Source organism: Paenibacillus sp. 11B, from assembly GCF_030487755.1.
Taxonomy (GTDB): Bacteria; Bacillota; Bacilli; order Paenibacillales; family Paenibacillaceae; genus Paenibacillus; species Paenibacillus vandeheii.
This window is the reverse complement of record NZ_JAUKNS010000008.1, coordinates 1-115,343: the sequence shown is the minus strand read 5'-3', so window position 1 is coordinate 115,343 and position 115,343 is coordinate 1. Positions and strand designations below refer to the sequence as shown.

105 protein-coding genes, 2 tRNA genes and 1 riboswitch (1 of these 108 running past the window's edge) are annotated in these 115,343 nt (G+C 46.3%); of the genes, 87 read left to right on the top strand and 20 right to left on the bottom strand.

The features are described 5' to 3' along the window. The 11 genes from Q0V21_RS27785 to Q0V21_RS27735 all read left to right on the top strand — a co-directional run. On the top strand, nucleotides 1-1,093 hold the 3' portion of the coding sequence (locus Q0V21_RS27785) for a F390 synthetase-related protein (RefSeq protein WP_301881594.1). Its footprint begins 224 nt before the window's first position; the window shows 1,093 of its 1,317 coding nt (coding positions 225-1,317); its start codon lies off the left edge, out of view; the stop codon is at nucleotides 1,091-1,093. Nucleotides 1,094-1,200: 107 nt separating this feature from the next. Further along, nucleotides 1,201-2,121, top strand: a complete 921-nt coding sequence (locus Q0V21_RS27780; RefSeq protein ID WP_301881592.1) for an SDR family oxidoreductase — start codon at nucleotides 1,201-1,203, stop codon at nucleotides 2,119-2,121. Between the two features lie 39 nt (nucleotides 2,122-2,160). After that, the gene (locus Q0V21_RS27775; protein ID WP_256984806.1) at nucleotides 2,161-2,283 is read left to right on the top strand and encodes a hypothetical protein; all 123 of its coding nucleotides are present in this window, start codon (nucleotides 2,161-2,163) and stop codon (nucleotides 2,281-2,283) included. 20 nt (nucleotides 2,284-2,303) lie between these two features. Beyond that, nucleotides 2,304-2,885 (top strand): DJ-1/PfpI family protein, encoded by a 582-nt coding sequence (locus tag Q0V21_RS27770; protein ID WP_301881589.1) that lies wholly within the window; start codon nucleotides 2,304-2,306, stop codon nucleotides 2,883-2,885. Continuing rightward, a complete protein-coding gene (locus tag Q0V21_RS27765; protein WP_301881588.1) occupies nucleotides 2,882-3,460 on the top strand; it encodes a GNAT family N-acetyltransferase in 579 nt (192 codons plus the stop codon). Before Q0V21_RS27770 ends, Q0V21_RS27765 begins: the two co-directional genes overlap by 4 nt. Next, on the top strand, nucleotides 3,457-4,341 hold the full coding sequence (locus Q0V21_RS27760) for a serine/threonine protein kinase (RefSeq protein WP_301881587.1): 885 nt from the start codon (nucleotides 3,457-3,459) through the stop codon (nucleotides 4,339-4,341). The genes Q0V21_RS27765 and Q0V21_RS27760 overlap by 4 nt, the downstream gene beginning before the upstream one ends. 258 nt (nucleotides 4,342-4,599) lie before the next feature. Further along, nucleotides 4,600-5,268, top strand: coding sequence for a GNAT family N-acetyltransferase (locus Q0V21_RS27755; RefSeq protein ID WP_179132683.1), 669 nt, complete (start codon nucleotides 4,600-4,602; stop codon nucleotides 5,266-5,268). An 80-nt stretch (nucleotides 5,269-5,348) separates the two neighbouring features. Beyond that, nucleotides 5,349-5,834, top strand: coding sequence for a GNAT family N-acetyltransferase (locus Q0V21_RS27750; protein WP_079346289.1), 486 nt, complete (start codon nucleotides 5,349-5,351; stop codon nucleotides 5,832-5,834). Between the two features lie 4 nt (nucleotides 5,835-5,838). Next, complete coding sequence (locus tag Q0V21_RS27745; RefSeq protein WP_079346287.1) at nucleotides 5,839-6,228, top strand: hypothetical protein; 390 nt, start codon at nucleotides 5,839-5,841, stop codon at nucleotides 6,226-6,228. 252 nt (nucleotides 6,229-6,480) lie between these two features. After that, complete coding sequence (gene murI / locus Q0V21_RS27740; RefSeq protein WP_301881583.1) at nucleotides 6,481-7,311, top strand: glutamate racemase; 831 nt, start codon at nucleotides 6,481-6,483, stop codon at nucleotides 7,309-7,311. Nucleotides 7,312-7,337: 26 nt separating this feature from the next. After that, nucleotides 7,338-7,889 carry a histidine phosphatase family protein gene (locus Q0V21_RS27735; protein ID WP_079346283.1) on the top strand — a complete coding sequence of 184 codons (552 nt, stop codon included), beginning with the start codon at nucleotides 7,338-7,340 and terminating at the stop codon, nucleotides 7,887-7,889. A gap of 69 nt (nucleotides 7,890-7,958) precedes the next feature. Here the strand turns inward: Q0V21_RS27735 and Q0V21_RS27730 are convergent, their stop codons facing one another. Then, nucleotides 7,959-8,321, bottom strand: coding sequence for a DUF423 domain-containing protein (locus Q0V21_RS27730; protein WP_301881580.1), 363 nt, complete (start codon nucleotides 8,319-8,321; stop codon nucleotides 7,959-7,961). 58 nt (nucleotides 8,322-8,379) lie between these two features. Continuing rightward, nucleotides 8,380-9,309 (bottom strand): type I pantothenate kinase, encoded by a 930-nt coding sequence (coaA, locus tag Q0V21_RS27725; RefSeq protein ID WP_301881579.1) that lies wholly within the window; start codon nucleotides 9,307-9,309, stop codon nucleotides 8,380-8,382. A gap of 194 nt (nucleotides 9,310-9,503) precedes the next feature. Between coaA and Q0V21_RS27720 the strand changes: the two genes are divergently transcribed. The 13 genes from Q0V21_RS27720 (at nucleotide 9,504) to odhB (ending at nucleotide 26,243) form a co-directional block, all read left to right on the top strand. After that, nucleotides 9,504-10,289, top strand: a complete 786-nt coding sequence (locus tag Q0V21_RS27720) for a DUF3891 family protein (protein ID WP_301881576.1) — start codon at nucleotides 9,504-9,506, stop codon at nucleotides 10,287-10,289. Nucleotides 10,290-10,463: 174 nt separating this feature from the next. Further along, the gene (locus Q0V21_RS27715) at nucleotides 10,464-10,979 is read left to right on the top strand and encodes an 8-oxo-dGTP diphosphatase (RefSeq protein ID WP_079346729.1); all 516 of its coding nucleotides are present in this window, start codon (nucleotides 10,464-10,466) and stop codon (nucleotides 10,977-10,979) included. 29 nt (nucleotides 10,980-11,008) lie between these two features. Then, nucleotides 11,009-11,377, top strand: coding sequence for a YybH family protein (locus tag Q0V21_RS27710; protein ID WP_079346726.1), 369 nt, complete (start codon nucleotides 11,009-11,011; stop codon nucleotides 11,375-11,377). Nucleotides 11,378-11,550: 173 nt separating this feature from the next. Then, entirely contained in the window at nucleotides 11,551-11,970 is a 420-nt protein-coding gene (locus Q0V21_RS27705) for a GNAT family N-acetyltransferase (protein WP_367620554.1), read from the top strand. Nucleotides 11,971-12,146: 176 nt separating this feature from the next. Next, a complete protein-coding gene (locus Q0V21_RS27700; RefSeq protein WP_079346275.1) occupies nucleotides 12,147-12,665 on the top strand; it encodes a GNAT family N-acetyltransferase in 519 nt (172 codons plus the stop codon). After that, nucleotides 12,662-13,036 (top strand): cupin domain-containing protein, encoded by a 375-nt coding sequence (locus Q0V21_RS27695; protein ID WP_079346273.1) that lies wholly within the window; start codon nucleotides 12,662-12,664, stop codon nucleotides 13,034-13,036. Before Q0V21_RS27700 ends, Q0V21_RS27695 begins: the two co-directional genes overlap by 4 nt. Nucleotides 13,037-13,100: 64 nt before the next feature. Further along, nucleotides 13,101-13,544 carry an NUDIX domain-containing protein gene (locus tag Q0V21_RS27690; protein ID WP_301881575.1) on the top strand — a complete coding sequence of 148 codons (444 nt, stop codon included), beginning with the start codon at nucleotides 13,101-13,103 and terminating at the stop codon, nucleotides 13,542-13,544. Nucleotides 13,545-13,875: 331 nt separating this feature from the next. Then, nucleotides 13,876-15,168 (top strand): S-layer homology domain-containing protein, encoded by a 1,293-nt coding sequence (locus tag Q0V21_RS27685; RefSeq protein WP_301881574.1) that lies wholly within the window; start codon nucleotides 13,876-13,878, stop codon nucleotides 15,166-15,168. 618 nt (nucleotides 15,169-15,786) lie between these two features. Further along, nucleotides 15,787-18,117 (top strand): DUF5704 domain-containing protein, encoded by a 2,331-nt coding sequence (locus Q0V21_RS27680; protein ID WP_301881573.1) that lies wholly within the window; start codon nucleotides 15,787-15,789, stop codon nucleotides 18,115-18,117. A 664-nt stretch (nucleotides 18,118-18,781) separates the two neighbouring features. Further along, complete coding sequence (gene ltrA / locus Q0V21_RS27675; protein ID WP_301878453.1) at nucleotides 18,782-20,581, top strand: group II intron reverse transcriptase/maturase; 1,800 nt, start codon at nucleotides 18,782-18,784, stop codon at nucleotides 20,579-20,581. A 32-nt stretch (nucleotides 20,582-20,613) separates the two neighbouring features. Beyond that, nucleotides 20,614-21,447: a hypothetical protein gene (locus Q0V21_RS27670; protein WP_483312390.1), complete on the top strand. Its 834-nt coding sequence runs from the start codon at nucleotides 20,614-20,616 to the stop codon at nucleotides 21,445-21,447. Nucleotides 21,448-22,089: 642 nt separating this feature from the next. Further along, nucleotides 22,090-24,963 (top strand): 2-oxoglutarate dehydrogenase E1 component, encoded by a 2,874-nt coding sequence (locus tag Q0V21_RS27665; RefSeq protein WP_079346265.1) that lies wholly within the window; start codon nucleotides 22,090-22,092, stop codon nucleotides 24,961-24,963. A 5-nt stretch (nucleotides 24,964-24,968) separates the two neighbouring features. Then, entirely contained in the window at nucleotides 24,969-26,243 is a 1,275-nt protein-coding gene (odhB, locus tag Q0V21_RS27660; RefSeq protein WP_079346263.1) for a 2-oxoglutarate dehydrogenase complex dihydrolipoyllysine-residue succinyltransferase, read from the top strand. Nucleotides 26,244-26,367: 124 nt separating this feature from the next. Here the strand turns inward: odhB and Q0V21_RS27655 are convergent, their stop codons facing one another. The 4 genes from Q0V21_RS27655 to mnmL all read right to left on the bottom strand — a co-directional run bounded on the left by Q0V21_RS27655 (nucleotide 26,368) and on the right by mnmL (nucleotide 30,135). Beyond that, the gene (locus tag Q0V21_RS27655) at nucleotides 26,368-27,345 is read right to left on the bottom strand and encodes an alpha/beta fold hydrolase (RefSeq protein ID WP_079346261.1); all 978 of its coding nucleotides are present in this window, start codon (nucleotides 27,343-27,345) and stop codon (nucleotides 26,368-26,370) included. Between the two features lie 87 nt (nucleotides 27,346-27,432). Then, nucleotides 27,433-28,410, bottom strand: a complete 978-nt coding sequence (locus tag Q0V21_RS27650) for a type I phosphomannose isomerase catalytic subunit (RefSeq protein ID WP_301881570.1) — start codon at nucleotides 28,408-28,410, stop codon at nucleotides 27,433-27,435. A gap of 185 nt (nucleotides 28,411-28,595) precedes the next feature. Continuing rightward, nucleotides 28,596-29,180, bottom strand: a complete 585-nt coding sequence (mnmM, locus tag Q0V21_RS27645) for a tRNA 5-(aminomethyl)-2-thiouridylate-methyltransferase MnmM (protein ID WP_079346257.1) — start codon at nucleotides 29,178-29,180, stop codon at nucleotides 28,596-28,598. A gap of 1 nt (nucleotide 29,181) precedes the next feature. Further along, nucleotides 29,182-30,135, bottom strand: a complete 954-nt coding sequence (gene mnmL / locus Q0V21_RS27640; protein WP_079346255.1) for a tRNA modification radical SAM protein MnmL/YtqA — start codon at nucleotides 30,133-30,135, stop codon at nucleotides 29,182-29,184. A 271-nt stretch (nucleotides 30,136-30,406) separates the two neighbouring features. On the opposite strand from mnmL, the gene Q0V21_RS27635 reads away from it, so the two are divergent. Continuing rightward, a complete protein-coding gene (locus Q0V21_RS27635) occupies nucleotides 30,407-30,595 on the top strand; it encodes a hypothetical protein (protein WP_024628298.1) in 189 nt (62 codons plus the stop codon). A gap of 152 nt (nucleotides 30,596-30,747) precedes the next feature. Next, nucleotides 30,748-31,497, top strand: coding sequence for a tRNA (guanosine(46)-N7)-methyltransferase TrmB (gene trmB, locus Q0V21_RS27630; protein ID WP_024628299.1), 750 nt, complete (start codon nucleotides 30,748-30,750; stop codon nucleotides 31,495-31,497). A gap of 115 nt (nucleotides 31,498-31,612) precedes the next feature. Here trmB and Q0V21_RS27625 read toward each other — a convergent pair whose 3' ends face one another. Then, nucleotides 31,613-33,859, bottom strand: a complete 2,247-nt coding sequence (locus Q0V21_RS27625; protein ID WP_301881567.1) for an AraC family transcriptional regulator — start codon at nucleotides 33,857-33,859, stop codon at nucleotides 31,613-31,615. 401 nt (nucleotides 33,860-34,260) lie between these two features. Here Q0V21_RS27625 and Q0V21_RS27620 point away from each other — a divergent pair, with 401 nt between their 5' ends. The 3 genes from Q0V21_RS27620 to Q0V21_RS27610 all read left to right on the top strand — a co-directional run bounded on the left by Q0V21_RS27620 (nucleotide 34,261) and on the right by Q0V21_RS27610 (nucleotide 37,752). Further along, nucleotides 34,261-35,166 carry an ABC transporter permease gene (locus Q0V21_RS27620; RefSeq protein WP_024628303.1) on the top strand — a complete coding sequence of 302 codons (906 nt, stop codon included), beginning with the start codon at nucleotides 34,261-34,263 and terminating at the stop codon, nucleotides 35,164-35,166. A gap of 30 nt (nucleotides 35,167-35,196) precedes the next feature. Further along, nucleotides 35,197-36,096, top strand: coding sequence for a carbohydrate ABC transporter permease (locus Q0V21_RS27615; protein WP_024628304.1), 900 nt, complete (start codon nucleotides 35,197-35,199; stop codon nucleotides 36,094-36,096). Between the two features lie 102 nt (nucleotides 36,097-36,198). Further along, complete coding sequence (locus Q0V21_RS27610) at nucleotides 36,199-37,752, top strand: ABC transporter substrate-binding protein (RefSeq protein ID WP_443145984.1); 1,554 nt, start codon at nucleotides 36,199-36,201, stop codon at nucleotides 37,750-37,752. 82 nt (nucleotides 37,753-37,834) lie between these two features. Here the strand turns inward: Q0V21_RS27610 and Q0V21_RS27605 are convergent, their stop codons facing one another. Then, a complete protein-coding gene (locus Q0V21_RS27605; protein ID WP_079346249.1) occupies nucleotides 37,835-38,983 on the bottom strand; it encodes an MGDG synthase family glycosyltransferase in 1,149 nt (382 codons plus the stop codon). 50 nt (nucleotides 38,984-39,033) lie between these two features. Beyond that, nucleotides 39,034-39,561 carry a phosphatase PAP2 family protein gene (locus tag Q0V21_RS27600; protein WP_024628307.1) on the bottom strand — a complete coding sequence of 176 codons (528 nt, stop codon included), beginning with the start codon at nucleotides 39,559-39,561 and terminating at the stop codon, nucleotides 39,034-39,036. A gap of 713 nt (nucleotides 39,562-40,274) precedes the next feature. On the opposite strand from Q0V21_RS27600, the gene Q0V21_RS27595 reads away from it, so the two are divergent. From Q0V21_RS27595 to Q0V21_RS27555, 9 genes are all read left to right on the top strand, one after another. Beyond that, nucleotides 40,275-41,513 carry a glycosyltransferase family 2 protein gene (locus Q0V21_RS27595; RefSeq protein WP_285074810.1) on the top strand — a complete coding sequence of 413 codons (1,239 nt, stop codon included), beginning with the start codon at nucleotides 40,275-40,277 and terminating at the stop codon, nucleotides 41,511-41,513. Nucleotides 41,514-41,825: 312 nt separating this feature from the next. After that, nucleotides 41,826-42,320, top strand: coding sequence for a translation initiation factor IF-3 (gene infC / locus Q0V21_RS27590; RefSeq protein WP_024628309.1), 495 nt, complete (start codon nucleotides 41,826-41,828; stop codon nucleotides 42,318-42,320). A 24-nt stretch (nucleotides 42,321-42,344) separates the two neighbouring features. Further along, nucleotides 42,345-42,548, top strand: a complete 204-nt coding sequence (gene rpmI, locus Q0V21_RS27585; protein ID WP_017689665.1) for a 50S ribosomal protein L35 — start codon at nucleotides 42,345-42,347, stop codon at nucleotides 42,546-42,548. Between the two features lie 88 nt (nucleotides 42,549-42,636). Further along, nucleotides 42,637-42,996, top strand: a complete 360-nt coding sequence (rplT, locus tag Q0V21_RS27580; RefSeq protein ID WP_017689664.1) for a 50S ribosomal protein L20 — start codon at nucleotides 42,637-42,639, stop codon at nucleotides 42,994-42,996. A 577-nt stretch (nucleotides 42,997-43,573) separates the two neighbouring features. Next, on the top strand, nucleotides 43,574-44,614 hold the full coding sequence (locus Q0V21_RS27575; protein WP_079346244.1) for a BMP family lipoprotein: 1,041 nt from the start codon (nucleotides 43,574-43,576) through the stop codon (nucleotides 44,612-44,614). A 339-nt stretch (nucleotides 44,615-44,953) separates the two neighbouring features. Next, nucleotides 44,954-46,492 carry an ABC transporter ATP-binding protein gene (locus Q0V21_RS27570; RefSeq protein ID WP_024628311.1) on the top strand — a complete coding sequence of 513 codons (1,539 nt, stop codon included), beginning with the start codon at nucleotides 44,954-44,956 and terminating at the stop codon, nucleotides 46,490-46,492. Then, nucleotides 46,485-47,564: an ABC transporter permease gene (locus tag Q0V21_RS27565; RefSeq protein ID WP_024628312.1), complete on the top strand. Its 1,080-nt coding sequence runs from the start codon at nucleotides 46,485-46,487 to the stop codon at nucleotides 47,562-47,564. The genes Q0V21_RS27570 and Q0V21_RS27565 overlap by 8 nt, the downstream gene beginning before the upstream one ends. After that, nucleotides 47,565-48,527, top strand: a complete 963-nt coding sequence (locus tag Q0V21_RS27560; protein ID WP_063564195.1) for an ABC transporter permease — start codon at nucleotides 47,565-47,567, stop codon at nucleotides 48,525-48,527. It begins immediately after the preceding gene. A gap of 213 nt (nucleotides 48,528-48,740) precedes the next feature. Further along, nucleotides 48,741-49,115, top strand: coding sequence for a hypothetical protein (locus Q0V21_RS27555; RefSeq protein ID WP_301881552.1), 375 nt, complete (start codon nucleotides 48,741-48,743; stop codon nucleotides 49,113-49,115). A gap of 6 nt (nucleotides 49,116-49,121) precedes the next feature. Here the strand turns inward: Q0V21_RS27555 and Q0V21_RS27550 are convergent, their stop codons facing one another. Then, nucleotides 49,122-49,568, bottom strand: a complete 447-nt coding sequence (locus Q0V21_RS27550) for a GNAT family N-acetyltransferase (protein WP_443145982.1) — start codon at nucleotides 49,566-49,568, stop codon at nucleotides 49,122-49,124. A gap of 597 nt (nucleotides 49,569-50,165) precedes the next feature. Between Q0V21_RS27550 and ilvB the strand changes: the two genes are divergently transcribed. The 4 genes from ilvB to Q0V21_RS27530 all read left to right on the top strand — a co-directional run bounded on the left by ilvB (nucleotide 50,166) and on the right by Q0V21_RS27530 (nucleotide 55,352). Then, nucleotides 50,166-51,917, top strand: coding sequence for a biosynthetic-type acetolactate synthase large subunit (gene ilvB / locus Q0V21_RS27545; protein ID WP_053780425.1), 1,752 nt, complete (start codon nucleotides 50,166-50,168; stop codon nucleotides 51,915-51,917). Further along, nucleotides 51,914-52,396, top strand: a complete 483-nt coding sequence (ilvN, locus tag Q0V21_RS27540) for an acetolactate synthase small subunit (RefSeq protein ID WP_079346240.1) — start codon at nucleotides 51,914-51,916, stop codon at nucleotides 52,394-52,396. The genes ilvB and ilvN overlap by 4 nt, the downstream gene beginning before the upstream one ends. Before the next feature lie 298 nt (nucleotides 52,397-52,694). Beyond that, nucleotides 52,695-53,687 carry a ketol-acid reductoisomerase gene (gene ilvC, locus Q0V21_RS27535; RefSeq protein ID WP_024628318.1) on the top strand — a complete coding sequence of 331 codons (993 nt, stop codon included), beginning with the start codon at nucleotides 52,695-52,697 and terminating at the stop codon, nucleotides 53,685-53,687. 123 nt (nucleotides 53,688-53,810) lie between these two features. After that, on the top strand, nucleotides 53,811-55,352 hold the full coding sequence (locus tag Q0V21_RS27530; RefSeq protein WP_079346238.1) for a 2-isopropylmalate synthase: 1,542 nt from the start codon (nucleotides 53,811-53,813) through the stop codon (nucleotides 55,350-55,352). Nucleotides 55,353-55,579: 227 nt separating this feature from the next. On the opposite strand, the gene Q0V21_RS27525 is transcribed toward Q0V21_RS27530, so the two are convergent. Further along, nucleotides 55,580-56,560 carry an aldo/keto reductase gene (locus Q0V21_RS27525; protein ID WP_285074806.1) on the bottom strand — a complete coding sequence of 327 codons (981 nt, stop codon included), beginning with the start codon at nucleotides 56,558-56,560 and terminating at the stop codon, nucleotides 55,580-55,582. 231 nt (nucleotides 56,561-56,791) lie between these two features. On the opposite strand from Q0V21_RS27525, the gene leuB reads away from it, so the two are divergent. The 15 genes from leuB to Q0V21_RS27450 all read left to right on the top strand — a co-directional run bounded on the left by leuB (nucleotide 56,792) and on the right by Q0V21_RS27450 (nucleotide 77,663). Then, the gene (gene leuB, locus Q0V21_RS27520) at nucleotides 56,792-57,877 is read left to right on the top strand and encodes a 3-isopropylmalate dehydrogenase (protein WP_024628321.1); all 1,086 of its coding nucleotides are present in this window, start codon (nucleotides 56,792-56,794) and stop codon (nucleotides 57,875-57,877) included. A 273-nt stretch (nucleotides 57,878-58,150) separates the two neighbouring features. Next, nucleotides 58,151-58,690 (top strand): peroxiredoxin, encoded by a 540-nt coding sequence (locus tag Q0V21_RS27515; RefSeq protein WP_024628322.1) that lies wholly within the window; start codon nucleotides 58,151-58,153, stop codon nucleotides 58,688-58,690. A gap of 356 nt (nucleotides 58,691-59,046) precedes the next feature. Further along, nucleotides 59,047-59,463 carry a hypothetical protein gene (locus tag Q0V21_RS27510; protein ID WP_024628323.1) on the top strand — a complete coding sequence of 139 codons (417 nt, stop codon included), beginning with the start codon at nucleotides 59,047-59,049 and terminating at the stop codon, nucleotides 59,461-59,463. A gap of 442 nt (nucleotides 59,464-59,905) precedes the next feature. Further along, the gene (locus tag Q0V21_RS27505) at nucleotides 59,906-61,009 is read left to right on the top strand and encodes an ATP-binding protein (RefSeq protein WP_079346232.1); all 1,104 of its coding nucleotides are present in this window, start codon (nucleotides 59,906-59,908) and stop codon (nucleotides 61,007-61,009) included. Between the two features lie 127 nt (nucleotides 61,010-61,136). Next, nucleotides 61,137-62,105 carry an AAA family ATPase gene (locus Q0V21_RS27500; RefSeq protein ID WP_301881541.1) on the top strand — a complete coding sequence of 323 codons (969 nt, stop codon included), beginning with the start codon at nucleotides 61,137-61,139 and terminating at the stop codon, nucleotides 62,103-62,105. A 3-nt stretch (nucleotides 62,106-62,108) separates the two neighbouring features. Next, nucleotides 62,109-63,224: a DUF58 domain-containing protein gene (locus Q0V21_RS27495; RefSeq protein ID WP_301881539.1), complete on the top strand. Its 1,116-nt coding sequence runs from the start codon at nucleotides 62,109-62,111 to the stop codon at nucleotides 63,222-63,224. Beyond that, nucleotides 63,221-64,537 (top strand): DUF4129 domain-containing protein, encoded by a 1,317-nt coding sequence (locus Q0V21_RS27490; RefSeq protein ID WP_301881538.1) that lies wholly within the window; start codon nucleotides 63,221-63,223, stop codon nucleotides 64,535-64,537. Before Q0V21_RS27495 ends, Q0V21_RS27490 begins: the two co-directional genes overlap by 4 nt. A gap of 83 nt (nucleotides 64,538-64,620) precedes the next feature. Next, nucleotides 64,621-65,577: an aldolase catalytic domain-containing protein gene (locus Q0V21_RS27485; protein WP_301881537.1), complete on the top strand. Its 957-nt coding sequence runs from the start codon at nucleotides 64,621-64,623 to the stop codon at nucleotides 65,575-65,577. 406 nt (nucleotides 65,578-65,983) lie between these two features. Further along, nucleotides 65,984-68,110 carry a bifunctional diguanylate cyclase/phosphodiesterase gene (locus Q0V21_RS27480; RefSeq protein WP_301881535.1) on the top strand — a complete coding sequence of 709 codons (2,127 nt, stop codon included), beginning with the start codon at nucleotides 65,984-65,986 and terminating at the stop codon, nucleotides 68,108-68,110. A gap of 144 nt (nucleotides 68,111-68,254) precedes the next feature. Beyond that, nucleotides 68,255-68,328 (top strand) — tRNA-Pro (locus tag Q0V21_RS27475). Nucleotides 68,329-68,339: 11 nt separating this feature from the next. Beyond that, a tRNA-Gly gene (locus Q0V21_RS27470) sits at nucleotides 68,340-68,410 on the top strand. 480 nt (nucleotides 68,411-68,890) lie between these two features. Then, entirely contained in the window at nucleotides 68,891-70,783 is a 1,893-nt protein-coding gene (gene abc-f, locus Q0V21_RS27465; RefSeq protein WP_301881533.1) for a ribosomal protection-like ABC-F family protein, read from the top strand. A 460-nt stretch (nucleotides 70,784-71,243) separates the two neighbouring features. After that, on the top strand, nucleotides 71,244-72,278 hold the full coding sequence (gene pheS / locus Q0V21_RS27460; protein WP_024628331.1) for a phenylalanine--tRNA ligase subunit alpha: 1,035 nt from the start codon (nucleotides 71,244-71,246) through the stop codon (nucleotides 72,276-72,278). 72 nt (nucleotides 72,279-72,350) lie between these two features. Further along, nucleotides 72,351-74,804, top strand: coding sequence for a phenylalanine--tRNA ligase subunit beta (pheT, locus tag Q0V21_RS27455; protein WP_301881531.1), 2,454 nt, complete (start codon nucleotides 72,351-72,353; stop codon nucleotides 74,802-74,804). Between the two features lie 138 nt (nucleotides 74,805-74,942). Further along, on the top strand, nucleotides 74,943-77,663 hold the full coding sequence (locus Q0V21_RS27450) for a cell division protein ZapA (protein WP_301881529.1): 2,721 nt from the start codon (nucleotides 74,943-74,945) through the stop codon (nucleotides 77,661-77,663). 104 nt (nucleotides 77,664-77,767) lie between these two features. On the opposite strand, the gene Q0V21_RS27445 is transcribed toward Q0V21_RS27450, so the two are convergent. Beyond that, nucleotides 77,768-78,151 (bottom strand): cytochrome C oxidase subunit II, encoded by a 384-nt coding sequence (locus Q0V21_RS27445; protein ID WP_301881526.1) that lies wholly within the window; start codon nucleotides 78,149-78,151, stop codon nucleotides 77,768-77,770. Nucleotides 78,152-78,358: 207 nt separating this feature from the next. Then, entirely contained in the window at nucleotides 78,359-78,724 is a 366-nt protein-coding gene (locus tag Q0V21_RS27440; RefSeq protein WP_024628335.1) for a phage holin family protein, read from the bottom strand. Nucleotides 78,725-78,908: 184 nt separating this feature from the next. On the opposite strand from Q0V21_RS27440, the gene Q0V21_RS27435 reads away from it, so the two are divergent. The 4 genes from Q0V21_RS27435 (at nucleotide 78,909) to Q0V21_RS27420 (ending at nucleotide 83,799) form a co-directional block, all read left to right on the top strand. Continuing rightward, nucleotides 78,909-81,278, top strand: a complete 2,370-nt coding sequence (locus tag Q0V21_RS27435) for an endonuclease MutS2 (RefSeq protein ID WP_301881523.1) — start codon at nucleotides 78,909-78,911, stop codon at nucleotides 81,276-81,278. 73 nt (nucleotides 81,279-81,351) lie between these two features. Beyond that, nucleotides 81,352-81,771: a DUF350 domain-containing protein gene (locus Q0V21_RS27430; RefSeq protein ID WP_024628337.1), complete on the top strand. Its 420-nt coding sequence runs from the start codon at nucleotides 81,352-81,354 to the stop codon at nucleotides 81,769-81,771. Nucleotides 81,772-81,891: 120 nt separating this feature from the next. After that, nucleotides 81,892-82,458, top strand: coding sequence for a hypothetical protein (locus tag Q0V21_RS27425; RefSeq protein ID WP_079346116.1), 567 nt, complete (start codon nucleotides 81,892-81,894; stop codon nucleotides 82,456-82,458). 126 nt (nucleotides 82,459-82,584) lie between these two features. After that, entirely contained in the window at nucleotides 82,585-83,799 is a 1,215-nt protein-coding gene (locus Q0V21_RS27420) for an MFS transporter (protein ID WP_301881521.1), read from the top strand. 59 nt (nucleotides 83,800-83,858) lie between these two features. On the opposite strand, the gene Q0V21_RS27415 is transcribed toward Q0V21_RS27420, so the two are convergent. After that, on the bottom strand, nucleotides 83,859-85,079 hold the full coding sequence (locus Q0V21_RS27415) for an NAD(P)/FAD-dependent oxidoreductase (RefSeq protein ID WP_301881519.1): 1,221 nt from the start codon (nucleotides 85,077-85,079) through the stop codon (nucleotides 83,859-83,861). 97 nt (nucleotides 85,080-85,176) lie between these two features. Here Q0V21_RS27415 and Q0V21_RS27410 point away from each other — a divergent pair, with 97 nt between their 5' ends. The 7 genes from Q0V21_RS27410 to Q0V21_RS27380 all read left to right on the top strand — a co-directional run bounded on the left by Q0V21_RS27410 (nucleotide 85,177) and on the right by Q0V21_RS27380 (nucleotide 89,420). Then, entirely contained in the window at nucleotides 85,177-85,410 is a 234-nt protein-coding gene (locus Q0V21_RS27410; protein WP_079346110.1) for a hypothetical protein, read from the top strand. Nucleotides 85,411-85,444: 34 nt separating this feature from the next. Continuing rightward, nucleotides 85,445-85,840 carry a spore coat protein gene (locus tag Q0V21_RS27405; protein WP_024628342.1) on the top strand — a complete coding sequence of 132 codons (396 nt, stop codon included), beginning with the start codon at nucleotides 85,445-85,447 and terminating at the stop codon, nucleotides 85,838-85,840. Nucleotides 85,841-85,998: 158 nt separating this feature from the next. Further along, nucleotides 85,999-86,499 carry an Lrp/AsnC family transcriptional regulator gene (locus tag Q0V21_RS27400; RefSeq protein ID WP_024628343.1) on the top strand — a complete coding sequence of 167 codons (501 nt, stop codon included), beginning with the start codon at nucleotides 85,999-86,001 and terminating at the stop codon, nucleotides 86,497-86,499. A 13-nt stretch (nucleotides 86,500-86,512) separates the two neighbouring features. Then, complete coding sequence (locus Q0V21_RS27395) at nucleotides 86,513-87,721, top strand: aminotransferase class I/II-fold pyridoxal phosphate-dependent enzyme (protein WP_301881514.1); 1,209 nt, start codon at nucleotides 86,513-86,515, stop codon at nucleotides 87,719-87,721. Nucleotides 87,722-87,911: 190 nt separating this feature from the next. Then, nucleotides 87,912-88,133 (top strand): aspartyl-phosphate phosphatase Spo0E family protein, encoded by a 222-nt coding sequence (locus Q0V21_RS27390; RefSeq protein WP_173405202.1) that lies wholly within the window; start codon nucleotides 87,912-87,914, stop codon nucleotides 88,131-88,133. 161 nt (nucleotides 88,134-88,294) lie between these two features. Further along, nucleotides 88,295-88,846: a type 2 periplasmic-binding domain-containing protein gene (locus Q0V21_RS27385; RefSeq protein WP_024628346.1), complete on the top strand. Its 552-nt coding sequence runs from the start codon at nucleotides 88,295-88,297 to the stop codon at nucleotides 88,844-88,846. 37 nt (nucleotides 88,847-88,883) lie between these two features. After that, complete coding sequence (locus Q0V21_RS27380; RefSeq protein WP_024628347.1) at nucleotides 88,884-89,420, top strand: bifunctional adenosylcobinamide kinase/adenosylcobinamide-phosphate guanylyltransferase; 537 nt, start codon at nucleotides 88,884-88,886, stop codon at nucleotides 89,418-89,420. A 108-nt stretch (nucleotides 89,421-89,528) separates the two neighbouring features. Here Q0V21_RS27380 and Q0V21_RS27375 read toward each other — a convergent pair whose 3' ends face one another. Beyond that, nucleotides 89,529-90,140: a DedA family protein gene (locus tag Q0V21_RS27375; protein ID WP_301881508.1), complete on the bottom strand. Its 612-nt coding sequence runs from the start codon at nucleotides 90,138-90,140 to the stop codon at nucleotides 89,529-89,531. A gap of 226 nt (nucleotides 90,141-90,366) precedes the next feature. Here Q0V21_RS27375 and Q0V21_RS27370 point away from each other — a divergent pair, with 226 nt between their 5' ends. From Q0V21_RS27370 to Q0V21_RS27335, 8 genes are all read left to right on the top strand, one after another. Next, nucleotides 90,367-90,948: a cob(I)yrinic acid a,c-diamide adenosyltransferase gene (locus Q0V21_RS27370; RefSeq protein ID WP_024628349.1), complete on the top strand. Its 582-nt coding sequence runs from the start codon at nucleotides 90,367-90,369 to the stop codon at nucleotides 90,946-90,948. Then, the gene (locus Q0V21_RS27365) at nucleotides 90,945-91,928 is read left to right on the top strand and encodes an RluA family pseudouridine synthase (RefSeq protein WP_301881506.1); all 984 of its coding nucleotides are present in this window, start codon (nucleotides 90,945-90,947) and stop codon (nucleotides 91,926-91,928) included. The genes Q0V21_RS27370 and Q0V21_RS27365 overlap by 4 nt, the downstream gene beginning before the upstream one ends. Nucleotides 91,929-92,356: 428 nt before the next feature. Further along, the gene (locus Q0V21_RS27360) at nucleotides 92,357-92,722 is read left to right on the top strand and encodes an arsenate reductase family protein (RefSeq protein WP_079346100.1); all 366 of its coding nucleotides are present in this window, start codon (nucleotides 92,357-92,359) and stop codon (nucleotides 92,720-92,722) included. 364 nt (nucleotides 92,723-93,086) lie between these two features. Beyond that, nucleotides 93,087-93,980 carry a 5'-3' exonuclease gene (locus Q0V21_RS27355; protein ID WP_301881505.1) on the top strand — a complete coding sequence of 298 codons (894 nt, stop codon included), beginning with the start codon at nucleotides 93,087-93,089 and terminating at the stop codon, nucleotides 93,978-93,980. 5 nt (nucleotides 93,981-93,985) lie between these two features. Then, on the top strand, nucleotides 93,986-95,092 hold the full coding sequence (locus Q0V21_RS27350) for a phosphodiester glycosidase family protein (RefSeq protein WP_367620556.1): 1,107 nt from the start codon (nucleotides 93,986-93,988) through the stop codon (nucleotides 95,090-95,092). A gap of 29 nt (nucleotides 95,093-95,121) precedes the next feature. Continuing rightward, the gene (locus Q0V21_RS27345) at nucleotides 95,122-95,817 is read left to right on the top strand and encodes an MOSC domain-containing protein (RefSeq protein ID WP_079346096.1); all 696 of its coding nucleotides are present in this window, start codon (nucleotides 95,122-95,124) and stop codon (nucleotides 95,815-95,817) included. Nucleotides 95,818-95,887: 70 nt separating this feature from the next. Further along, nucleotides 95,888-96,766, top strand: a complete 879-nt coding sequence (locus Q0V21_RS27340; protein ID WP_301881500.1) for an ROK family protein — start codon at nucleotides 95,888-95,890, stop codon at nucleotides 96,764-96,766. A 183-nt stretch (nucleotides 96,767-96,949) separates the two neighbouring features. Further along, nucleotides 96,950-97,951, top strand: a complete 1,002-nt coding sequence (locus Q0V21_RS27335) for an HRDC domain-containing protein (RefSeq protein ID WP_079346709.1) — start codon at nucleotides 96,950-96,952, stop codon at nucleotides 97,949-97,951. Nucleotides 97,952-98,043: 92 nt separating this feature from the next. On the opposite strand, the gene corA is transcribed toward Q0V21_RS27335, so the two are convergent. Further along, on the bottom strand, nucleotides 98,044-98,979 hold the full coding sequence (corA, locus tag Q0V21_RS27330; RefSeq protein ID WP_024629019.1) for a magnesium/cobalt transporter CorA: 936 nt from the start codon (nucleotides 98,977-98,979) through the stop codon (nucleotides 98,044-98,046). Nucleotides 98,980-99,432: 453 nt separating this feature from the next. Further along, nucleotides 99,433-99,558, top strand: a riboswitch (SAM riboswitch). A 234-nt stretch (nucleotides 99,559-99,792) separates the two neighbouring features. On the opposite strand from corA, the gene metA reads away from it, so the two are divergent. The 6 genes from metA to Q0V21_RS27300 all read left to right on the top strand — a co-directional run bounded on the left by metA (nucleotide 99,793) and on the right by Q0V21_RS27300 (nucleotide 106,728). Beyond that, the gene (metA, locus tag Q0V21_RS27325) at nucleotides 99,793-100,710 is read left to right on the top strand and encodes a homoserine O-acetyltransferase MetA (RefSeq protein ID WP_024629020.1); all 918 of its coding nucleotides are present in this window, start codon (nucleotides 99,793-99,795) and stop codon (nucleotides 100,708-100,710) included. Between the two features lie 24 nt (nucleotides 100,711-100,734). Then, nucleotides 100,735-101,922, top strand: coding sequence for an aminotransferase class I/II-fold pyridoxal phosphate-dependent enzyme (locus Q0V21_RS27320; protein WP_024629021.1), 1,188 nt, complete (start codon nucleotides 100,735-100,737; stop codon nucleotides 101,920-101,922). Beyond that, the gene (locus tag Q0V21_RS27315) at nucleotides 101,915-103,108 is read left to right on the top strand and encodes a trans-sulfuration enzyme family protein (protein ID WP_301881494.1); all 1,194 of its coding nucleotides are present in this window, start codon (nucleotides 101,915-101,917) and stop codon (nucleotides 103,106-103,108) included. The genes Q0V21_RS27320 and Q0V21_RS27315 overlap by 8 nt, the downstream gene beginning before the upstream one ends. A 244-nt stretch (nucleotides 103,109-103,352) precedes the next feature. Next, a complete protein-coding gene (mqnC, locus tag Q0V21_RS27310; protein ID WP_024629023.1) occupies nucleotides 103,353-104,489 on the top strand; it encodes a cyclic dehypoxanthinyl futalosine synthase in 1,137 nt (378 codons plus the stop codon). A 251-nt stretch (nucleotides 104,490-104,740) separates the two neighbouring features. After that, the gene (locus tag Q0V21_RS27305) at nucleotides 104,741-105,718 is read left to right on the top strand and encodes an aldo/keto reductase (RefSeq protein WP_079346080.1); all 978 of its coding nucleotides are present in this window, start codon (nucleotides 104,741-104,743) and stop codon (nucleotides 105,716-105,718) included. Continuing rightward, nucleotides 105,715-106,728, top strand: a complete 1,014-nt coding sequence (locus Q0V21_RS27300; RefSeq protein ID WP_079346078.1) for a zinc-binding alcohol dehydrogenase family protein — start codon at nucleotides 105,715-105,717, stop codon at nucleotides 106,726-106,728. The genes Q0V21_RS27305 and Q0V21_RS27300 overlap by 4 nt, the downstream gene beginning before the upstream one ends. A gap of 327 nt (nucleotides 106,729-107,055) precedes the next feature. On the opposite strand, the gene Q0V21_RS27295 is transcribed toward Q0V21_RS27300, so the two are convergent. From Q0V21_RS27295 to Q0V21_RS27280, 4 genes are all read right to left on the bottom strand, one after another. Then, nucleotides 107,056-107,961: a YitT family protein gene (locus Q0V21_RS27295; protein ID WP_079346076.1), complete on the bottom strand. Its 906-nt coding sequence runs from the start codon at nucleotides 107,959-107,961 to the stop codon at nucleotides 107,056-107,058. A gap of 112 nt (nucleotides 107,962-108,073) precedes the next feature. After that, complete coding sequence (locus tag Q0V21_RS27290) at nucleotides 108,074-109,312, bottom strand: cation:proton antiporter (protein WP_024629027.1); 1,239 nt, start codon at nucleotides 109,310-109,312, stop codon at nucleotides 108,074-108,076. 4 nt (nucleotides 109,313-109,316) lie between these two features. After that, a complete protein-coding gene (locus tag Q0V21_RS27285; RefSeq protein ID WP_079346074.1) occupies nucleotides 109,317-109,811 on the bottom strand; it encodes a cation:proton antiporter regulatory subunit in 495 nt (164 codons plus the stop codon). A 311-nt stretch (nucleotides 109,812-110,122) separates the two neighbouring features. After that, nucleotides 110,123-110,527: a hypothetical protein gene (locus Q0V21_RS27280; RefSeq protein WP_079346072.1), complete on the bottom strand. Its 405-nt coding sequence runs from the start codon at nucleotides 110,525-110,527 to the stop codon at nucleotides 110,123-110,125. A gap of 181 nt (nucleotides 110,528-110,708) precedes the next feature. Here Q0V21_RS27280 and Q0V21_RS27275 point away from each other — a divergent pair, with 181 nt between their 5' ends. The 5 genes from Q0V21_RS27275 to Q0V21_RS27255 all read left to right on the top strand — a co-directional run bounded on the left by Q0V21_RS27275 (nucleotide 110,709) and on the right by Q0V21_RS27255 (nucleotide 115,317). Beyond that, a complete protein-coding gene (locus Q0V21_RS27275; protein ID WP_079346070.1) occupies nucleotides 110,709-111,653 on the top strand; it encodes a putative sporulation protein YtxC in 945 nt (314 codons plus the stop codon). Between the two features lie 193 nt (nucleotides 111,654-111,846). Next, nucleotides 111,847-112,023 (top strand): hypothetical protein, encoded by a 177-nt coding sequence (locus tag Q0V21_RS27270; protein WP_179132675.1) that lies wholly within the window; start codon nucleotides 111,847-111,849, stop codon nucleotides 112,021-112,023. 54 nt (nucleotides 112,024-112,077) lie between these two features. Beyond that, nucleotides 112,078-114,015 (top strand): threonine--tRNA ligase, encoded by a 1,938-nt coding sequence (gene thrS / locus Q0V21_RS27265; RefSeq protein ID WP_079346068.1) that lies wholly within the window; start codon nucleotides 112,078-112,080, stop codon nucleotides 114,013-114,015. A gap of 185 nt (nucleotides 114,016-114,200) precedes the next feature. Then, nucleotides 114,201-114,974 (top strand): 3D domain-containing protein, encoded by a 774-nt coding sequence (locus tag Q0V21_RS27260; protein WP_301881482.1) that lies wholly within the window; start codon nucleotides 114,201-114,203, stop codon nucleotides 114,972-114,974. 112 nt (nucleotides 114,975-115,086) lie between these two features. Continuing rightward, entirely contained in the window at nucleotides 115,087-115,317 is a 231-nt protein-coding gene (locus tag Q0V21_RS27255; protein WP_301881480.1) for a hypothetical protein, read from the top strand. Nucleotides 115,318-115,343: the final 26 nt, after the last annotated feature.

The window sequence follows — 115,343 nt, the reverse complement described above, 5'->3', positions numbered from 1 at the left end:
CGATCGGCTCAACACGGTGGGCATTTCCAAGGACGAAGCGATGGCTCTCGCCGGGGAAAGCGAGGAAACGCGTGATTTTAAGCCATCCGTTCAGGGCGTGACAGTGGGCTTGTCCTCGGGTACATCAGGTAACCGGGGGCTCTTCCTGGTGAGTGATCGGGAGCAGGATGCGTGGACAGGGACAGTGCTGGCCAAGCTTCTGCCTGGCGGACTATGGAAGCCTGCCAAGATCGCCTTTTTCCTGCGGGCCAACAGTAATCTGTATGAATCGGTACAGCGGGGCAGGCTGCAATTTCAATATTTTGACCTGCTGGAGCGTGTCGATACCTTGGTTGAACGTCTGGAAATATACCGACCTACCGTATGGGTAGCACCACCCTCCATGCTAAGAATGCTGGCTGACGCTTATATATCAGGCACATTGACCGCTGTACCGGACAAAATCATTTCGGTTGCCGAAGTACTGGACCCGCTGGATCGCAAGGTACTGGAGCATGTCTTTGGTCAAACGGTTCATCAAGTGTACCAGTGCACAGAAGGGTTCCTGGGCGCGACCTGTCGCTTTGGTACGCTGCATTTGAATGAAGACATCGTTCATATTGAAAAAGAGTTCATTGATCCTGCGACTCGGAGGTTCGTACCTATTATCACGGACTTCTCCAGAACCTCACAGCCGATTATTCGGTATCGGCTGAACGACATTCTGACCGAGGCAGCGGTTCCTTGTTCCTGTGGTTCTCTGTTCACTGCTATTGAGCGGATCGAGGGCCGCTGTGATGACACGCTTTATTTTCAACATCGACAAATGGGTGAAGCCGTACCTGTATTTCCGGATTTTGTGACGCGTGCGGTGATTGCAGCCTCTCCGAATATCGAACATTATCGCGTCGTACAGCGTGGTAACGGGACGCTGGAGATATCGCTTCGGCTCGGAGGAGGAGAAGGGATGCAGCAGGTGGAGGCCGAAGTACAGTGTGAACTAATGAAGCTGGGTGCGAGGCTGGAGTGTAGTATACCCGACATCCAATTCGTTCCCTATACGTTTGAACCGGGAATTACAAAGCTGCGCAGAGTGGAGAGACAGCTTGAATGAGATGTTATAATGCCGACTTCTGTTTATATGCACTGCTACATCGCGTGTCGGGAGCAGCGTGTGTATGGTGAATGCTGATTAATCCACCGAGGGAAGAGGTGAAACAGATGAAGGAACAGAAGATACCAATAGAGGAAGAACATAAAGGAAGCCAAACAGGCTCAACAAAGGACACATGGAAGAGCATTGGCGACAATGCTCCCGTGGCGTTAATTACAGGCACATCAAGCGGATTCGGCATGCTCACGGCGATTACGCTGGCCAAACAAGGATATCGTGTTGTGGCAACGATGCGTGATTTGAGTCGGAATTTAGAAATGGCAAGGCTGGCGAAGCAGGCGGGGATTTCGGATCGGTTGCAGTATATTCGCCTGGATGTGACGGATCCTGATTCGGTACAGAAGGCTGTGCAGACGGTACTACAGAACAATGGGCGAATCGATATGTTGGTGAACAATGCAGGATTTGCGCTTGGCGGATTTATTGAGGAAGTATCCATGGACGATTGGCGTAGGCAAATGGAAACGAATTTCTTTGGCTTGGTTGCCGTTACGCGTGCTGTCCTGCCTGTCATGCGTGAGCAAAAGCAGGGATTGATCATCAACTTGTCCAGCGTGAGTGGATTGTCCGGTTTTCCGGGTTATGCGCCGTATGCTGCATCCAAATTCGCTGTGGAAGGTTTCACCGAAAGCTTGCGTCACGAAATGTCCTCTTTCGGCGTTCGGGTTGTGTTGGTAGAGCCAGGTTCGTATCGCACGCCTATCTGGAATAAAGGTTTGGGTGAAATCCAAAGGAGCGATGGCTCTCCATATAAAGAGAAGCTGGATGCGATTCTCCGTTATTCCCAGCAGGCTGGAGAGACTGCACCTGATCCGCAGGAAGTGGCCGATCTGATTGCCCGTATCGCACGGATGCGTGCACCAAGGCTCCGTTATGCGCTGGGCAAAGGCTCGCGTTTACTTATCATCGGCAAATTGCTGCTGCCATGGAAATGGCTGGAGTGGATTATCGCGCGTGGACTGAAATAGGAGCTAAACATGAAAATCAACGCCGGGGGGAATTTTTCCATGTTCGAAATTATTGTCGTCATTTTACTTTTGTCGATTGTAGGACTTCTCTTCCGTATTAACAGCAAGCTGCCTGAACGAGATTGGGTAAAAGAAGCGATGGAGCGGGATGCGTCGAAATAAAAACACTGGAGGACTTTCATATGAAAATCGCTTTTGTTTTGTTTGATGGTTTGACTTTCCTTGATTTTGCAGGATTTTATGATGTGATCAATCGGTTGAATTTCTTTGAACAAACCAAAGGTACCACATGGGAAACATGTGCGATGACAGATCAAGTTACGGACGAATCGGGTTTATCGTTGAAGGTGGACCGGGTGAAGCCTAATTTGGCGGAATATGATCTCGTATTTGTGCCTGGTGGCATGGGAACGCGCAAGCTTCGATTTGATGAGGCTTTTGTGGGCTGGCTGAGGCAGGCCGAGAATGTTCCGTTGAAGGTATCCGTGTGCACAGGTTCTTTGCTGATGGGGGCGGCGGGGTTTTTAACAGGTAAAAAAGCAACGACGCATCCCAATGTTTATGATCTGCTTGAGCCTTATGTTGCCGAGGTGATTCAAACCCGCATTGTAAAAGACGGCAATGTGATTACAGCTGGGGGCGTAGCGACGTCCATCGATCTTGGAATCTATGTCGTAGGTCTGCTTGCAGGCCAGGAAGCCGCAGCGAATGTTAAGCTCCAGATCGATTATCCTTATGACATGCAGGGAGTTGTTGAAGAATGAAGAAAGGTCAAAAGGAGGACATGTTCATCCTTCGCAATATACGCAGCGATGAGGCAGAGCAGTATTGGCCTTTGCGGCTGGAGGCGCTGAAAAATCATCCGGAAGCCTTCGGCGCTTCGTTTGAAATGTCGATTCAGCTTCCCATGAGTGAAGTACAGGAACGTATACATAATGAAGCTGATGATTACATTCTGGGGGCATATACCGAAGAAGGCACCCTTGCAGGAACGATGGGATTCAAACGGGAACATGGACTTAAGCTACAGCACAAAGGTTATATCTGGGGAGTCTATGTCTCACCGCCATATCGTGGACGTGGCCTTGCTTCCAGATTGCTCCGCGAAGTGTTGGAGCGGGGCAGGGAGCTGGAAGGCATAGAACAAATCAATCTCAGTGTGGTTACCACAAACGAGTCAGCCCGACGATTATATGAGCAGTCTGGATTTGAAACCTATGGCATTGAGCGTAATGCGCTGATCGTTCAGGAAAAGGGTTACGATGAGGCGCATATGACGTACTTTTATGCTGAACGTTTGAATTTAGGCGAGCATGTTAAAACAGGTGGTGACATATGACGGAAGCAGTTCAGCTTGAACTTGACGGCATTTCCTTTGTGCTAAAAGAACCTCATTCATTCGAGTGGCTTGCTAACCTGGGTACCGTATTTCGTGTGTTTGATCAGCAGGATTCCGGCAATTTGTCCTTTGGTGTTCTGGGTCAGGACGGAGAGCGCAAATTCGTGAAATATGCTGGAGCACGCACGATCCATGCGGGTGAGACAGGGACGCCTGCCGAAGCGATTAATTATCTGAAATCGTCCGTTTCAATATATGAAGATTTGGCACACGACACATTGATTCAATTAAAGAATCATTTTGCAACGGAACATGGCTACGCCTGTGTATTCAATTGGGTGGAAGGGGAGTGTTTGCATTCCCATTGGGACTTTCCACCCCCAGCCAAATATGAGGACCCGCGTTCCCCCTATTATCGATTCAAACAGCTTACTGTAAAGACGCGCATTCAGGCGATGGAGCAGATTTTGGATTTCCATATCGAAGTGCAGCGGAGAGGGTATGTGGCTGTTGATTTTTACGATGGCAGTCTGATCTATGATTTTGACAAGCAAACGATGAAAATATGCGATATTGATTTGTATCGCAAGGGTTCTTTTGTGAATACGATGGGACGGATGTGGGGTTCATCCCGCTTTATGTCTCCTGAGGAATTGGAGTTGGGTGCGCCAATGGATGGAGTTACGAATGTGTTCAATATGGGAGCAATGGCTTTCTCATTGCTTGGGGGCGAGTTGGATCGTTCGTATGCCAGGTGGGATGGTGGAGAAGCGCTGTACCAGGTGGTTATGCGTGCGGTAGACCCTGAGCGGGCAAGTCGTTATGCGTCGGTTGCTGAATTAGGTGCTGCATGGAAAAAAGCCGTGCTGCAGGATAAATAAGATAACACGGAATGGTTGTCTCACTCGTAAAATCCTCTCGTATAATACCCATACGCAATTGTGCACATTGGATTCGTAACTGCACGTAATATACCGTATAATGGAAATTAATGAGGGGGTATAGGCAATGTGCAAATATACGATGTCAGGAATAATACCTGAATTTCAGCAGCATGGAGCTGAAAAAAGAAGTGTAGGTGAACCATTATTGCAGAAACTAGTTCCGCAATTATGAATCCTATATCGAACCTTTCACCCATGGATATGATGGAAATTCAGGCAGATACACTGTATACGATGGACGATCAGAAACGTCTGGTAAGTATTAATGAACCGGATAGCGGGCAGGCTCCAGCCTTATTTATCGGGATAACTTCTATGGGGCAATGCTCCTATTTTCATGAGCAATTGCCGTTCACTCTGATTGAGGAGCTAGGCTGTGACACTGAGCTTCCGCTCGATATTGCGAAGCTGATTCGGAGAGTTGAGACGTTTAAGCCCGTGAAGAGTGTATGGATGGGCCCGGCTTATGTCTTTCCCGAGAAGTGTGGCGAATGGCATCCAAATGTTCAGATTATAGATAGTCATTGTTCTTTTCTACTGGCAGAGCATTTTCCTGAATTAATAGAATGTCTACATGAAAAAACACCCGTTGCCGCTTATGTCATGGAGGATTCAGCAGTCGCTGTATGTTGTTCAGCCCGTGTATCCAAACAGGGTGCCGAGGCAAGTCTCTATACCGCGCCTGGTTTCAGAGGGCATGGTTATGCAGTGGAGGCGGTGAAGTGCTGGCAGCATCATGTTAAAAAGGATGGGCGCATTCCGATCTATAGTACATCTTGGGACAATGTAGCTTCGCAGACTGTTGCCCGTAAGCTGGGACTAATCCAGTTTGGTGTGGATTTCAGCATCACGACTTCGTCATAAAGGATGAATTACATGTATGTTAAATGAAGGGTGTCAATCCGCTGTGTTGAAACCCGGAATTATGAGGGGGTGCTGCAGCAATGATTAGGACCTTTGTACAAAAGGACCTGGAATATGTCATTGAAGCGCATATCCGTATCTATCGAGATGAGTATAATTATGATCATAGCTTTGCCGAGTTTATTAAAGATGCCGTAAATGAGTTTAAACGCTCCGGCAATTACGCGAGAGAAATGGTATGGATTATTGAGCTGAATCAGACAGCTTCTGGCTGCATTGGTCTGACTCAACTGGATGAACAGACAGCTCAATTGCGCTGGTTCCTCATCGAGCCGGAAGCCCGTAATGGAGGCTGGGGACGCCAGCTTATCGAGCAGGCTGTCCATTTCGCCAGAGAAAAAGGTTATTCATCCATCATATTATGGACCAACGAGTCTCTGTCGGGGGCACGTAGATTGTATCGATCATTTGGGTTTGAAGTGGTTGAATTCCGAAAACAGGTCCTGTCAGGACAGGAGCTAACGGAAGAAAAATGGAAATTGATGCTGGAACTAGGGCGGGAGTGATTCCATGATTCGCAAACGTATTGAGAGCGGCACGGTATTGCTATGTATTGCATGGATGTTGGTAGCATGCTCTAATCAGACGCAAAGTCAGGACGTAAGCTTGAAGATTGATAGCAACCTTCAGCAAATCCTGAATGGTCCTGAGATGCTTCTGACCAGCAGTAATCCAGGTGATTATATTGGTGCTAACACTGAGGCATATGTTCAAATTCTGGATACGGGTGAAGAGGGACTGAACGTTCTAATTCAGCAATTGGAATCAAGTTCGCACGACGGGCTTAAGGAATGGATCATGGCTCAGGCAAGTACTGAGCTGCTCGGAGAACGTAATCCCGTTGACCACTGGAAAAGTGGCAAAGACTGGCTCAGCCAGTATAAAATGAAGGTAGAATAATGATAATGACTCATCATCGTTAGTGTATGATTTACAGCGAAAGTAGTGGAGGGAACGGAATCGATTCTGAAGAAGCGGTAGCGTTCGCCTTTGTCTCCGATTTGCACATTTATAAAATATATCAAAAAATTTGGAGACAACAGCGATCGAAAGAACGATCCGTAACCGAAACGATCACCGCAGGTCGTCAAGCGTTAACGACTGTGATGACCCGGAATAACATAACTCACCTCCCAGTCATCATGAGCAGGAATGAGAGGTTCCAGGAACCTGAAAGAATACGTTATAGAGGTGAAACCCTTGAAGAAGAAAATTGCATTTTTTGACTCGGGAATCGGTGGTTTAACCGTCTTGCATAAGGCTTTGCATCAATTCCCTGAAGAATCGTTTCTGTATTATGCCGATACATTGCATGTTCCATATGGGACCAAGTCAGCGGATGAGGTAAGAGGACATATTTTCAATTGTGTGGAGGCTATTGTTCAGGAAAATGTGCAAGCGATCGTGATTGCCTGCAATACAGCGACAAGTCTGACCGTGAAGGATTTGCGTGCCAGGTATGATATCCCCGTTATCGGGATGGAGCCTGCTGTGAAACCGGCTGTGGAGATGAATCGAAGAAGCGGCAAAAGGGTGCTTGTATTTGCTACAGCCTTGACCTTGAGTCAAACCAAATATCATGAGCTGGTATCCCGTGTGGATGATCACCACAGTGTCGATTCCATTCCATTGCCTGAACTGGTGGAATGGTGTGAGCAGCTGGATTTTGATCCACAGAAGATTGCGTCGTACTTCCGTCTCAAGCTGGCTGATCTTGATCTGGACTTATACGGTACAGTGGTACTTGGCTGCACGCATTATCCGTTCTATACATCCATTCTGCGTACGGTTCTGCCAGATCACATACAGATTATTGATGGCAGTACGGGAACGGTTAACCGTTTGAAGCAGCTTCTTGGGTTGGCAGATCAACAGGGCATGTGGGCCGAGGATAACGTTACTTTTCTTAGTTCGTCTGGCCGTTTGGAAGACCGGGAGAACATGCATATTGCACTCCAATATCTGGAGAAGCATCGAATGTAAGTTGAATCAACAGGAGGTGAGGGTCGATGCAGTCTATTTATCTCATCCGTCATGCCCAAGCAACCGGGCAAGAACCGGATGCTGAGCTTACAGATGAAGGACTTCGTCAGGCAGAAGAACTTGCTGAGATGTTGGCGGACCACCCTATACAATACATTGTGTCGAGCCCGTGGAAAAGGGCACTTCAGACCGCAGCGCCACTGGGCAAAACCGTCCTGCAACATATACATACGGATGAACGTCTTCAAGAGAGGGTGCTTAGTACCCTTCATCTGGATAACTGGATGGATGTGCTTGAACGTACATACAAGGACGAAGACTGGATGGAAGAAGGCGGCGAATCTTCACGTTTCGCAACAGCTCGGGGTCTTGAAGTATTGGACGAGTTGTGGCGTCGACCTGAGCATGGCGCGGCTGTGATTACACACGGCAATATGCTCTCTCTGCTCATTCGAAGCCATGATGCATCCTTTGGATTCGAAGAGTGGAAAAGTCTAACTAATCCTGATGTATATGTTCTGGAGAAACAGCAGGGTGATGAAGTCACACACAGCATTCGCCGTATATGGCGAAGTTAAACATAAAGAGAGTGCTCCAGCGATTTGTAAGATCGGCTAGAACACTCTTTTCCGTTTACGATGTTGGTTCTACAAAGCGGCGATTAATAACATGATCCAACCGGCCAAGAATGCTACTCCGCCGAGCGGTGTGATCGCACCCAGTTTTCGAACTCCAGTTACACTTAGGGCATACAGGCTGCCCGAGAACAAGAGAATGCCGGCGAATAGCAGCCATCCGGCCAGTATAACCAGAGAAGGTTGCTCCAGCCGATCAGCGAGCAGGCCGAGAAGAATGATTCCGAGCCCGTGAGCAAGATGATACTGGACACCGGTCTCGTATATTTTGATCATATCAGCAGACAATCTGCGTTTGAGTGCGTGCGCACCGAATGCTCCGAGGGCAACAGCAAGAAACATCATGATACTTCCGAGTATAACCAGGGTCTGCATGTGTCTTGTCTCCTTTTTTAATGAGTATTAAGCAGAATGTTTCTGCTCATTATGACGCTTATAGCTTACGCAATTGGATGCGCTGAATGGAATGGTCGGCTTCCTTTTTCAAAATCAGCCGGGCTCGTCCTTTGGTTGGCAGAATGTTTTCATGCAAATTTTTGGCATTGATATCTTTCCAGATCTGACTTGCCGTAAGAACAGCCTCATCTTCTTCCAGATTGGCGAAACGACTGTGGAAAAAGGAATTCTCATTCTGAAACGCTGTATTGCGCAGCAGCTTGAAGCGCTCAATGTACCAGTGACGGATATGCTCTTCTTCCGCATCGATATAGATGGAGAAGTCAAAGAAATCACTGACCAGCAATGGAGTTTCCTTTTTGACCTGGAGCACGTTAATTCCTTCAATAATGAGGATATCCGGCTGACAGATGGCCTTCTCCTCACCTGCAATGACGTCATAGGCAAGATGGGAGTATACGGGAGCCATCACTTCGGGTTTGCCTGATTTGACATCACCCATGAATTGAATCAGTGACTTGATATCGTAGCTTTCCGGGAATCCCTTTCGGTTCATGATGCCTTTCTCTTGCAGCACGGCATTGGGATACAGGAAACCATCCGTTGTGACCAGATCCACCTTGGGATTTCCTTTACCTCTGGCTAGCATAGCTTGAAGCAGACGGGCCGTTGTACTTTTGCCCACGGCAACACTGCCCCCAATACCGATAATGTAGGGAGCGTGATGTGCTTCTTTTTTCAAAAAAGATGCCGTTAAGTGATTCAGCTCTCGTGAAGCTCCTGCATATAAGTCAATAAAGTGGGTAAGAGGTAGATAAATATCCTCAACTTCTTGAATGGATACTTCTTCATTTAATCCCTTTAGCTGTTCCAATTCCGCTTTGGTTAGTGGAAGAGTGGTCTGATGTTTCTTCAAGTCAGCCCATTCCTTGCGGTTAAACTCGGTGTAAGGAGAGTATAAATTCATGAGATCCCGCTTTCTGTATGTAGTGTTATGTTGGCACAATCTTTAGTGTACCAAATTTCAGGGAACTGACAACACCTTTACATTTGATGCTTCCTTTGTATATTCCCTGAAAGTTGAATGAAAAGCAACTTATAGGAAATTGTAAACCAAATTATGTTAAAGTCAACGTATACCATGCGGGAGGGTGACAGCAAATGATCGTATATGAGAGAGAGCATGATTTTGTTTTGACCGCACAGCATGAGCATGGACTAGTAGCCGGAGAAATGGCTTCCCATTGGAAAACGGAATTGTTAACGGATGAAGCGCATCGGGAAGATCTGATTCTTGCCGCAAGAGAGCATGATCGGGGATGGATTGAACTGGATGCGGCGCCATTCTGGAATGATTATAGTCAGATCCCATATTCTTTTCGTGATTTTCCGCTACGTCCGCGATTTGTATTTTACCGTAAAGGTATTGAAGAGGTTCGTGAGAAAAACCTGTATGCCGGGCTGCTGTGCAGCATGATGTATACAGAGTTGTTTCAAAACAATCTGGGTGCTAACACCAATGACGATGAAGACATCAGGGAGTATCTGAATGATGAACGGGAGCACCAGTTACGTTGGGAACAGCAGCTTGGTGGTGGTGAGGCGTTGAAGCTCAGGCTGAAAAATGATGTGGAAATCATGCTTTTCTGTGATCAACTCAGTCTGTTTCTCTGTATGGAGGAGCCGGGCACACCTGCTGCACGTTATGATTTTTTCGCCGAAGGACTCGGCTGTACCTTCGATGCCTGTTCAAGGCAACCCATTCATGCCGAGTGGCTCTCCAATGAGAAAGTGGGATTATCTTTTGTGCCGTTTGATGAGGAATTTACGGTTAATATGCCTTACAAATCGGTGCCGAAAGCGAGTATCCGTAAATTCGGTCTGCTGCAGGCTTATCGCCGTGCCGAGTGGAAAGAACGTCGAGTGTTAATTACAGGCATGAGCTGAATATCGCCTATTCCATATCCGGTTTAAACAAAATAGCGCTATGTATAATGAGGCGGGCTCCCGAACTTTTCCGGTGTCCGTCTTTCGTATGTGTTTATCATTGAAGCAGGAAAATCTATCTTCATACCAGAAATAAATTTCAAGGGATTAGGTTTATATCAGGCAAGTGGGGGGATGAACATGGATACTAGAACAGAAATTCTAACGATGTGTATGGTGTGGGACAAACAGAATGATCAGGTATTATTAATGAATCGACCGGACCGGAAAGGATTTCCGGGATATATTGCTCCAGGAGGAAAAGTCGACTTTCCGGAAAGCATTGTGGATGGTGCCGTGCGAGAAGTTAAAGAGGAAACAGGGCTTGTGGTGAAAGAAATTACATATAAGGGTCTTGATGAATTCTGTGATCCGGAGCAAGGATTGCGTTATATGGTGTTCAACTACCTGGCTACTTCTTTTGAAGGGGAGCTACTGAGCGAACCACCGGAAGGCGAACTGTTGTGGGTGTCTTTAGGGCAAACGCTAGAGCTACCCATGCAGGATTGGTTTGCGGAACGTTTGCCGCGTTTTTTTCAAGCAGGGACGTTTGAGCGGAGTGTGATCTGGGAGAAATCAACGGGGCGTACACTGAAAGAGACATTTATGGTGTATGGCGATTCGGTTCTTGAACAGAGTAAAGTGAAATAATTCAAAACGCTCAGGAGGTGGAAAAAATGATGGGATACCAGCATGCATTAGAAGGATACATTGCAGCGACAAATACACATCAGTTTGATGAGGTAAACAAATGGCTATCACCGGATGCCGTATATTGGTTTACGGGAACATCTTGTACTACGCCTGACGAAATTCGGGCTTATTTTGAAAACGCTTGGGAGACCGTTAAGGAAGAGGTATATCGTGCAGAAGATGTCATGTGGATTACGACAGGCGAAGAGCAGGCGGTCTGTATTTATACCTATCACTGGAAAGGAATGTATCAAGGAGAGCCGGCATCTGGAAAAGGTCGGGCTACCAATATATTTGTTACAGATATCAACGGAGAATGGAAATTAATCCATGAGCATTTAAGCGCGGGTGAGTAACGTGTGGAAGTGGAATAGAACGTGTTCTGTTTTTATTACAGATGACTTGAATAAGAAAAAAATGAGGCTGTATTTGAATCTTGTCTCATATGTTATCATCCAATTCTGTATATTTATATCCAGATATTATGATATAATGAAGTTTACTTTTTAAAAGGAGATGACTTGCTATTATGGAGATTACATTTCGTGAATCGCTGGAGGGAATAAGTATCGACCAACTTCGCGGTAATTTTTTCGAAGGTTGGCCCAACCCTCCGTCTACGCCTACGTTCCTGAAGATGCTGGAACAATCCTATGCTGTTGAACTGGCTGTTGATGAAACTACTGGGAATGTAGTGGGCTTTATTCAAGCGAACTCAGACGGAATTCTCAGTGCATATATTCCTCTGTTGGAAGTGCTTCCGGAGTATCAGGGTAAGGGGATCGGATCAGATCTCATCAAGCGTATGTTCAAGCGTCTGGGTGATCTCTACATGATTGATCTTTTGTGCGATAACGAACTTCAGGAGTTCTATGAGAAACGAGGTATGCAAAAAGCATCTGGCATGGTGATTCGTCATTATCACAATCAAGCTGGAGTGGTGAATTGAATAGCTAATAGATTTAGGTGAACTAGATGGATGATATAAAGCCTTCAAATGGTTCCGAAGTAATCCGAGGTTATAAAAAGCGAAGAATATGAATTTAGACCCAAACCTTTATAGACGGAATGTTGTTATATATTTGGTGATCAAGCCATACATAGGCTTCTGCAAACGGGACGTAAATGAATATGTACGAGGAAAAGGTGGAGATTGGTGTGAAATTGTCGTTCCGGATTTTGGACTGGGAAGAAGAAAAACCTTATGGGCTTTTATTAATGGCTGATCCGTCCAAAGCCATAGTTGACGAATATCTGAGTCGCGGTGTTTGTTTTATCGCTGAATATGAAGGAGAAATGGTAGGAGAGTTTGTCTTGCTGAAGACGCGTCCAGAGACAGCAGAGATCGTTAATATTGCCGTACAGGAAGAATTACAGGGACAGGGCGTTGGCAAACACATGATCAAGGAAGCGATAGAGGCCGCCCGCAGGCTCGGTTGTCGAACAGTAGAAATTGGGACAGGCAACTCAAGCTTTCATCAGTTGAAGCTGTATCAACGCTGTGGGTTTCGCATTATAGGGGTCGATCGGGATTTCTTTGTGAAACATTATGAAGAAGAGATTATAGAAGATGGCATTCGCTGCGTGGATATGATCCGTTTGGCGCTGGATCTGGAAACCATTGTCGAGGAGAACAAGAAGTGAAAATAGTTCGACTGAAATCAGAGGATTATCGCAGCATCACCGCTTATGGCAGTAAGGGAGCGGAGATTACGCCGATACTCCGAAGCACATCAGCTTGTCACGTAGCCCAATTGAAACTGTCTGCAGGTGAAAGTGTGGGTTTGCATCCAGCGGTGGGTGAGCAGTTGTTTCTGGTGCTTGATGGGGAAGGTTGGGTGGAAGGCGAGACAGGCGAACGGGTAGTAGTCCGATCGGGAGAAGCCGCGTACTGGACCAATGGAGAGAATCACCAATCCGGCTCGGAGACAGGGTTAACTGCATTGTTGATTGAGGGTGAAGAACTAATTGTTCGGTTATCGCTAGAGTCGGGAGACTCTGAAGATAGGGGCTGATAAGCGCATTCGTAGATTGGAAGAGCAAGTTAGGCATCTTTCAGACGAGAGGATGAACCTTTAAGTGGATCGGTACACACACATGGGGGTATACGGTTTAGTCACTTGGGAGCAAAAGGTCCTGTTAATACGTAAGGCAAGAGGAGCCTATATGGGGAAATGGGATTTGCCTGGAGGAAGGTTGGAGTTTGGTGAGCAACCGGAGTTCGCCCTACATCGTGAGATCGAAGAGGAGACGGGCCTTTCCGATCTACAATTGGTGATTCATTCTGCGGAGTCGAATGTACTAGAGTGGACGGACGAAGGCGAGCCGGAAGAGCTGCACCATATTGGGATTCTGTACGATGTATATTTGACAAGTGAAAGTAGACCCTCTGAGATCAAAAGGGGACCGGATGGCGAAGATTCACAGGGCGCACAATGGTTTACTTTGGAAGAGGTCGGAGCGTTATCGTTGACACCATTTGCAGAGAGTATGATTAAAAATTTTGATAGAAACTTATTTTGATTTGAATTTTAGGACTGGTCAAATGGAACAGAATCGTTTATTCTGTGATAGATAGATTACAAATTTTTAAATTGAATAGGACTGACACCTTAAAGCATAAGGCTATGAATCTGCGGATTCGTGGCCTTTTTTTGTGTTTTTACAGGTGAATTGGGTCTTTGGAAGGGGAGGTTGCATGCCTTGTAGTGATGGGGTTGCTGAAAAATAATACCAAAAGCCTAGATTTGCATGGTAGAATATTGATGATTATGACAAATTTAGGTTTTGGTTTGAAAAGTAGTACGAGCGCTGAAGAAGCAGAAGTTTGCCCCATACTAAGGTACATAGGAGAGTGAGTAGATTGAAGAAACAAATGAGATTAACTGGTAGGAAATCAAAAAGGAACGTATTGATCGTCGGTTTGTTGACAACGGCATTGATGGCAGGAACGCTGCTGACCAATGGAACCGTGGGTCTGGTGTCTACTGTGGATGCTGCTGCAGGCACGAATGGAGCGGACACAACAGCTTCTGCGCTTACGAAGTTCAAAGATATCAAAGGGCACTGGGCGCAAGCTACCATTATCAAAGCCTATGATAAAAAACTGATTTCCGGCTATCAGGATGGTACATTCCGCCCCAATGCCAAAATCACCCGTGGTGAGTATGCTACACTTCTCAGCCGTGCAACCAGTTTGGAAAAGGTACAAGGAGAGAATCCTTTTGCTGATCTCAAGGGACACTGGTCTGAATCAGCTGTGTCACAGTTGGTGGGCCAAGGCTTCATTGATGCTGGTGATTATCCGAAAGGATTCAATCCGAATGCCGAGCTGACACGCTACGAGATGATGAAATGGATTGCGAACGGACTGATCAAATCGGGAACCAGTTTCCAGGATGCTTTTAACGACACTCGAGATACACTGCTACCTACCCCAGAAGTGAATCGAGGAACGATTCGTGCAGAGCAAATTCCTTATCTCGCACTTGTTCGCGGGACCGGCATTGTCGGTGGATTTGAAGACGGTTCTCTGAAGCCTGCTGATCCCACAACGCGAGCTGAAGTGTCTGCCATTTTGCTGCGTTATATGGATGTGGAAGGTACGGATGCAGGGAAGTACAGTGATCTGAATGAAATGCGTGAGGTTGGCACGACGGGGACGAATTTAACGACGATTAGTAATTATTTTTATACTAAAAATTCTGTTACGGTTAGTGAACTATCTAAGGAAGATATAACTCTCTCTAATAATTCTGGCATACTTCGACTGCATCGAATTATTGTAGTAGATGTTACTAAAGGCAAGCCGAAAGGGGTTTACTCATCACTGTTTATTGGCCCCGACTCCATTCAGTTTCCAGGAAGCTACATGACATTTGCTGATATATCGTTTACATCCAATATAGAAAAATCAAACCTCTTGGCCTTTAGCGGTGGTCTAGACAGTGCATTTTTAAGATTTAATCGTATGGATGTTAAACATGCCGAAAAAAATGGATTCATAACTATTCCAGAGATGTCTAGTAATCTTATAAAGAAAGATGTTAAAAAACGTTTTTGGACATCCTCTGTGCTCATGGCTAAAGGTGGCTCTTATTATTTAAAAGCTAACAATAATGATTTAGTTCAAATTCAGAACATGTAGTTTCTTCAAGGCGGTGAGTGAGTACTGAAACCCCATTATAAATTAATGATAGTGTTTATCGTTATGTTCTTAACAGTAGGAGCTATGGGTACATTTTATCTTCCAATTGAAGCAGCTATCAATGATCCGTACGGTCCAAAATCAATGAAGAATCCATCATTCTTGACCGTACAATCTGCACCAAGAGTCGCTAATCCAGGTGTTTATTGGTATCAGCTTGATGATGGAAGTTTTAAAGCTGATCATACTACAGGGCCTACTTTTTCTAGAAACATGAATCCCTTGTCTTGTTCGTCTCCTTATCCTGACGAAAAAGATATACCCAATGAAGTTGACTTTTCCAATTGGCCTGCTACTCAATGGAATGAATATAATGGATATCCTATAACTCCATCAGTTCTTAAGTCTGTAAGAATAAAAAGTGTTACTTATCAAACTAGGCTACAGCAAAATTCCTATACAGGAATAGGAGAAACAGTCATACGAAGAGATAGTACTATTGTAAAAATTAACACAAAAACAGGTGGGAATCACTCGGTAAGTGATCGAACAGAGTTCGAAAATGGTGGTAAAACTAATCAAAACTGCGTAAAGCAAGTAGTTGCCTACCATACACCAATGGACATTGTCTGGGAAGGCGATCTGGTAGAAGAGAAAGAAATTGATGTTACACCAGATTCATCTCTAACTGTAGGACAAACAAAGCAGATGAAAGCGGAAGTCAGTACCCGAAACTATGGGGCAACTGAGTTTAGTGAAGGCATCGACGTAAGTCGGCGTGAAGCTGAGACCACCTGGTGGTCATCCGATCCGAGTATTGTGAGCATTGAACCCAAAACAGGAATGGTTAAGGCTGAAAAGCCGGGTACTGCCTTTGTACGTGCAATTTGGAACAACGGTACATATCTCATCTCGGACACTGCGGAAATCACAGTAACGTCCGAGCCGGGACTTACAGTGAACCTGCCAAACGCCTGTAAAGCAGACACAGCTACACCGCTGCAAGCTAAAGCTATCCTGACCAAATCAGACCTTTCTGTTCATGAGCTTACCGCTCATTCCAAACTGACCTGGCAAAGCTCCAATCCAGCCGTAGCGACCATAGGTGCAGATGGGAAAATGACGATCAAGGGCATCGTCGGCAGTACCACTATCACCGCGCGATTTTTGGACCCTGCCCAACAGTTGGATGAACAAGGGACGCAGGTGTTAGAGGTAAAGGATTGCACAGGCAACGGAGGAGACGGGGGAACTGATCCAGGTAACGGGGGTGGTGTTGTAGGTTGCCCCGTGAACATCAGTCCACCTAGTAAAGGAGCGTTGATTGAATCGGCTGCCATGGACCCCTCCGTCCTGGGCGTGCTGAAGGCTGATGAGCGGGGGTCTGAGAAGTTTGATGTCACCCGAGGCATCCCGACTTCTGAAGATCTCTATGCTAATGTCATGGCTAAAGGATACTTGTTCCAGCACCGTTGGGTGAACATGACGGGCACAGTAACTTATACGGTCAACGTAAAAAAGAAGTATCACAAAACATGGACGATTCCGGGCAGAGCCTCGACAGGACCGAATGATCCAGGCACACCTCCAGAACCTAAGGAACTAGACGTTCCTGGGGACAGACCAATGCAGGTCATCCGACAATATAGTTATTGGCAGATTGATAATTTGGAAGTCTATCAGTTAAATCAAGCTACGATATCCAATTATGCACTTGGTGGCTACGGTGGTACAGTAACGCTGACTCCAAATGGATATACACCGCCGACCTTACAATCGGCTAATGATGATGCCATTACCGCACATGTAAAACCTGCACCTTGCAAGGAAATTGACCTTGGCACCGAAACTGTTCCAGGCGGTTCCACTGAACCGGCTACACCAGTCGAAACATCATTGTTCCAATCCAAAGCGGAGGCTGAGGTCAAAGAGAACACTGTAAATAATGACAAGGTCGTGTTTAACGGTGCCACTGTGATGGATCCTGCTCCGATGGATAAGACTGCTCCCCGACCTGGGACAATTCCTCAGCCTGGCATGATCGGTGACAACGTGCTGTACCAAAATCGTTTAACTGTTCAGAATACACTGGTCAACAAGGCGGACCAACCGACAACGGGCGAGATCACATATGGGTTGATTCCTGGCAACATTAAAGGCGGTCAGGATCAGAAGTTTTCTATTCAAGGGATCAATTCTGTCACGGTGCACACACCTGTCGTTAACTACGCATGGGTGTCTGATGATCAGCCGCATAACCAGAAAACGGTGCCTGATCCGACCAGCTCGGCGCTCATTTTGGAACGACCGTTTATTGTACGCATCCCGACTTCAGGACAGCATCTGGACGTAAGCAGTTACCCGGGTTATGGAAATAGGGACTATGCGAAGTATTTTCGCATTAAGCAGATTCGTTTCCCCTTTGACGTCTATAACGCCGATAGAAGTCAGTTCATTCCAGCCAAGACCTGGGTGGACATTCCAGTCAATCAGCTGGATACCGTTTTCTATCTCCCAGTATGGGTGGATGAAGGACATTACCGAATTGAATTTCGAAATATTGCAGAAAATGCTCCTTCGACATTCACGGAACAGCAGGATGCCAATACGAATCTGACTCATCATGTTGCGTCAGATACGGTTCCGGTGGAGGTTATTGGGCGATTGTATGATTTTCATGTTACGGATATCGCTGATTATAATTGGGAGAACGTTTTTCGCCAGCAGCTAGGGAGTTCGGAGCCGACAGGGGCAAGCTACTGGACAGGACTTAACAGTATTGATGGTGATCCGAGAGGTAATCTGGCACCGTTTGTGTTACCTGTTCGCCCAGGCAGTCATCCTGTGCAGGGTTTCAGTAATGTAGCCGTGAAAACAGGTTACCATGTCAAATTCGACCTGAAAACAAAGGGCAATATGTGTGCGACTTGTTTTGCTATAACTGAGTAATCAGGAAACGCAAGGACATCCACGGATGTCTAACTTTCTATCCAAGTACAGGAATGAAGAATCCATGTTTTTCCGAAACTGTACCATTAATACTCCTACATGCGTTTTGTTCGGCAGGATACAACGTATGAAGCTAGGTGAAGTCGGCAGAAAGAAGCTATAGCCACCACCATAATGGAAGGTAAGCTTACCGATATGCCGGATGGCTGAAAAATTGTCTATGGTGAGGATATCCTCAAAGGATTGACGAATCTCTGAATGTAAGGATCTAAATGCCTACCTCATGGAAACATGTTGACCAACGAATGTTGGGGCAAGCGGCGCAAAGTACGATTACATGTTAGGAAATGCGCTATACCGAACTATGGCGGTATCCAACTTGCAGGTCCAAAGGAGACACCTAAGGGCAAAACGGATAGCTAGGATAGAAGGAACAAGGAAAGCAAGGGACGTCGCAATGAAGGACTGCCATCCCAGACGGTTGCTATAAGGTAACGAAATGCATCTATCCTTGTGAGAGTAAGGGTGTGACCTATGAAACTTCTGTAATGGAAGCGGAGGAATAGCCCTGAGTCTTGATACTTTGAATTAACAACTTTCCAAAAAGTGAACTGTATCGGTCAGGTAAGAATGTGGGGACAATCTCATACAGGAGGTTGCCACAATACAGGCTCTACGTTACTGGGATTACTACAACCTGACGGAAACCTTTACCGACTTGCACGCGAGAGCTAAACGAGGAGAGACATTTGATCGTCTCTATGAATTAATTACTTCAAGAGACAATATCCTTCTTGCCTACCGCACAATCAAATCGAACAAAGGCTCCAAAACAGCAGGAACAGACGGCAAAACAATTGAGAAACTTAAACCAATGACAGAGTTGGAACTTGTGAACCTGGTCAAAGCGAAACTTAATAATTACCAGCCCAAAAAGGTCAGACGCGTTTACATTCCTAAACCTAATGGAAAGAAAAGACCACTAGGAATTCCATGTATCATTGATCGTTTGATACAACAATGCTTCAAACAAATACTTGAACCTATTGCTGAAGCACATTTCTACAAACATAGTTACGGGTTTAGACCCTTACGATCTACACACCATGCTTTGGCAAGAGTTCAGTTCTTGGTTAACAAAAGCAAACTACACTTTATCGTAGATATCGATATCAAAGGTTTCTTTGATAACATTAACCACAGAATTTTGATAAAGCAATTATGGAATCTCGGAATACGCGACCGGAAAGTCTTACAAGTCATCAGCCGAATGCTAACAGCGGAGATAGAAGGGGAAGGTAAGCCCGAAAAGGGAACTCCACAAGGAGGAATTTTATCCCCTCTACTTTCTAATATTGCCCTGCACGACCTCGACATCTGGGTTTCTGGGCAATGGGAGAATTTCCCGACCAAACATGTATACACCCAAAGGAACAGATACAACGGTCTCAAAAAGACCAAACTTAAAGAAGGGTTCATCGTAAGGTACGCCGACGACTTCAAAATCCTTTGTCGTAACTGGGAAACCGCTAAGAAATGGTATCATGCTGTAAGACTCTATCTGAAAAACCGTTTGAAATTGGATATTTCCCCCGAGAAATCGAAAATTCAGAACCTGAGAAAGAAAAAATCTGAATTTCTTGGTTTCACCATAAAGGCTACATTGAAGGGGAAACAAGCTGTAGCACATACCGGGTTGATTGATAAGAAAAAACAAGACATCAAAGTGCAATACAAAAAACTTATTCAACGAATAAAACAATCACCCACGGCTGGTAATGTATATAGGTTCAATAGTTTTGTACTAGGGATTCACAATTACTTTAAGAAAGCCACACATGTTTTTATTGAGTTCTCACGAATTGCCTATGACCTGAAAAAGTTCACTTATAATCGTCTGAAACGCATTGGCAAATACGAACATCCAGATCATCCGTCCCTTACATATAGGCGATTTTACTCAACGAGGTACCGGACGTTTAAAGTTGACGGGGTTTATCTATATCCAATAGTGGACGTAAACACCTCAAACAACCTCAACTTCAGCCAAAAGATAACCCCCTTTACTGCTGAAGGACGGAAAAACATTACGAGTATGATGGATAGCTTCACAAAGTCTGAAACGACAAAGTTGATGAAGTCAGACAATCCAAAACGTAGTGTGGAGTATCTGGACAACAGAATCAGCCGATACAACATGGTGAAGGGCAAGTGCGAAATTACGGGGATATTTCTTTATGCTGACGAAGTACATTGTCATCATCATCTTCCGTCTCACATGGGCGGAATGGACAATTACAGCAATCTGAGAATCTTGCATAATGACGTCCATACACTCATCCATGCCACGAATCAAGAAACGATTATAAAACTCTTAGGAGTGCTTAATCTTACAGGAAGCATGATCCAGAAGGTAAACCAATACCGTAAAAAGAGTAACTTGGCACTGTTGTTCAAAAAGTAGCAAGATGGAACGCCGTGTGCGGTGAAAGTCGCATGCACGGTGTGGAGGTGGGGAAAAGGTGGAGAAAAAACTCAAAGCCTTACCTATACCGATTTGGCAAACAGGATGGTGTTCGGATTACACCAACGTTCTATTTTGTGAGCAAAGATGGCTCTTCCAGACAAGAAGTCGATTTATACTATCACCGCGGTCAAGAGCGACTTATCCGGATAGGATCGGCACAGGATATGGAGAAACGGTTTGTTGTCCTGAACTCAAGGTTGCGTAATGTACCCGGTACGGAATTGGGTGATACGGCGCGTTATCAGTATACTTATGAACTGACCGCAGATGAACGCAACCAGAGTTCGCTCGCTGACTATATGGTTCGGCTTGTAGATCAAACCTCTCACCAGAAGACTTGGGTAGGCCGCTATGATTGGATGATTCTGCCCGCCTCCATTCGTACACTGATTGGACCAAAGGAGGACATTCCTTCCGGTGTTAATGTGGACCGAGCGAATGCGGCGATCCAGCGTTGGTACGGGGAATACAGCCTGCCTGCAGATGTTTACGCCGTGCCAAAGGGAACCGATCTCGAATCGCTCGCCAGACAAAATCAACTGGATGAAAAGGCTTCTGTATTTCTGAAGGACGGATATATCGTTGTCAACTTCAATATCGAGACACTTCGGGATGGAAATACAGAAGCTCCACACCTGCAATATATTTATGCGCCACTAATGAATCAGTGGCAGATGGAAGGTTTCAACAAAAGTCCTGTAGACAGTAATGGCAGAACTTGGCCTCTGAAGGATGGCGATGTGGTCTTTTACCACGCCGATCAGTCCAGCCGGAACGATTTTCAGTCTCAGGTGCCACATTAAACGACTGACATCAGTGCTGGTTGGAACATTCAACAGATCTAAAGTCTGTCCGCATTAAAACAATAAATCAAAAAAAGAAGCCGCCCGGATGCTTTTAGGCATTACAGGCGGCTTTTGGCTTATAACAATGAATTGCAATAAATGCCCAATTTTTTGTTGAATACCAAACCAATTGGTTAATATTTAACTTGACGGTTTGTTTTTGAACATTATGGACCACAATTCTATATAAAGGAGGATCCGAGGGTACACTTGTGGGTCGGAAATGTTCTAATTATTCGATTCATCTAATTTATGCATCAATTGAACTAAAAATAGGAAATGCTCCTGAGCGCAAAAGTTTATAGAATAGATATTAGAACACGGACTTCAATTCATAAAGTTGAGGAAGGTGAAACCCTCGAACGGATCAGGACAGTATTCGACATCTGTGCGACGGTATATATAATCATCAGTTTACTATGATTTTGAAAACGCAGACAAACCTTGACGGGAGCGTCGGAACAACGTTACTACCACCAACAGCACGATTATTGGACTTCATGAAAAATTTAGCTTAAAATGTTGAACGAACGCAAATTACGGCTTAGTCAATGATTTCCGTCAAAAACTTATGACTAAATCAAGACGGAGGGAACGTCGATGACGATCGAGGAAGGCAACAAGAAACCCTGGGAAAGTTATTATGGCCCGAATATGGGATACGTACAGGAACAATATGAATTATACTCCCAAGACCCAGGTGCAGTTACACCGGCTTATCGGGAATTATTTGAACAATGGGGTGCACCGCCGATGTCTGGCAGGGATGCACATACAGCCTCGTATTCTGGCAACGCCCAAAAGGCTTCCGGAAGCGTGGATATTAAATTATTACAGAAAGCGGTTACAGCTGGGAAGCTGGTAATGAATATTCGGACGTATGGTCACCTTGCGGCCGATATTGATCCACTTGGGATCAGTGAAGATTCAGATACGTCCCTGCTTGAACCGAAGCATTTTGAATTAAATGAAGAAGATTTGAAAGCTCTGCCCGCTTCCCTGATCTGGGAAGGTGCAGATGGACAGACAGTGACAGGATTGGATGCCATCCAGCGCCTGCGGCAAATATATACGGGTCCCATCGCTTATGAATTTAGCCATGTGCATGAAGTTCATGAGCGGGAGTGGCTGAACCGCCGTGCAGAATCTCGTACTTCGCCGGCACCGCTTAATCCAGAGGAGCGTAAGGCTTTGCTGGAACGTTTGGTTGAAGTAGAGCAATTTGAAGATTTCCTTCACAAAACATTTGTTGGGCAAAAACGTTTCTCCATTGAAGGTAACGATGTGCTAGTTCCTATGCTGGATGAAGCAGTTCGAATTATGGCACACGCAGGTTCAAGCCATATTCTGATGGGGATGGCTCACCGTGGTCGATTGAACGTACTTGCTCATGTACTGGGCAAGCCGTATAGCAAAATTTTCTCTGAATTCCATCATTCTCCGAATAAGGATTTGGTTCCTTCCGAAGGGTCAACAGGAATCAATTACGGTTGGACGGGGGATGTCAAATATCATCTGGGTGCAAACCGTTATGTTAAAGACGGTGAAACAGTACAAGCGCGCCTTACCCTTGCCAATAACCCAAGTCACCTGGAATATGTAAACCCGGTTGTACAGGGCTTTGCACGTGCAGCACAGGATGACCGCCGTGATCCGGGATATCCGAAGCAGGATGTAACCAAAGCGGCAACCATTCTGATGCATGGTGATGCGGCTTTCCCTGGGGAAGGTATTGTAGCAGAAACACTCAATTTCAAAGCATTGCCTGGTTATCAAAATGGCGGAACGATTCATATTATCGTGAACAACCGTCTTGGATTCACAACAGATAGCGGCGATTCACGCTCAACGTACTATGCGAGTGACCTTGCCAAAGGATATGAGATTCCCATTGTGCATGTCAATGCAGACAATCCGGATGCATGTATCGCAGCTATTCGTATGGCAGCAGAATACCGTAACCTGTTCAAAAAGGACTTCCTGATTGACCTGATCGGTTACCGTCGTTATGGTCATAACGAAACGGATGATCCGGAAACAACACAGCCGACAGTGTATGAAAAAGTGAAAGCTCATCCAACGGTTAGCCACTTGTATCAGGATCATCTGAAAGAGGAATCTGTAATCGATGATGCTTCTATCAACAGCATTCGTGAGGCTGTGACGAACCGCTTAAAAGAAGCATACGAGCAGATGAAGAATAATGAAGTACATGAATATTACCAACGTCAAATTAGCGAGCCAGAAGCAGTTTCGGTTATTCCAACTGCCGTACCATTGGAAAATCTGCGGGCAATTAACGCAGACTTGCTGAAATGGCCAGAGAATTTTAATGTTTATCCGAAGTTGCAGCGCATTTTGCAGCGCAGAAGCACATCTCTGAACGAAGGTGAGAAAGTAGACTGGAGTCTTGCAGAGACGCTTGCGTTCGCTACTATTCTTGCGGATGGAAAACCGATCCGGATCAGTGGACAGGATGCAGAACGTGCAACGTTTGCCCATCGGAATCTGGTGCTGCATGATTCCGAGAACGGAGCAAAATTCTGCCCACTGCATAATCTGCCGCAGGCAAGAGCATCCTTTGCCATTTACAATAGTCCGTTGTCTGAGGAGTCTGTAGTTGGTTTCGAATACGGATATAACGTATATTCACCAGATACGCTTGTAATTTGGGAAGCTCAATTCGGGGATTTCGCCAACTGTGCTCAGGTTATTTTTGACCAGTTCGTATCTGCAGGCCGTGCCAAATGGTCTCAGAAATCCAGTCTGGTCATGTTGCTTCCGCACGCGAACGAAGGTCAGGGACCTGAGCATACAAGTGCTCGCCTGGAGCGTTTCCTGCAGCTTTGTGCAGAAGACAATATGACGGTTGCGAACTTGTCGAGCGCATCGCAGTATTTCCATCTGCTGCGTCGTCAGGCTTCCTTGACCGAGACAGAGGATGCCCGTCCGCTGGTTATGATGTCGCCAAAAAGTCTCATTCGTAATCCACGTGTTGCTTCACCTGCTACAGAATTCAGCGAAGGCAAGTTTGAGCCGGTGCTGGAGCAAGCAGGATTGGGCACGAAGCCGGATCGCGTAGAGCGCATTATTTTGTGCAGTGGTAAAATCGCTATCGATCTGGAAGATGCTTTTGAGAAAGATAAAACGGATTGGTCTTGGCTTCACATTATTCGTGTTGAACAGCTGTATCCGTTCCCGGCGGAAGAAATCAAGCGTGTACTCGCACGTTTCAGCAAGTTGAAAGAGCTGGTGTGGGTACAGGAAGAAAACAAAAACATGGGTGCCTGGACATACATGGAGCCTCGTCTTCGTGAAATCGCGCCAGAAGGCACAACCGTTAAATATGAAGGTCGCCCGGAACATGCGAGTCCTTCCAGCGGTTATCAGCTTGTGCATGGCATGGAACAGCAACAGATCATTACATCCGCGTTGAAGCAAACGACGAAGAATAATATTCCACTGGGGAGGTAACAGCTGTGAGTGAAATTAAAGTACCTGCAATGGGCGAGTCGATAACCGAAGGAACCGTATCCAGATGGCTGGTCAAAGAAGGCGAAACCGTTAATCAGGGTGATGTTCTTCTGGAGCTGGAAACGGATAAAGTAAATATTGAGATTAGTGCTGAAGAGAGTGGTGTGCTTGAGAAAATTATTCGTCAGGAAGGCGAGACGGTAGAGATCGGTGAAACGATCGGGACACTCTCGGCAGGAGCAGGAGGAGGAAGCGGCGCGTCCGCTTCCCAACCGGCAGCATCCGAGCAGAAACAAGCGGCTCCTGCACCGGAAGCTCCAACTCCGCCACCAGCACTCGCTGCTGCGGCACCGGAATCTTCAGATAGCAGCTCGAAGACAGCTTCACCGTCTGCACGCAAACTTGCACGTGAGCGTGGCATTGAGCTGGATCAGGTACAGAGCAAGGATCCAATTGGCCGGGTTTATCAGGATGATGTGAAAACTCACAGCACTCAGGCTGCCGCTCCTTCAGCGCCTCCTGCCAAAGCGCCTGCGGCAGCACCTAGTGCTCCTGCAGCTGGAGGATCCACTTTTACCAAACCAGTGGAACGTCAACGCATGTCTCGCCGCCGTGCTACCATTGCAAAACGTCTGGTAGAAGCGCAACAGACTGCAGCGATGTTGACTACTTTTAATGAAGTGGATATGACGGCCATCATGGATGTTCGTAAACGCCGTAAGGACAAGTTCAAAGAGAAACATGAAATCAATCTCGGCTTCATGTCCTTCTTCACCAAAGCGGTTGTAGGCGCATTGAAAAAGTTCCCAACCATTAACGCTGAAATTGATGGCGAAGATGTTGTACTTAAAAAGTACTATGATATCGGTATTGCGGTATCTGCCAAAGAAGGCCTTGTCGTACCGGTTGTACGTGATGCAGATCGTCTTGGCTTCGCTGAGATTGAGAAAAGCATCGCTGACCTGGCGTCCAAAGCTCGTTCCAACACGCTGGCGTTGTCTGATCTGCAAGGAGGAACCTTCACCATTACCAATGGCGGAACGTTTGGCTCCCTGTTGTCCACACCAATTTTGAATACACCTCAAGTGGGTATTCTGGGTATGCACAAAATTCAGCTTCGTCCAGTAGCGATTGATGCAGAGCGGATGGAGAACCGTCCGATGATGTATATCGCCCTGTCTTATGATCACCGTATAATCGATGGTAGCGAAGCCGTACGTTTCCTCGTGACGGTGAAAGAATTGCTTGAAGATCCAGAGTCTTTGCTGATCGAAGGGTAATCCATTAACACTCCAAGCTTACTTGCCATTTTCATATATCTAACAGAAAAGCCCCTGAACGCGGAGCACAGTGTACGCTGTGCTCCCGTTCAGGGGCTTTTGCCATTGTAAAAATCGCATCATATTAGATAGGATCGGCTTTCTCGGCATTTGTTGTAGAATGATGGGGACTCTGTTCAGGCATATGCCTTTCAAGCCACTGCACGACATGTTGGGCTACTTCAGTCCGATTCGTCTCGTGCAGCATTTCGTGGCGTCCACCTGGATAAAGGCGGTATTCGACATCTTCTAGCTGAAGCTCCCGATATTGGGAGACCAGGTTAAGCACTCCTTTACCATGAAGGCCAACTGGATCTTGTTCACCCGAGAAGAGATATACAGATTTATCCTTGGGAATACGTTTCATGTTGCTTGGCAAGTGAATGTCCAGCAGCAGTTTGAAAAAGTCGCGGAAAAACCCTGCGGAGCAGACGGCTCCACACAAAGGGTCATCGATGAATCGCTTGACCTCTTCAGAGTCCCGAGACAGCCAATCAAACGGTGTTGTTGCCGGACGGAAAGAGCGGTTAAAACCACCAAATACGAGCGCATTGAGCAGCATACTTGGATGACTAGCCCCTTGAACGCTACATTGCAAAAGGGCCAATCTCTCTCCAATCCGAAGCAGACCACGTTTGCCATTGGTACCGGACAAAATAAATGCATGGTAACGCTCGTGGCCAGCATACATGAGATGCTGTACCAAAAACGACCCCATGCTATGCCCCATTAGAAAGAGGGGCACATCAGGGTTTTCTTTGGCGGCAACTTCGCCCAGATTCATCATGTCACTCGCCATCCATCGGAAAGCATCGGTGCCGGCATTGCCCAACAAATTCAAATTTTCTACCGTTTTGCCATGACCACGATGATCATTCGCGTACACAGCGAAGCCGTGAGAGGTGAGTTGTTGGGCAAATTCAGCATATCGGGCAGCGGTTTCGCTCATGCCATGTGCAATCTGGACCACACCTTTAACGTTGCACTCCGAATCGGGAAGCCAGCGGTACACATGAATACGGGTACCTTCATCGCCAACCAGGCTAAAGGCAGATTCCTGCATCTCGTGTAAAACCTCCTTCACAGGTCACATTAAAGCCAATTCAGTTCAAGGAAATAACCTTGAATAGAAGATATTTAATTATTTGGATTAAGGCAAATAAGAGCGAAGAACAGTGGTGTTGCCATCCAGCGTATAGGAACCCAGGTTGGCAGGCAGTAAGTAGCATTGTCCTGCTTTCAGTTCAATCTTATCTGATTCTGCGTTATCCCACTCCAGCGTTCCACTACCTTCACAGACTACAAGAATAGTGAAGCTTTCCGCACTTGTAGAGAGCTCCCAACGTTCTGTGACAATCCCTTTTTCCACTACAAAATAAGGGCATTCCGCAAGTTTCAGCCACTCTCCTGGAGTCGCGTCGTTGGTTTTCATCGTTGTGGCACCAGCGCCCTCATAAGCTGTTACATTCAGTGAATCCTCAACATGCAGCTCACGCGGTTTGCCATCCAGGCCCGGACGATTGTAATCGTAAATCCGATAGGTTGTATCCGAGTTTTGCTGGATCTCAGCAACAACGACACCTGCACAGAGAGCATGTACCGTTCCAGCAGGGATAAAGAATGTATCTCCAGCTTCAACAGGAACCTGACGAAGGGTATCCATCACTGTACCGTTCTCCAGCGCTTCCTTCAGTACCGCACGATCAACGCCTTCATTCAAGCCATAAATGATGTGTGCTCCCGGTTTGGCGTCCAGCACATACCACATCTCCGTTTTGCCAAGTTCGCCGGGAGGCAGAGCTTCGTAATCATCTGTTGGATGAACTTGTACTGACAGATCGTCGTTGCAGTCAAGCAGTTTGATCAGAAGGGGGAAACGTCCGCCCTTTTCCGATACACCTTTGGTTCCAAGCCATGCTGTGCCCAGTTGTTCACGAACTTCATCAAGGCCTTTTCCGGCAAGTGCTCCATTTAGTACTTTGGTTGTACCATTAGGATGATCTGCGATCATCCAGCCTTCTCCAATATGTCCTTCAGGCGGCGTCAGGCCGAATTGCTCCAGCGCACGGCCTCCCCATACACGTTCTTTGAACTCTGGTTGAAATTGCAGTGGGTATGGCGTAGACATTCCTAATCTCTCCTCTAGTATATGAAATGGTGGATCGCTTTAATCAATCATGACCGCGTAGCTGGCATGAATGTAACAGTGAATACGGTTGCACGTCTTTATGTAGAACACAAATCGCATAAATCCATCCAAGATTACTTTGTTGCGATTGTGTCTAGTTTATTGTATTTGTGGAGTAAAGGAAATTATTTTTTCTCAATGCCAATCAAAAAAGGGGAAGCCTTACGCTGCAATTGGCGATAGATGACTACCTGTGCCTGCTCTACAGGCAGAGCAGAGGACCATTCCATTACCGCATCTGCTTCCTCTGATCCTCCATCATGACCTGGATACAGCACAACAGTAATAATGCCCCGCGGACGGAGCAATTCCAGGGCGGACTGGAGTGCGGCAATGGTACTGTCTGTTTTCGTGATAATGGTGGAGTCTGCACCTTCCGAAGGCAGGTACCCCAAGTTGAATATGACAGCACCAACATTACCCTGCCATGTATCAGGAACGGCTTCAGCCATTCGATCATGGCTTAGTTGAAGCAGGGAGATAGAGCCTAGTTGAGTACTGTCCTCTTGTTTGCGAATACGGCCTTGTGCCAGGGTAAGTGCCTCGCTCTGAATATCGAAACCAATGACTTGACCACGTTTACCCACTTTTTGAGCCAGAAACAGAGTATCCGCCCCTGTGCCTACCGTTGCATCAATGGCTAATTCTCCAGGTTGTAGACGGGAAGAAATCCACTGATGAGCACAGCTTAAAACCGAAAGAAAGCCCATCTTACGCCCCCCTCCAGTATTTTCCTTGCCATGAATCCCGCTCACGCAGTTCACGATCAATGGAATTCAATACTTCCCATTTGTTCATGGACCACATCGGTCCTATCAGCAAATCACGCGGTGCATCCCCTGTAAGGCGGTGTACAATCATTTCGGGTGGCAGCATCTCCAGCGTATCGACGATCAGTTTAATATACTCGTCCTGCTCCAGGAAACGAAGAAGCCCGGCTTCATACTGCTTTACCATTGGCGTTTTGCGCATCAGATGAAGCAGATGAATCTTAATCCCCTGCACATCCATATTGGCAACAGCCCGTCCGGTATCCAGCATCATTTCATGGGTTTCCTGCGGCAGTCCATAGATGATATGTGTACACACCCGAATATTCCGTTTGCGCAGCTTCGCAACGGCTTCCTCATAACATTGAGTATCATGAGCACGATTAATTAGGGTTGACGTGGACTCGTGAATCGTTTGCAGCCCCATCTCAACCCATAGGTAAGTGCGTTCATTCAATTCAGCCAAGTAATCAACGACGTCATCCGGTAAACAGTCAGGGCGAGTGGCAATGGATAGACCGACTACGCCAGGCTGTTTCAAAATTTCTTCAAAGTATTCACGCAGTTCCTCAACAGGAGCGTAGGTGTTGGTATAGGCTTGAAAATAGCCAATGTATTGGGCTGTAGGCCATTTCAGATGCTGTTTATCCCGAATGGTATTAAATTGGGTGACCAAATCATCTCGTCTGCTACCGGCGAAATCACCCGATCCACGAGCGCTGCAAAATGTACAACCACCCTTGGCGATGGAACCATCTCGGTTTGGGCAGGTGAAACCGGCATCCAGCATCACTTTGAAAACCTTATTGTTAAACTCGTCTCTCATTTCGTAATTCCATGTATGGAATCGTTTATCTCCCCATAGAAGAGGAGGTTGTAGTGAAGGTGCATTCATCTTCAGGGTACTCCTTTGGCTTACCTAATGGCTTGCTTATTATATACCTAATTCGACTCTTTTTGAACTTTTACCATTGTATCAAAAAACTCAAAAAAAGGGGAATCTAGTCGCAAAAATAGGCCGAAGAAACGTGGTTTTATCCTTGCTATAGTTTACACATTATGTTATATTTAAACCAACGTCAGACACCATCTAATGGGTACTATTCATCATAGCATTTGAATCAATGTTGACGTCATGGACCATACTATACCGTGAGGTGATATGAATGAATTCCCAAGTCAAAAATAATGTTTCTGTAGAACTGACGGCAGAAGAAGCTCTGGCTTTGACAGGTGTTCGTTTCAATGGCAATCCGAAAGTGAAAGCGGCTGCAAGACAAAAAGTTCGTGATGCTTTCGAAAAGACATTTGATTTTTCACACCAAGATAAGGTAGACTATGAACTATTAAAGTAGTTGGACCCCAATTCCAAATAAATCGAAGAGGGAATCTTTGAGATTTGCCCCAAAGTGGCAGATCCGAAGATTCCTTTTTCATTGCTCTTTACAATTCGCCGGTTCTTCGGCAAAATGATTCTGAGACAAGTATGGATAAACGGAGGAATAAGATGCGTTTACGTGGCAGAAAAGGGATTCGTGAAAATCTGGAGCAACAAGTCGATCTCGTTGTTCTTGATCCCAAACAGTACAAAGGAAAATGGTCTGAACTGTTTGGTAATGACCATCCGATTTTTGTGGAATTTGGTATGGGTAAAGGTCAATTTATCAGCCAAATGAGTTATAAATATCCGGAATATAATTTTATCGGTATTGATATGTATGATGAACTGGTGCGTCGTGCCAGCGAGAAGGCTCGGAAAGCATGGAGTCAGGCGGAAGTGGAGACACCTCCCAACCTGAAGCTCGCCCTGGCCAATATCGAACAGATCGAGGAAGTATTCGAAGAGGCGGAGTTGGAACGGATTTATCTGAACTTCAGCGATCCATGGCCAAAAGCCAAGCATGCACGTCGCCGTTTGACACATCCGCGCTTCCTCAAGAAATACACAGAACTGCTTAACACAAAAGGACAAATCCATTTCAAAACAGATTCGGAGACATTGTTTGATTTCTCTCTCAATGCGATTGCCGATTTTGGTTTGCAAATGACCAATTTGTCCCTGAATCTGCACCGCGATGGATTAAATGAAGAGCATGTCATGACAGAGTATGAGCAGAAATTCATGGGCAAAGGCATGAACATTCACCGGGTTGAAGTCATCGTTGGTGAAGAGGCATTGCGCGAGTATCAACAAATCCGTTTGGACAAGTATAAAGTTCGGGAAGCTACGGACGAGTCTGGCGAAGATCAAGAGTAATATATTATAAAAAAGCGTGATATGGATCTGGCTACCAGACTCTCATATCACGCTTTTTTGCTATTTTGATCGAACTAGCCTCATGAAAAGCTGGTGGTTCTTTGGTTTACTGCTACTAAAGCTCCGAATGAAGATCCTTGCGGCGATAATCGTTGGGAGTAACCCCGTTGAATTTCTTAAACATCCGATAGAAATAAGAACTGTTGGTGAATCCGGTTTGCTCGGCGATATCAGCCACAGAGTTTTCCGTTTCAATGAGCAGATATTGCGCTTTGGCTATGCGGGTTTCGTTAATGACATCAGTGAGTCCTTTTAACGTTAGTTGTTTATAGAGTCTGCTGACATATATGGGTGACATGGATAGTTCATCCGCAATTGAGGTCAGACAAAGATTGGTGTCCGCGTAATCTCGTTCAATAATGCAGTTGATTTTGCGAATGAGTTCTTCATGTTTGAGCGTTCGCTTTTCCTCTACCTTGGATCCAAGCTCGTCGAACATGCGATAGAAGTGTGCGTGAACTTCGCTGAGATCCTCTGCATCATGAATCGGCAGCATCGAACGGTCGGATATGGATTCAAGTGTGAGCTGGTTGTTCTTTTTGAGTGTGTTTCGTACATGATTCAGAGTCATGGTCAGATGAGACAGAGCAAGCTGAAATACGGTAAACGGATAGGTTGCCGTTTCACTCACGATATCTGCATAGACCTGCTTGGCTTCTCCTGTTTTGCCTGTCATCAGGCAATCAATCAGCTGTCTTTCTTTTCCAACAGGGAAAGCATACTCTTTGACATCATACGCCATAATGTCCGACGTATAGATCAGGCATCCAGGACCCATGAACAAACGGTGAAGCGAAGCCTCTGCCGATCGGGTGTAAGAAGCAATACTGTTTTCCAGTGAATCTTCCGCAGTTCCGATGGTAAAAGAAATGGAGCATCTCAGATGTGTCATCACGGCAGCCTGCATCATGCGCAGTAGCTCCTCAATGGAGCCTTGGTCATTATCAGCTTCATTCTGAATTTTGTCATTAAAGATAAGGGTGATCAGATCTCCTCCCATATCCACCGCTTCGGTGTGATAGTTGAGATCAGCCGTTTCGGTGCAAATGTTCATCATCGCGTATTTTACAAGTTGGACTTCATCCCTGTAGGTATCACTGAAGTCGGTAAAATGATCAATTCGCAGTAGTACCAGTCTGGTTAGACGATGAACATCAACAGCAGAGCCGTAGAACTTCATTCGTTCCTCCAGCATGCCTCCCGTTACCGTTTCCCGCCCTTGCAAAGCCCCGCGCAAAAAATCCTGTCGCAAAAGATGCAGACTGCCGCGACGCTCCGCTTCCATCACACGCATACGGACAAGCACTTTATCGATGGGATGATATAGCTTCCGTGAAACGAGGTAGGATAGCAGCACTCCCGCAATTAATAGCCCAAGACAAAAAAGAACGGTATGTGTTCGCATATGACGAATATCTGTAGTAATCAGGTCATAGGGCGTGATTCGTACATACCGCCATCCAAGGTTGTCAGGAGCGGTGTAGGTAATGAGAGACTTCTCTCCATCAACCTCTGCGGTAAAGTAGGCGGACTGCTCCGTATTTTGCAGGATTGGCTGTATAAATGTTTCATTGGACAGGTCTTTCATCAACGCCCGATCACTGAAATCGGACAATAACTGTCCCTGTTCATTGATAATAAACGTTTTCCCTGGCTGATCGACTGAGTTCATATTAGGACTGAGCCAATCGTCCTTGATATTTACAACAACCGCATAATTCAGTGTGGCATTGTCATTGATCGTGTCATAACAGAGGTATGTATAGCTGCTGACCTGAGTTTCCTCGGTCGAGCCCACTTGGTATGTACGCGGAATGGGGACAAAAGGTTTGTAATCATGGAACCGGTCGAGGATGCTTGTAATCCCTTTATCGTCAATTTCCGAGATGGACTGTTGTCCATTGCGAACTTCATTGGAACTGATAAAGAACTCATCATTTTTGGAATTATATACATAGATGGATTCGATAAAAGGGAGGGACATGCGATAGTTGTCGAGTTGTTCCATCGCTGGCGTAATTTCATAGATACTCGGATTCGAATACAGCAGCAGAGCAGAGATGGTGTAATCTTGATAAATCTGATAAGACAGTGATTTGGCGGTTTCGGTCATCTTGGAGACTTCGCGACTGGTCTGGGTGAGACCATTCATATCTGTGTGGTAGACCTGACGAAGGGCAATACGATTATAGTTGACGTACAAAATGGTAGAAGCCACAAGCAAGGTGGCAACGGTGCTAACAATAATGCCGATGAGAATCCGTGCAAACACCTTCTGGCTGTCCTCTGAACGTTTACGCATGACCTTTCCTCCCGTGGACCTCCAGTTTTGGATGAACAAAGTTAGACTTCATAACGAAGGATAAGATTTCATATGTGGGCGTAGTGAATCACGGATGTATCTAGAATTATATATTATGTATGCGTTTACATCAACGACAGACGGCATGCTATGCCCGATTTCCTTAGCTAAAGTTCAACTTTCGCTGTATTGTTCACTAGGTTCAACCTATGCACGATATCAACTTTTGTGAACGCTCAGACATTCATTTCAGTGTTCGTTCATATTGTTCATATTCCATTTCGCAGAATCGTTCATGATCCGGCCGAATGATTCAGTATCCGGTAGCGCTTAAGGCATCTACAATAAAAACAGAGCTCCACTGCGCGCCGCGCCGTAAGAAATTCGGGAGGGATCGAGCCATGCTCAAAGAATTGAACAAAAACAAAATCATGTTCCTGATGCTGCTGCCTACACTGATCTTTTTTCTGATTAACTCGTATTTTCCGATGGTCGGCATCTATTATGCGTTTACCCGTTATGATTTTGAAGGTGGTTTGTTCGGCAGTCCATTTGTGGGCCTGGAGAACTTCAAGTTTCTGTGGCAATCAGGAATGCTGCTGAAGCTGACAACCAACACCGTGGGGTACAATCTGGCCTTCATTATATTGGGAAACGGGCTAGCGATCTTCTGTGCGATTTTACTCAGTGAAATTCGGGGGAAAGTGTTTAAAAAAATATCGCAGTCGGTCATGTTTTTACCGTATTTCATCTCGTTTGTACTATTAAGTGTAATCGCTTACAACATGTTTAACTATGAATCCGGTTTTGTGAACACTGTACTCAAACGTTTTGAAGCAGGTCCAATCGATATTTACAACACACCCTGGATCTGGGTGTTTCTGATCATCATTTTTTATCTTTGGAAAAATCTCGGGTACAGCATGGTCATCTACCTTGCAGCCATTACAGGCATCAGCGATGAGTATTACGAGGCGGCTCGCATTGACGGAGCTAACATCTTTCAGCGCATTTGGTACATCACCGTACCGATGCTAAAACCGACCTTTGTTATCCTGTTGTTATTCTCGCTTGGGAGCATTATGAAGGGGCAGTTTGATCTCTTTTACCAACTCATTGGAAATAACGGGGTCTTATATAACGCTACAGACATTATCGATACGTATGTGTACCGTTCCTTGAAAGTAACGTTTGATATCGGAATGGCTACCGCGGCGGGTCTGTATCAATCGCTGTTTGGTTTTATCCTGATCATGACCGTGAACTATATCATCCGCAAAGTCAATGAGGACTACGCCTTGTTCTAGGACGCCCGCAGGGCAGAAGGGAGAACCACCATGCATACTCGTGCCAGAGATTCCGAATTCACCTTGTTGTTTCAAGTCATCGCTTACAGCGTGATCCTGATCCTTTCCTTAATCTGTATCGTGCCATTTCTTTTGATTTTATCCGGCTCCTTCAGCAGCAATGAATCCATTGTGAGAGATGGTTATCACCTCTTTCCCACCGATTTTTCCCTGGAAGGTTACAAGATGGTGTTCAAATTTCCGACCCAGGTGCTCAAAGCCTATGGCGTGACGGTCTTTACAACTGTTGTGGGTACGGCCCTTGGACTGTTTCTCATTACGATGGCGGGATTTGTACTGCAGCGCAAAGATTTCAAATACCGGAACGCCTTCTCGTTTTTCATCTACTTCACAACCCTCTTTGGTGGGGGATTGGTACCTTGGTACATCATGCTGGCAAACTATTTCAATCTTACGGATACGTACACGGTGTTGATTTTTCCGGGACTGATGACACCATTTCTCATTATCCTGATGAAAAACTTCATTCGTTCAGCCGTTCCGGATGAGCTGATTGAGTCAGCCAAAATCGATGGGGCGAATGACTTCCGTATTTATTTTAGCGTAGTGCTGAAACTGGCGATGCCCGGCATTGCCACTGTGGGGTTATTTCTGGCACTGGGATACTGGAATGACTGGTTCACATCATCCTTGTTCATTAACAACCCAGACATGTACCAGCTGCAATTCTACTTGTATAACACGATGAACACGATTACCTTCATTGACCAGATGGCCATTGGTACCGGCATAACACTCAGCCAGGATGTACCTACCGAATCGACGAAAATGGCCATGGCTATTGTGGTTACTGGCCCCATCTTGTTCCTGTATCCATTTGTGCAGCGCTACTTTGTTAAAGGGCTTACCATTGGTGCGGTAAAAGGTTAGAACGTGCACGCGCTGTGAGGGCAGATCGCTGAAATAGTTGTCTGCCTGTCTGAACCACGGCGAGTCTGCGCTAACATATAAGGTTGACCACAAAAAGGGAGGATGCGTATGCGTAACAAAACAATTCGGCACCTGTCGATGGTACTTGCCCTGATGCTGTTCGCCGGGGTGCTTGCCGCATGTAATAACGGTTCGGGGGGATCGACGCAAGGAAGTGAGCAGGGAGGCTCTTCTGAAAACAAAGGGGAGAAGGTAACGCTGCAATTTTATATGCTTGGTGACGCACCCAAGGATCTGCCTGTGATTGAGTCGGAAATTAACAAGCTGGCTGAGGCTGATCTGAACGTTAATGTAAAATTCAATTATACGTCCTGGACAGACTGGGATCAAAAATATAAACTGCTGCTGTCTTCCGGTCAACCAATTGACCTGATCTTTACAGCGGATTGGACGTTTTATCAGTCCTATGCAAAAAAAGGAGCATTCCTGCCGCTGGATGAACTGTTGCCTAAGGCAGCACCAACGCTTAAGGCTTATGTACCTGAGGATATGTGGAAAGCGGTAACAGTCAATGACAAGATCTATACGGTGCCCTCTACATGGACTGAGTATGTGACGGAGGGTATCGCGTACCGTGAGGATTTGCGTGAGAAGTACAATTTGCCCAAACCGGAATCTCTGGAGACCCTCGAAGCTTATCTGGAGGGAATCAAAGCCAATGAACCAAATATGATTCCAATCGCGGATAGCAATGCAAATCATACCCATGGTATTCGTCAATTGACATCCAAGCTGGTGAATACAGCAGGTCAGCTCCCTTATGGTCTGGACATTATGTACGATACACCATCCGATATCACTTCCTATTGGGGATCTGCACAGCATCTGGGAGATCTGAAAACGTACAAACGCTGGATGGACAAAGGCTTTTTCCCAAAAAACGTGCTGAATGTAAAGGATACGTCCAACTCCTTGCTGCAAAATGGCAAATCGGCTGTTGTTCTGTCGGGAGAGAACCCGAACAAATTTAATGCCGATGTGATTAAGGTCCAGTCCACTCACCCGGATTGGAAGCTCGGTTATTTCCCTTACCCGAATGCGAAAGGATTTGCACAACCTGTTCATCCGATTCATAATGGTTTCGCCATCCCACGCAGCAGCAAAAACCCGGAGAAAGCACTCGCATTCTATGAGAAACTGGTTACCGACAAACGTTATAATTGGCTGACCGAATATGGCGTAGAAGGTAAAAACTTTGAAGTACAGGACGGTTACTATAAAATGGTGGGCGATGCCCAGAGCAATGGATTTCCGCGTGAAGGCATGAATGGCTGGGCTTGGCGTAATCCGGAATTCATGCTCTATGATAAGAGCTTTGATGATGTGCTGGCTATTTTCAAAGAGCTGGACAAAATGAAAAAGCCGGATATTTACACCGGATTTGCTGAAGATTGGACGCCATACCAAGCCGAGAAGGCTGCCCTGGAGCAGGTAGAGAAGCAGTATCTGTACCCGCTAAATGTAGGGTTGGTGGACGATGTAGAAGCAGGGCTGAATACATTTATGGAAAAAGCCAAACAGGCAGGTCTTGAGAAGATCCAGAGTGAGTACACCAAACAGTGGCAGGATTACTTGAAGTCTGCTGGTATTCAATAGTTTGTACTTTTCTTCATATTAAAAAAGGTGCCTTCGATTCGAAGGCACCTTTACTGTGTACATACAGGCTTGTTTGAAGCCGTTACAGTCTGGCTTGGTCTGCCGAGTAGGGACGCAGGTCCAGAAGGTCGATAATACTCTGTGCGCTCTGCATCGGGTGATACTTGGCAATTTGCGCCATGTGGCGTTTGCGTTTACGAACAATCTCAGGATAGTTATGAAGCAGTTTGTTCATCCATTTTACAACAACGTCAAGCGAAGTAATGGACTCTCCCAAACCTCGTGCGGTGAAATACTGAACATTCTCTTCTTCCTGGCCTGGTATGGGATTATGGAACAACATCGGGATTCCCTTTGCCAAACCCTCGCTGCATGTCATTCCTCCCGGTTTGGTGATCAGGAGATCGGATACTTCCATTAATTTGTCCACCTCATTGGTGTACCCGATGATATGGATATTCTCTTTTTGATACAACGGATTTTGCTCCATGCTGATTCGGCTTTTGTCATTGCGCCCAAGGCAGAAAATAATCTGAACATCCGCATGCCAGCGTGTCAATAATTGGTTAACTACTTCATCGCTGAGCATTCCCCAGCCCCCGCCCATTACAAGCACAGTAGGCATGTTTTTCAAATTGAATTTACCACGGATTTCATCCCGTCCGGGATGTTCCCAGAAATTGGGGTGGATTGGGATGCCGGTAACCCGAATTTTGTCTAAAGATACACCACGCAGCATTAATTTGGACTTTACCTCGTCTGTAGAAACAAGATACAGGTCTACTTCTGGACTAATCCATGTCCCATGCGCGTCATAATCGGTGATGACTGTACAGAGTGGAACCTGTACCCCCAGACGTTTCAGTCTGGAAATGACGGCACTGGGAATAGGGTGTGTGCATACGATAACATTCGGACGAAGCTGACGCACAATACTGCGTGTATGGGTATAAAACAATTTATGCAGCGCGAGTGTGGTCAGCCGGTTTAAGGATTTTTTATATTGATGCCTGTATACATACCCGATGAGCTTGGGCTGATTAATGACCGTCTTTTTGTACGCTGTAATAATGAGTGGCGCAACTCTAGGGTTCAGAAAACTTCCCAACTCAAGCACTTTGGTCTGCACATTCGGCGAAAGTTTTCGCAAACTGCTGGACAGTGCATAAGCGGCTTGAGTATGACCTGCGCCAAAGCCTTCAGATAATAGTAATACTCTTTTTTTCTCCACGCTTGCTTCACCTGTTCCTGCTAGGTTTTCCTTAGTCTAACATATTCACATTAAGTCCATAAAGCAACTGTTGCAAGTGCGACTAAAGTACCGATCGTAGCACCTGCAAGCACATCTGAGGGATAGTGCAATCCCAGGTAAATTCGAGAAAATCCGACAATTAATGCAACAGGGAGTAACATCAGCAACAGGAACGGCTCCATTGTCATAAAAGGGACCGTCACCGAGAATATGGCGGTAGTATGCCCTGAAGGGAACGAATGGTCCGTCAGGGGATTGCGGAACGTAATCGTATCCGGCAAGGCCAGATAAGGCCGAATGCGTGGATACAGCTTTTTGGCGATGGCTACGGGAATGTGACTAACCGCCAGAGCGATGCATGCCTGAAGTCCTGTTGTGCTCCAAGGAGCTGGAGCCAGAAGCCAGATCAGTAAGGATACTGCGATAGAAGAAGTTGCTCCTCCCAGATGGGTGAAATAATACAGCCAAAAATTCATAAATCGATTATGAAGTCGACCATTAATCCACATAAATACATTTCGATCATACTCTTGAAACTTTACGAATAAACGGCTCATATTGGCCTCCTGCCAGTCAGGCCCCGTGTTGGCGGCAGTATTTCCGGTAAATTGCTGTGTCCGGTTTCGTCCTGATTTAGTATATAACCGTTTTTCGTGAACTTGAGGTTATTTCAGGTATATGTTTATCATATTTTTAAATGTTGTCCTTTTCAAGAAGAACACATGTGAAGAAGGTAAAATTCATGTTAAAGAGTGGTTAAGAACCCAACTTAACTTTTTGACTTGGACGATCTAAAAAAGATACAATGATTCAACATGGCTGAAATGCGGTTAAAAAATTGTGAGTTTAAGACTGAACTTTTTGCGGTCTGTTTACGTTATTTGATATAGAGCCTCTGTCGATATGGATCAGCCTGATGAAAAAAGCAGGGACTTTAGAAATAAAAATCAAGTAAACGGCTGAAAATAAGATATAACAGGCATGAATGCGAGGTTGGAGTATCACAAAATGCCTATTCAGCGTTTAAAGTTCACATTTCTGCTTCAGGAAGTGGAATTGCGGTTTTGACAAATGGCTGAAAAGAATACAAAATCGATAAAGCAGCCAACTGGCAATCAACCATGCTTGAAACATTGTCTGAAATATTTGCGTAGTAAACAAAAGAACAGGGTCATATTCTGCGCGTCACAAAAAAATAAAAGTGCAGAATCCAGGAAGAGAAATGATGTAAAGTAATCTGGTTTTGAAAAAAAGGGGGTAACAGAGAACGATGTTGGACGCTATATTCGTCACGATGCAGGTCATTCTGGCACTGCTAGCCGTGTACCAATTCACGTTTTCGCTGTTCGGTCTGATTAAGAAAAAGAAAAAGAAACACTATCCGGCGACAAAGTCATTCGCTGTACTCGTCGCAGCGCACAATGAGGAACAAGTTATTGGTGCGTTGATGGAGAACTTGAAACAACTGGATTACCCGGAAGATATGTATGATGTGTTTGTCATTTGCGACAACTGTACTGATGGAACAGCTCAAATTGTAAGACAGCATGGACTGAATGCTTGTGTACGTACCAATGCTGATCTCAGAGGTAAAGGGTATGCCATCGAATGGATGCTTAAATACCTGTGGAAATTGCCACGTCAATATGATGCAGTCGTCATGTTTGACGCGGATAACCTCGTTGACCGTAACTTCTTGCTTGAGATGAACGACGACTTGTGCAATGGTTCGCGTGTTATTCAGGGATACATTGATACGAAAAATCCGGAGGATTCTTGGATCACTGCAGCATATGGTGTATCGTACTGGTACATCAACCGTCTGTGGCAGCTGTCCCGTCATAATTTGAATATGGCGAATTTCCTCGGAGGTACGGGGATGTGCTTCGAGACGAACTTGCTCAAGGAAATTGGCTGGGGCGCTACAAGTCTGGTTGAGGATCTGGAGTTTACAATGCGCAGTGTTCAACGTAATGTGTATCCTGTCTTTAACTACGATGCCAAAGTATTTGATGAGAAGCCGTTAACATTTAAGGCTTCCGCACGACAACGCCTTCGCTGGATGCAAGGTCACTTTACCGTCGCGCGTAGATATTTCTTCCCGCTGCTGTGGCAAAGTATCAAGGAAAGAAGCTTGGTGAAATTTGACCTTGCTGTGTATGGCGCAAACGTGTACGTTGTTTTGCTTACGTTCCTGATGACAGCTGTATTGTGGGTGGATACAGCGATATTCAGTGGTCCGCATATCGCAAACATATACGGGTACTTCCCGCTTTGGGTAGGATTCGTAGCGATTGGTCTGAACATCCTGACATTCCTGTTGTCCATGGCGCTGGAAAAGGTTACTTTTGCCAAAGTGTATCTGTACCTGATCTTGTTCCCGATTTACCTTCTTTCTTGGTATCCAATTACGTTCTACGCGTTCTTTACGCAGAACAACAAACAATGGAGCCATACCCAACATACACGTGTTGTACGTTTGGATGAGGTGCAGAGCAAGCAGGGATAATGAATTATTGACTTGGACGAAAGCCTCTCTGTAAAAAACATTGTAGATATGTTGACAATCGTTTTGCAGGATGTTATAGTATTCAAGTGCGTTAAATGAATAGCTATGGAATCACAAGTAGAAGTCCGACTTCTCACCTGATCAACAAACATGTTGGCTGGTCAACGATCCCAATAATTTATGAAGTGTTTACTCATGAAGAATTGTGTTGATTACAGGGATGTCGGTAGCTTAACCGGCATCCCTTTTATTTTTTTGTGTAACTGGATATTCAAAATGACCTGGAGGTGGACGGTTATTAGTAAAGATCACATGATTAATGATGAGATTCGGGCGAAGGAAGTACGCCTTGTCGGAGCTGAAGGAGAACAAATTGGGATCACGCCGATTCGGGAAGCACTGCAAATGGCGATTGACCTGAACTTGGACCTGGTCAATGTGGCACCACAGGCTAAACCGCCGGTATGCCGCATCATGGACTATGGCAAATTCCGCTATGAGCAACAAAAGAAAGACAAAGAAGCCCGTAAGAACCAGAAAATTGTTGATATTAAAGAAGTATGGTTCCGTTCCAATATTGAGGAGCATGATTATCAAACGAAGCTTCGTAATGTAGTTAAGTTCTTGAAAGAAGGCGACAAGGTAAAATGTTCCGTTCGTTACCGCGGACGTGAAATTGCGCATGCCGCTATTGGTCAACGGATTTTGGAGCGCGTTAAAGTGGAAGTTGCAGAACTCTGCACCATCGAACGTCAACCAAAATTGGAAGGCCGCAGTATGATCATGATTCTGGCTCCTAAAGCCTGATAACATTGAAGGAGGAAACACAAAATGCCTAAAATGAAAACACACAGCAGTTTGAAAGGACGCTTCAAAATTACCGGTTCCGGTAAAGTCCTGCGTTACAAAGCTCACAAAAACCACTTGCTTTCCCACAAATCAAAACGTGCTAAGCGCGTTCTGAACGGTAACCCAGTTATGGCTGCCGGGGACGTAAGACGTTTGAAACAAGGTTTGGCTAACTTGAAAGGCTAACTTGAAATAGTACATTCCGTATGGGGGATCGGCCTAGGCCGTACACATACCACGGATACATTTAATATTTATTGGGAGGTTCTTTAATATGGCAAGAGTAAAAGGCGGTTTTGTAGTACGTCGTCGTCATAAAAAGGTTTTGAAACTGGCAAGAGGTTACTTCGGTTCCAAACACCGTATTTTTAAAACAGCTAACGAGCAAGTAATGAAATCCCTGGTATACGCATATCGTGACCGTCGCAACACGAAACGTAACTTCCGCAGACTGTGGATCGTTCGTATCAATGCTGCAGCACGTATGAATGGTTTGTCTTACAACAAACTGATCCATGGATTGAAACTTGCTGGTGTAGACATGAACCGCAAAATGTTGGCTGATCTGGCCGTTAACGACATCAATGCGTTCAACTCTTTGGCTACTGTAGCTAAAGGCAAAATCAACGCTTAAAATTGCTTATTCAAGCCGCCGTACCTATGGCGGCTTTTTTTACGGCTTAAAGAATGATCTTGCTAAAAGGGCCGTTGTGCGAAACGAATATGCTGCAGTCTGTAAGGACACACTGAAAGCATATAACTTGCGAATAACAGGCCGTGATAATACATAAAATACGAACGGTGAAATAATGCAAATGAAAACTGGTGAAATCCATTTCTTACTATAGGATGTGATATGATTTTGTTACATAACATTACATCGTTGTAACGTTAGTGTGTTAAATCGCTAAAATATTAAGCGCTTTCAATAAAAAAAGAGCAAAAATAAGTGATATTTGGTGATGAAACATCTGGATTTTACCACGGGTTGAATGTATAATCACCTCTAGTAGGCTAGTCCTAAAATTTTCTCTTCATGTCATAATGTTCGGTTTTTCGACAGGTGACACAATCGTTTCAGGGTAAGAATGCGCTTTTAATGTCGAAGAAACCATACATTCCACATAAAAGCCATATTATCAATCTGTTGATCCGTTCCGTTTTGGCCTGGACAGGAATTAGGTATATATCATTAAGGGGGAACAAGAGAAATGAAAAAGATGCTCAGCTTGTCTTTGGTCATGTTGCTGGCAGTATCGGTTATGCTCGCAGGTTGCGGTAGCAAGCCGAAAGAGGAAACAAATGCCGGAGGAACTACAGGTGGCGAAAACACTGAAGCTAAATCCGATTTGAAAATCGGTATGGTTACTGACGTAGGTGGAGTTAACGACAAATCGTTTAACCAATCCGCTTGGGAAGCACTGCAAGCAACTGAAACTGAAACAGGTGTAGCTGTTAAATACCTGCAAAGTAAATCCGATGAAGAGTACATTCCAAACCTGAACGAGTTCGTTAAAGGTGGATATGATCTGACTTGGGGTATCGGTTTCCAATTGGCTGATGCAATCAAGACTGTAGCTGAACAAAATCCTGATTCCAAACTCGCGATCATTGACAGTGTTGTTGATGCTCCTAACGTTAAATCGGTGACATTTGCTGAAGAAGAAGGTTCTTACCTGGTAGGCGTTGTAGCTGGTCTGACAACTAAATCCAACAAAGTAGGTTTCGTTGGTGGTATGGACAGCCCGCTGATCAAAAAGTTTGAAGTAGGTTTCAGAGAAGGGGTTAAAGCTGTTAACCCTAAAGCTGAGTTCATTTCTAACTACACAGGTGCTTTTGATAAGCCTGACCTGGGTAAAGCAGCAGCTGCTACAATGTACAACCAAGGCGTAGATATCATTTTCCACGCTTCCGGTGCAACGGGTAATGGTGTGTTCAACGAAGCAATCGCTCGTAAGAAACAAGGTCAAGATGTTTGGGTTATCGGTGTAGATAAAGACCAATCCCTGGAGTTTGGTGATGATGTAACACTGACTTCTATGATCAAAAAAGTTGATGAAGCTGTTAAGCGCGTAAACGCAGAAGTTATTGATGGAACATTCAAAGGTGGAGCTGAGAATCTGACTTTGAAAGAAAACGGTGTAGGCATCGCTGATACTTCCACGAAAAATGTTTCTGCTGATACACTTGCTAAAGTGGACGAGTACAAAGAAAAAATCATCAACGGCGAAATCAAAGTTCCTACAGAGTAATTGATTTAGCCTATAAAAAGAATAATCATCGAGGCCGGTCTTGACCGGCCTTATGATTGTCAGAGCAGGAAAATTTGCTCAAGTCACCATAACAATTGTACAAGCATGCAATACGAGCTTTGGGGAAATCCCTTAGCAAAAGCAAGAAGACTTCGTATCAACGCTCCGGTAGGAGCTTTTCTTAAGATTATGGAATGCATAAGTTTCAGTGAAACTGAAGGATTCGATAATCCCAAGAAAAAGTACCGCTAAGAAGCGGTCATCTTCCTTGAATAAACGTCGATAGACGTTTTTCTTACGTTTGCGGAACCACACTATATCAGGTATAAGGGTGATTACATGGGTGCAGCAACCCCCGTCGTTGAGTTGAAACAAATCACGAAGCGTTTCCCAGGCATTGTTGCCAACGACGCCATCAGCCTTCAGCTTCGTAAAGGCGAGATCCATGCTCTACTGGGCGAAAACGGCGCTGGTAAATCAACGTTAATGAATATTGTCTTTGGTCTCTATCAGCCGGATGAAGGTTCCATTGAAGTGAATGGCAAGCCTGTCATCATCGACAGCCCTAATAAAGCAATCGATCTTGGCATCGGCATGGTGCATCAGCACTTTAAGCTTGTACAGCCGTTCACGGTAACAGAGAACATTATTTTGGGATCTGAACCAAGGAAGGGTCTCAACATTAATTATAAAAAAGCTGCTGCTGAAGTGCAGCGTCTGTCTGAACAGTATGGACTCAAAGTGAACCCGCATGCCAAAATTCATGACATTTCCGTCGGAATGCAGCAACGTGTCGAGATTGTAAAAACGTTGTATCGTGGTGCAGACATTCTGATCTTTGACGAGCCTACTGCTGTATTAACACCTCAGGAGATCAAAGAACTGATGGTGATCATGAAAAAGTTGGTGGCCGAAGGCAAATCCATTATTCTGATCACACACAAACTGAAAGAGATCATGGAGATTTCCGATACAGTGACGATTATTCGCCGTGGCAAAGTGATTGATTCGGTTACAACATCAGAAACGAATCCGAACGAACTCGCCGAAAAAATGGTTGGACGGAATGTCACTTTTAAAGTGGACAAAAAGCCGGCTACACCAGGAAACAATGTGCTGGAAGTCAGCAAATTGACCGCCAAAAATAAAGAGGGTATCTCGGTTCTGAACGAACTCAACCTGAATGTACGTGCAGGAGAGATTGTAGGAATCGCAGGTGTTGATGGTAATGGACAGAGCGAACTGATTGAGGCGCTTACCGGACTGCGTAAAGTAGATAGCGGTTCGATTCGCCTTGAGGGTAAAGAACTGTCTAATCATTCTCCGCGCCATATTTCGGAGTCGGGTGTAGCCCATATTCCGGAAGACCGGCACAAACATGGACTTGTTCTTGATTTTTCTGTGAGTGAAAATATCGTCCTGGAATCGTATTATAAATCTCCTTATACGCGTAAAGGATTCCTCAACTTCGATGCGATCAAGAAGCAAGCGAAGCGTCTTGTCGAGGCATTTGATGTGCGTACACCAAGCATTGAAACAAAAGCCCGCTCCTTATCGGGAGGGAACCAGCAGAAAGCCATTATCGCACGTGAGGTTGATAAGAACCCTGAACTGCTTATTGCTGCCCAGCCAACTCGTGGTTTGGACGTAGGTGCTATTGAGTTTGTTCAAAAACAATTGATTGCACAGCGTGATCAGGGCAAAGCGGTACTGCTGATCTCATTCGAGCTGGATGAAATTATCAACGTATCCGACCGAATTGCTGTCATCTATGAAGGACAGATCGTGGGCGAGGTGCTGCCGGAAGAAACCAATGACAGGGAGCTCGGCTTGATGATGGCGGGCAGCACCCAAAAGAGAGGTACTGTGCATGAGTAACGTATTGAAATGGTTTACCCGTGATTCATTTATATTACCTATTGTAGCCATCATTATGGGTCTGATCCTGGGTGGTATTGTCATGCTGATCGGCGGATACAACCCGATTGAGGCCTATAGTGCACTGTTTACGAAGGTTTTCGGAGACATGTACAACTTTGGTGAAGCGGTCCGGGAAATGACACCACTGATTATGACAGGACTTGCATTTGCATTTGCGTCACGTGCAGGGCTGTTTAATATCGGGGGAGAAGGACAATTTCTCGTCGGTATGACTGCCGCGACTTTTGTAGGCGTAAAGTTTGCAGGTCTACCAATCTACATTCATGCTCCACTGGCCTTGATTGCCGGTGCGGTATTTGGTGGTCTGTGGGCAGCAATTGCCGGTTACCTGAAAGCAGCGCGTGGGGTTAACGAAGTTATCAGTAGTATCATGCTGAACTGGATTGGTCTGTATCTGGCCAACCTTATCGTGCGTCAATTCCTGCTGTTAAAAGGGGAAAATCGTTCGGTCGATATCAGCGATACTGCATCGATTAGTCTGACATGGCTTTCCGAACTGATGGGTAACTCTCGTGTTCACATGGGGACATTGATTGCTCTTGTCATGGCTGTGCTCTTTTATATTTATATGTGGAAAACCAAACAAGGGTACGAGATTCGTGCCGTCGGATACAACCCGAATGCGGCAGAGTATGCGGGTATGCATGTCAATCGCAATATTGTAAAAGCCATGTTTATCAGTGGTATGCTTGCAGGTCTTGGCGGTGCATTCCAGGTACTTGGAGTGTTCCAATACCAGACCGTTATGTCGGGCTCACCAGGAACAGGTTTTGACGGCATCGCGGTTGCACTGATTGGTTTGAATCATCCGTTTGGTGTGTTGCTGGGCGCGTTGTTGTTCGGTACGCTCACTTATGGATCTGCGGGAATGAGCTTTGCTGCGGATGTACCGCCCGAGATTATTCGGATTGTTATCGGTTCGATTATCTTCTTCATTGCGGCACAAGGCATCGTGCGCTGGGTACTTAAACCGTTCTATTCCAAGCGCAAGAAAGAGAAGGTGTTGTAGATGGACTTGTTGACAATTGGGCAAATTATCAATACGACGCTTGTCTTTGCCACGGCATTGATTTTTGCATCATTGGGCGGAATCTTTTCGGAAAAATCAGGTGTGACCAACCTTGGACTTGAAGGTTTCATGGTATTTGGTGCCTTTGCAGCCGGGATTGCTGCGCACTATGCTCAAGAAGCCGGTATGGGAGGAACGACATCTGCCTGGATGGGGATTTTGTTCGCGGTTGTGCTGGGCGTAGTAGTTTCGTTGATCCATGCGGTTGCCTCGATTACATTTAAGGCGGACCAAATTATAAGCGGTATCGTAATCAACTTCCTGGCAGCAGGAAGCACACTTTATTTGGTAAAACTGCTGTTTGAAGGATCAGGCGATTCGCCACTGGTACAAGGTTTTAGCAAGTTTGATGTACCACTATTAAAAGATATTCCTTTGCTTGGGGAAGCTTTCTTCAAGAATGTGTACCCGACAACATATCTGGCTATTCTGTTCGTTTTTCTGACTTATTACATTATGTATAAAACCCCATTCGGCCTTCGTCTTCGCTCTGTTGGTGAACACCCAAGTGCTGCGGATACCGTGGGTGTTAAAGTGCGTCGTTACCGTTATGTTGCGGTGATGATCAGTGGTGCGCTGGCTGCTATCGGTGGAGCGGCAATTACGTTGACTACGACAGGCACATTCTCTCATAATACGGTTTCCGGTCAAGGTTACATTGCGATTGCAGCGATGATCTTTGGTAAGTGGAATCCGATTGGTGCCTTTGGTGCCGCTGTGTTCTTTGGTTTTTCACAAGCAATTCGGAACTATGTACAGCTGTTCGAATGGTCTCAAAGTATTCCCCAGGAAATTATTTATATGCTGCCATACCTGCTCACCATCATCGTGCTCGTTGCGGCTGTCGGGCGCTCGTCTGCTCCGTCTGCACTCGGGGAACCGTATGATCCGGGGAAAAGGTAACGACAGAAATGATGTTTTCCCATCTTATTCTTTACTTCAAAAGGCTCGCCTCGTGCGAGCCTTTTTGTGTTTTTATAAGAAAAAAAGCGAACTGCCAAGATGCTCGCCGGTGACGGGGAAGACACCCATATTTTCATTTAGGGACAAAGAAACAGGCGAAGCTGGCTCTGGACGAATACACTGTTTTGAACGATCCGAGGAGGAGGGGAAAGTATGAAACAACAAGTTACGCGTGATGAAGCGATGAAATTAATAGGCAAAAATATTGTTGCGATCAAAAAAGACGGTACTCGGGTGACCGGGAGGCTGGTGAAAGTATCGGGCGATAAATTGGTGCTGAAACGCTCAGTTGGAAAAAAAGTACGCACCAAAGCCATTTTGCCATTGGTATTATTTGATCTGCTCGCCATCGGTACGCTGCCTTATGCTTACGGAGCTGGTCCTGGATTAGGTTTTGGTCCTGGTGCTGGTCCAGGATTTGGGCCGGGACCAAAACCAGGCCCAGGGTACGGACCGGGATTTGGTGGTGGATATGGACCAGGACCTGGATATGGACCGTACGGACCACGGCCACCAGGCTTTTTCTAAACCGATTTATAATGTTTTTTCCAACTCGTAGCAGCGGCTTAACATAATGTATCGAATTGTGCTATATCCATTTTTTTGGTAAAAATGAAGTCCTTTTGTATTGCCTTCGTCAACCATCACTTTGGATCTTTTGCAACCTCGAGATGCCGCAAAGTTTTCCGCTTTGAGAAGCAAAGTCTGACCGCACCTCTTTCGCTGTTCTTTTGGGGCAACAGCCATCATATCCACATACAGCAGTTCGCCGTGCATGAGAAAATGGATGAATGCGACAGCTTCGTTGTCAGAATTCGGTGAGACAACAAAGGTCATGCCCCTGTTCATTCGCAGGGGTAGTTCTTTGCGTATTTTATTGATTTCACTTTCACTCATATGAGATAGAGGAACAAGTTGAGAGTCAATCAGCCTCATTATGGCGGCATCATCCAGCTTTGATTTACGTTGCCGAAGCACCATCGGAAGCCTCCTTTCAGGACCAGTCGTGCTGCTCGTATATCCTATGCCTGAGGGAAGTTGAAAGGTGACTGAATGAAGCGCAGGGATTGGGGTAACGTTAAAGATTCAGGATGAAGGATTAGGGATGTTCTGAATTTTTATACAATAGGGTATTGACTTATCGGTTGGAGGAATCATATAATGTTCCTAACATTTAACGAGAATATTTCATCGGCTATGAAGAGGACGAAGTTTTAAGGGCTCTTTTGCTCAGAGAGTGGCTGGAATTGCTGAAACCACCACCATTATCCCTTATATACGAGCTCACCTCGGAGCTGTTTTCCTGAAAAGCATTGGATGTCACTCCATTGGGTTATTAGGGAAAATCGTATGTCTGCGTTACAGACAACAGGTATGGAGAACGGGTATGTCCGTTTGGTCTATCATTTTTTGTACCTGGTAAGGTCCGTTATTGCGAAATTTCGGACAAAGTTGGGTGGTACCACGGAAGCAATAACCTTTCGTCCCTCGCAAGCATGAACTTGTTTGCAGGGATGGAAGGTTTTTTTTGTAACTTTAAATGTCAGAATGATGTAAATTCCGAGAGGAGGATGACTGATGGGAGCTCAAATTCCAGAAGTACGATCGACAGATGAATTACGTGAAAAATGGATGAAGCCGGAGGTCATTAGCGGTTCCGAAATTCTGCTGAGAAGCTTGTTGCTGGAAGGTGTAGAGTGCGTTTTTGGTTACCCGGGCGGCGCAGTGTTGTACATTTACGATGCGATGTATGGTTTCGAGGATTTCAAGCACGTGTTAACCCGTCACGAACAAGGCGCCATTCATGCAGCTGACGGATATGCACGGGCGAGCGGAAAAGTGGGTGTCTGTATCGCTACCTCCGGACCTGGAGCAACGAATCTGGTTACGGGTATTGCAACAGCGTATATGGATTCCGTACCACTCGTAGTCATTACGGGAAATGTCATTTCCAGTCTGATTGGCTCTGATGCATTCCAGGAAGCGGATATTACCGGAATCACGATGCCAATCACCAAACACAGTTATCTGGTAAAAGACGTAAAAGATTTGTCACGTGTCATTCATGAGGCATTTCATATTGCGAATACAGGACGTAAAGGTCCCGTATTGATCGACATTCCGAAGGATGTATCAGCTAACAAAACGTTGTTTGAACCCGTGACTGAACCTGTTATATTGAGAGGGTACAACCCACGGACAGTACCGAACAAACTTCAGGTTGATCGTCTGGCTCAGGCGATTCAGGAAGCAGAGCGTCCGATGATTCTGGCAGGCGGCGGTGTAGTTTACTCCGGTGGACACGAAGCGCTGTTCGAATTTGTGGAAAAGACAGGCATTCCAATCACGACAACACTTCTCGGACTTGGAGCATTCCCGAGTGGTCACGAATTGTGGACCGGGATGCCGGGGATGCACGGAACATACACTTCCAATCAGGCGATTCAAAAGTCGGATTTGCTGATTAACATCGGAGCACGCTTCGATGACCGGGTAACAGGCAAGCTGGACGGATTCGCTCCACATGCCAAAATTGTGCACATTGACATTGATCCGGCTGAGATTGGCAAAAACATTGCAACGGACATTCCAATCGTTGGTGATGTGAAGACGGTTCTGGAAATAGCGAACAAAGAGGTTCAACGCGCTGAACGTGCAGACGCATGGAGAGACCAGATCAAACAATGGAAACAAGAGAAGCCTTACAGCTACACAGATTCAGAGGAAGTATTGAAACCGCAGTGGGTTGTGGAAATGCTGAATGATACAACCAAGGGCGAAGCAATCGTCACTACGGACGTTGGCCAGCATCAAATGTGGGCAGCTCAATATTATAAATTCAACAAACCGCGTTCATGGGTAACCTCCGGTGGACTGGGAACGATGGGTTTTGGATTCCCTTCTGCAATCGGTGCTCAAATGGCCAACCCGGACAGACTTGTTATTTCCATTAACGGTGACGGCGGCATGCAGATGTGTTCTCAGGAGCTTGCGATTTGTGCCATTAACAACATCCCGGTGAAGATTGTTATTATCAACAATCAGGTGCTTGGAATGGTACGTCAGTGGCAAGAGATCATCTATGAGAACCGTTACAGTCATATTGATCTGGCAGGAAGCCCTGATTTTGTGAAACTTGCTGAAGCTTATGGGGTAAAAGGATTGCGTGCAACCAACAAGGAAGAAGCCGAGCGTGCTTGGCAAGAAGCCCTGGATACACCAGGACCGGTCGTTGTTGAATTCGTAGTTCGCAAGGAAGAAAATGTTTATCCAATGGTTCCACAAGGAGCGACAATCGATCAAATGCTGATGGGGGATGCTGAGGAATGATTAGACATACGATTTCGATATTGGTCAACGATCAGCCTGGCGTCCTGCAGCGGGTATCAGGGTTGTTCGGTAGACGGGGATTCAACATTGAGAGCATCACGGTGGGTCAATCCGAGGAACCGGGTTTGTCACGGATGGTCATTGTGACGATCGGTGATGACAAAACGCTGGAACAGATTGAAAAGCAACTGTACAAAATCATTGATGTCATCAAAGTGGTTGATTTTAGCCTAAAACCGATGGTTGCCCGTGAACTTGCATTGATCAAGGTAAAGGCAGAGCCATCCGAACGTCCAGAAATTCTGGGTGTGGTGGAGACATTCCGCGCCTCAGTTGTAGATGTTGGTCCAGGCAGCCTGATTATACAGGTGGTAGGAGATACGGATAAAATTGATGCGATGATAGAATTGCTTAAGCCCTATGGCATTCGCGAACTGTCACGTACAGGAATAACTGCATTGGTACGAGGTAATGTTTAAACAGTCATATTAAAAAGCGATGGTCTGATGCTTATCCATGGAACGACAAAGGTATGTTAGCAGCACGGAGTTGAAATATACCGTTAATCTTAGATAAGGTGCCAGTCCCGTACAAGTTGCAATTTAACATTTTAGTGATGTAACGCTTGACAATATAGCCACACACCCGCATTAATGGGCGGGTGTCTGAACGGATCGGATCAGACCAGAAACGCTTAGCAGGAAAAGCGTACCGGTCCCTTGAGACACCCGCTCATTAATGAAGGGTTCTTTACAATACAAAGGAGGACTTATAAACATGCCAGTAACTACTTATTATGAACAGGATGCAGAGCTTAGCGTATTGAAAGGAAAAACGATTGCGGTCATCGGTTACGGTAGCCAGGGCCATGCCCAAGCTCAAAACCTGCGTGACAGTGGATTGAACGTAGTCATCGGACTTCGTGAAGGTAAATCTTTTGACACTGCAAAAAATGACGGATTTGAAGTTCTGTCCCCGGCTGAAGCAACTAGTCGTGCAGATGTAGTTCAAATTCTGCTGCCTGACGAAACACAAGCATCTGTGTACAAAAACGAAATCGAACCAAACCTGAAAAAAGGCGCAGCATTGCTCTTCTCCCACGGTTTCAACGTTCATTTCGGTCAAATCGTTGCTCCAAAAGACAGCGATGTATTGCTGGTAGCTCCTAAGTCCCCTGGCCACATGGTACGTCGTACCTACGTGGAAGGATTCGGTGTACCGGGCCTGATCGCAATTGAGCAAGATGCAACAGGTAAAGCAAAAGATATCGGTCTGGCTTATGCCAAAGGTATCGGTTGCACGCGTGCAGGGGTTATCGAAACTTCCTTCCGTGAAGAAACAGAAACAGACCTGTTCGGTGAGCAAGCTGTTCTGTGTGGCGGTGTAAGTGCCCTGGTAAAAGCTGGATTCGAAACGTTGACAGAAGCGGGTTATGCTCCTGAAATGGCATACTTCGAGTGTCTGCACGAATTGAAACTGATCGTTGACCTGATGTATGAAGGTGGACTTGCAAGCATGCGTGATTCCATCAGTAACACAGCAGAGTACGGTGACTATGTAACTGGACCTCGTGTGGTAACTGAAGATACGAAGAAAGCAATGAAAGAAGTCCTGACAGATATCCAACAAGGTAAATTTGCACGTGACTTCATCCTGGAAAACCAATCCGGCCGTGCGTTCCTGACAGCAACTCGTCGCAACGAAGCTGAACACCCAATCGAAGTGGTTGGCGGACAATTGCGTGAGATGATGCACTGGATCAAGAAGTAAGCATCGGCTTTAAGGTCATCAAGTAAACTTACAGCTTTAACCGGGAATAGCGGCCGTGCATATGCGTGTGCCGCTATTACTGGTTTAGAGGAACATAAAATACAAGTCTAGGAGGTGCGAGGCGTGCGTAAAATCTATGTATTTGACACAACGCTGCGTGATGGAGAACAATCCCCGGGGGTCAATCTGAACACTCGTGAAAAGGTGGAAATTGCGCACCAGCTCGAGCGGCTTGGTATTGACCGGATGGAAGCCGGTTTCCCTGCGGCCTCTCCAGGCGATTTGGCTGCGGTTAATGCAGTAGCCAAAGCAGTCAAAAATGTTACCGTCATTGGCTTGTCCCGCTCCAGAGAGCAGGATATCGATGCGGTGAAAGAGGCGTTGAAGGGCGCTCAAGACCCGTGTATCCACATCTTTTTGGCAACTTCACCCATTCATCGCCAGCATAAATTGCGCATGGACAGAGCTCAAGTTCTCGATACAGCTCGGTCAGCCATTCGCTATGCGAAGAATACTTTTTCGAAGATTGAATTCTCTTTGGAGGATGCAGGTCGGACTGAGTATGATTTCCTCGTTGAGATGGTGAATATGGCTGTGGAAGAAGGCGCAGCTGTTGTAAATATCCCGGATACCGTTGGCTATCTGAGCCCATACGAATACGGAAATATTTTCAAACATCTCAAGGAAAACGTACACAACATTGATAAGGTGCAGCTGAGTGCACACTGTCATAACGACCTGGGGATGGCAACTGCCAACACACTCGCAGCAATTCTGAACGGAGCCGATCAGATTGAGGGCACCATCAACGGCATTGGTGAACGTGCAGGTAATACCGCGATTGAAGAAATTGCCATGGCACTGGAGACACGTCAGGAATTTTTCCAGGCGAAAACTTCGCTGCAGCTTTCTGAAATTGCTCGGACCAGTCGTCTCGTGAGTCGTTTGACGGGTATGGTTGTGCCTGGGAATAAAGCGATTGTTGGTGCGAATGCGTTTGCACACGAGTCAGGAATTCACCAGGATGGCATGCTGAAGGAGAAAACAACTTACGAAATTATGACGCCAGAAACCATCGGTCTGAAGGAAAGCAAGCTCGTATTGGGTAAACACTCGGGACGTCATGCCTTCCGTGAGCGCTTGATTGAGCTTGGTTATGAACTGGAAGATGAAGCATTGAACCGTGCTTTTGCCCAATTCAAAGATCTGGCTGATAAGAAAAAAGAAGTGACAGATGAGGATTTGCTGGCGGTCATCGAAGAGAAATTGCAGGATGCACCTGAAGTGTTTAAACTGGAATCCATCTTTGTGACGTATGGTGATGAATCCATTCCAACGGCTAAAGTTCGTATTGCTACACTTGAGGGTGATACGGTGGAACAAAAAGCTGAAGGTAATGGGTCTGTTGATGCCATTTATAATGCGATTGATCAAGTGAGCGGAGAAGAGGTAACGCTATCCGACTACTCGATCAAATCGGTTACGCATGGTAAGGATGCATTGGGTGAGGTTCATGTCGTACTTACTCAAAATGAAATATCTGTACAAGGACGTGGCGTAAGTACCGATATTCTGGGTGCCAGTGCTCGTGCTTATGTAGATGGCTTGAACAAATTGATAGAGAAACGCAAGACTTACACGAATCGCGTTAATGTGAACCTGTAACATATCATTTGCAGCAAGCAAAGCTCTTCATTGGACTGGAATTCATCTGGCTGGAGAAGCTGAGATGGAGTTCCCAGCCGGGGTGTGTCAGTGCAGTGAGGTACATAAAAAGTCTGACCCTCAACATGTGAAGGTCAGACTTTTTTATTGTTTCATCATAGGATAATTGATTTCTATATAGAGCATTTTTCGTTAAAAAGATGTATTCAGTTTAAGCTGTTAAGCTTTTACCAAGCATATGCGTTCGGAGCTTGTCCTCCCGGACCCGGAAAGATTTCATCCAAACGTTTGAGGACCGCTTCATCCAAAGTAACATCCAAACATTTGAGTGCCGTTTCAAACTGCTCCAGCGTACGCGGCCCAATAATGGGTGCGGTAACTGCCGGATTAGCGGCAACCCAGGCCAAAGCTATGGTATCCTGTGGTTCGCCGAGTTCACGGCAAAGTGCCGCGAATTGTTCCAGCTGCGTTTGGTGGGACTCAATCCGTTCAGCAATGCCACCACTGCGTGTACCTTCCAGCTTTTGGAGCGCATTACGTCCAAGTAACCCACCATCAAGCGGACTCCACGGAATAACGCCAAGGCCCAGCTCTTTCGCTGCGGGCAGCACTTCGAGCTCAGGCAAACGGCAGTTGAGACTGTACTTATGCTGCTCGGATACAAGCCCGAGGAAATGACGATTCTTGGCTTCACTTTGAGCAATGGCAATCTGCCATCCAGCAAAGTTGCTTGAACCTACATAACCAATTTTGCCCTGATGAACAGCGTTCTCAAATGCGCCCCACAGCTCGTCCCACGAAATAGCAGGATCAACATGGTGCATCTGGTAGAGTTCAACATGATCGGTTTGCAGGCGGCGGAGGGAACCTTCCAGATGACGTCTGATTTTGTAAGCGGAGAGACCGGCATCGTTGTTTGGACCGTCTGTATCATCGTGCATGGAGCCATAGACTTTGGTCGCCAGAACGACTTTTTCACGTCTGCCGCCGCCCTGTTTAAACCAGCGTCCAATGATCTCCTCGGTGAGACCCGAATTTTCGCCCCATCCATAAATGTTAGCGGTATCAAAAAAGTTCACACCGGCATCGAGTGCCGCATCCATGATACGGAATGCCTCTTTTTCGTCTGTAGCAGGCCCAAAATTCATCGTGCCGAGACAGATCCGGCTGACTTTAAGACCTGATTTTCCCAAGTACGTGTATTGCATGATTGCAATCCCTCCTGAGTTACCTGAATTTGTCTTCAGGGTTTATTTTAACTCAGTCAGAGGTACAGAACAACCAATTCAAAACCACTTATAGGCAAAAACTATTAAAGTCATAGATTGTATATCTTGGTCAAATGACCTCTGAATATGATACAAAAGAGAGAGTTATAAATGACACGTTAATTATTGAAGCGAACAATCGAATGAATCGATATAAGGAGTGGACAACCCATGGCAGACGTGAAAAAAATTGCAGTAATCGCAGGCGACGGAATCGGTCCTGAAGTTGTAGCCGAGGCAGAAAAAGTTCTCAAACGCACGGAGGAAGTGTTCGGATACCGTTTTGAGACAGAGCATGCACTGTTTGGTGGAATCGCCATTGATGAGAAAGGTACACCGCTTCCTGAAGAAACACTGACCGTATGTAAAAGTGCAGATGCTGTGCTGCTTGGAGCCGTTGGCGGTCCAAAATGGGACAACAACAGCAAGGAATTGCGTCCGGAAACAGGCTTGCTTGGCATTCGTAAAGCGCTCGGACTGTTCTCGAACCTGCGTCCGGCCGTCGTATTTGATTGCTTGAAGGATGCTTCCACCTTGAAACCGGAAGTGCTGGAAGGTACGGATCTGATGGTCGTGCGTGAATTGACCGGAGGAATCTACTTTGGTGAAAAGTTCAGACGTGAAGGTGCACAAGGCGAGGAAGCCGTGGATACATGTGTATATAATGTAACCGAAGTGGAGCGCATCGTTCGTCAGGCGTTTGTAATTGCTCAAGGACGCAGCAAGAGGCTGGCTTCTGTAGATAAAGCCAACGTGCTCGAAACTTCCCGTCTTTGGAGAGAAGTCGTTAACCGTGTAGCACCGGAATATCCGGATGTTGAAGTGGAGCATGTACTTGTTGACAACTGTGCAATGCAGCTGCTGCGTCGTCCATCCAGCTTTGACGTAATCGTGACTGAAAATATGTTCGGGGATATCCTTAGTGATGAAGCAGCGATGCTGACAGGTTCGATCGGCATGCTGGCATCCGCATCGCTGGGTGAAGGCAGCTTTGGTTTGTATGAGCCAGTACATGGTTCAGCACCGGATATCGCAGGTCAAGGACTGGCGAATCCGATCGCAACAATCCTTTCACTGGCGTTGATGTTCCGTACAACCTTTGGTTATGCGGAAGGTGCTGACGCAATTGAAGCAGCTGTGTCTGATGTGCTGAATGCAGGACATCGTACGAGTGACATCGCTGTAGACAAGAGCAAAGCGATCAGCACGACGGAAATGGGCGATCTGATCGTCGCGGCAATTCAGAAACAGGCGTAATAATAGGAATAAGAGAACAGCTCTTTGCTCCGATCCGGAATTGCAGAGGGCTGTTCCTTTATGATTTTTGCCACGAAAAATCCTTATTTATAATTATTATAAAAAAACAACGATTATAATCTTGACTTTGAGAAGTCCGGATGATAACATTTTACTTGTACTTGTTATCAAGTAACAATATTACTTTAATTAGAAGAAAAACGTTCACGTTTTTCTTAATGATGAGCATTCAACTTGAGTGCTTACATAATCCCAAAGGAGGAATTGTTAGTTATGGCAGAACGTTTGGTTGGTAGACCCGCACCGGATTTTGCAATGGAAACAGTATCGGGAGATGGACAAGACTTTGGTTCCGTAAAACTGTCCGATTATCGTGGCAAATGGCTCGTATTTTTCTTTTATCCTTTGGATTTCACTTTTGTGTGCCCAACTGAAATTACAGCTTTGAGTGATGCTGCTGAGCAATTCAAAGCTTTGGATACTGAAGTTCTTGGCGTGAGCGTTGACTCCGTACACAGCCACAAAGCTTGGATCAACACACCTAAAGACAGCAATGGCCTGGGTCAATTGAACTTCCCATTGGCGTCTGACATCACGAAACAAGTTGCTAAAGATTATGGCATTCTGATCGAAGAAGAAGGCGTTGCACTGCGCGGCCTGTTCATCATTGATCCAGAAGGCGAATTGAAATATCAAGTGGTAAATCACAATGATGTAGGCCGCAGTGTTGAAGAAACACTTCGCGTACTGCAAGCTCTGCAATCCGGTGGATTGTGTGCAATGAACTGGAAACCAGGCGACAACAACCTGTAAGCCTGATTTAACTTGAACGTTTGTAGTTCAAGCCCTCATCCCTCATGGGATTGAGGGCTTTTTGCACCCTTTTGGCAGAATATAAGCCTATAGGAAGAAAAGTGTTTAAGCAGGGACGTAAACGTGGTAATGATGTAATAGAAGAATGCCTTCATTTTATCTTTGGAAAGAGGAATCGAAGTGCCTTAAGGCGAATAGGGTATGGAAACCCGGTAAATATTCCGGTGCTCTGCATTTATAATTTGTACATGAATGTGATACACTGATGGAACTATTCCTTTTTTGGAAGTGCTTGAAGTGTACGGGACTGCTGTCCATTAAAAAGTCTCGGCACGTTATAAGGAGGGTGAACAAAAATGAGTTACTGTTGTGGGGCAAGTATGGTGGGAACAAAGGGCACGCTGAAGCATTACCGCACCCAGGTTCATAATGTTCCCCTGCTGTTTTGTCCGGTATGTCACCGGGTAGAAGTGCATTATAAAGTGGAAAATGAATATGAAATTCTGGCTGAATATGCGCATGGAGATGGTGCGTCGGAGATTGATTTTCAAGATTACGTGACGGAAGATGAAGATGCGATTTTTGAAAATTGCGTGAATCGTGAAAGCGAGGATGCTATGGTCATTGTACAGCGTCAGATCGACATGTCTCTGGATCTGCTTCGGCTTGCCAAGGAAATGAAGGATGAGAAATGGGAAAGCGAACTCAAGCGTCGGTTAGCCGTTATGAGTCAGCGTAGACTCAAAATTCAGCATAACAAGAGTGGACTATAGATTGAATTGAATTATTTAAAATTTAAACTATACGAACGAAGCTGATTCGCCAATAAAGCGAAAAAGCTTCGTTTTTGTTGTATAGAGAAACTAATTCACGGTTTTTCTTAAAATAATTTCCATTCGACACTTTCTCCGATTGACTCTCTTCTATAAACTTGTCTATGATAAAAACAGACTTGCAAAAGAGGCGGAGCAAAAAATGTTCGTGTTTGGGAATAGGAGAAGCTTAGAATGGAACAGACGTATAATGTTTTCCGGATCGACACTTGGTTACCCGGAATAGACCAGCTTGGGTTCCGGACATGCCATCCATATTTTCGGCTCAGCCCCCTAATGAAAGGGCACCGGTAATGAATATAAAATCGGCCCTTCCTGTTTCTGTGATGATATGATGTCCGAATGGCAAGTTTATCATTTACGTGAAAAGGAGGAACCTGACATGATTAGTGAATTTCAGGATACAGTGCCTCGACCAACGAATGGATTCCCGCCTGTACATCTGGATAACAACAAGTATGAGAATGTCCTGGAGCATCTGGATAGCGGTATTATGTTGTTTGACAGTAATGGTGTACTGACGTTTATTAACGTTCAGATGGCAAAATTGTTGGAGCTTCCTAGAAGTCTATTGAGCGGCTGCACCCTGATGCAAATGCTGCATCATCCACAGATGAGCCGATTCAAGAAAAAGAAAATTTTACGGATTTATCGGGAAACCATCTTTCATCGTAAGCGCTATCATGAATTGATTGACGAGTATGGCAGGCATTGGTTAGTTACAGTAACGTACGGGGATCAGATGGATGGAGACTTCCTATTCAGTGTGAAGGATGTTTCCGATTATAAACAGATTGAGCAGACCGCTTATCAAAATGACAAACTTGCAATGTTGGGGCGGATTTCGGCATCTATTGCCCATGAAATTCGCAATCCTTTGACGGCTATCCGCGGATTTATCCAGTTGCTTCGGCCCCATTTGTTGCAATTGGGGAAAGACGAGTACGCTCGAATCATTCTAACGGAGATTGACAGGGCGAACGACATTATCTACGAATTTCTGAATTCCTCGAAACCGTCAGCTCCTCAGAAGACCATTATGTCTGTTAACTCTTTGCTCAAAGAGGTGGTCCTGCTGACAGAAAGCGAAGGATTAATGAAGGGATGCGAGATTACCCTGGATGAAGCAGAAGTCCCGTTAAATGTGTCCATTGATGTCAAACAGATTAAGCAGGTAATTTTGAATATGGTCAAAAATGCGATGGATGCCATCGAGGATGTGGGCGAAGAGCACACAGGTCTGATTCGGATCTCCACAGGAACCGAGAACAAGTATGTGCAGATCTCCATTGCCGACAATGGACAGGGAATGGACCACAACACGCTTGTACGCTTGTTTGACCCATTTTTCACCACTAAGGAGAGCGGAACGGGGCTAGGACTTTCCGTGAGTTACCGCATTATTAAGAATCACGGAGGCAACATCTCAGTGGATAGCAAAAAAGGGGAAGGCACCCGGTTCATCATTATGCTTCCCTTGGTGTAAAGGCAAAAGCAGAACGAACAGGAATTGGCTACCCGCCGGTTCCTGTTGTTTTTTGTTGAGACGATTAGGGTTATAGTTAGAATGAATGCGAATACATATGCTCAATTCACGGGAGGAAAAACCAATTATGAATATCCAGGGATTGGAACAAATGAACAAGCAGCTAATGGATCATGTAGGGAAGATCATTGTGGGGAAAGACCAAACGATTGAGCTTGTGATGACAGCCATCATTGCTTCAGGACATGTTCTGCTGGAGGACGTGCCAGGTACGGGGAAAACCATGTTGGCAAAATCGGTAGCCTCTTCATTGGATTGTACCTTTCAGCGTATTCAGTTCACACCGGATCTGTTGCCCTCCGATTTGACGGGTATTCATTTCTTCAACCAAAAGGAGGGCGACTTTGAGTTCAGACCTGGCCCTCTGTTTGCCAATTTGGTGCTGGCCGATGAGATCAACCGGGCTACACCGCGTACTCAGTCGAGTTTGCTGGAGTGTATGGAGGAACGGCAGATTAGTATTGATGGTTCGACCAGACAGCTGGAGCGACCATTTATCGTCATTGCTACGCAAAACCCGGTAGATAACCAGGGAACCTTTCCATTACCAGAGGCACAGATGGATCGTTTCATGATGAAGATTCGAATGGGCTATCCAAGCAGTGAAGAAAGTGTGGAGATTCTGAGACGTACGGTAGCGAGCCGTTCTGTTGCTGATCTGTCCGCGATCATTAGTCGTGAGCAGCTGCTTGAGGCGCAGAACACGTATACATCGGTCCAGATTGACGAAGATCTGTTGCGCTATATTATTCATCTGACAGAAGCTACGAGACAGCATCCCGAGCTTTCACTTGGCGTAAGTCCACGAGGAGCTCAGGCATTGCTCAAGGCAAGTCAGGCTTGGGCTGCATTACATGGCAGAGACTTTGTGCTTCCTGATGATATTAAAATATTGGCAGTGCCTGTCCTCGCCCATCGACTTGTATTCCGCAACCGGGTGAGGCAGCAAGAGGGCTTGGCGGAACGCATTATTCAGGAACTTTTGAGCCAGATTGAAGTGCCGACGGAGAATCTTGCTGCAGGCAACGGGCGATAACTTATGGCATTACTATGGCTTGTCATTGTTGGAGGTATTGTTATTGGAGTACACGGCATATGGTTTGGACGTCCCGCTTTACGCAAGCTGAAGTATACCCGACAGTTCAGCAAAACGCGCTGTTACGCCGGAGATGAGCTGGAGATGGTAGAGACCATTGCAAATGAAAAACGAATTTCGGTTCCATGGCTTAGACTTGAAGCTATGATGCCAGTATCATTTGTATTTCGTTCTGGCTCGGGCATGGATATCAGCCAAGGAGATATTTATCAGAATCATAAAAGTATCTTCACTTTGAAACCGTTTACCCGTATTACCCGCAAGCATCCTTTTGTATGCAGCAGACGTGGGATATATACGTTGAACACCGTGACAATGACCGGAGGGGATCTGTTTGGCCTTTGGCGTACCTCGAAGCCAATCCCCGTTCATCTGTCCATGATTGTATATCCTTCACTTGTTCATGCGGAGGATCTGCCTGCGATCTATCAGGTATGGCAGGGTGAGGTTGAGGTATCCCGTTGGATTGTCGAAGATCCCTTTATGATCCTCGGGGTACGTCCCTATGGTGCGGGTGATCCGATGAACCGTATTCATTGGAAAGCGAGTGCACGTACGGGAGAATTGCAGGTGTACAAGCAGGGATGGACTGCGGACCCTCAATCCTGGATTGTGGTCAACATTCAGGAGTCTGCGGATATGTGGAGTGTCGTTACCCGCCCGGAGATGATCGAACGGGCACTCCGTTATGCGGCAACTGCAGCGGTAGATGCGATCGGAAGAGGGCTGCCCGCAGGATTTGCTCATAATGGCTACCGTGTAAGTGGAGGGCGTGAACCATTACGAATTGAGCCGGATTACGGCAGTCCACATCTGGAAATGCTGCTGGAAGCTATGGCGGAGACGGAGTTAAAATGCATGGTTCCCATGGAGCAGTTTCTGAGTGATGAAGTAGAACGCAATGAAGAAGCCCAGCAGGTTCGCAGTTATCTCTTAATTACGTTCTATGTATCTCCAGCCATGGAACATGAAATTGCGCGTTTGCATGAGCAAGGACACCGTGTGACCATACTCCCGGTAGAGGGTGGGAAAAGCGATGCTAAGGCGGTGAGTGCATGAATGATGCCAACAGTACCAGTACCAAAGAAAGAGCGCTTTTATCCATGTCGGCCGTTCTGTTGATCGGCTTATATCTTTATCCGCTTCTGACCCTAACAGCCCTTTATGCATCCGGACCTTTGCCGTATACACTAATGAGTATCTTTGTTGTAGCTGGTTGGTTAGGTCAGTGGGTGCAGCACAGGTTGCCAACCATTAGCGAAAAAAACACTTTTATTCGATGGGGTGCAGCGCTGGTTATGGGGCTGCCGGTCTCATTGGTTATTGCAATAGTAGGCGTTCTTCCTTTACCAGATTTGCTCACGGCAGTGGTATGGGGTGTGATTTCAGCCTATATTGGGTTGAATTTTCAACCTGTCTTTCGTTCGATTTTGATTTGGCGCTTGCAGATTTGGGGTGTGGTCAGTGCAATTGTGCTCAGTGGAGCAGCCAATGGGATTGAATTCATGCAACCCCTCCTGATGTACACCGGAACCATATATACAGCGGGAGTTATCAGTTTTGCTGGATGGTTGGTAGGTCAGTACAGTGTGCAGCTGGATCGGGCGACATTAAATGATGGCTCAAGAAGGATTGTGCTGCGTGAGTTTGCCCGAGCGAATCACCAGCGTCTGTTATGGATGCTGATTGTGATCGCAGGGATCGGCGCTTTTCCCAGTCTTGTTGCCTGGCTAGGTCCACTGCGTGACCGTCTGCTTGCATGGATCAGAGGATTAATAGGTTCGAGTTCCAATCAGGAGCCTCCTACTCCGCCTGCTGCTCCAAATGAACCGCCGATGCTACCTGAAGGAATGGAACAGCCAGGGGAGCCCTCTATTTTCTGGGATATCCTGGGTTGGATCGTCATGGGGGCTGTTGCCGTTGTTATTCTGTGGCTTATCCTGCGTCTAGGGCAAAAGGCTATAAATAAACTTTTGGAGCGTTTCAAAGGGCTGCTGCAGCCAGGTCAGAAGAAGGTAGAACCCAGGACGGAGTATGTGGACATCAGCGAAACGTTAGAGGCGCCGGCAAAAACACGCAAATCCTGGTTCCGCAAGAAGGAGCTGCTGCCCTCCCAGGAAGCTGAACGTATTCGATATTATTATCGGAAGTGGATCGACAGAGCTGCACATCGGGGTGTGGATATACAGCGTGCACATACGCCACTGGAGGCTGCGGAGACGATTGTTCAGCACGGAGCTAGAGAAGATGAACAGAGACTCTCTGCGATGCTGCCAGATACCTATAACGCTGTACGCTATGGAAAGAAATCTCCAGAAGATTCCGAGATGAGTGAGATGGATCGGATATGGAAATCTTATCGAAGTAAATAAGTCGGGAATCCCTTTACTTTTCTTGTTACGTTCAAGTATCATGAGAGGAATACACAAGTTGGTCAGAAAAGGAGCAGACATTAATGAAGACAAATCATTGCAAAATAGTAGATTGTACAATCCGTGATGGCGGATTGGTAAATAACTGGGACTTTAGCGTGGATTTTGTTCAACAGCTCTATGCTGGATTGAATGAAGCTGGCGTTGATTATATGGAAATTGGATACAAAAACTCACCTAAGCTCTTGAAAGGTGCGGAAGATGCAGGACCATGGCGTTTTCTGAATGATGATTTCTTGCGCAAAGTTATTCCTCAAAAAGGAAACACCAAATTGTCTGCACTGGTTGACGTTGGACGTGTGGACGAGAATGACATTCTGCCGCGCAGCGAAAGCATGCTGGATCTGATCCGTGTAGCCTGCTACAGCAAAGATGTAGATAAGGCTCTAGCTCTGGTTCAAACGTTCCATGATCGTGGATATGAAACAACGCTGAATATTATGGCATTGTCTAATGTAATGGAAAATGAACTGCTGGAAGCATTTGAACTGATCAAGGAAAGCGCTGTGGATGTTGTATACATAGTAGACTCCTACGGTAGCCTGGATCATAACGATGTGAAATATCTGGTGGAGAAGTTCAAGACTCATCTGCCGAACAAACGTCTTGGTGTTCATACACACAATAACATGCAGCTCGCCTTCTCCAACACATTGGTAGCAGCAGAGCTTGGCGTTGAACTGCTGGATGCTTCCGTATATGGCATGGGACGTGCTGCAGGGAACTGCCCAACTGAACTGCTCGTTGCTCATCTGAAAGGCACGAAATACAATCTGCGTCCAGTCCTTGGTGTGTTGGAGCAATTGATGGTCCCTCTCCGTGAGAAGGAAGAATGGGGTTACATTTTGCCTTACATGATTACAGGTACGTTGGACGAGCATCCTCGCTCGGCTATGGCACTGCGTTCGTCCGAAGACAAAGACAAAGTTGTTGATTTCTATGATAAATTGACAACACCAGAAGTGAATTTTGACAAATAAACAGGTTGCATCATTGTTGAATTGGACTTCCAGTGAACCAGCGCTGGATCTATTACATCTATAGCTTTAGCGCATTAGCGTTTTAAGTCGAATGGTGCACGTAAGACGAAAATTAGTCTAAAATACAGTTGCAAATCCAAAAAAAACATGAACTCCGATAGGGGGTTCATGTTTTTTTAGTTCTTATTGCCTTGTTTTTCTACATATCTATGAATAAATATTCCTAGGAGTACTCATTTTTTTGTTCACGTCTGCGGAAATAAATGTTATTATGTACCAGATAGCATGTATTCACATGTGAATTGAACGTTGGTAGATATAATAAAATGTCGAAAATTGTAACAAAGTAGATTTATATTGTTAATGTTATTTCAGGATAGGTGATCCCGGGAAGGAAAAACACGGCATGAAGGCTAATCAGCAAGATCAGAGAAAAATAGGTTGGGTCGCGATAGGCGGCTTATTGTGTTTCCTCGCAAATCAATGGTTTCGTTCCTCTGCAAGCTCTGATCTGATCATATCGGGTTACCCGGTTTTGACACTCTTGGGTGGATTCGCTGCGGCAGCGGCCTGTATCGGCATTTATAATCAAAGCTGGTTATTTCAGACTCAAAGACTGACCCTCCGAAGGGTCCTTATGACAACGTTGTTTTTATTGATTGGTTTATTTGAATTGGTTCACATCGTTTCTTTTGCGGAAGAGATGCCGAATGGTGCGATGGTGGAGTCGGAGTTCTCGCTGAAGATGATGTCGCTTGGATCTCTTGTTTGTGCGGCTGGTTTGCTGTTCATATATGCAGTCAGCGAGAGGAAAATTGCGTTACCACGCAAATTTTTACTGTTCGGCGGAACGCTGGGTATTTTTATTGTTTTGTATACATTTGCTATTCAGGAATGGGCTGTACTTCCGAACTTGCTGGAGGGGAATGTGCTTGGCGGCATGTTTACCCGATTTCATTTCCTGGTCGGCATTCTGTATGGCGTGACTGCGGTCGTGTTATTCATTCAATGGAAAAAAGGAAAAGATCGTGATCTATCTACCGTCCTTTGCGCCATCCTCTGTTTTTTCTATGGAGAATGTTACTTTGTTTCGGCTACGAAAATTAATGATCTCAATCTGTTGCTGGGTCTATTAAGTAATTGTTTTGGCTATTTCTTCATCCAGAAGGGGCTGTATTCGTCTGTGGTGGATACGCCTTTCCTCAAGCAGCAGGTGGCTGAGGCAAAAATGAACTTTATTGCTCACCATGATGATGTGACAGGGCTGCCCAATCGCCGTCGCCTTTCTCAACGACTGAAAGTGATGATAGATGCAGCTATGGTAGAGGAGCAGCTTGTCGGGGTGTTGGTATTAAATATTAACCGATTCAAAACAATTAATGATTCATTGGGCCAACAGGCGGCTAACCGTGTACTTCGTCAGGTAGGACAGCGTTTGAAACATTCTTCGCTCCCGGGAGAGGAAGTATTCGGACTGGGAAGAGATGAATTCGTACTCACAATGACAGATTTCAGCACAACAGATACGGCATTGCGGCGGACAAGATCAATCCTGCAGCTGTTCGAAAAGCCTGTAACTGTAGATGGAAACGAGTATCATCTCACGCTGGGTATTGGTATGGCAATATTCCCGCATGACGGGGACTCACCGGAGGAGATCATTCAGAATGCGGATACGGCGCTGCATAATGCCAAAGAGCAGGGAATGGAGCTGAACCGATATGCCCATGCGATGCAGATGAAAGCCCAGGAACGTTTGCAGCTCGAGAATGATTTGCGCAAAGCGCTGGATCGTGGGCAATTCTATCTGGTCTATCAGCCGCAGGTCAATCTGGCGAGTGGCTTGATTGTAGGTATGGAGGCTTTGGTGCGCTGGCAGCATCCGCTGAGAGGGTCAGTATCCCCTGCGGAATTTATTCCTCTTGCTGAGGAGAGTGGACTGATCGTACCGCTTGGAGAATGGGTACTGCGTGAGGCATGTGCTCAGAACAAACGGTGGCAGGAAGCGGGTTACCGCAAGTTGTGTGTGTCGGTTAACTTGTCCATGAGGCAGTTCAGGCACTCCCATCTGCTGGATAACATCAGCGGCATTCTCAAGGAAACGGGCTTGGAACCGGTGTGGCTTGAACTGGAGATTACCGAGAGTATGACGTTTGATAAAGATCGTGCCTTTGAACAGTTGCGTAAAATTAAAGAGATTGGTGTGCACATCAGTATTGATGATTTTGGCACCGGGTACAGCTCGCTGCATTATCTGAAAGATCTGCCGATTGACCGCCTCAAGATTGACCGTTCCTTTGTCAATGAAGTGATGGAGGACAGTAACAATGCGGCGATTGTATCGACCATTACATCGATGGCGCATCACTTGCAGTTGAAGGTAACGGCTGAGGGCGTTGAAAATGAGGACCAGCTTTCGTTCCTTCGTGATCAGCATTGTCATGAGGCTCAAGGGTACTTTTTCAGCAAACCGATTTTGGCAGCCGATTTTGAAGAAAAGTTTTTGAGAGATGTGGATAAACCAACAGGTTAAGGATAGGCAGGGGCGTAGACACGCTTCTGTCTTTTTAATTTTTCGAAACGGGGAGGGAAAAATAGTAAAAAGAAGTTGCAAAGCGTTGGATGATCATGGTATATTAATTTTGTAAAATTCATGTTAATGTTCCCCGGAACTTGACGGGACGTAGCTCAGCTTGGTAGAGCACCTGGTTTGGGACCAGGGGGTCGCATGTTCAAATCGTGTCGTCCCGATCGTCATTCGCGCGGGTGTAGTTCAATGGTAGAACTTTAGCCTTCCAAGCTAATAGCGTGGGTTCGATTCCCATCACCCGCTTAACTAATGCAACACCTGAAACCCTTGTGGAAACAAGGGTTTTTTCTTTTTTTTCGAAGTTAGTGTATTCCTAGTCGCGTTGGAATGGAGAATATCCTGACTCCAAATTCAAGACCTTTGCTTTTTCTCCATCATCTGGTACAATAACGGAGAAATCGATACTACACATGAATGAGAGGTAACCATACGTCCCATGAAGTAAAACACATGAATTCAACCCCAGTAACTGCAGAGAGTGTATTGACGCAGTCAGCCAAAGCGGCTGAGCAATGAGGGGATTCGTGTGTCCAAATTCAGCTATGGGATCAGGTATGGAAACAGGCAGGCTGATCTGGCTTGTGTGTACCCTTTTAGGGTTATTTGTTCATGCCATGGGTATCTTATGCTTGTTTTTTGACGCTTTATCCAATCCTGAATTGCCAGACCGCCGGCTGATGCCAGCGGTTTTTTTATTTTGAATTGCAGGAAGGATGAGGCCTCATGATGACAATGGTACGCCTACATGAAGTATCGAAAGAGTGGAACGGCAATGAATTATTCGCAGAATTGAATCTGGAAATAAATGAAGGCGAGCGGCTCGCCATTCTGGGTCGCAACGGGTGTGGCAAGACCACCTTGTTACGCATCATTCTTGGAGAAGAAGATAGCGGTGGACGAATCGAACGCCACGTTCCGCAACAGGAGTGGGGATTCATGCGTCAGCGCTCCTTGATCAAGCCGGAGACGAATGTGCTTGATGCCGTCCGTCAGGAAAGTGGACGGATCTACGAGGTGAAGCGTGACCTGGAAGAATTGGAAGAACGTATGGGCAAAAGTGGAGCGGCAGATGAACAGCGGCTGCTTGAAGCTTATACAATAGCGATGGAACAATATGAGCAGCTGAACGGGTATATGTGGGAGACGGAGGTAGAGAAGGTACTGACACGTCTCGGGTTATCGTCGGACCATTGGAGCAGGCCATATCATTCCTTGAGTGGTGGTCAAAAAACGAAGGCCCGTCTCGCTGGATTACTGGTCAGTAAACCGAAATTTCTGATTTTGGATGAACCGACGAATCATCTGGATGAAGAGAGTATGCGCTGGCTTGAAGAATGGCTGTCCACCTATGCAGGAACATTATTGTTTGTCTCTCATGACCGGACCTTTATAGATCAGGTGGCAACGGGTGTGATTGAGTTTAGCCCGGGTGCCCTGACCAAATATAAGGGGGGCTACACGAATTACAAAGGCCATAAGGAACGTGAATTGCGTGAGCAGGAAGCAACCTATCGCAAGCAGGAACTGGAACGGAAAGCGCTAGAAGAGACGATACGCAATTATCAGCAGTGGTTTCATCAGGCTCATAATTCAGCGTCCGATGTGGAGGTCAAAATCACCCAGAGCTTTTACAAAGCCAAAGCCAACAAGAACATTTCCCGTTACCATGCCAAGCAAAAGCAACTGGAGCGCTTGGAGAAAGAGCGCGTGGATAAACCTCGCGAAGCTGCGAAATTGAACATGGAGCTGCAAGTGAACACGCTGGCTGCCCGCCAGCTCCTTGCACTGGAAGATGCCAGTTTTGGTTATCCGGGAAGCCCGACATTGCTTCGCAATCTCCGGATTGCGGTCGAACGCGGAGATCGTCTTGCTGTACGCGGTCCCAATGGCACAGGCAAGACAACGCTGCTCAAGATGATGATTGGGGAGTTGGAACCTTCGCAGGGCAAGGTGACACGTCATCCGCAACTGAAGATTGGTTATTTTTCGCAAGAGCTTGAAGGATTACCGGAAAGTCAGACGCTTCTGGACAGTTTGCTCAGTCTTCCATCCATGACACAAAGTGCTGCACGCACCATTCTGGGATGCTTTTTATTTTCGAGAGATGATGTGTTCAAACGCATTGGGGATTTGAGTATGGGGGAGAAGTGCAGAGTTGCGTTCCTGCGTTTGTACTTCGGGGGAGCCAACTTGCTGGTGCTGGATGAACCGACCAATTATCTGGATATTGACACACAGGAAGTGATGGAGAATATATTGAAGCAGGCGTCTGGCGCACTGGTGCTCGTATCCCATGATCGTATGCTGACCAAAGTACTCGCCAACCGCTTGCTTGATCTGGAGCCGGGTGGAAAGGTTACACTGTTTGACGGTGGAGTCGAGGACTGGGAGCAATCCATCAAATTGCGAGAATCCGCCCTTGAGATTCGGGAGTCAGATGATGAACGGTTACGGCTTGAAATGCGTTTGTCTGAGTTGTTATCTCCTATGAGGAGTGCGAGCAATGAGGTGTTGACTAATCCTGATGATGTGATTGAGCGGGCGGCTGAAGTTGCCGAGGTTCGCGAAATTCAACGTCGTTTGAAACAGCTGCGTGAGCTGAGAAAACGCAAGTAATCCATTGATTAAGCTTTTGTCGTTTTGCTTTTGGGCTTAACGATGGATCAAGCGGCTTTACGGCTTGCTATTTCGAGCGATTTTGCATATAATAATGGACGATCATCAGTAAATTTGAAGTTTTTTTCTGACATGAAAACGTGATGATGGAGACAAGTAAGCAGTGCCTCTGGACAGGGAGGAAGCGCCGTAGATTGAGAGCGTTTCTGTAGAACAAGGCTGCTGAAATTCACTCCGGAGCGGTTCCCTGAACCATATCTTGCGATCCATCGCAGGAGTTAGTAGGGGGTAACGGTTAACGGTCGTTATTCCGTATAGAGTGAGGCAAACATGTTGCAGGCCGGAAGGGCCGGGCAGCACTGAATGTCTAACAAGGGTGGTACCACGGTCTTTTCGTCCCTTCAGGGGAGAGAAGGCCTTTTTTTGTTACATTAACACCACATAAAGGGGGCATTTACACATGAAAGAACGTTTGGAGGCATTAAAGATCGAAGCGCTGGAACAACTGTCCGGTGTGAACGATCCACAGACGCTGAGTGATCTGCGTGTAAAGTATTTGGGGAAAAAGGGTGCACTGACTGAGATTTTGCGTGGTATGGGTGCGCTTAGTGCAGAGGAACGTCCGGTGATTGGTCAGGTCGCCAATGATGTTCGCGGTGCAATTGAAGAAGTCATCGACAGCAAGCAGGAGCAGTTCCAGAAGGAAGAGACAGCGAAACGTTTGCAATCCGAGAAAATTGATGTGACCCTGCCGGGACGTCGCGGACGTCAAGGCGGACTGCATCCACTGACCAAAGTGGTACAGGAAATCGAAGATATTTTCATCGGTATGGGATATCGTGTAGCAGAAGGTCCTGAGGTTGAGATGGATTATTACAACTTCGAAGCATTGAATCTGCCGAAGAATCACCCGGCGCGTGATATGCAGGATTCCTTCTATGTAACAGAAGACCTGTTGATGCGTACGCATACGTCACCGGTTCAAGTTCGTACCATGCAAAGCATGAAAGGTGAAGTGCCTGTTAAAGTCATCTGTCCGGGCAAAGTATACCGTCGTGACGATGACGATGCGACGCATTCATTCCAGTTCAATCAGGTTGAGGGTTTGGTCATTAGTGAGAATATTCGCATGAGTGACCTGAAAGGCACCTTGCTGCAATTCGTACGCGAAATGTTCGGTTCACACACTGAAATTCGTCTCCGTCCAAGCTTCTTCCCGTTCACCGAGCCGAGTGCTGAAGTGGATGTCACTTGCGTGCAATGTGGTGGAAGTGGCTGCCGGGTATGTAAACAGACGGGTTGGCTTGAGATTTTGGGCGGCGGTATGGTTCATCCGAAAGTACTTGAGATGGGCGGTTATGATCCGGAGAAATACAGTGGGTTTGCATTCGGAATGGGCGTAGAGCGTATCGCCATGCTGAAATATGGCATTGATGATATTCGTCATTTCTACAACAGTGACATGGCGTTCCTGAAACAATTTGGACGCCTGTAATTACCGAGGTAGCATACAGGGCGAACGCCCTTCATTTGCAACACCAATTCATAGATTAGGAAGTGAACGTCCATGAGAGTATCGACAGATTGGCTGTCTGATTATATCGCGCTGGAAGGCGTGGAACCGCAGGAGTTGGCAGAGAAAATCACTCGTGCGGGGATTGAGATTGATGTAGTGGAGAACCGGAACCAGGGCGTGAACAAAGTGGTTGTCGGTTACGTGAAGAGCAAGGAGAAGCATCCTGATGCCGACAAGCTGAATGTATGTGTAATTGATGCCGGACAGGAAGAAGATCTGCAGATCGTATGTGGTGCGAAAAATGTGGATGCGGGTCAAAAGGTAGTCGTTGCCCTGGTTGGAGCGAAGCTCCCTGGTGGACTTGATATCAAAAAAGCCAAGCTGCGCGGTGTTGTATCCCTTGGCATGATCTGCTCTGCGAAAGAATTGGGCATGAACGACAAGTTGCTGCCGAAGGACCAACAGGAAGGCATTCTTGTTCTGCCTGCACAAACGGAAATTGGCACACCAATCAGCCAGGTGCTTGGTCTTGATGATCATGTCCTTGAACTGGATCTGACACCGAACCGCTCCGACTGTCTGAGCATGCTTGGTGCAGCTTATGAAGTGGGTGCCATTCTCGGTCGTGAAGTGAAACTGCCTGATCCGACTCAAAAGTTGGTGGAAATCGGTGATGCGGCTGCAAACCATATCTCGGTTGAGATTACGGCTGGCGAACAATGCAGTCATTATGCAGCCCGTTATGTAACAGGGATCAAGCTGGGAGCTTCCCCGCAGTGGATGCAAAACCGTTTGATGGCTGCTGGCATCCGTCCGATCAATAATATCGTTGACATCACGAACTATGTCATGCTGGAATACGGACAGCCGCTGCATGCTTTTGATGCAGATAAGTTGGAGAAGGGCCATATTGAAGTACGAATGGCCAAAGAAGGCGAAACGATCGTGACGCTGGATAGCCAGGAGCGCAAGCTGGAGCCGCATATGCTGCTCATTACCGATGGCGTGAAACCGGTAGCCATCGCGGGTGTAATGGGTGGCGAGAATTCCGAGGTAACGGAAACCACTGTGAATCTGTTGCTGGAATCCGCCAAGTTTGATGGCGGAACTGTTCGGAAAACGTCGCGCCAACTGGGGCTGCGTTCCGAAGCAAGCATGCGTTTTGAGAAGGAAGTCGACCCGGCTGCTGTCATTACGGCACTGAACCGTGCGGCTGAATTGATCCAGCGTTATGCAGAAGGCGAAGTTCATCAGGGAATTGTGGAAGCAGGAACAGCTGCTGCGGATAAACGTGTTGTACAGCTGTCGCTGGAGAAACTGAATCGCTATCTGGGAACCGAGTTGTCCCTGCTTGAAGTGAAAACCATTTTCGCTCGTTTGCACTTTGCGTGTGGTGATGCGCAGCAGGGCCTGCTGGATGTTGAAGTGCCAAGCCGCAGAGGGGATATTACACTTGATGTGGATCTGTTTGAAGAGGTTGCCCGTCTGTACGGATACGACAATATTCCAACCACATTGATTGAAGGACCAACGACACCGGGAGCTTATACGCGTTCGCAAGCGATGCGCCGTACCATTCGTGGCCTGTTTGCAGGTAGTGGCTGGCAGGAAATGATCAGCTATTCGTTCGTACACCCGGATAAAGTTTCCTTGTTCCCTGCTCTGACAGAAGGCAGTAAAGCTGTGAAGCTGGCTATGCCAATGAGTGAGGATCGCAGTGTGCTTCGCAAGAGCATTTTGCCGCAAATGATGGATGCAGCGGTGTATAACATGAACCGCAAGCATGATTCACTGGCTGTATTCGAAGTGGGCAGTGTGTTCTTCACTGAAGAAGAGAAGCTGACGAAGCAGCCGCATGAAATTCCGGTCCTGAGCTTGTTGCTCACAGGAAACCGTGCATCCCAGCAGTGGAATGTGGGAGCAGAGAAAGTGGACTTCTTCGATCTGAAAGGTGCACTTGAGAACCTGTTCGCCTATGTAGGTCTGGAGCAGCGTATTCGCCTGGTGGCAAACAGTCCAGAAGGTTTCCATCCTGGGCGCTCCGCATCGGTATATTTGGAAGCAAAAGATGGTGGAGAAGGCAAACTGATTGGTACGATGGGGCAATTGCATCCTGAACTGCAGCAGCAATATGATCTGAACGATGTATACCTTGCTGAGATCGGGCTTGAAGCCATCTATGGTGAAGCTGATACGGATATCCGTTATCGTGAGCTTCCACGTTTCCCTGCAGTTGAGCGGGATATCGCGGTTGTTGTGAGTAAAGATATCGAAGCTGGGGATATGCTGCGTGCGATTCGTGAATCTGCCGGTGAGCTGCTGCAAACCGTACAGGTATTCGACGTGTTCACAGGCAGCAAATTGGGTGAAGACAAGAAGAGTGTAGCGATGGCTCTCGTTTATCGCCATCGTGAACGCACATTGACAGATGAGGAAATTACCGAGGTTCATGCTCGTGTTGTTGCTCGTCTGGAGGAGCAATTTGGAGCCGAATTGCGTAAATAGAACATAAGTCAATTTTTTGAACAAAGATTAGCAGGAATTGCTTGAAGTCACATCGAATCCTTAGCATTAGAGGATCGATGTGACTTTTTTTGTTAAACAGCTTAGAATCAACATACAGACTTGAAGGAGGGCACAACTGTGACTACACCTGATCGTACACGCGTCACCGTAGAGATCTACGGGACTTCCTATAAACTGGTTGGCAGCAGTGCCGACTATATGAAACAAGTAGCTAACCTGGTAGATGAGCGTATGAGCGCGATCTCCAAGCAAAATTCCCGTCTGGATACTCCGCGTATTGCGGTGCTGGCGGCTGTACATATGGCTGAACAGTCTCTTCAGACTCATGAAATTCGAAATGAACTGAAGATGCTTACTGGAGAACGTACAGAACTGAGAAACGAATTGAACCGGTTGAACGCCATACAAAATGAACATCAACAGGAATTGGAACGTCGTGACCAAGCACTCGCTGAAGCAACGAAGCTTAAAGCTGAGGCGGAACAGACCATCGCGAAGCTCCAGAAGGATCAGCAGGCAGAAATAGCCAAGCTGAATACATTGCTGGAGCAGGAACGCACTCAGGCAGCGGGTCGTGAGCAAAAGCTTCAGGCCCAAACTGCTGCGCAGCTGAAAGCGGCGGAAGAGAAGACGCAGGCGCGTCTGAAAGAAGCAGAAGAAAAAGCAGCGAATCAAATCAAGAATGCACAGACGCAGGCGGCAGCCCAGCTGAAGGAAGCACAGACACGTGCAGCAAATGAGTTGCAGCAATCCCAAGCCAAAGCGGCTGCACAATATAAGGAGCTGCAGGACAAGACGGCAGCTCAACTGAAAGAGGCAGAAGCACGGGCTGTGGCAGAACGTCAAAAAATTGAGGTTCAGGCCGCACAGCAAGTACAAACGGCGAAGGAACAAGCAGAAGCTGCAATCTTGTCTGAATTGGAACAAGCCGAGGCCCAATTGCAGAAAGTTCAGGAAGAAGCCCAGCTTCAATACCGTGAACTTCAATCCGAGATGGAACAGCGTATACAGCAGGCTGAGCAAGCTGCCGTGAATCAGGCTCAACAGCTGACTGAAAAGGCAAAAGAAGAACAAGCCGCACTGCAGCAGCAAGCAGAGCAGAAGCGACTGGCTGAGATAGAGCAGCTGAAATCAACGTTCAAGGAGTCATCCGAACAGGCGGAACTGGAGTGGATGGAAAAAGAAGCGGCTTATGAGGAGCAGCTTCAGCAAATCCATGAGGCAGCCCAAACTCAAGCGAATGAAGCTTTGGTAACTGCTGAGGCTTTGCTGCAAGAAGAACGAGGCAAGCTGAAGCAACAGTTGGAAGAAGAACGTAAACAGGCCAAATTGCGCTTAACCGATGTTGAAGGCCAATTAGCCGAGGTGCGTAAGCAGCTCAAGAATGCTCAAGAGGTTGTTGTGGATCAGGAGCAACAGCTCCAACACGAGCGTAATCAAACGGAAACGTTGCGCAGTGAACAAGCCGTATACCAACAGGATCAGGATGTTCAGCTTCGTCGAATTACGGAATTGGAGCAGCAGCTGGAACAATTAAAAGCAGATAGCGCTCAGCTGACTGAACAGCTTCGCAACACAGAAGCTGAGGTAGAGCAGTCCCGGGAAGCGGAGCAGCAGTGGAAACAGCAGTATAATGAGACCGTTGAACGTGAATCTTCTCTGACAGCACAGCTGCGTAAAGTACAGGAACAGCACGGCCAGCTTGAGCAGGAGATCAAGAAACTCCGTGAAGCCGAAGTGAAGTCCGAGGATGAGCAGCGCAGGCTGCAAAAAGTGCTTGAGCAGGCTCATGCGGCAGTACGGACATTGCAACATGAACTCGGCACACTGACGCAGAGCGAGCAGTCCTGGAAAGAGCAGGCTGAACAACGTCTGATCGAAATCGGTGAACTGGAGACGCAGGTACTCGAAGCTGCGGAACAGAATGAAACGCTGGAGTCTGGTGTACAGTCCCTTCATGATGAATTATCCGTCGTTAAAGAAGAAGCTCGTCACGCCAGCGAAGAAGCTGAACATTATATTGCGCAAGCAGGTCGTCTGGAGCAGCAGCATAAAGAGCTTGATGATGAATTGAATGAAGCACGTGAAGAACTGAACAAGCTGCAGGAAAGTTATAAACAAATCCGCAAGGATTATGGTGATGCACTGCAGCGTGAAGAAGACTATACTCGCAAGCTGAATGAAATGAGCGAAGAAAAGAAAGAAATTGTGGGTGCGCTTGAAGAATCCAGGCAGAATGCCAATCAGCTATCTGCGCGGATCGATAAACAAGGCAGCTTGCTGACTCAGACAGAAGAAGAAGCACTTGAGTGGCAGATTAAGCATGAAGAATTGTCTGCCAAACAGGCAGAGCTCTCCTCACGCCTGCAAGAGCTCACTGCTCGGGAAGTTGAGCTGAGCTCCAGGGTAGAACAAGCAGAACAACATGCGGAACAACAAGAGCGGGTTTGGCAACGGCGTGCGGATGAATGGGCGGCTCAGGAGCAATCCTGGCAGGAACGATGGGCTGCACTGGAGAATGAAGTGAATCTTTGGCAGAAAGAAAGTGCTGCCAGTGTGGAGAAGGTAGAAGAGCTGGAACATGAGCGGCAGCAGCTTGACAAGCAGCGTGCAGAAGCGATCGAAGAAAAGCAGACGATGGAGAATGAACTGCTGGAGATCGGTGAGCGGTATGAAGTTGCGGCTAACCAGCTGCGTTTGCTGCAAGTTGAACGTGAGATGGAGCAGGAGAAGGCGGAGCAACTGAATACGGATTACCGCCAATTGCGGGATGAATATACGAAATTGCAGACGGAATATAACGAATGGATTGAATTGATTGAGCAGGATCAGACCTAGCTGATGATTACGTCATAACTGGAATCCTGGACAGCGCACTCTTGTACAATTTGTTATAATGAAGAAAGAGCTCCCGTCGCTACGGGGGCTCCTTGTCTTGAACACTATTCTTCAACAATAATTTTGGAGATCATACTGCTGTGACCACTCCCACAAAAGACGGAACAGGACATTTCAAATTCCCCTGCTTTGTCAGGAGTAATCACTTTAGAACTGTTCTGGGTGTCCAGCCGAAGGTTCAGCTCGGGCACGAGAACGCCATGGTTCCCATTTGTATTTTCATAAACAATCTTAACCGGGACACCTTTTTTCAAGTGGTATTCAGGTTGGTCAAATTCATAGTTGCTTGCTTTGATTACCAGTTCTTCGCTGGCAGTTACACCCGATTCAGACTCGCTGTTTGATCCTGCGGATTGTCCAGTTCCACCACATGCAGCAAGAACCAGGATCATCATACAGGCTGCAAGCCATGCCATGCCTTTTTTCATGATGTGCCTCCTTAAAAAGCGTGATATGGATAAAATTTGAATGATTGCTCCAGTCATCATACCGCAAATTGACGATGCCTGTACATGCTGCCTATGTCGTTTTTTTGAACATCAGTATGTATATAACACCCCCAAAAAATAAACCTCGTCAGGCGTTTAAGCCATCAGAGGTTTAGGGGAAGCCTATGGAGAGTAGATACGTTGAGTCTATGCGTGATCTTTGGATCTTCTTCCAGCATCAAAAGGGGTGGAAACCGGGATGAACAAATCAATAATCCCGATGACCAATGCAGCCAGAACGGCACCAAGCAGGCTGACATGCACATGATCTACGATATATTGACCAATCCAGATCACCAGTGCGCTGACGATGAAGCCGACAATACCGCGGCCAAAGGGATTGACCCTTTTACCGAAGATGCCTTCAACAACCCAGCCAAGCAGAGCGATAACCAGAGCCAGCATCAGGGCGCTCCAGAAGCCACCGACGGCGAACCCTGGTACGATCCAGCTGACGACCATCAATACAATTGCGGCGATGATAAATCGCACGACATGTCCCAGAAAATTCATGGTTATACCTCCTTTATTCAGATCATATTGAGAATTGTACATCCAGTTCAATGTGAGGTTGCACAATCCTGACACCTGTAGTTTGTGGCGCTTTGTCCCAAGTTATGTGTGGAAGGATTCGTTAAATAGCGAAAGAAAGTTTCTTTCGTTATAATACAGTTATAGTTTGGAAGGAGTTGTACACTTGGACACGAAAATTTTACACACATTGGAATATCGCAAAATTTTAAATACATTGCAAAGCTTTGCCCAGACTACGATGGGAAAAAAGAAAGCGGACCAATTGGAGCCGATCAGTGAACTGGAAGAAGTCAAGAGGTTGCTCCAGCAAACGGATGAAGCTTTTACGTTTGACCGTCTGAAAGGCTCTCCATCTTTTGGGGGAATTGTGGATATTACCGCATCCATCAAACGTGCCGAAATCGGAGGCACGTTGAACCCGCATGAGCTGCTGGGAATTTCCAACACCACCTTGGCAGCACGTCGATTGAAACGCCAAATCGCTGCGCTCCACGATGATGAAAAGGTGGAATCGATTTTCTATATCAGTGATCAGTTATCTGAGCAAAAAGCGCTCGAAGATGCGATTCGTATCTGTATTGACGACAATGCCGAAGTCTCAGATAGCGCAAGTGTTACACTAGCGCAGATTCGGCGTGAATTGCGCGGAGGTGAATCCCGAATTCGCGAGAAGCTGGATTCGATGATTCGTTCTTCGACGGTATCCAAAATGCTGCAGGACCAGCTGATTACCATTCGGGGAGACCGTTTCGTGATTCCCGTGAAATCGGAGTATCGCTCGTACTTTGGCGGGATTGTACATGATCAATCCGGTTCGGGAGCAACGCTGTTTATTGAACCTGAATCCATCGTTGCGATGAATAACAAATTGCGTGAAACCCGAATCCGGGAAGAGCGCGAAATTGAAGTGATTTTGCAGAAATTGACGGCACTTGTCAGTGAACAGGCAGAGTGGTTATTATATGATGTTGACCTGCTGGGATCTTTGGATTTTATTTTTGCCAAAGCACGTCTTGCCCGTGAATTAAAGGCCACGTTGCCACGCATGAATGATCGCGGATTCATCAAGCTCAAGAAGGGGCGTCATCCGCTCATTTCGATTGAAAATGTGGTGCCCACCGATATTGAACTTGGCAACGATTATACGTCCATAATTGTAACGGGTCCTAACACGGGTGGTAAGACGGTAACGCTCAAGACCATTGGATTACTGAGTCTCATGGCGATGTCTGGTTTGTTCGTTCCGGCCGAAGACGGCAGTCAGCTATGTGTATTTGATGCAATTTACGCGGACATTGGTGATGAACAAAGCATTGAACAGAATCTGAGTACGTTCTCCAGCCATATGACGAACATCATTCGGATCTTGAAAAACATGACGACCAAAAGCCTCGTGCTGCTTGACGAACTTGGGGCAGGTACTGACCCGGCAGAAGGGTCTGCGCTGGCAATCTCCATTCTGGAGCATATGCATCAGACCGGATGCCGCATGGTAGCAACAACGCATTACAGTGAGTTGAAAGCTTACGCTTATGAGCGTAAAGGTGTTATTAATGCCAGCATGGAATTTGATGTCAATACACTGAGCCCGACCTATCGACTACTCGTAGGTGTTCCGGGACGGAGTAACGCGTTCGCAATTGCGGAGCGACTGGGTCTGCCAGGATACATTCTGGATTACGCCCGTGGCGAAGTGAAAGAGGAAGACCAGCGCGTCGAGCATATGATCGCTTCCCTCGAAGAGAATAGGCTTACTGCTGAGCAAGAACGTGAAAGTGCGGAGCGTCTGCGTCAGGATATGGAGAAATTGCGCAGCCGCCACCAAGCCGAATTGGAGAAGCTGGAACAGCAGCGTGACCGTCGTATTGAAAAAGCGGAAGAAGATGCCCGCAACATTGTAGACAAAGCCAGAGCGGAAGCAGAGAAGATTATAGCCGATCTCCGTCAGCTCGCTATGGAAGAAGGCGCATCCGTGAAGGAGCACAAGCTGATTGCTGCTCGCAAACAACTGGATGAAGCAGAACCGGAGAAACGCAAGAAGACCATTAAGCGTGCTGCAACGGCAACGAAGTCCCGGGCCATCGGCCCAGGCGATGAAGTTCTTGTCTACAGTTTGAATCAAAAAGGTCATGTGGTGGAGATGTCCGGCAGCAAGGATGCCATGGTTCAATTGGGGATCATGAAAATGAAAGTATCCTTGAATGATCTTGAATTACAGCAGTCTGCACCAGCAGATTCCAAGCCGAAGCAGAAACCGGTAACGGGTGTGAAACGAACTCGCGATGACAATGTGAAAAGTGAACTGGATTTGCGGGGTACGAATCTGGAAGAGGCCTTGATGGAGACAGACCGCTTTATCGATGAAGCGTTCCTTGCTAATCTGGGTCAGGTTTATATCATTCATGGTAAAGGAACTGGAATTTTGCGTTCCGGTATTCAAGATTACCTGCGTAAGCATAGACATATAAAAAGTTACCGGCTGGGCAATTACGGAGAAGGCGGAAATGGTGTGACCGTCGCAGAATTGGAATAGCCCGACCAAGAATCAAAGATATTCTGCCGCCTGAGTGTCTTCAGGCAGCAGAATGGGGAAGGGGAAACGATGAGTGAAAGGGACGATAGACCAATTGCTGTCTCATCCCTTGGGGATGGTGCTCGGATTTTTCTCCGTAGCGATTATGGAGCTGCTTGTATTTCTTGCCTGCTTTGAACTGGTGACCAAGTACAAATGCTGGAATGAAATCAAGAAGGGTAATGTGGCAGTTGCAATGGCTACAGGAGGCAAGATCTTTGGGATCTGTAATGTACTTCATTTCTGCATTCAGGCCAAATCGTCGGTGTATGAAGCTATGACGTGGTCCATTGTAGGATTTGTTCTTCTGCTCATTGCTTATTTTCTATTCGAGTTTCTGACACCGGTGTTCTCTATTGACAAGGAGATTGAAGCGGATAACCGGGCCGTTGGATTGATTTCCATGATTATTTCCGTCTCGTTGTCATTTGTTATTGGCGCGAGCATCATGTAGGGGGACCGTTCATGAAAATATTGATACGGATTCTGTTTGCTGCGTCGATTGTATTCTTTGCCATAGGCATCATTTATGTGTTGAACACATGATTATTTGAAAGAGAAAGGTTGATTCAATATGGAACCAACAGTTTGTCCATGGTGTCACACCGAGATTGTATGGGATGAGGAGCTAGGTCCTGAAGAAGAATGCCCTTACTGTCACAATGAATTAAAGGGATATCGTACTCTAAACATCAGCATCGGTGATGAAGAGAACGATGAAGCAGAAGAAGACATTTATGATATGGATGATGTCGTGGACGATGAACAAACTACGGATCTTGCCAGCCTGTGGGGAGATGAAGTAGAGCTGAAATTGCCGGAGCTTCGTACATTAACGAAGTATGCGGATGAGGGAAATGATTTGATTCAATACGAAGAAGGCGTGGAGAAACAACTTGATTTGCAAGAAGAGGTACCAGAATGCCCGCACTGTCGTGAATTCATGATCCTCACGGGTACACAGAAGGCCACCAAAGATACGTTTAATCCTGTTGCCAATGCTGTTTCCGGTACGGACTCGTTGCTGGATGCGCCATTCGAAGTGCAAATGTATGTATGCTCAGGCTGCTTCCAGGTGCAATATAATTTGGCCGAAGATGACCGTCTGCGTCTGATCCAGAATTTGAGTGCGCGGAAATAAGGGAGTATAACGATCTGAAAATATAATATTCCGGGAAATTCATCATGTTTTCCTTCTGCTTGGGGCACGTTAACCCTGAGACCTGCCTGTGAAGTGCTGACTTCAGGTGGAATAAGGAGGGAGCAGATGAAGATTTCTCTGGGACGACAATCCATTCTGCTACTAGGCGTGAATGGATTGTTTGTGTTAGCCGGAGCTTTGTCGGGGACGTTTCTGAATGTGTATCTGTGGAAAAGTCGTCCGGACTACGCCATGCTTGGGTGGTTCACCATAAGCCAGCAAATTGCACTGGGACTTACGTTCTGGCTCGCGGGGAAGTGGGTCAAGGAGCATAATAAAATGTATGCTTTGCGATTAGGCACCGCTTTGTCGGGTGTATTTTACATGCTTGTATTATGGGCGGGACCCAAAGCAGTTGACTGGATTTGGCCTTTGGGGATCCTGCTCGGATGTGCACTGGGATTGTTCTGGATTGCGTTTAACGTTGTTTATTTTGAGGTGACTGATCGGGAAAATAGAGACCTGTTCAACGGTTGGGTGGGTTTACTGGGTTCCATGACAGGCATTATCGGTCCTTGGTTCTCAGGTCTTATTATTTCACGAATGGCTGACAATACGGGCTATCGCCTTATTTTTACAGTGTCGTTGGTGATTTATGTAATTGCCGTCGTGTTCAGTTTTTTTCTGAAAAAAAGGGAGGTCAGCGGCACATACCGCTGGTCTGAACCATGGCGACAGTTATCTGCCAAAGATAGTCCATGGAGACCGCTTGGCATGGGATTATTTGCGCAAGGCGTGCGAGAAGGTGTATTTGCCTTTCTGATTGCATTGCTCGTCTATATAGCTACGAAGCAGGAATACAAGCTTGGGCAGTTCTCACTAATCACTTCTGCCGTAGCTCTGGTGAGTTATTGGGCCGCAGGAAAATGGTTTAAGCCGCAATACAGGTCTAGGGGAATGTTGGCCGGAGCGATATTGTTGTTCATCGTATTGCTTCCTCTGTTATGGAAGGTTAGCTATGGTACGCTTTTAATTATGGGAATCGGGTCAGCCTTGTCGATGCCGCTGTACATTTTGCCGATGATTTCGGCAGGATTCGACCTGATGGGAACGAGCGGCGAAAATGTAGAGAAAAGGGTTGAACTTGTCGTATTAAGGGAGCTGTGTTTGATGGTTGGCCGTTTATTCGGCCTTGCTGTATTTATTCTAACGGTCATGAATGGCCCTTCCTTACAAACGCTAACCTGGCTTATTGTGGCGCTTGGGGCTTTCCCACTTATTGGCTGGATATTCATGCGTAAAATGTTAGTACAACCGGATCAGCAAAAATCTTCTGCATAGGAAAAGGGTACAGTCCAGGGATTTGATCCTGAGCTGTACCCTTATTTATTAAGATTTGCTTACACAGGAGTAGGCTTACTCGTTCTCGTTAATGAGAAAAGTTCCATGTCGTCATTCCGGACTCCTGTAACAGCGTCGGCCAGAATAGAAGCAGCGAACATGCTGTACACCGTCCCGTTACCGCCATAACCCTCGAGAAAATAAGAATGCGGGTAATCGGGATGTGGGCCGATAAACGGAAGGCCGTCATTGGTATTGCCGAACACGGCACCCCAGGCATAATCAACTTCAAGACCATCCAACGGGAAATAAGAGCGAACTTCTTCCAGGAGTGTATCTCCCCGGTGTTTTGCCCGAATCTCGCGATGATCTTCCCTCGGTGTCTCTTCATCCAGTCCGCCAGCAATGATCCGTCCGTCTGGTGTTGTTCTCATATACAGATAAGGGCGTGCTGTCTCCCAGATCAGACTGTGCTCATGCCATTCTTTCAGGTCTGGCAAAGGCTTCGTTGCAATAGCATAGGTGGTTTGCAGGTAGGCTCCTTGATCCCTTTTGATGGCCTGCGTCTCATAACCGGCAGCAAAAATAACCTTACTGGCCCGGATTTTCCCACTTGGAGTATAACAAAGCACACCATCATCATCGAATTCACAATGAATCATCTCTGTCTGTCCGTAGATTCGTGCTCCACGTTTGCTCGCTGATTCAAACAGGGCATGAACAAAGCGATACGGGTTCACTTCGGCATCCCCCAACGTATAAAGTGCGGCAGGTTTGCTGAAGGGAAAATGGTCGCTAATTTTGTCGGAATTCCACAGTTCAGCTTCAAAGCCATAGCGCTTCAACGTTTGATATTCTTTCTCCAACATGGCTACATCATCATTGCTGCTGGCAAAACAGAGACTGGTCCGCGGAATAAACCAGGGATCCGTATCTAGCCTTTCCGCAATTTGTGTGAGCTGCTGCATGGCTTCACGACATAGTTCATAGAATCGCACGCCTGTTTTTTCGCCAAAGGTATGAATGCATGAGGTTAATGATTTGTCGTTCGTGTATTGTAAAAGACCTGTATTGGCAGAGCTGCTGCCATGGGCAATCTCCCTTTTATCAATGACAACTGTGTTAACACCACGCTCCGTGAGCAATTCGGAAGTCAGTGCGCCCCCCATACCACCGCCGATGATCAGGCAGTCACAGGAGATGTCGGTTTGCAGCGGGGGATAGGTGGATTTTGTATTAAAAGTGGAAGGCCAGAAAGGTGTGCCATAGACCAGATCCATGAGAAACATCTCCTTTGTAATTAACGTTTGTATACTTTTGGGCGACCGGGTTAACAATAATTGCGCATAAACTTTATGCCGAGGAGGTCAACGAAACATGCAGAATCAATCCATGCAAGCGCTGAGTCCGAAAGAGTTGAGTTATATCGCGGATTCGATATCCAATGAAGAACTGCTGATCAAGCAGTGTGCAGCCACAGCTTCTATCTCACATAATCCGCAAATTCAACAAGCACTGAACCAGTATGTTCGCTCCCATGAACAGCATCTGAATATCCTTGTTAATGCTCTTCAGCAGCATCAGTCCATTGCCCCAACACAGGCTCAGTAAATCCAATTGAATCTAACGTTTAGGAGGAAATCGTGTGTACTCACAATCCATGTCTTCCAATGGAAATTTTATGCAGGAGAAAGATTTGCTAAAGTCGATTCTTGCAGATTTAAGACGAACTTCGCGCGAATATACGACAGCAACAACAGAATCTTCATGCCCGATGACTCGCAGAATGTTTACAGACCTGACCAACGATACCCTAAGGCTGCAAGGTGATCTGTTTAATCTAATGCAGCAAAACAACATGTATTCTGTCTCTTCTAAAGCACTTCGCCAGGATGTGGATAAGCAGATTCAGTCTGCTCAGCAGACCCAACAGAAATGTCAGCAGTTCATTCAGGAAAAGAACACTCAGAACAGTGCTTACAGCCAGGCACCCAATGTACCTCAGCATCAACCGAATTACGGTAACCCTTATTACATGTAACCTTTGTAATTATGGTTTGAAGCAGGGACTGTCACAGACCATACCACCGCTTGCCCGAATTCAGGGCGGGCGGTTTTTGTCTTTGCATGATCGTTGAATTCATGTAATATAAGTATTAATTCATTTTCAGGAACCTGGATGACGCTGGAGGGAAAGACATGAAGGATCTGAACGATCTGCAATTAAAAGTTCTGGATTTGTTGAAGGAAGACGCGAGAAGGACTCCCGCACTGCTGTCGACGCTGTTGGGGGAGTCGGAAGATAAGATCAAGAACGCCGTGGCACAGCTTGAACAGGACCACGTGATTGTGAAATACGCAACCGTTGTGAATTGGAGCAAGATCGATGATGAAAAAGTAACAGCCTTGATTGAAGTGCAGATTACGCCTGAGCGTGGTCGTGGCTTCGAAGGAATCGCGGAACGCATTTATCTGTATCCGCAAGTGAAATCGGTATATCTCATGTCAGGTGCATACGATCTGCTCGTAGAAGTAGAAGGTGGAAACTTGCGTGAAGTCGCTAATTTTGTTTCGGAGAAATTGTCTCCGATTGACTCTGTACTTTCAACGAAAACGAATTTTATTCTTAAAAAATATAAGCAGGACGGGATTATTTTTGAAGACCATCAGGAAGACAACCGTCTCATGATCTCGCCGTAAAGGAAGATGCGTCATGATAGTGAATGAACAGACAACAGGAAACAACAAGAAAATGACTTCGTATCTGGCACCTTTGGTTCAACAGATACCGCCATCCGGCATACGTAAATTTTTTGATCTGGTTGGTGATAACAAGGATATCATCACCCTGGGTGTAGGAGAACCGGACTTTGTAACACCATGGCATATGCGTGAAGCTTGTGTATATTCACTCGAAAGAGGCATGACCAGTTACACTTCCAATGCCGGTATGCCGAAACTGAGAGAAGCCATTAGCGAGTATCTGGACACTCAGTTTGATACCAAGTATGATCCTAAGGATGAGATTATCGTTACCGTTGGTGGCAGTGAGGCCATTGATCTGGCCTTGCGTGCATTAATCGTGCCTGGAGACGAAATTCTGATTCCCGAACCTTCGTATGTGGCATATTCTCCAATTGCTTCAATTGGTGGAGGTATACCGGTTGGGGTAGAAACGTATGCGAAGGATCAGTTTAAACTGACTGCCGAGGCGCTGGAAGCAGGTATTACACCGAAGTCCAAGGTGGTTATCCTATGTTATCCGAGTAATCCAACAGGTGCCATTATGACTTATGAAGAATGGCTGCCTATTGCTGAAGTGATCAAAAAGCATGACCTGATTGTCATCGCGGATGAGATTTATGCAGAGCTAACATATACGCAAAAACATGTTAGTTTCGCTTCAATTCCGGAGATGAAAGAACGTACCATTTTGGTTAGTGGATTTTCCAAGGCTTTTGCAATGACCGGCTGGCGAATCGGGTATATGTGTGGACATCCTGAACTGATTGCCGCCATGCTCAAAATTCATCAATATACGGTGATGTGTGCACCTGCCATGGGTCAGGTGGCTGCGCTTGAGGCATTGACGAACGGATTGGGCGAGAAGGACAGAATGGTCGAATCCTATAATCAGCGCAGACGCCTTATCGTACAAGGGTTTCGCGAGATTGGACTGGACTGCCATGAACCCCAGGGAGCATTTTATGCATTTCCGAGTATTCAGAAGACAGGGCTGAGTTCAGATCTGTTTGCCGAGCGTCTGCTAACGGAAAATAAGGTGGCGGCTGTTCCAGGTAATGTATTTGGTCCACAAGGCGAAGGGTTTCTTCGTTGTTCCTATGCCACATCCGTGACCCAATTGAATGAAGCATTGGAACGAATCGGAAACTTTGTTTACAAACTGCAAAAAGAGGGTTAATAGGAATTAGAAGCTTAGAACAAATGTGAACGTTCTTTAAACTAGAAAAAAATAACTTTCTTTTACAAAATATTGTGATATAATTTCAATTTGAAATAAGTTTTTCTTGTATTTGGAAACTAATTTTTCCAAGGAGGGGTTGGCTTTGTTTTGTGTTGAATATGATTTACCGACTAATCGTGGGCATTATTTGGCAGAAGGCGATCATGGCGACCGATGGTCGGTGAAACCGGATCACGCATCTTTGCATAACGTTTCCTTGGAAGATGAGATCCATATGCTTCGCCTCAAGATGGAACAGATATTTCTGGAAGAGAAGTCATTCACATCCGATATTGTAATTGAAATTAGCAGTTTGCTAGATTTGAAGATTAATGAATACATGAAGGCTAATCCGATTAAAGGAAAATAATTTTTTGTTGTATCGAAACGTTACGTATACTCGATTTGAAGAAGACCCGGAAAGGGTCTTTTTTTTGATCTATGAATAGATTGCTTTGGATAGGAAGGGTTATTTTTTTGCGTGGAACAATTGTGATATATTGTACATAGGAGACTAAAGGGGGAACTGGAATGAAGAGATTTTGGGGGCTTGCCGCAATCATTTCTATGATTTTTCTACTTGCTGGCTGTGGCGGTAAGGACGGTTTTACAATTTTTATCATTGACAACCAAGGAAATCCATCCGTGATCTCGGAGCAGTTGCAAGCTAATTTGCAGCAGAAGTTGGGTGAGGAGCCCAAGGTAGAGGTAATCACCAGTGCGATGTATGATGTTCAGAAAATTATGGTAGAGTATGCGGCAGGTGGACATGATATTTTCATTTTGCCTGAGGCTGATATGAAGCAGTACGGAAGTAATGGCTCCAATATTCCACTTGATGATACATTTAATCCAGAGAAGTATGAACGTGGTGTATTTGAAGGCGGGGTCCTGGTGGAGAAGGGCGAAGGGGACGATGGTTCAGATATCAAGACAGAATCACATCTCTATGGCATTCCGCTGGAAGACATGCAAATGTTCAAAGATGTAGATTATGCTGCGCAAAATCTGTTTGCTACCATTCCGGTGTCAGCGTCCAATGTCGAAGAATCCAAGAAAGTGCTGAAGGCGCTGACAGAATAAATGCAATCTAGTATGGCTACTGAAGGAGGGGAGCGGATTGCTAATTACGGTCACAGGCGGCATAGGCAGTGGTAAAACCCGATTTGCGCTTCGATACGCAGCCCGGATTAGCCGGGAGGGCATTTATTTATCCACTGGTGATCATGATCCCGTGATTCCCGAATTGCCATCCGCTCATTATCGTGCCATCCAGGCTGGAAACGGCCAGCACCTTACGGAGGTGCTTCACCAGATTAATCGGGAATCCAATCTCTTCCTTGCAGATCAGCGAATCGTTATTGTAGATAGTCTGACAGCATGGATGGCAGCAGGGTTCAGGGCAAGTGATGATCTGGATCAGCAGCGTTCACAGACGCAGCTGTTGCTGGATGCCCTTCTGTCTTACCAGGGAAAGCTGCTCGTGATCACCAACGAAATGCACGGTTCGCTGTATCCTTCAGAGGAAGAACGAATTTTTGCGGCAAGAATGGCGTCGGTTAATCGGGCGTTGCAGGCGCATTCGGAACAGATGTACCTGCTGGTATCTGGCTTGGCTGTTGATCTTAGAGGTCAAGGGCTGCGATATGAAGATTAGCATTATTCATAACATCAAAACGATGGACGAACCTAAAAAAACCTCCGTAACCACAAGTTGTGGTGCGGAGGCTTTGTTTTATGCCAAAAAGTATGCGTGTAAATCTCTTTATTTCCGAGTTTTATTTCGTCTGATCCACCAGATTATACAGCCAACAACAATAATCGCCAGCAATACATATACGACGAGGGAGTACACGTCCATAAAGTGCAGAATACTCTCCCATGACGCTCCAAGCGCCGCACCAACTGAGACGAGAATGATATTCCAGGCCAGTGTTCCAATGGTCGTGAAAAGTAGGAATAAACCAAATTTCATGTTGGACATACCGGCAGGAATCGAGATCAGGCTGCGAACAAGGGGAACCATGCGACAGAATAGTACGGTCCACATTCCATATTTGTCAAACCATGCATCGACACGGTGGATATCTTCTTTTTTGATCCGCAGTATATGACCCCAACGTTCTACAATCTTCTCCAGTCGATTGACATCAATCAACAGTCCGATTCCATACAGAATGACAGCCCCAAGCACAGAACCAATGGTAGCCGCAATAATGACGCCAGGAAGGGTCAGGCTGGTGTAGGTGGTCATGAAGCCGCCAAATGGTAAAATGATTTCGGAGGGGATGGGGGGAAATACGTTTTCAAGAGCAATAATAAGTGCAATGCCTATGTAGCCGTATTGTTCCATGAAATCGGTTATCCAGTTATGCATAATCGTCTCCTCTACTTTTGGTTTGCAAGAATTTGGCGTATACTCGGCAGAGTGCGCCAATTCATATATACGTATGAAGGATCTCACTGGTTTCTGAAAATAATAGCATTCCCGTAATCATAGCAGGTCAAGTATACTGATTAAGTTAAAGTTAAGAAGGGCATGCATTTATATTTAACCCCAGCGTTCTGCCATGCGAATGATATTAACAATAGGAGGGATTACAATGGGCATATATACACGAACAGGTGATGAGGGACAGACCTCGGTCATTGGAGGACGGGTCATCAAGGACGATGACCGAGTTGAAGCTTACGGGACAATTGATGAGCTGAATTGTTTTGTTGGGCAGGCGATCAGTTTTATTGATCAAGCCAATGGAGAGTTTGAAGATTTGCGTGAACATTTGCTCGAAATTCAGCAAGAATTGTTTGATTGTGGGTCTGATCTAGCCTTTGTAAAAATTAGCGAAACCAAATATAAAGTACGGGATGAGATGGTCACCCGGCTTGAACAATGGATTGATCAGTACGATGCCGAGAATCCGAAGGTAGAACGGTTTATTTTGCCTGGGGGAAGTCTGCTCTCTTCCACATTACATGTTTGCCGTACGGTATGTCGCCGTGCTGAGCGCCGCGCCGTTACACTCGGACAGCATACGGATATCAACCCTTCCGTACGACGTTATTTGAACCGTCTGTCTGATTATTTCTTCGTTGTTGCACGGACTGCCAATGCGAGACAACAGGTAGCGGATATTGAGTATGTGCGGAGCAAAAAAGTATTCCGTCGCAAAGACAACGAATGAGCGATTATTATTCACCACTGACTTACACCGTTCCCGAACATGAAGATGGTTGGCTGCTGAAGACTGTGCTTCAGCGTCGTTTGCAGGTTTCGCGCAAGCTCCTGTCGAGACTCAAACTCACGGAGCAGGGAATTATGTTGAATGGCGAGCGGGTATACATCAGCGTCAAAGTTAGTGCAGGTGACGTCCTGGAAGTCCGGATGGAACAGGAGGAGTCTGATGATATTTTGCCTGAGCCGATCCCCTTTACGATACTGTACGAAGACGAGCACTTGCTTATCGTGAACAAGGATTCCGGTGTCATCGTGCATCCAACACATGGGCATTACACAGGTACATTGGCGAACGGGGTAGTCCATTATTGGAAGTCCAAAGGCGAGCGTTTTCGCTTCAGACCGATTCATCGACTGGATCAGGAAACTTCGGGTGTGCTGGCAATCGCGAAAAATCCATATGTGCATCAGCATGTGTCTGAACAGATGATTGCAGGAACGGTGGACAAAAAGTATATTGCCTTTGTGCACGGTAGTCCTGCCCAAGAAGAGGGGGCCATCGATGGCCCGATCGATCGTGATCCCGTAGAGCCCCATCGTCGAATCGTTACACCTGACGGATATGCAGCAAGAACGTTATACACGACAGTCGCCCGATGGACGGCAGGCAGCGCCAGTGCGGTGAACCTGAAGCTGGAGAGCGGCAGAACTCATCAAATACGGGTACATATGACATCGATCGGTTGCCCGTTAATCGGGGATCGGATGTATAAGACACTTCCCGTACATGAGATCGATGAGCAGACCATGGCTATTCGGGAGGAACGAGACTCTTGGATTGACCGTCAGGCATTGCATGCATGCGAGCTGTCGTTTGACCATCCCATTTTGCAGAAACGGATGACGTTCCAAGCCCCGTTGCCCGCAGATATGGCTGCCCTGGAGGCCCGCCTGGATGTTGAGGCATCACCAAGGGAAGTGTTGTGAAATGCTGTGAATCGGCCTGTGATTTGCGCTGTGTGTAGCATCTCAGTGCACGTGCCCTGCTATCTATCAATGGTTTTAGTTAGATGAACCTGTGTGAGGGATGCAACCGCACCCGAACAAAATGCCGTAGTCTAAGGTCTTAAGGTCTTAAGGTCTTAAGGTCTTAAGGTCTTAAGGTCTTAAGGTCTTAAGGTCTTAAGGTCTTAAGGTCTTAAGGTCTTAAGGTCTTAAGGTCTTAAGGTCTTTATGTTTTAAGTTTTAAGGTTTTTGAACCTAAAAATGATATAGCCAAATGTACTTTTTTCTTATTGGCAAAAAGGTTTAAAATTACATTGCGATGGTATCGGTTTGGAGCGACTTTTGGATTTGCGAAGCAAACCAAGGGAAGCGAGAAATCGAAACCGGAGCACTCGAGGAGGACAATAACGATGAGTAATCTGAAAGTATATCAATACACCAAGTGCGGCACATGCCGCAAAGCGGTAAAATGGCTGGAAGCTCAGGGGCATGAGCTGGACTTAATCCCTATTTTCGACACGCCACCATCCGAAGCAGAATTGAGTGACTTGATTCAGAAGAGCGGACTTGAAGTGAAGAAGTTCTTCAACACGAGTGGGGAAGTATACAAGGAGCAGCAATTGAAGGACAAGCTGCCGGGGTTGTCCGCAGAAGAGCAGATTCGTTTGCTGGCTTCCAATGGTCGTCTGATCAAACGTCCAATCGTTACGGATGGTCACAAAGTGACTGTAGGGTTCAAGGAAGATACGTATGAGCAGGAATGGAACAACGCGTAATTTATAGTTGAATGATTTCATATTGTTAAATGAACCAAGGTGAAAAAAGCTCTGATTGTTCAAATTTCAGGGCTTTTTTGGCTGGTCGATCCTTGGCGGAACTATGCTATAATGATAGAATTAGTTCGATATTTTATTTGCTATAGAAACTTAGCTAAAGATTTACACGAGAACGGAGAGGACAGAAATAACCTGAGGAAGCGGAGCGTTCGCCTTTATCACCGGATTTTCCCTTTTGAAGAAGGGAATCAAAAAAATCTGGGGATAACAGCGATCAGAAGGTTGTTCTGTCATCGGAGTGGCAAGTGTAAATATTCTTTAGTTCAATTTTCTATGGAATCAGGACAGGAGAGAACAAAATCAAGTGAATCAACGTAATGAACCTACTTTGTTGCTGGTAGATGGTATGGCAGTGTTGTTCCGTGCATTCTATGCAACATCTGCAAGCGGTTATATCAGACGTACAAAGGCAGGCGTGCCAACCAACGCAGTATACGGATTTATCCGTTATTTCTGGGATGCGGTTCAGACCTTTGGGCCAAGTCATGTCGTATGCTGTTGGGATATGGGGGGCAAGACGTTTCGCGGTGAAGAGTATGCAGCGTACAAGGGGAACCGTCCGGAAGCTCCGGATGATCTGATTCCTCAGTTTGCTCTGATTCGTGAAGTGATGGATAGTTTGAACATTCCGAATATTGGCGCTCAAGGATATGAGGCTGATGATTGCATCGGTACACTTGCCAAGTATTACACTGAGCAGACGGATATGAACGTGATGGTACTTACGGGTGACCACGATATGCTGCAGCTGATTGATGACCGCACTAGCATTATTATTATGAAAAAAGGTCATGGCAATTACATGGTCTATACGCCTGAATCCCTGATGTTGGAGAAGCAGCTCACACCTCGTCAAGTGATTGACATGAAGGGTCTGATGGGCGATGCCAGTGACAATTATCCTGGGGTACGGGGCATTGGAGAAAAGACGGCATTGAAGCTTGTGCAGGAGTTTGGATCCATTGAAGGTATCTTGGACAATATGGATAAGCTTACACCTTCGGTACGTAACAAGATTGAGAATGATCTCGATATGCTTCATCTGTCTCGCAAACTGGCAGAGATTCACTGTGCAGTTCCGGTAGCTTGTGCACTGGATGTATGTGAATTGCGTCTTGACCCGGATATGGTGATGGACAAGTTCGAACAACTTGAGATGAAGAGCCTGGGCTCTTGGATGGGAGTGGCAATTGGGTGAGTAGTATGCAGACAAAACGGACGGGCAAAAAGTGGTGGACAGGGGCTATGGCCCTCGTCCTTGCTTTGCCTGTAATCCTTTCAGGAGCGGTGAGTGCTCCACAGACAGTAGATGCCAAAGCGGCAATTAGCACCAAAGTACAGAAAGTAAAAGCAGCAGGACGCAGTTTTACCGTGCAGACGGTTAGTATTCCCAAGGGTACACCAGTTACTGTAGGATTGGCGAAGAAGCAGGTCGGTCAGACTGCAACATTACCTTCGATTGTCAAGGCTTATGGAGCACAAGCAGCCATAAACGGAGCGTTTTTTGAAGCTTATAACGGAGCTCCAGATCCATACGGTATGTTAATAGCAAACGGCAAGGTTATACATATTGGAAGATACGGAACAACGATCGGATTTAAGGAAGATGGCTCGGCCATCATGGATTCGCTTCAAGTGAGTCTCACGGGTAAAGTAACAGATACAGAAGGGAAATCACGCAGTTGGTATGCGACCTTTATCAACCGAACCCCTTCCGCAAATGCGAGTATTACGATGTTATACACGCCAGAGCGGGGATCCACCGTTGGGTTCAAGGGAGGTACTGCCGTTGTGATGGAGAAAGGGATTGTCACCAAGAAGATACCCAATACCAATGTAGCTATTCCGAAGAATGGCTCGGTGCTGGTCTTCACGGGAAATCAGAAATCCTCGTCGGACCGCTTCACCGTTGGTTCAACTGTAGAGATGAATTATAAATACACCAACGCAGCAGGCAAGGAGATTCCTTGGCAAGATGTAGTCACCGCTGTGGGCGCAGGTCCGCGTCTGGTGAAAGACGGCAAAGTAGCCGTAAATCCAGCGAGTGAGGGCTTCAAGGATACCAAAATTCTCAATGCCTCCGGAGCAAGAAGCGGTATTGCCATTATGGCAGACGGTTCGGTTATACTGGCTACCGTTTCGGGAGCGACAATAAAGGAATGGGCTGCTGTCATGCAGAAGCTCGGTGCCAAGCAGGCAATGAATCTGGATGGTGGAGCATCTTCAGGCATGTACGCTGGCGGCAAAATGCTTACTTCCCCGGGCCGTTTGTTAAGTAATACGCTTGTTTTTGGTGGCTCTGTTCGTTAAAAGAAAGCTATTATGGGAGGTATGATCAGATGACACTCACACACAACCGGAAGCCAGATGAAAGCAAGACGGCTGTACTAGCTGTAAATGTGGGGCAACCTCAGGCATTACCTGGTCAGAAGCGCGAAGTGATGAGCGGCATTGTGAAGCATCCCATATCCAGCCCGGTCTTCCTGTCATTCACCGGAATGACAGGAGATGGTCAGGCGGATCTGGAGCATCATGGCGGACCGGATAAGGCGGTTTGTGTATACGATTACAGTCGTTATCCGGCGCTTGAACAACTGATGGATCGCAAGCTGGACTGGGGGGCTTGTGGAGAAAATCTGACCGTTGAAGGCTGTATGGAGGATGAAGTCCGGATTGGTGATGTGTATGAATTGGGGGAAGCCAAGGTACAGGTCAGCCAGCCAAGACAGCCTTGCTTCAAGCTTGGCGCCCGGTATGATTACAAAGAGCTGCCAGTTTATTTTCAGGAGAGCGGACATACCGGATTTTACTTTCGAGTGTTGCAAGAGGGCGAGGTAACTCCTTCTGCAACATTCAGACGAATCAGCACTGATCCTGCATCAATGACCATTCTGGAAGCTAATCGAATTATGCATCAGGGGAAGCATGATGCGGTTGGTATGCGTGCGTTGCTGGCCATTTCAACGCTGTCGGACAGCTGGAAGCAGTCCTTGTTGAAGAGATTGGCCAAGCTCGAAGCTGCTGAACTGGATTAACCATGCCTTCGTTCAGAGAGCAGATTGGAAGATCCATTTTAATTTTAAACTACTTGGGAGTGTGACTAACATGACGATTTTAGGCGCAATTGAAGCTGGAGGCACCAAATTTGTATGTGGTATCGGTACGGAAGAAGGAGAAGTTCTTGAACGCGTAAGCTTTCCAACGACGACACCGGAAGAGACGATGGCTCAAGTCATTGCTTTTTTTGAAGGTAAAGGCATTGAAGCTTTGGGTGTAGGTTCATTTGGTCCGATTGATCCGATTGAAGGAAGTCCGACCTATGGTTATATCACAACAACACCTAAACCACATTGGGGACAGTACAATCTGATTGGTAAGCTCAAGGAGCACTTTGATGTACCGATGACATTCGATACGGATGTAAATGGTGCAGCACTCGGGGAAGCAACCTGGGGGGCTGCACAAGGCCTGGATAGCTGTCTATATATTACGGTTGGAACGGGCATTGGTGCAGGCGCAGTTGTAGGTGGCAAAATGGTCCATGGCTTGTCACATCCAGAGATGGGACACATCATTGTACGCAGACATCCCGAAGATACGTATGAAGGGTTCTGTCCGTATCATGGAGACTGTCTGGAAGGCCTTGCTGCAGGTCCTGCCATCAATAAACGTTGGGAGCAACCGGCTTACGAACTGCCAGCCGATCACAAGGCCTGGGAGATTGAAGCGCATTACCTGGCGCATGCTTTGATGAATTATGTATTGATCCTCACTCCGCAGAAAATTGTAATGGGTGGTGGCGTAATGAAACAGGAGCATCTGTTCCCAATGGTTCGCAGCAAATTGCAGGAATTGCTCGCCGGATACGTTCAGCATCCTGCACTTCAGTCCAAAATTGACCAATATGTCGTTTCACCGGGACTTGATGATAATGCGGGATTGTGCGGTTCACTTGCGCTGGCAAAATTGGCTTTGAACAAGTAAATAGCTTTATAAACTAATGGTTGACGAATTTTTCCATTGTGGTAATATATGAGCAACAGCATAGCACGGTTAATGAGGAAGCACCTCTCTTGCATGGATTTTGCAGGAGAGGTGTTTTTTGTGCTGTTCAAGATAGCACAATACAGACTGTGTCGAGCTGAACTATTGAAGGAGGGACAAGAAATGGAAGTCATTTTCATGAACAGGTTATCCAGAATGTCAGGTCAGAATGAAGAGCATGCTCAGCTGTGGATTGGTGAAGAAGAAGGGGAGTGGCATCTGGGATGGAGCCGATATGAGGAAGGAGATCGTGTGGATGCGATCTGGTATGATGGAAGCTCTTGGGACGAACTGTTACATGTTTATCGTCATCAGTTAGCGATACAGATGGGCGAAGGGTATCGTCCGTTGCTGCAGGGTTTGTTTCACGAAAATGATGATTTGAAGTCGCGCAGCTATGGCGGTCAGCGTCTTCATTGTTACAGTGAATTATATGGCAATGAGGGGCTGTATATGGATCTTTGCATATGGCGCAGGAAAAGAGCGGCGTCTGATCGGAAGGCCCCCTATTTTATTGCAACGAATCGGCTGTTGCGCCTGATCAGTGCATTTGTTCCACAAACGATAGATGAATTGATGCAACTGCCTGGCGTAGGAGAGAGTAAAGCGTCCGAGTACGGAGCTGAATGGCTGGAGCTTACGAATGGACTGGAACGTTCCACGTCTTTTCCGCTAGAGTGGGTGTATACGGTGCTGAAGGAACAGGAATATGAGAGCTGGCTGTACAAACAGAGAGAGCAGAAATACAAGCAGGAATTAGACAAATTCACTACACGCAAGCAGGTACTCGAAGGCATGAAGGAAGGGTATACGCTGGAGGAGATCGTGAATCGTTCCGGATTATCCCGACGGGAGCTGATTGAGCTGTTGGAGACACTGGATCTGGAGGGGTATGACACAGATTGTCTGCTGGACGCGGAACTCGCTATCATGCCTGAACAAGAGCAAGAAGCGGTGTGGAGCGCCTACGAGGAGCTGGGAGATACGTTTCTGAAGCCTGTGTTACATAAAGTGTATGGAGAAGAGAAGCCTGGCGGAGGCAATCTGGAGCAGGTTTACGAAAGACTGCGCATGATTCGAATCCGGTTTCGTCGTCACACAGAGGCGGAGCAGCATGCGGGCTAGATTGAACATAGATCGGTAGGTTTCATTCATAAGCGTACAAAAAAGACGAGGCGTTTCTCCAGATGCGGAGCGCTTCGTCTTTGTTAGTTAGTTCAAACCCAATCTTTTTTGCGGAAAATAAAGAACATGCTGAGGCCCAGTGTCACCATCAGGCCAATGACCACAAAATAACCATATTTCCAGTTCAACTCAGGCATGTTCGTAAAGTTCATACCATAGATGCCGGTGATGACCGTCAGCGGCATGAACACCGTCGTAATGGCGGTGAACACACGCATGATCTCATTCGCCCGGTTGGCGATACTGGATTGGTAAGCTTCTCGCAAGTTCCCCATCAAGTCGCGATAAGTCTCAAAGGTTTCGGATATTTTCACAGCATTCTCATAAATGTCACTGAAATACTTCTGCAGTTGATCATCAATAAGACGCAGATCTTTTTTGTTAAGTGTATTAATGACTTCTTTCTGAGGTCCCAGTACTTTCTTCAGCCATAGAATCTCACTACGCAGCCCGATAATCTCATTCAGATGAGACTTCTTGGTGTGCATCAGGATGTCTTCTTCAAGCTTCTCAATGCGCGCTTCAATCCGGTCACCAACTGTGAAATAATTATCAACAATCAAGTCAACCAGCAGATACAGCAGCTTATCCGGCGTACTGATCTCCTGTTCCCACAGGATCGGCTTCAATGTTCGCAATTCACTGACTTTCTGTTTGGTCACACTGATAATAAAGTGTCTGCCAAGGAAGAGGTTGACGGCACGTAAAAAAATCTCTTCATCATCAAAACGAATGCTATTAATAACAATAAAATAATGGCTCTCATAAATTTCAATCTTCGGACGTTGTTCTTCGTCACTCAAGCAGTCTTCTACGGCCAGATCATGCATCATGAATAGCGGTTGAAGTACCGCCAAATCGTCTACGTCCGCATCAATCCAGTAAAATCCCTCCGCTGGTGGAGTCAGCGCCTGCTGAATGTCATCCACCGGAATAAATACACCGTTGTTTACCAACCGGATTTTCATTGTTCATCTACTCCTTCTGCACCCGCCAAATGGGCGGATTTCATCAATATGGGCGCAAAAAGAACAGATCAGCCGGTCGGCAGCGGATCCTGGAAGTCAGGACTGCGTTCGCTTTATAACCAAACGGAAGTAACGTCCCGCTGCCGGCATGCTGATATCAATTCTCTATGCAGTTTGTCGGAATTCGGCTGCCAGTCAGGCCTCGGGTCGCCATCCATTGAATATGTCACCTCTCACATAAGGGTTTACAACACTTGTCTAGTATACCGCTGGTACAGAGTCCTTTCAAGCGCAAAAATGTGTCGATTTCGCGCCCTGGAGCAGTGTATGACAACGGCTGACGAACGGTTCCGATCCAGATGAACAGACATTGAACTACACCTTGACGTGAGGGGATTAATGTTTTAAAGTAAACGGTGAACCACACTAGATTTTACAATTAAATAAAGCGAAATCTTATCAAGAGTAGGTGGAGGGACTGGCCCGATGAAACCCGGCAACCGGCGGTATACCGCACGGTGCTAATTCTTGCAGCGACCAAGTGTCCAAGTTGACACTGTTGTAACTGAGAGATGAGAGAGGCGCATATCTATTTACATATGACCTTTCTCGGAATCCGAGGAAGGTCTTTGTTATATGCACCGACTTCTCAGCAGTGATTTTCGCTAAGGAACTTGAGCTTGCCGCCAGCAATGTGGTTGCAATTCAGCGCCTGCAGGCAAGCTCATGGCAGCCTATAACTGTTCGGATGCGAATCGTATCGCAGCCGCAGTGGCTGCATCTATTTATGCTCAAGGAGGAGTTAGAACCACTATGCCAATCAAAATTCCAGACACACTGCCTGCCAAGGAAGTACTCGCAGGAGAGAACATCTTTGTCATGGACGAGACATCCGCTTATCAGCAGGATATTCGTCCGCTCCGTATCGCTATATTAAACCTGATGCCTACTAAGGAAACGACAGAAACTCAATTGCTTCGTCTGGTAGGTAACACACCCATTCAGGTAGATATCGTTCTGGTTCATCCGAAGTCTCATACGTCCAAGAACACATCCCAGGAATATTTGGACCTGTTCTACAAAACCTTTGACGAGATTGAGCACCGCCGTTTTGACGGCATGATCATTACGGGAGCTCCTGTAGAGCAAATGGATTTTGAAGACGTGAACTATTGGAAAGAAATCCAGGAGATCTTCGAATGGACCAAAACCAATGTGACTTCGACTATGCATATATGTTGGGCTTCCCAAGCGGGTTTATACCATCATTTCGGAGTTCCAAAGGTTCCGCTGGATGAAAAATGTTTTGGCGTATTCTCACACACGATCAACAGATCCAACGTGCCTTTGCTGCGTGGATTTGATGAAGTATTTAACGTTCCGCATTCCCGACATACGGAAGTGCGCCGTGAAGATATTGAAAAGAATGAAAGTCTGGAAATTTTGGCTGAATCGGAGGAAGCCGGTATTTTTCTGGTCGCCACCAAAGACGGCAAACAAATTTTCGCTACCGGACATGCCGAGTATGACCCGCTTTCATTAAAATGGGAATATGACCGGGATGCATCCAAAGGCATGGATATTGCGCTACCGAGACATTATTTCCCGAATGACGACCCTTCCCGTGTACCTCCAGCCACCTGGCGGGCACATGCAAACTTATTATTCTCTAATTGGCTCAATTACTATGTGTATCAAGAGACGCCTTACGATATTGGTCCGCAAATCTAATCGACACTACAGGAGGATGCTGCAATGGAAGACAACAAGTTGAAAATCGAAAGCCGATTGGCTCAAATCGGGTCTATCAATGAACCGGTAACGGGTGCCATTAATTTTCCGATCTATCAATCCACTGCGTTTCGCCACCCGAAGCTTGGACAAAGCACGGGGTTTGATTATATCCGTACGACCAATCCAACCCGTAAAGTATTGGAAGAAGCAGCGGCGGCATTGGAGTCGGGGGATGCAGGTTTTGCCTGTAGCTCCGGCATGGCAGCTTTGCAAACGATTTTTGCTTTATTCGGTCAAGGAGATCATCTAATTGTATCGCTGGATCTGTACGGGGGAACGTATCGTTTGCTTGAACGCATCCTGTCTCGATTCGGTGTGACAGCAAGTTACGTAGATACCAATGATCTTGCAGCTCTGGAAAGTATCCGTCAGCCGAACACAAAAGCGGTATTTATTGAGACACCGACTAATCCACTAATGATGATTACGGATGTGGAAGCGGTATGCTCCTGGGCGAAGAGCCACAACTTGCTGACTATTGTGGATAATACACTACTGACTCCGTTCTTCCAGCGTCCAATTGAACTCGGTGCCGATATCATCATCCATAGTGCTACGAAGTATCTGGGTGGTCATAATGATGTCCTTGCCGGATTAATTATTACCAAAGGAGAAGAATTATCAGCCGAAATGGCATTCCTGCACAATTCCATTGGTGCAGTGTTATCTCCAAGCGACTCCTATCAGTTGATGAAAGGTATGAAGACACTTGCTCTTCGTATGGAGCGGCATGAGTATAATGCCTTGACGATTGCCAAGTATCTTTTGGAACACCCAGCCGTTAACGAAGTGTATCATCCTGGTTTGTCGGATCATCCCGGATTTGAAATACAGAATAAACAGTCGAGTGGGAACACAGGCATTTTCTCTTTCAAAGTAAAGGATGCCCGTTATGTTGAACCGTTGCTTCGTCACATCAAACTGATTGCCTTTGCGGAAAGCCTCGGGGGTGTAGAGTCGTTGATGACCTATCCTGCGGTACAGACCCATGCGGATATCCCGATTGAAATTCGTGACGCTGTAGGTGTGGATGACCGTCTGTTGCGCTTCTCTGTAGGGATCGAGCATGCCGAAGATCTGATTGCCGATCTGGGCAATGCACTCACAGCTGCACAGCAGGAGATTGAAGGAGGAGCGCATCATGAGTGAGCAAAACAATAATGCCAACAATCATGATCGGAATGTTCATTCCGACCTGAAGTTTGACACCAAGTTACTGCATTTCGGTGACGAAATCGATAAAACAACCGGGGCTTCCAGCGTGCCGATTTACCAGGCCTCCACATTCCATCATTTTGATATTTTTAATCCGCCTCAACATGATTATAGCCGTTCGGGTAACCCGACTCGTCAGGCATTGGAGGATTACATTACATTATTGGAAGGTGGAGCCCGCGGATTTGCGTATTCCTCCGGCATGGCTGCCATCTCCAGTGTGTTCATGATGTTCTCCGCAGGAGATCACATGATTGTAACGGAAGATGTATATGGAGGTACATATCGACTGCTTACTTCCATTCTGAGCCGGATGCAGATTGAGACTACCTTTGTGGATATGACCAATATTGAGGAAGTAAAGGCAGCGCTTAAACCGAATACGAAGGCAGTCTATATGGAGACACCATCCAACCCGACACTTCGGATCACGGATATTGCTGCGGTCACCTCTTGGGCACAGGAACAGGAGTTAATCTCCATTCTTGATAACACCTTCATGACACCCTACTACCAACGTCCAATCGAGCTCGGGGTGGATATTGTCGTACATAGTGCCACCAAGTTTCTTGGCGGACACAGTGATGTGCTGGCAGGTTTAGCTGTTGCTCGTACCGATTCACTGGGAAGACAGCTAAAACAATTGCAGAATGGACTGGGAACCGTGCTGGGTGCTCAGGAATCCTGGCTGCTAATGCGCGGCATGAAGACCTTGGGTGCACGAATGGCACACAGTGAACAGAGCACTGCCAAACTGGCAGCCTGGCTCAGTGGACGCAGTGATATTACGGCTGTATTTTATCCGGGGCTGCTGGATCATCCCGGCCGTGAAGCTCACGAACGTCAGTCAAGCGGGTATGGTGCGGTCGTGTCGTTTGACGTCGGTTCAGGCGATCGGGCCAAGGCTGTACTTAACCGTGTGAAATTGCCAATTGTTGCCGTGAGTTTGGGTGCGGTTGAAAGTATCTTGTCTTATCCTGCGATGATGTCTCATGCGGCTATGCCGGCTGAGGTTCGTCGTGATCGGGGAATCACGGACGGATTATTGCGTTTCTCGGTTGGACTGGAAGACATCGATGACCTGATTGCCGATCTGGATCAAGCACTTCAGGACTCGTAGAGTCGGTAGTATTGAAACAAGGGTGTTAGAGTGCCCCTGAAAAAGAAATGAAATAGATACCATATGTAAACATTTTTATTAATTTTTAAAGCACCTGCCCATAAGGTGCTTTTTTTCACATGTAACCTGTGTTACGATATGTGGAGTACAGAAATGCGATGTTGCCACCAAAACTTTCATTTATATGAACAAGTTGGGACGGATCGTGATTATATTTTCTCTTCATGAGGGAGGCTTTTTTACGATGAGTACGGTAGACCGTATCTTAGATAAAGCCCTTCGGGGCGAACGTTTGGACTTGGAAGACACGATTCAGCTGTTTGAGTCGAATGAAGTAGACAAAATCGGGGCAGCCGCCAATGTGATTGTAAAACGCATGCATCCCGAACCATACAGAACATTTGTTATTGGGCGTAACGTCAACTACACGAACGTGTGTGATGTGTACTGCCGTTTTTGTGCTTTCTACCGGAGACCTGGCTCTGAGGAAGGGTATGTACTTCCCGATGAAGTCATTTTCCAGAAGATCAAGGAAACCGAAGACGTGAACGGTACCGAAATTCTGATGCAGGGCGGAACGAATCCGAATCTGCCGTTTAGCTATTACACGGACCTGCTTAAAGCGATCAAGGAGCGATTCCCTAATATTACGATGCACTCCTTCTCTCCTGCTGAAATTATGAAAATGGTTGAAGTATCCGACGGTCTTACTCTGGAAGAGGTTGTTCGTGCGATTCACGAAGCGGGACTGGATTCCCTGCCTGGTGGTGGTGCCGAAATCCTGGATGACCGTACACGCCGCAAAATCAGCCGTCTGAAAGGTTCATGGCGCGATTGGATGGACGTGATGCAGACAGCTCACCGTATTGGTATGAACACAACGGCAACGATGGTTATCGGCCTCGGTGAAACGATGGAAGAGCGCGCATTGCATCTGCTTCGTGTGCGTGAAGCTCAAGATGAGTGCATTGCGAACAAGTATGATTCCGAAGGATTTCTGGCGTTCATTCCTTGGACATTCCAACCGGATAATACGAATCTGAAGCTGGAGCGTCAGACACCGGAAGAGTATTTAAAAACGGTAGCGATCAGTCGACTGGTACTCGACAACATCAAAAACATTCAATCCTCATGGGTAACGATGGGGCCTGAAGTCGGCAAAAAATCACTCGAATTTGGCTGCAATGACTTTGGTAGCACCATGATTGAAGAGAATGTGGTATCTGCTGCAGGCGCAACGTACAAAGTCAACATTAGTTCGATTACACAACTGATTCGGGAGTCGGGCTATATTCCGGCGCAGCGTAACACAAGATATGATATCCTGCGCACGTTTGATGAAGAAAACGCCATTCATGAAGATTTTGTTATGCAGAACTAATATCTACTTAAATCTATACCATGCTGACGAATTGAATCCATAAGCTGATTTAGTCCGTAGGGATATGAAGTCCGTTGATTACTCTTTATAAGGGGAATCGGCGGACTTTTTAATTTTTCTTCATACCAGCGATTATTCACAGATCATCAAACAGTACATATTACGCATTTGGCGATATTTTATAATGGAATCGAACTGTTACAATGAAAGGGCACTTGAGATAAGCAGACATGCTGGGAAGGGGCGGGCCAATGAAAACAAGAAGACTTGGAAAGACGGGACTGGAAGTACCTGTATTGAGCTTTGGAGCATCCTCACTAGGTTCGGTATTTCGTGATATTGACAAGGGTGAGGGGATTCGTACGGTTCACGCTGCTGTAGATGCAGGGATGAATTATATAGATGTTTCGCCCTATTATGGGTTAACGAAGGCAGAAGCCGTACTTGGAGAGGCCCTTCGCAGTTTGCCGCGCAGCTCGTTTACGCTGTCGACGAAAGCTGGACGTTACGGGGAGAATACATTTGATTTTTCTCGAAAGCGGATACAAGATAGTGTACAAGAGAGTCTGGCTAGACTCCATACCGATTATATCGACATTTTGTTCCTGCATGACATTGAGTTTGTCCCGGCCGACATCATTATTGAAGAAGCTTTCCCCACCTTACTCCGCCTGAAAGAGCAGGGAGTGATTCGCCATGCAGGAATTTGTGGATTACCGCTGCCATTATTTGAAAAGGTATTGCCACAGATTGATGCTGATGCAATCATTTCCTATTGCCATTATGCACTGAATGACACTTCCCTGCTGTCCCTGCTCCCTCTTTTGGAAAAGAAAGCAATTGGCCTTGTGAATGCTTCGCCTCTTTCCATGGGTTTATTAAGCACAAGAGGCACTCCTGCCTGGCACCCGGCAGATGATCATGTGAAGCAGGTCTGTCTGCAAGCAGCACGGTTCTGTGCGGAACAAGGCAGTGACATCGCCAAGCTTGCCGTGCAGTTTGCAACAGCCAATGAACAGATTCCAACGACACTCGTCAGCAGTGCAAGCGAACATAATATCCGCAACAATGCAGCCTGGATCGAAGAACCACTAGACCAGGAACTGATATCGGAGGTGCTGCGTATTTTGGCCCCAATTCATAATGAGAGCTGGGCCAGCGGTCGCCCTGAATACAACATGGCACATCACTTGAAGCCACAATCATCATCGAAGGGGGAACAGGAATGAGAGCGATTATATGTGAAGAATTAAATCGTTTGGCGTTGCAAGACATAGCTGAACCCCAAAGAACCGAAAATCAGGCGCTGGTATCCATCCGACGGATTGGAATTTGCGGCACAGATTTGCATGCCTACAGAGGAAATCAGCCATTTTTCACCTATCCCCGTGTACTGGGCCATGAGCTTGCAGGAATTATTGAAGAAATCGGGCCCAATGAAGATGGCTTGAAGCCGGGAGATCAGGTGAGCATTATACCATATTTGCATTGTGGTCATTGTATCGCTTGCCGATCGGGTAAAACGAATTGTTGTGTGTCCATGCAAGTGATGGGGGTTCATGTGGACGGAGGCATGCGAGAGAGAATCGTTGTGCCTGTCTCGCATCTGATCCAAGCCGAAGGGCTTACACTGGATGAAACTGCGATGATAGAACCGCTGAGTATTGGTGCTCATGCGGTCAGAAGAGCCAGTCTAAGGCCTGGAGATCAGGTTGTGGTCATTGGAGCTGGACCGATTGGACTTGGTGTGATGGCATTTGCCAAACAGGCGGGTGCTCGGGTCATTGCTATTGACCGGAATGTGGACAGGCTGGAACTTAGCCGCACCTGGGCTGGAGTGGATGCTTTGGTTCAGGCTAATGAACAAGCGGCCCAGCACGTTGCTGAAATCACGGATGGGGACTATGCGACGGCTGTCTTTGATGCAACAGGTAACATGCATTCGATGAATGATGCGATCCATTATGTGGCACATGGTGGTCAATTAATCTTTGTTGGACTGGTCAAAGCCGATATTTCCTTTCATGATCCGGACTTTCACAAGCGAGAGATGAGCATTTTGGGCAGCCGAAACGCAACGCGGGAAGATTTTGAACAGGTCATGTCGATCTTGCGGGAGAAGAAGCTGAACATGGATGATTACATTACACACCGGGCAAATTTTGACCAACTGCCTGTTACGATCGACACATGGTTACAACCGGATTCGCATGTTGTGAAAGCGATAGTGGAGTTATAAAAATAATAACTGAAAAAACTCTCTCTGATCCTGTATGAATGGTGAACATCCATAGGAATCAGAGAGAGTTTTTGTTTGCTTATATGCATTGAACAAAACATTAACAAGAACGGAGAGGACAGAAAAAACCTGAAGAAGCGAAGCGTTCGCCTAAAAGCTTTCTGAAAGAAAGCTGCATCGGAAGCATACGCTTATCCCCGGATTTTCCCCTTTGAAAAAGGGAATTCAAAAAATCTGGGGATAACAGCGATCGGAAGGTTGTTCTGTCATCGGAGTGGCAAGTGTAAATATTCTTTAGTTCAATTTGCCTAGCCTATAGGAATCAGATTATTTTTCTGGGTTCGTCACAATACCTGCATGTGGATCAATATGACGCACAATAGATTTGAGCCAGATCATTTCGAGGAAATGAATCTCATAATAGAGTGCTCCCGGAACGTGTTGGATCCATCCTTCGGTCAGAGCAGCGTGTCCTGAATTGGTTGAAGAATCCAATATTCCAGGTTCACGGCGCAGCCGTTTGCGGACGGCTTTCTCAACTTGGGCGCTTTGTGTAGTTAAGATACATATTTTGCGCTTGGCTGTGAATCCGCGGAATGCAATATACACCATTTCATAGGCAATAAGATAGGCGATTACTGAATACATCGCTTGATCCCAACCAAAGACAACACCAGCAGCAGTTAGAATCAACAAGTTGAGCAGCATGATTATTTTTTCGATAAGCATCCGTTTCCCGCTAAATATACGTTCAGGTGGACGAGAGGACGGATCACCGATTTCCAGCGTATCCAGTGTCCCACCATACCGTACGACTAGACCGATTCCTAATCCGAGACATAATCCGCCAAACATGGCGGCAGCCAGCGGGTGTTCGACAAGCGGCGGCATGGGATGAAGCGCAATGGCACCAATCGAAAAGACAACCAAACCCAGAACAGTGACCAGTACGAATTTTTTTTGCACAAGTCTATAGGATAGAAAAATAAATGGAACGTTGAACAAAAACAGGAACAAACCAATCCGCATTTCGGTCCAATGGGCGAACAATGAAGAAATGCCCGTAATGCCTCCAATAATGATTTTATTGGGGTGCAGAAACAATTCAAGTCCCACGGAGGCCAGAATCCCACCCGCAATCACAAACAACAAATTCAACATACGACGGGTAGATGACAATCTGCTCTTGGCGGTTTGTGGCACCGGATTAGCCGATATCAGAGGTGCTTTCATAGGTCATCCTCCTTAGTGCGGCTTTCGTGCCATTCTCCCTGGGTTAATCACAGAAAGATCGGCGGTAGAGCCGCGAGTACAATACGTTGTCTGTTCTGAACAGACAAGAGGGTTATCCTTCTTTCTGCAGTACCTTCGGCTCTTCTTTCTTCTTCCGAGGGTCTTTGAACTTAAATATTTTATCCAGTAATCTGAACACATGTTTGGATTCTTTCGTTAATAACGGTCCAAGAATTGCCAGAATGAGTACATATAATGCGGCGAATGGTTGCAGGAGCGGGAGAAGTCCTCCGGCTTTACCCATGTTGGCCATAATAATGGAGAATTCACCACGCGACACAATGGTCAAACCGATGTTGGCTGATGCTTTCGGTGATAATCCTGCACTGCGTCCAGCGAGCATGCCTGCAAGGAAGTTCCCGAATAGTGTGAGCACAACTGCGATCAAAGCAAGCCATACAGCTTCGCCACCAAGAGACAGCGGATCGATGGACAAACCAAAGCTGAAGAAGAAGACAGCTCCGAAGAAATCACGGAATGGCAGAATCAAGTGCTCAATCCGTTTAGCATGTTCCGTCTCTGCCAGCACCAAACCAACAAGCAGGGCGCCAATGGCTTCGGCGACATGAATAGTTTCCGAGAATCCGGCTACGAGGAACAATGCACCGAAAATCACAAGCGAGAATAACTCATTGGAGCGAATCTTAAGCACCTTATTAAGCAGCGGTGTTGCTTTACGTCCAAGAATAATGACAATGAGCATGAATCCAAGCGCGACGAGTGCAGATACAATGACACCTCCGATGGAGGATGAATCACTGAGCACAAGTCCAGACAAGATGGAGATATATACAGCTAGAAACACATCTTCAAACATGATGATTCCGAGAATCATTTCCGTCTCCGGATTTGCTGTTCGTTTCAGATCAACGAGAACCTTGGCGACGATGGCACTGGATGAAATAGTCGTAATCCCGGCAATGATAAGAGCTTCGGCGGCTGGGAAACCGGAAGCAAAACCAAAAATCAGTCCCAGCGTAAAGTTAATCCCGATATAGATCGAACCGCCGACGGCAATCGATTTACCCGACTTGATCAGACGGCCAACCGAGAACTCCAGTCCGAGATAGAAGAGTAGGAACAGAATACCGATTCGGCCCATAAACTCAATAAACGGCTGACTTTCAATGAAGCGGAAATCCAGATGCCAGATCTTCATCGCATGAGGTCCAACGGCCATCCCGATCAGGATGTAAAATGGAACGACCGAAAATCTCAGTTTTGCGGATAAGAGTCCGGCTGCTGCAATGAGCACAAGAGCCAGACCTACTTCGAATATCAGATGATCCATCGACTCACCCCCTTCCGGTCAGGAGGAGGGATTTGAATAGCTTTTGCTGATTGCGTTCGCCAACGGATACTACCGTGGACTCTGCACTAATCACGACCTCCGGACCGGGGCTGATATGTTTTTTGTGATTCTTCTCTACAACGGCAATCACCGTTGCCCCTGAGTTTTGACGTACATCCAATTCACCAATTGATTTACCGATACATCCGTAGGATGGCTCGATTTTGTACCATTCAATAATCAGGTCGTCAAACGTTACTTCAATATTTTCAAGCTGCTTAGGTTTATAGGTTAATCCACCAACGATGGCAGCAATCTGTCTTGCTTCATAGTCATCGAGCGTAATCATGGAGATGCTTTGGTCTGGATCATCGTACTCAAAATGGTACATTTCCCGGCGACCGTCATCGTGAATAATGATAATAATTTTATCTCCACTGCTCGTTTCAATCTGAAATTTCTTGCCGATTCCCGGCAAATCTGTTTCGCGTACATCCATGGATAGTGTGCCTCCTTAAATTGAGGGCTGGCCACAGAAGACAGGCTTATTTCCCGAATATAGAATGATCTGCTGCTCTAAGGAACATTAAATTGAAGCGGGTAAACAGAGCCAGGTACTCCTGACACACAGCCTAGTGTTTGATTTTTTAATGAAGATGGGTATAACAAAATAGATGTTATGAATAGGGGTTGCCAATGAAGCTAATTGATATCTAACATTTGCTAAAAGGGTTATAAGTTATGCACAAGCACACCGTCTATCAAACAGAGGTGTCTCCATGCAAAGCAACCTAAAATACGGTGTAACGGCTAGTTATAAGCGTTCACGTAGTTTGGTGCTGTAGGGGTGGGAGAAACATACATACTGGTGAATTTAATGGGTAGCAGAAATAATCTGCGTTTAAACAGACAAATCAACGGTTTAAAGGGCAGACGCGGTGTAGGAATTCGCAGCATTAGCAACAAAGCGAGCACAAGAAAGACAGGTTTGTTATGCGTGACCGCAATCAACTTCGACATGACTTGTGGGTATTTGCGAATGGCAGGTTTCTGCTGAGACTCCAATGTATGGACAAGAACTTCCTTGTTGGAGTTCGCCTCAACGTTTACCTCGACAACGGATTCCGACTGCATCGAAATAGGGAAGGACAACGCTTGGAATACGCACAAAATGATAATAAATGCATAACGGAGTATTCTTGGTTGTTGTGTCATTTTGGCTTCCCCCCCTTTTCCGTGAAACATACTGTTATAAAAATAATAACACATTTTTGGCTTAACTCCAAACGGATTGATAATATACTGAGAAATCATGACACGCTTTCCATCAATCCGCTTCGTATATCCCTATCGGCCTTGCCATATACTTTGAACAGGAAGGAAAGGAGTGATTCTTATGGAACTGTTCGCCGTATGGACCGAGGTATCAGGGCAGGAGGAAGCGGATCAATTTTATCGTTGTGTGAAGGAAAAAACCAAAGGTTTACATATAAGCAAAAGAGGATTTCGGCTCACCTTCAAACATAATGATGGAAGAGCGGCCTGGGTATGCAGAGGGAATGAGAATCACGCTGACTTCCAGCAGTGGCTGCCTCAGATCAGTGATTTGCTGGCCACGGGAATTGCCGATTTCATTATGAATACACGTGAACGCATTATTGTAGAAGAGATGATCTCCAAGGCTTGTTCGGTCATGGATGAACATGAAGTGGAGAAGGTAAACCGGATATGCATGCCTTTATTGTTCAATGGTGATTTGGATCAGCCTGGATTACGGGACCGTCGTCGTACTACCTTGGCCAATGGACTGAAGCAGGACTTGGAGGAGATTCATTTTTTTCACCTTGAAGGCATTATGAATTTCCGAATTCGGCAATACAAGCAGGAGCTTCATGAACTGGTGGAATATGCGCTGGATGAATTCTGGATGGATCGCCAATACGAAGAGTTTATGGGACTTCTCAAATATTTTGTATTTTTTCAGGAAGCGAAAGTACCACTTGTGCATTTGATACACAAAGGTTTGCATGAATTTCAGGTATTGGATGCTGCGCTTAATGTGCTTCCCGTACAAAAGGATGAGCAGGTCGTTGTGGAGATGCCGGGACTGGAATTGGAAATGGATATCGAAGATATGATCGTGAGTACGCTGATCTCCATCTCGCCGGAAAAAGTCATGCTGCATACGCGCACTCCAGATCTCCCCATTATCTCTACGATCCGACAAATCTTTGAGGACAAGGTACAATTATGCCACCATTGCCCCGAGTGTGAAGTGCTGCGTTCCGGATTGTTGACAGGTCTTGACGCAAGTGATCTCGGCAATTATAATAACTGTTGATCCATGATTTATTAGAAGTTGTTATGGAACAATAAGCAAAAGCGTTGACAAAGACAAGAACCATACGCAAGGTCGGTGCAGAGAGAGGGAACCAGGCTGAAATTTCCTCCGGATGCCACGTTTGGTTTACCCCTTTGGAGCTGCAGTTTTGAAAATGGATATGAGATTGCCTCTATTACACAGGTAATCGTCCGTGAGTAAGGATATGCCGGGTCATGCCCGTTACCGTCATGCCAATGAGGGCTGTACTTCCAATATGGATGAAGCAGCTGAATTAGGGTGGAACCACGAGAGTATATACAGCACTCGTCCCTTTGCCGGGACGGGTGTTTTTTGCGTTCCTTTGCAAAAATCGCAGGAACAGCAATAGATTATCCATCCATGAAATGCATGGACAGATGAACTTACAGGAGGAATGAGACAAATGGCAGTTAACATTAAACTACCCGATGGTTCGGTTCGTGAGTATGCCGAAGGAAGCAGCATTGAAGATGTAGCCGCTTCGATCAGCAGCGGACTACGCAAAAATGCCGTAGCCGGCAAACTGGATGGAATCGTCGTGGACTTGTCCACAACACTTCATGAGGGAGCGTTGGTGGAGATCGTAACACTGGATTCACCAGAAGGTCTGGAAGTGATGCGTCACAGTACAGCTCACTTGCTCGCTCAAGCTGTGAAGCGTTTATACGGAAACAAAGAAGTGCACCTCGGTGTTGGCCCTGTCATTGAAGATGGCTTCTACTATGATATGGATCTCGAACAACCGCTTAATCCCGAAGATCTGCAGAAGATCGAGAAGGAAATGGAGCGCATTGTTAATGAAAACCTGCCGATTGTACGTAAAGAAGTTAGCCGCGCAGAAGCGATCAAAATTTTCGAAGAAGTGGGCGATCCTTACAAGCTCGAATTGATTCGTGACTTACCGGAAGACAGTGTCATCACCATTTATGAGCAAGGTGAATTCTTCGACTTATGCCGTGGACCACATGTACCATCCACCAGCAAAATCAAAGTATTCAAACTGATGAATGTCGCTGGTGCTTACTGGCGCGGAGATAGCAAAAACAAAATGCTGCAACGTATTTACGGTACGGCTTTTGTGAAGAAAGCGCAGCTGGATGAGCATCTGCACTTCCTGGAAGAAGCGCGTAAACGGGATCACCGCAAATTGGGTAAGGAACTCGAAATCTTCACATTCTCCCAGCTGGTTGGACAAGGCCTGCCAATCTGGCTGCCTAATGGTGCCAAGCTGCGCCGGACGTTGGAGCGTTACATTGTGGACCTAGAAGAGAGCCTCGGATATCAGCATGTGTACACACCGGTTCTGGGTAATGTTGAATTGTACAAAACATCCGGACACTGGGAGCACTATCAGGAAGACATGTTCCCGAAAATGGTTATGGACAATGAGGAACTCGTTCTTCGTCCAATGAACTGTCCTCACCACATGATGGTGTACAAGTCCAGCATGCACAGCTACCGTGATCTGCCGATCCGGATTGCCGAGCTTGGCATGATGCACCGTTACGAAATGTCGGGCGCGTTGACAGGTCTGCACCGTGTACGTGCAATGACGCTGAACGACTCACACATTTTTGCACGCCCGGATCAGATCAAGGAAGAATTTGCACGTGTTATTGAACTGATTCAAACGGTTTATAAAGATTTCGGCATTCACGAATATCGTTTCCGTCTGTCCTATCGCGATCCTCAGGATACCGAGAAATACTTCCAGAATGACGAGATGTGGGAAATGTCCCAACGCATGCTGCGTGAAGTTGTGGAAGAGCTCAACCTTCCATTCTATGAAGCAGAAGGCGAGGCAGCGTTCTACGGTCCAAAACTGGACGTGCAGATCAAAACAGCGCTGGGCAAGGAAGAGACATTGTCTACCGTTCAATTGGACTTCCTCTTGCCAGAGCGGTTTGAGCTCGAATATGTGGGAGATGACGGACAGAAGCATCGTCCGGTCGTTATCCACCGCGGTGTAATCAGTACGATGGAGCGTTTCACTGCATTCTTGCTGGAGAACTTTGCAGGGGCTCTGCCACTGTGGCTGTCTCCTGTACAAGCGAAAGTTATTCCGGTATCCGGCAACTTCGACGACTATGCACGTGAAGTGGAAGCGAAGTTGAAACGTGCGGGGATCTCTGCTGAAGCTGATCTGCGTAACGAGAAGCTCGGTTATAAGATCCGTGAGGCACAACTTGAGAAAATGCCATACATGTTCGTGGTTGGAGAAAATGAACGCAATGCAGAGGGTGTATCTGTACGGAAACGTGGAGAAGGCGATCTCGGCATGAAACCACTGGACGAAATTGTAGCCCAGCTCAAAGAAGAAATTACAACAAGACAGGTTTAATTCAGGAATTGTTGATTTCTATAAATAGAAAACCGTTTGAATCATATTGGAGAAAATCCAATGGTTCGGGCGGTTTTTTTTGTTGTTTTTAGGTCGCCTGAACACCCGGCTAAAAAGCCTACATAAAGAAAAGTATATAATTTTTTCATTTTGGAAAACCTTTGCAGTAAGGGGGAGGTTCTATAATGAAAAAGCAATTTTTAATTCAAAAGAAAAACATACGGTTTATCATCTCTTGCTGTGTGGTGCTCACTGGAGTTATTGTGAGCTTGAATCAGGCAGATGCGTATACCTTTGAAGAGGAAAATGAAGTCCTGTACGTAGAGAGTCGCAACAACGAAACTTCAGGTGAGCGCGAAGGCGAGCATTTAGAAACGGCGGTCTTTGCATACAGTGATCAGGCTCAACTCACCACCATGGTCTATATGGGATTGATGTGGTCTCCGCAGCCGATTGTTATTCCACGGCCCGAAATACCGAAGAAGCAGATCGGGGTTGACCCTTCGATGCCGGTGCTCGCTCCGCGGACAGAACAGGTATTGGATACACACAAGGTGACGGCTACCGGATACACTGCAGGTGTGGAATCAACCGGAAAAGGACCTAAACATCCTCAATACGGCATTACGTATTCAGGTGTAAAGGTGCGCCGCGATAAAGAAACAGTCTCAACGATTGCAGCTGATCCAAAGCTGTTTCCACTGGGTTCCATTTTATATATTCCCGGCTACGGCTATGGTATCGTTGCAGACACGGGCTCCGCGATTAAGGGCAATAAAATTGATCTTTATTTCCCTACAACAAAGCAAGTGTACAAGGAATGGGGCAAAAAGGACGTCGAAGTACAGGTAATCAAACAAGGTGCTGGAAAATGCACTGAAAAAATGCTGGAAGAGTTATCGGAAGCCATCGATGTATACAAATCCGTACCGGATTCATGGTTGGACAAGGCCGTTTAATTGTTGAATTTAATGGATGAATAACTGCCATGCACTCTTCACATAATATTGACTGGGGACAAACCCCGCGCAGCAGTATTGCAGCGTAAATATGAAGAGAGAGGTGATCGTTGTGGCTAAGAAATCCCAAGGATTCCAAACACCAAACGAGAAGTACAATGAGGAGTTTGGACAAGAAAACGTAGCAAACAAAGTAAAACAATCCGAGCAAAACAAAGTACAGGAAAACTTCAAAACACCTGATGAAAAATTCAATGCTGAATTTGGTGTGGAAAACACAGGCCAAACAGGCCAAACAAGCCAAACAAGCCAAGTCGGCAAAGCAGGCAAATTTCAAAAATAAATAAAGTTTCAGCACCCTGGAGCGGT

Coding starts and splice junctions, on each gene's coding strand:
- Q0V21_RS27550 (WP_443145982.1), bottom strand. CDS start 49,568: ATGGTGCTTCGGCAACGTAAATCAAAGCTGGATGATGCCGCCATAATG.
- Q0V21_RS27365 (WP_301881506.1), top strand. CDS start 90,945: ATGAGCGATTATTATTCACCACTGACTTACACCGTTCCCGAACATGAA.
- Q0V21_RS27615 (WP_024628304.1), top strand. CDS start 35,197: ATGCATACTCGTGCCAGAGATTCCGAATTCACCTTGTTGTTTCAAGTC.
- pheT (WP_301881531.1), top strand. CDS start 72,351: ATGAGAGTATCGACAGATTGGCTGTCTGATTATATCGCGCTGGAAGGC.
- Q0V21_RS27560 (WP_063564195.1), top strand. CDS start 47,565: ATGGACTTGTTGACAATTGGGCAAATTATCAATACGACGCTTGTCTTT.
- Q0V21_RS27300 (WP_079346078.1), top strand. CDS start 105,715: ATGAGAGCGATTATATGTGAAGAATTAAATCGTTTGGCGTTGCAAGAC.
- Q0V21_RS27665 (WP_079346265.1), top strand. CDS start 22,090: ATGACGATCGAGGAAGGCAACAAGAAACCCTGGGAAAGTTATTATGGC.
- Q0V21_RS27595 (WP_285074810.1), top strand. CDS start 40,275: ATGTTGGACGCTATATTCGTCACGATGCAGGTCATTCTGGCACTGCTA.
- Q0V21_RS27735 (WP_079346283.1), top strand. CDS start 7,338: ATGCAGTCTATTTATCTCATCCGTCATGCCCAAGCAACCGGGCAAGAA.
- Q0V21_RS27730 (WP_301881580.1), bottom strand. CDS start 8,321: ATGCAGACCCTGGTTATACTCGGAAGTATCATGATGTTTCTTGCTGTT.
- Q0V21_RS27260 (WP_301881482.1), top strand. CDS start 114,201: ATGAAAAAGCAATTTTTAATTCAAAAGAAAAACATACGGTTTATCATC.
- metA (WP_024629020.1), top strand. CDS start 99,793: ATGCCAATCAAAATTCCAGACACACTGCCTGCCAAGGAAGTACTCGCA.
- ilvC (WP_024628318.1), top strand. CDS start 52,695: ATGCCAGTAACTACTTATTATGAACAGGATGCAGAGCTTAGCGTATTG.
- Q0V21_RS27565 (WP_024628312.1), top strand. CDS start 46,485: ATGAGTAACGTATTGAAATGGTTTACCCGTGATTCATTTATATTACCT.
- Q0V21_RS27335 (WP_079346709.1), top strand. CDS start 96,950: ATGGAAGTCATTTTCATGAACAGGTTATCCAGAATGTCAGGTCAGAAT.
- Q0V21_RS27700 (WP_079346275.1), top strand. CDS start 12,147: ATGAATATGTACGAGGAAAAGGTGGAGATTGGTGTGAAATTGTCGTTC.
- Q0V21_RS27715 (WP_079346729.1), top strand. CDS start 10,464: ATGAACATGGATACTAGAACAGAAATTCTAACGATGTGTATGGTGTGG.
- Q0V21_RS27510 (WP_024628323.1), top strand. CDS start 59,047: ATGAGTTACTGTTGTGGGGCAAGTATGGTGGGAACAAAGGGCACGCTG.
- Q0V21_RS27410 (WP_079346110.1), top strand. CDS start 85,177: ATGCAGAATCAATCCATGCAAGCGCTGAGTCCGAAAGAGTTGAGTTAT.
- Q0V21_RS27485 (WP_301881537.1), top strand. CDS start 64,621: ATGAAGACAAATCATTGCAAAATAGTAGATTGTACAATCCGTGATGGC.
- Q0V21_RS27375 (WP_301881508.1), bottom strand. CDS start 90,140: ATGCATAACTGGATAACCGATTTCATGGAACAATACGGCTACATAGGC.
- Q0V21_RS27680 (WP_301881573.1), top strand. CDS start 15,787: ATGGACATTGTCTGGGAAGGCGATCTGGTAGAAGAGAAAGAAATTGAT.
- Q0V21_RS27650 (WP_301881570.1), bottom strand. CDS start 28,410: ATGTCTACGCCATACCCACTGCAATTTCAACCAGAGTTCAAAGAACGT.
- Q0V21_RS27655 (WP_079346261.1), bottom strand. CDS start 27,345: ATGCAGGAATCTGCCTTTAGCCTGGTTGGCGATGAAGGTACCCGTATT.
- Q0V21_RS27420 (WP_301881521.1), top strand. CDS start 82,585: ATGAAGATTTCTCTGGGACGACAATCCATTCTGCTACTAGGCGTGAAT.
- Q0V21_RS27500 (WP_301881541.1), top strand. CDS start 61,137: ATGAATATCCAGGGATTGGAACAAATGAACAAGCAGCTAATGGATCAT.
- rpmI (WP_017689665.1), top strand. CDS start 42,345: ATGCCTAAAATGAAAACACACAGCAGTTTGAAAGGACGCTTCAAAATT.
- Q0V21_RS27350 (WP_367620556.1), top strand. CDS start 93,986: ATGCAGACAAAACGGACGGGCAAAAAGTGGTGGACAGGGGCTATGGCC.
- corA (WP_024629019.1), bottom strand. CDS start 98,979: ATGAAAATCCGGTTGGTAAACAACGGTGTATTTATTCCGGTGGATGAC.
- trmB (WP_024628299.1), top strand. CDS start 30,748: ATGCGTTTACGTGGCAGAAAAGGGATTCGTGAAAATCTGGAGCAACAA.
- Q0V21_RS27600 (WP_024628307.1), bottom strand. CDS start 39,561: ATGAGCCGTTTATTCGTAAAGTTTCAAGAGTATGATCGAAATGTATTT.
- Q0V21_RS27285 (WP_079346074.1), bottom strand. CDS start 109,811: ATGGATGTACGCGAAACAGATTTGCCGGGAATCGGCAAGAAATTTCAG.
- pheS (WP_024628331.1), top strand. CDS start 71,244: ATGAAAGAACGTTTGGAGGCATTAAAGATCGAAGCGCTGGAACAACTG.
- Q0V21_RS27385 (WP_024628346.1), top strand. CDS start 88,295: ATGAAGAGATTTTGGGGGCTTGCCGCAATCATTTCTATGATTTTTCTA.
- Q0V21_RS27395 (WP_301881514.1), top strand. CDS start 86,513: ATGATAGTGAATGAACAGACAACAGGAAACAACAAGAAAATGACTTCG.
- Q0V21_RS27755 (WP_179132683.1), top strand. CDS start 4,600: ATGGATATGATGGAAATTCAGGCAGATACACTGTATACGATGGACGAT.
- Q0V21_RS27720 (WP_301881576.1), top strand. CDS start 9,504: ATGATCGTATATGAGAGAGAGCATGATTTTGTTTTGACCGCACAGCAT.
- murI (WP_301881583.1), top strand. CDS start 6,481: ATGAGAGGTTCCAGGAACCTGAAAGAATACGTTATAGAGGTGAAACCC.
- Q0V21_RS27575 (WP_079346244.1), top strand. CDS start 43,574: ATGAAAAAGATGCTCAGCTTGTCTTTGGTCATGTTGCTGGCAGTATCG.
- Q0V21_RS27555 (WP_301881552.1), top strand. CDS start 48,741: ATGAAACAACAAGTTACGCGTGATGAAGCGATGAAATTAATAGGCAAA.
- Q0V21_RS27400 (WP_024628343.1), top strand. CDS start 85,999: ATGAAGGATCTGAACGATCTGCAATTAAAAGTTCTGGATTTGTTGAAG.
- mnmL (WP_079346255.1), bottom strand. CDS start 30,135: ATGAATGCACCTTCACTACAACCTCCTCTTCTATGGGGAGATAAACGA.
- mqnC (WP_024629023.1), top strand. CDS start 103,353: ATGAGTACGGTAGACCGTATCTTAGATAAAGCCCTTCGGGGCGAACGT.
- Q0V21_RS27360 (WP_079346100.1), top strand. CDS start 92,357: ATGAGTAATCTGAAAGTATATCAATACACCAAGTGCGGCACATGCCGC.
- Q0V21_RS27345 (WP_079346096.1), top strand. CDS start 95,122: ATGACACTCACACACAACCGGAAGCCAGATGAAAGCAAGACGGCTGTA.
- Q0V21_RS27315 (WP_301881494.1), top strand. CDS start 101,915: ATGAGTGAGCAAAACAATAATGCCAACAATCATGATCGGAATGTTCAT.
- Q0V21_RS27750 (WP_079346289.1), top strand. CDS start 5,349: ATGATTAGGACCTTTGTACAAAAGGACCTGGAATATGTCATTGAAGCG.
- Q0V21_RS27635 (WP_024628298.1), top strand. CDS start 30,407: ATGAATTCCCAAGTCAAAAATAATGTTTCTGTAGAACTGACGGCAGAA.
- Q0V21_RS27370 (WP_024628349.1), top strand. CDS start 90,367: ATGGGCATATATACACGAACAGGTGATGAGGGACAGACCTCGGTCATT.
- Q0V21_RS27305 (WP_079346080.1), top strand. CDS start 104,741: ATGAAAACAAGAAGACTTGGAAAGACGGGACTGGAAGTACCTGTATTG.
- Q0V21_RS27760 (WP_301881587.1), top strand. CDS start 3,457: ATGACGGAAGCAGTTCAGCTTGAACTTGACGGCATTTCCTTTGTGCTA.
- Q0V21_RS27765 (WP_301881588.1), top strand. CDS start 2,882: ATGAAGAAAGGTCAAAAGGAGGACATGTTCATCCTTCGCAATATACGC.
- Q0V21_RS27775 (WP_256984806.1), top strand. CDS start 2,161: ATGTTCGAAATTATTGTCGTCATTTTACTTTTGTCGATTGTAGGACTT.
- Q0V21_RS27415 (WP_301881519.1), bottom strand. CDS start 85,079: ATGGATCTGGTCTATGGCACACCTTTCTGGCCTTCCACTTTTAATACA.
- Q0V21_RS27480 (WP_301881535.1), top strand. CDS start 65,984: ATGAAGGCTAATCAGCAAGATCAGAGAAAAATAGGTTGGGTCGCGATA.
- thrS (WP_079346068.1), top strand. CDS start 112,078: ATGGCAGTTAACATTAAACTACCCGATGGTTCGGTTCGTGAGTATGCC.
- Q0V21_RS27610 (WP_443145984.1), top strand. CDS start 36,199: ATGCGTATGCGTAACAAAACAATTCGGCACCTGTCGATGGTACTTGCC.
- Q0V21_RS27340 (WP_301881500.1), top strand. CDS start 95,888: ATGACGATTTTAGGCGCAATTGAAGCTGGAGGCACCAAATTTGTATGT.
- Q0V21_RS27525 (WP_285074806.1), bottom strand. CDS start 56,560: ATGCAATACACGTACTTGGGAAAATCAGGTCTTAAAGTCAGCCGGATC.
- Q0V21_RS27490 (WP_301881538.1), top strand. CDS start 63,221: ATGAATGATGCCAACAGTACCAGTACCAAAGAAAGAGCGCTTTTATCC.
- Q0V21_RS27495 (WP_301881539.1), top strand. CDS start 62,109: ATGGCATTACTATGGCTTGTCATTGTTGGAGGTATTGTTATTGGAGTA.
- Q0V21_RS27710 (WP_079346726.1), top strand. CDS start 11,009: ATGGGATACCAGCATGCATTAGAAGGATACATTGCAGCGACAAATACA.
- coaA (WP_301881579.1), bottom strand. CDS start 9,309: ATGAATTTATACTCTCCTTACACCGAGTTTAACCGCAAGGAATGGGCT.
- rplT (WP_017689664.1), top strand. CDS start 42,637: ATGGCAAGAGTAAAAGGCGGTTTTGTAGTACGTCGTCGTCATAAAAAG.
- Q0V21_RS27745 (WP_079346287.1), top strand. CDS start 5,839: ATGATTCGCAAACGTATTGAGAGCGGCACGGTATTGCTATGTATTGCA.
- leuB (WP_024628321.1), top strand. CDS start 56,792: ATGGCAGACGTGAAAAAAATTGCAGTAATCGCAGGCGACGGAATCGGT.
- Q0V21_RS27570 (WP_024628311.1), top strand. CDS start 44,954: ATGGGTGCAGCAACCCCCGTCGTTGAGTTGAAACAAATCACGAAGCGT.
- Q0V21_RS27625 (WP_301881567.1), bottom strand. CDS start 33,859: ATGCGTAAACGTTCAGAGGACAGCCAGAAGGTGTTTGCACGGATTCTC.
- Q0V21_RS27290 (WP_024629027.1), bottom strand. CDS start 109,312: ATGGATCATCTGATATTCGAAGTAGGTCTGGCTCTTGTGCTCATTGCA.
- mnmM (WP_079346257.1), bottom strand. CDS start 29,180: ATGGGCTTTCTTTCGGTTTTAAGCTGTGCTCATCAGTGGATTTCTTCC.
- ilvN (WP_079346240.1), top strand. CDS start 51,914: ATGATTAGACATACGATTTCGATATTGGTCAACGATCAGCCTGGCGTC.
- Q0V21_RS27780 (WP_301881592.1), top strand. CDS start 1,201: ATGAAGGAACAGAAGATACCAATAGAGGAAGAACATAAAGGAAGCCAA.
- Q0V21_RS27280 (WP_079346072.1), bottom strand. CDS start 110,527: ATGACACAACAACCAAGAATACTCCGTTATGCATTTATTATCATTTTG.
- Q0V21_RS27770 (WP_301881589.1), top strand. CDS start 2,304: ATGAAAATCGCTTTTGTTTTGTTTGATGGTTTGACTTTCCTTGATTTT.
- Q0V21_RS27445 (WP_301881526.1), bottom strand. CDS start 78,151: ATGAAAAAAGGCATGGCATGGCTTGCAGCCTGTATGATGATCCTGGTT.
- abc-f (WP_301881533.1), top strand. CDS start 68,891: ATGATGACAATGGTACGCCTACATGAAGTATCGAAAGAGTGGAACGGC.
- ilvB (WP_053780425.1), top strand. CDS start 50,166: ATGGGAGCTCAAATTCCAGAAGTACGATCGACAGATGAATTACGTGAA.
- Q0V21_RS27320 (WP_024629021.1), top strand. CDS start 100,735: ATGGAAGACAACAAGTTGAAAATCGAAAGCCGATTGGCTCAAATCGGG.
- Q0V21_RS27515 (WP_024628322.1), top strand. CDS start 58,151: ATGGCAGAACGTTTGGTTGGTAGACCCGCACCGGATTTTGCAATGGAA.
- infC (WP_024628309.1), top strand. CDS start 41,826: ATGATTAATGATGAGATTCGGGCGAAGGAAGTACGCCTTGTCGGAGCT.
- Q0V21_RS27440 (WP_024628335.1), bottom strand. CDS start 78,724: ATGAATTTTCTGGGACATGTCGTGCGATTTATCATCGCCGCAATTGTA.
- Q0V21_RS27620 (WP_024628303.1), top strand. CDS start 34,261: ATGCTCAAAGAATTGAACAAAAACAAAATCATGTTCCTGATGCTGCTG.
- Q0V21_RS27295 (WP_079346076.1), bottom strand. CDS start 107,961: ATGAAAGCACCTCTGATATCGGCTAATCCGGTGCCACAAACCGCCAAG.
- Q0V21_RS27670 (WP_483312390.1), top strand. CDS start 20,614: ATGCACGGTGTGGAGGTGGGGAAAAGGTGGAGAAAAAACTCAAAGCCT.
- Q0V21_RS27505 (WP_079346232.1), top strand. CDS start 59,906: ATGATTAGTGAATTTCAGGATACAGTGCCTCGACCAACGAATGGATTC.
- Q0V21_RS27705 (WP_367620554.1), top strand. CDS start 11,551: ATGGAGATTACATTTCGTGAATCGCTGGAGGGAATAAGTATCGACCAA.
- Q0V21_RS27425 (WP_079346116.1), top strand. CDS start 81,892: ATGGAACCAACAGTTTGTCCATGGTGTCACACCGAGATTGTATGGGAT.
- Q0V21_RS27275 (WP_079346070.1), top strand. CDS start 110,709: ATGGAACTGTTCGCCGTATGGACCGAGGTATCAGGGCAGGAGGAAGCG.